This window comes from Sphingomonas pollutisoli, from assembly GCF_029167165.1.
GTDB lineage: Bacteria > Pseudomonadota > Alphaproteobacteria > Sphingomonadales > Sphingomonadaceae > Sphingomonas > Sphingomonas pollutisoli.
Window position 1 is genome coordinate 1 of record NZ_JARFNJ010000005.1, and the last position, 115,343, is coordinate 115,343.

At 63.1% G+C, this 115,343-nt stretch carries 97 protein-coding genes and 1 pseudogene (1 of these 98 running past the window's edge); 54 read left to right on the forward strand and 44 right to left on the reverse strand.

Translation table 11 applies throughout. From position 1 onward, the window contains the following. Nucleotides 1-55: 55 nt before the first annotated feature. The 24 genes from PX554_RS11880 to PX554_RS11995 form a co-directional block, all read right to left on the reverse strand. Complete coding sequence (locus tag PX554_RS11880; protein ID WP_275502011.1) at nt 56-181, reverse strand: hypothetical protein; 126 nt, start codon at nt 179-181, stop codon at nt 56-58. Nucleotides 182-197: 16 nt separating this feature from the next. Further along, nucleotides 198-1,190 carry a Bug family tripartite tricarboxylate transporter substrate binding protein gene (locus PX554_RS11885; protein ID WP_034303884.1) on the reverse strand — a complete coding sequence of 331 codons (993 nt, stop codon included), beginning with the start codon at nt 1,188-1,190 and terminating at the stop codon, nt 198-200. 95 nt (nt 1,191-1,285) lie between these two features. Then, a complete protein-coding gene (gene maiA / locus PX554_RS11890) occupies nt 1,286-1,924 on the reverse strand; it encodes a maleylacetoacetate isomerase (RefSeq protein ID WP_026437509.1) in 639 nt (212 codons plus the stop codon). A gap of 11 nt (nt 1,925-1,935) precedes the next feature. Then, the gene (locus PX554_RS11895) at nt 1,936-2,637 is read right to left on the reverse strand and encodes a fumarylacetoacetate hydrolase family protein (RefSeq protein ID WP_026437508.1); all 702 of its coding nucleotides are present in this window, start codon (nt 2,635-2,637) and stop codon (nt 1,936-1,938) included. A gap of 33 nt (nt 2,638-2,670) precedes the next feature. Beyond that, the gene (locus PX554_RS11900) at nt 2,671-3,711 is read right to left on the reverse strand and encodes a cupin domain-containing protein (RefSeq protein ID WP_228771123.1); all 1,041 of its coding nucleotides are present in this window, start codon (nt 3,709-3,711) and stop codon (nt 2,671-2,673) included. Nucleotides 3,712-3,941: 230 nt separating this feature from the next. Continuing rightward, the gene (gene gstA, locus PX554_RS11905; RefSeq protein WP_026437506.1) at nt 3,942-4,547 is read right to left on the reverse strand and encodes a glutathione transferase GstA; all 606 of its coding nucleotides are present in this window, start codon (nt 4,545-4,547) and stop codon (nt 3,942-3,944) included. A 58-nt stretch (nt 4,548-4,605) separates the two neighbouring features. Then, nucleotides 4,606-5,259 carry a 2-hydroxychromene-2-carboxylate isomerase gene (locus PX554_RS11910; protein WP_217998759.1) on the reverse strand — a complete coding sequence of 218 codons (654 nt, stop codon included), beginning with the start codon at nt 5,257-5,259 and terminating at the stop codon, nt 4,606-4,608. A 129-nt stretch (nt 5,260-5,388) separates the two neighbouring features. Next, complete coding sequence (locus tag PX554_RS11915) at nt 5,389-6,426, reverse strand: dihydrodipicolinate synthase family protein (protein WP_011801861.1); 1,038 nt, start codon at nt 6,424-6,426, stop codon at nt 5,389-5,391. An 11-nt stretch (nt 6,427-6,437) separates the two neighbouring features. After that, nucleotides 6,438-7,013, reverse strand: a complete 576-nt coding sequence (locus tag PX554_RS11920; protein WP_275502013.1) for an OmpW/AlkL family protein — start codon at nt 7,011-7,013, stop codon at nt 6,438-6,440. A gap of 129 nt (nt 7,014-7,142) precedes the next feature. Continuing rightward, entirely contained in the window at nt 7,143-8,051 is a 909-nt protein-coding gene (nahC, locus tag PX554_RS11925; protein WP_067736881.1) for a 1,2-dihydroxynaphthalene dioxygenase, read from the reverse strand. Between the two features lie 25 nt (nt 8,052-8,076). Beyond that, nucleotides 8,077-9,528: an aldehyde dehydrogenase gene (locus tag PX554_RS11930; protein WP_067736879.1), complete on the reverse strand. Its 1,452-nt coding sequence runs from the start codon at nt 9,526-9,528 to the stop codon at nt 8,077-8,079. Nucleotides 9,529-9,576: 48 nt separating this feature from the next. Further along, the gene (gene nagB, locus PX554_RS11935) at nt 9,577-10,356 is read right to left on the reverse strand and encodes a 1,2-dihydroxy-1,2-dihydronaphthalene dehydrogenase NagB (protein WP_034301428.1); all 780 of its coding nucleotides are present in this window, start codon (nt 10,354-10,356) and stop codon (nt 9,577-9,579) included. A gap of 63 nt (nt 10,357-10,419) precedes the next feature. Beyond that, the gene (nagAd, locus tag PX554_RS11940) at nt 10,420-11,004 is read right to left on the reverse strand and encodes a naphthalene 1,2-dioxygenase system small oxygenase NagAd (protein WP_275502018.1); all 585 of its coding nucleotides are present in this window, start codon (nt 11,002-11,004) and stop codon (nt 10,420-10,422) included. Between the two features lie 14 nt (nt 11,005-11,018). Further along, complete coding sequence (nagAc, locus tag PX554_RS11945; RefSeq protein WP_084385043.1) at nt 11,019-12,362, reverse strand: naphthalene 1,2-dioxygenase system large oxygenase NagAc; 1,344 nt, start codon at nt 12,360-12,362, stop codon at nt 11,019-11,021. Nucleotides 12,363-12,450: 88 nt separating this feature from the next. Then, complete coding sequence (gene nagAb, locus PX554_RS11950) at nt 12,451-12,765, reverse strand: naphthalene 1,2-dioxygenase/salicylate 5-hydroxylase systems ferredoxin NagAb (RefSeq protein ID WP_034303853.1); 315 nt, start codon at nt 12,763-12,765, stop codon at nt 12,451-12,453. Between the two features lie 11 nt (nt 12,766-12,776). Then, a complete protein-coding gene (gene nagH / locus PX554_RS11955; RefSeq protein WP_034303854.1) occupies nt 12,777-13,262 on the reverse strand; it encodes a dalicylate 5-hydroxylase small oxygenase NagH in 486 nt (161 codons plus the stop codon). Nucleotides 13,263-13,264: 2 nt separating this feature from the next. Then, a complete protein-coding gene (nagG, locus tag PX554_RS11960) occupies nt 13,265-14,527 on the reverse strand; it encodes a salicylate 5-hydroxylase large oxygenase NagG (RefSeq protein ID WP_034303855.1) in 1,263 nt (420 codons plus the stop codon). 45 nt (nt 14,528-14,572) lie between these two features. Next, nucleotides 14,573-15,559 (reverse strand): naphthalene 1,2-dioxygenase/salicylate 5-hydroxylase systems ferredoxin--NAD(P)(+) reductase NagAa, encoded by a 987-nt coding sequence (gene nagAa / locus PX554_RS11965; protein ID WP_034303856.1) that lies wholly within the window; start codon nt 15,557-15,559, stop codon nt 14,573-14,575. Between the two features lie 12 nt (nt 15,560-15,571). After that, nucleotides 15,572-16,267 (reverse strand): fumarylacetoacetate hydrolase family protein, encoded by a 696-nt coding sequence (locus PX554_RS11970; RefSeq protein ID WP_157081213.1) that lies wholly within the window; start codon nt 16,265-16,267, stop codon nt 15,572-15,574. Continuing rightward, nucleotides 16,264-17,316, reverse strand: a complete 1,053-nt coding sequence (gtdA, locus tag PX554_RS11975) for a gentisate 1,2-dioxygenase (RefSeq protein WP_067736874.1) — start codon at nt 17,314-17,316, stop codon at nt 16,264-16,266. Before gtdA ends, PX554_RS11970 begins: the two co-directional genes overlap by 4 nt. A gap of 204 nt (nt 17,317-17,520) precedes the next feature. Then, nucleotides 17,521-18,306 carry an IclR family transcriptional regulator gene (locus PX554_RS11980; protein ID WP_067736872.1) on the reverse strand — a complete coding sequence of 262 codons (786 nt, stop codon included), beginning with the start codon at nt 18,304-18,306 and terminating at the stop codon, nt 17,521-17,523. A gap of 91 nt (nt 18,307-18,397) precedes the next feature. Further along, on the reverse strand, nt 18,398-18,715 hold the full coding sequence (locus tag PX554_RS11985; RefSeq protein WP_067736870.1) for a 2Fe-2S iron-sulfur cluster-binding protein: 318 nt from the start codon (nt 18,713-18,715) through the stop codon (nt 18,398-18,400). Between the two features lie 57 nt (nt 18,716-18,772). Continuing rightward, a complete protein-coding gene (locus PX554_RS11990) occupies nt 18,773-19,249 on the reverse strand; it encodes an aromatic-ring-hydroxylating dioxygenase subunit beta (protein ID WP_067736867.1) in 477 nt (158 codons plus the stop codon). Beyond that, nucleotides 19,246-20,502 carry an aromatic ring-hydroxylating dioxygenase subunit alpha gene (locus tag PX554_RS11995; protein WP_067736865.1) on the reverse strand — a complete coding sequence of 419 codons (1,257 nt, stop codon included), beginning with the start codon at nt 20,500-20,502 and terminating at the stop codon, nt 19,246-19,248. Before PX554_RS11995 ends, PX554_RS11990 begins: the two co-directional genes overlap by 4 nt. A 324-nt stretch (nt 20,503-20,826) precedes the next feature. Here PX554_RS11995 and PX554_RS12000 point away from each other — a divergent pair, with 324 nt between their 5' ends. From PX554_RS12000 to PX554_RS12065, 14 genes are all read left to right on the forward strand, one after another. Then, complete coding sequence (locus PX554_RS12000) at nt 20,827-22,569, forward strand: GMC family oxidoreductase (RefSeq protein WP_202968918.1); 1,743 nt, start codon at nt 20,827-20,829, stop codon at nt 22,567-22,569. 28 nt (nt 22,570-22,597) lie between these two features. Next, a complete protein-coding gene (locus tag PX554_RS12005; protein WP_019054682.1) occupies nt 22,598-24,049 on the forward strand; it encodes an aldehyde dehydrogenase in 1,452 nt (483 codons plus the stop codon). Between the two features lie 111 nt (nt 24,050-24,160). Continuing rightward, nucleotides 24,161-25,051: a SphA family protein gene (locus PX554_RS12010; RefSeq protein WP_067736862.1), complete on the forward strand. Its 891-nt coding sequence runs from the start codon at nt 24,161-24,163 to the stop codon at nt 25,049-25,051. A gap of 109 nt (nt 25,052-25,160) precedes the next feature. Beyond that, nucleotides 25,161-26,138 carry a zinc-binding dehydrogenase gene (locus PX554_RS12015; protein ID WP_217998691.1) on the forward strand — a complete coding sequence of 326 codons (978 nt, stop codon included), beginning with the start codon at nt 25,161-25,163 and terminating at the stop codon, nt 26,136-26,138. Further along, complete coding sequence (locus tag PX554_RS12020; RefSeq protein WP_067736860.1) at nt 26,098-26,667, forward strand: recombinase family protein; 570 nt, start codon at nt 26,098-26,100, stop codon at nt 26,665-26,667. Before PX554_RS12015 ends, PX554_RS12020 begins: the two co-directional genes overlap by 41 nt. Beyond that, nucleotides 26,668-28,041, forward strand: coding sequence for a DUF7986 domain-containing protein (locus PX554_RS12025; RefSeq protein WP_019054770.1), 1,374 nt, complete (start codon nt 26,668-26,670; stop codon nt 28,039-28,041). Beyond that, a complete protein-coding gene (locus tag PX554_RS12030; protein ID WP_275502031.1) occupies nt 28,038-29,414 on the forward strand; it encodes a TonB-dependent receptor in 1,377 nt (458 codons plus the stop codon). Before PX554_RS12025 ends, PX554_RS12030 begins: the two co-directional genes overlap by 4 nt. Before the next feature lie 403 nt (nt 29,415-29,817). Further along, nucleotides 29,818-30,462: a TetR/AcrR family transcriptional regulator gene (locus tag PX554_RS12035; RefSeq protein WP_275490341.1), complete on the forward strand. Its 645-nt coding sequence runs from the start codon at nt 29,818-29,820 to the stop codon at nt 30,460-30,462. A gap of 354 nt (nt 30,463-30,816) precedes the next feature. Next, the gene (locus tag PX554_RS12040; RefSeq protein WP_275490342.1) at nt 30,817-31,293 is read left to right on the forward strand and encodes a flavin reductase family protein; all 477 of its coding nucleotides are present in this window, start codon (nt 30,817-30,819) and stop codon (nt 31,291-31,293) included. Nucleotides 31,294-31,351: 58 nt separating this feature from the next. Beyond that, nucleotides 31,352-32,566: an acyl-CoA dehydrogenase family protein gene (locus tag PX554_RS12045; protein ID WP_067736846.1), complete on the forward strand. Its 1,215-nt coding sequence runs from the start codon at nt 31,352-31,354 to the stop codon at nt 32,564-32,566. Between the two features lie 102 nt (nt 32,567-32,668). Then, nucleotides 32,669-33,520: a fumarylacetoacetate hydrolase family protein gene (locus PX554_RS12050; RefSeq protein WP_067736843.1), complete on the forward strand. Its 852-nt coding sequence runs from the start codon at nt 32,669-32,671 to the stop codon at nt 33,518-33,520. Nucleotides 33,521-33,551: 31 nt separating this feature from the next. Next, entirely contained in the window at nt 33,552-34,523 is a 972-nt protein-coding gene (locus tag PX554_RS12055; protein WP_067736841.1) for a VOC family protein, read from the forward strand. A 10-nt stretch (nt 34,524-34,533) separates the two neighbouring features. Continuing rightward, the gene (gene kce, locus PX554_RS12060) at nt 34,534-35,466 is read left to right on the forward strand and encodes a 3,5-dioxohexanoate:acetyl-CoA acetone transferase (protein ID WP_275502033.1); all 933 of its coding nucleotides are present in this window, start codon (nt 34,534-34,536) and stop codon (nt 35,464-35,466) included. 173 nt (nt 35,467-35,639) lie between these two features. Then, nucleotides 35,640-36,677, forward strand: a complete 1,038-nt coding sequence (locus PX554_RS12065; protein WP_067733087.1) for an NADP-dependent oxidoreductase — start codon at nt 35,640-35,642, stop codon at nt 36,675-36,677. A 122-nt stretch (nt 36,678-36,799) separates the two neighbouring features. On the opposite strand, the gene fabI is transcribed toward PX554_RS12065, so the two are convergent. Both fabI and PX554_RS12075 read right to left on the reverse strand, forming a co-directional pair. Further along, on the reverse strand, nt 36,800-37,609 hold the full coding sequence (gene fabI / locus PX554_RS12070; protein ID WP_067733086.1) for an enoyl-ACP reductase FabI: 810 nt from the start codon (nt 37,607-37,609) through the stop codon (nt 36,800-36,802). Between the two features lie 26 nt (nt 37,610-37,635). Beyond that, complete coding sequence (locus PX554_RS12075) at nt 37,636-38,241, reverse strand: TetR/AcrR family transcriptional regulator (protein ID WP_067733085.1); 606 nt, start codon at nt 38,239-38,241, stop codon at nt 37,636-37,638. Nucleotides 38,242-38,343: 102 nt separating this feature from the next. On the opposite strand from PX554_RS12075, the gene PX554_RS12080 reads away from it, so the two are divergent. The 12 genes and pseudogenes from PX554_RS12080 to PX554_RS12135 all read left to right on the forward strand — a co-directional run bounded on the left by PX554_RS12080 (nt 38,344) and on the right by PX554_RS12135 (nt 51,425). Continuing rightward, a complete protein-coding gene (locus PX554_RS12080; protein ID WP_067733084.1) occupies nt 38,344-39,489 on the forward strand; it encodes an efflux RND transporter periplasmic adaptor subunit in 1,146 nt (381 codons plus the stop codon). Between the two features lie 4 nt (nt 39,490-39,493). Further along, nucleotides 39,494-42,643 carry an efflux RND transporter permease subunit gene (locus PX554_RS12085; RefSeq protein WP_067733083.1) on the forward strand — a complete coding sequence of 1,050 codons (3,150 nt, stop codon included), beginning with the start codon at nt 39,494-39,496 and terminating at the stop codon, nt 42,641-42,643. After that, nucleotides 42,640-44,064, forward strand: coding sequence for an efflux transporter outer membrane subunit (locus PX554_RS12090; protein WP_067733082.1), 1,425 nt, complete (start codon nt 42,640-42,642; stop codon nt 44,062-44,064). The genes PX554_RS12085 and PX554_RS12090 overlap by 4 nt, the downstream gene beginning before the upstream one ends. Before the next feature lie 132 nt (nt 44,065-44,196). Next, on the forward strand, nt 44,197-44,823 hold the full coding sequence (locus tag PX554_RS12095; RefSeq protein ID WP_067733081.1) for a TetR/AcrR family transcriptional regulator: 627 nt from the start codon (nt 44,197-44,199) through the stop codon (nt 44,821-44,823). Beyond that, entirely contained in the window at nt 44,820-45,239 is a 420-nt protein-coding gene (locus PX554_RS12100; protein WP_157081034.1) for a hypothetical protein, read from the forward strand. The genes PX554_RS12095 and PX554_RS12100 overlap by 4 nt, the downstream gene beginning before the upstream one ends. Continuing rightward, complete coding sequence (locus PX554_RS12105) at nt 45,229-46,065, forward strand: universal stress protein (protein ID WP_084384764.1); 837 nt, start codon at nt 45,229-45,231, stop codon at nt 46,063-46,065. The genes PX554_RS12100 and PX554_RS12105 overlap by 11 nt, the downstream gene beginning before the upstream one ends. 48 nt (nt 46,066-46,113) lie before the next feature. Then, nucleotides 46,114-46,665, forward strand: coding sequence for an HdeD family acid-resistance protein (locus tag PX554_RS12110; RefSeq protein WP_067733078.1), 552 nt, complete (start codon nt 46,114-46,116; stop codon nt 46,663-46,665). A 60-nt stretch (nt 46,666-46,725) separates the two neighbouring features. Continuing rightward, complete coding sequence (locus PX554_RS12115) at nt 46,726-47,361, forward strand: NAD(P)/FAD-dependent oxidoreductase (protein ID WP_275502037.1); 636 nt, start codon at nt 46,726-46,728, stop codon at nt 47,359-47,361. Between the two features lie 67 nt (nt 47,362-47,428). After that, nucleotides 47,429-47,614 (forward strand): annotated as a pseudogene (locus PX554_RS12120) (IS110 family transposase); the annotation flags it as partial. After that, nucleotides 47,614-49,278, forward strand: a complete 1,665-nt coding sequence (locus PX554_RS12125; protein ID WP_275502040.1) for a TonB-dependent receptor — start codon at nt 47,614-47,616, stop codon at nt 49,276-49,278. The pseudogene PX554_RS12120 and the gene PX554_RS12125, both read left to right, overlap by 1 nt. Before the next feature lie 3 nt (nt 49,279-49,281). Continuing rightward, nucleotides 49,282-50,373 (forward strand): esterase-like activity of phytase family protein, encoded by a 1,092-nt coding sequence (locus PX554_RS12130; RefSeq protein ID WP_093221972.1) that lies wholly within the window; start codon nt 49,282-49,284, stop codon nt 50,371-50,373. A 53-nt stretch (nt 50,374-50,426) separates the two neighbouring features. After that, nucleotides 50,427-51,425, forward strand: a complete 999-nt coding sequence (locus PX554_RS12135) for a LacI family DNA-binding transcriptional regulator (RefSeq protein WP_093221976.1) — start codon at nt 50,427-50,429, stop codon at nt 51,423-51,425. A gap of 34 nt (nt 51,426-51,459) precedes the next feature. On the opposite strand, the gene bla is transcribed toward PX554_RS12135, so the two are convergent. After that, complete coding sequence (gene bla / locus PX554_RS12140) at nt 51,460-52,332, reverse strand: subclass B3 metallo-beta-lactamase (protein WP_093221979.1); 873 nt, start codon at nt 52,330-52,332, stop codon at nt 51,460-51,462. 97 nt (nt 52,333-52,429) lie between these two features. On the opposite strand from bla, the gene PX554_RS12145 reads away from it, so the two are divergent. Continuing rightward, nucleotides 52,430-53,311, forward strand: coding sequence for a LysR family transcriptional regulator (locus tag PX554_RS12145; RefSeq protein WP_093221981.1), 882 nt, complete (start codon nt 52,430-52,432; stop codon nt 53,309-53,311). A gap of 142 nt (nt 53,312-53,453) precedes the next feature. Here the strand turns inward: PX554_RS12145 and PX554_RS12150 are convergent, their stop codons facing one another. Next, complete coding sequence (locus PX554_RS12150) at nt 53,454-54,299, reverse strand: LysR family transcriptional regulator (protein ID WP_275502046.1); 846 nt, start codon at nt 54,297-54,299, stop codon at nt 53,454-53,456. A gap of 100 nt (nt 54,300-54,399) precedes the next feature. Here PX554_RS12150 and PX554_RS12155 point away from each other — a divergent pair, with 100 nt between their 5' ends. The 5 genes from PX554_RS12155 to PX554_RS12175 all read left to right on the forward strand — a co-directional run bounded on the left by PX554_RS12155 (nt 54,400) and on the right by PX554_RS12175 (nt 59,392). After that, complete coding sequence (locus PX554_RS12155; protein WP_275502048.1) at nt 54,400-55,407, forward strand: zinc-dependent alcohol dehydrogenase family protein; 1,008 nt, start codon at nt 54,400-54,402, stop codon at nt 55,405-55,407. 232 nt (nt 55,408-55,639) lie between these two features. Beyond that, nucleotides 55,640-55,819, forward strand: a complete 180-nt coding sequence (locus PX554_RS12160; protein WP_093221989.1) for a hypothetical protein — start codon at nt 55,640-55,642, stop codon at nt 55,817-55,819. Between the two features lie 82 nt (nt 55,820-55,901). Further along, on the forward strand, nt 55,902-56,888 hold the full coding sequence (locus tag PX554_RS12165; RefSeq protein ID WP_218123097.1) for an iron-containing redox enzyme family protein: 987 nt from the start codon (nt 55,902-55,904) through the stop codon (nt 56,886-56,888). A 12-nt stretch (nt 56,889-56,900) separates the two neighbouring features. After that, nucleotides 56,901-57,899, forward strand: coding sequence for an iron-containing redox enzyme family protein (locus PX554_RS12170; protein WP_275502055.1), 999 nt, complete (start codon nt 56,901-56,903; stop codon nt 57,897-57,899). Further along, on the forward strand, nt 57,899-59,392 hold the full coding sequence (locus PX554_RS12175) for a hypothetical protein (protein WP_275502056.1): 1,494 nt from the start codon (nt 57,899-57,901) through the stop codon (nt 59,390-59,392). Before PX554_RS12170 ends, PX554_RS12175 begins: the two co-directional genes overlap by 1 nt. 19 nt (nt 59,393-59,411) lie before the next feature. Here PX554_RS12175 and PX554_RS12180 read toward each other — a convergent pair whose 3' ends face one another. Further along, nucleotides 59,412-60,380, reverse strand: coding sequence for an alpha/beta hydrolase (locus PX554_RS12180; protein WP_275502058.1), 969 nt, complete (start codon nt 60,378-60,380; stop codon nt 59,412-59,414). A 293-nt stretch (nt 60,381-60,673) separates the two neighbouring features. Here PX554_RS12180 and PX554_RS12185 point away from each other — a divergent pair, with 293 nt between their 5' ends. Together PX554_RS12185 and PX554_RS12190 are read left to right on the forward strand one after the other, a co-directional pair. Beyond that, nucleotides 60,674-61,438, forward strand: coding sequence for an ABC transporter ATP-binding protein (locus tag PX554_RS12185; protein ID WP_275502059.1), 765 nt, complete (start codon nt 60,674-60,676; stop codon nt 61,436-61,438). Next, nucleotides 61,435-62,208 (forward strand): ABC transporter permease, encoded by a 774-nt coding sequence (locus PX554_RS12190; protein ID WP_176787055.1) that lies wholly within the window; start codon nt 61,435-61,437, stop codon nt 62,206-62,208. The genes PX554_RS12185 and PX554_RS12190 overlap by 4 nt, the downstream gene beginning before the upstream one ends. A gap of 94 nt (nt 62,209-62,302) precedes the next feature. Here PX554_RS12190 and PX554_RS12195 read toward each other — a convergent pair whose 3' ends face one another. Continuing rightward, nucleotides 62,303-63,049: a glucose 1-dehydrogenase gene (locus tag PX554_RS12195; RefSeq protein ID WP_093222003.1), complete on the reverse strand. Its 747-nt coding sequence runs from the start codon at nt 63,047-63,049 to the stop codon at nt 62,303-62,305. Nucleotides 63,050-63,155: 106 nt separating this feature from the next. Between PX554_RS12195 and PX554_RS12200 the strand changes: the two genes are divergently transcribed. After that, the gene (locus tag PX554_RS12200) at nt 63,156-63,506 is read left to right on the forward strand and encodes an ArsR/SmtB family transcription factor (RefSeq protein WP_275502063.1); all 351 of its coding nucleotides are present in this window, start codon (nt 63,156-63,158) and stop codon (nt 63,504-63,506) included. Between the two features lie 50 nt (nt 63,507-63,556). Here PX554_RS12200 and PX554_RS12205 read toward each other — a convergent pair whose 3' ends face one another. Beyond that, the gene (locus PX554_RS12205) at nt 63,557-64,459 is read right to left on the reverse strand and encodes a LysR family transcriptional regulator (RefSeq protein WP_275502065.1); all 903 of its coding nucleotides are present in this window, start codon (nt 64,457-64,459) and stop codon (nt 63,557-63,559) included. A gap of 139 nt (nt 64,460-64,598) precedes the next feature. Here PX554_RS12205 and PX554_RS12210 point away from each other — a divergent pair, with 139 nt between their 5' ends. Both PX554_RS12210 and PX554_RS12215 read left to right on the forward strand, forming a co-directional pair. Then, nucleotides 64,599-65,528 (forward strand): alpha/beta fold hydrolase, encoded by a 930-nt coding sequence (locus PX554_RS12210; RefSeq protein WP_275502066.1) that lies wholly within the window; start codon nt 64,599-64,601, stop codon nt 65,526-65,528. Next, complete coding sequence (locus PX554_RS12215; RefSeq protein WP_275502068.1) at nt 65,525-65,992, forward strand: cupin domain-containing protein; 468 nt, start codon at nt 65,525-65,527, stop codon at nt 65,990-65,992. Before PX554_RS12210 ends, PX554_RS12215 begins: the two co-directional genes overlap by 4 nt. Before the next feature lie 72 nt (nt 65,993-66,064). On the opposite strand, the gene PX554_RS12220 is transcribed toward PX554_RS12215, so the two are convergent. Beyond that, nucleotides 66,065-66,955: a LysR family transcriptional regulator gene (locus tag PX554_RS12220; protein WP_275502069.1), complete on the reverse strand. Its 891-nt coding sequence runs from the start codon at nt 66,953-66,955 to the stop codon at nt 66,065-66,067. Between the two features lie 313 nt (nt 66,956-67,268). Here PX554_RS12220 and PX554_RS12225 point away from each other — a divergent pair, with 313 nt between their 5' ends. The 10 genes from PX554_RS12225 to PX554_RS12270 all read left to right on the forward strand — a co-directional run bounded on the left by PX554_RS12225 (nt 67,269) and on the right by PX554_RS12270 (nt 80,668). Next, the gene (locus PX554_RS12225; protein ID WP_275502071.1) at nt 67,269-68,918 is read left to right on the forward strand and encodes an electron transfer flavoprotein-ubiquinone oxidoreductase; all 1,650 of its coding nucleotides are present in this window, start codon (nt 67,269-67,271) and stop codon (nt 68,916-68,918) included. Nucleotides 68,919-68,936: 18 nt separating this feature from the next. Continuing rightward, on the forward strand, nt 68,937-71,207 hold the full coding sequence (locus PX554_RS12230; protein WP_275502073.1) for a 3-hydroxyacyl-CoA dehydrogenase/enoyl-CoA hydratase family protein: 2,271 nt from the start codon (nt 68,937-68,939) through the stop codon (nt 71,205-71,207). A gap of 57 nt (nt 71,208-71,264) precedes the next feature. Continuing rightward, nucleotides 71,265-73,034: an acyl-CoA dehydrogenase C-terminal domain-containing protein gene (locus tag PX554_RS12235; protein ID WP_275502074.1), complete on the forward strand. Its 1,770-nt coding sequence runs from the start codon at nt 71,265-71,267 to the stop codon at nt 73,032-73,034. 80 nt (nt 73,035-73,114) lie between these two features. Beyond that, nucleotides 73,115-73,861: an electron transfer flavoprotein subunit beta/FixA family protein gene (locus PX554_RS12240; RefSeq protein ID WP_275502076.1), complete on the forward strand. Its 747-nt coding sequence runs from the start codon at nt 73,115-73,117 to the stop codon at nt 73,859-73,861. Nucleotides 73,862-73,897: 36 nt separating this feature from the next. Continuing rightward, on the forward strand, nt 73,898-74,833 hold the full coding sequence (locus PX554_RS12245) for an electron transfer flavoprotein subunit alpha/FixB family protein (RefSeq protein WP_275502077.1): 936 nt from the start codon (nt 73,898-73,900) through the stop codon (nt 74,831-74,833). 50 nt (nt 74,834-74,883) lie between these two features. Next, nucleotides 74,884-75,534, forward strand: a complete 651-nt coding sequence (locus tag PX554_RS12250) for a CoA transferase subunit A (RefSeq protein WP_275502079.1) — start codon at nt 74,884-74,886, stop codon at nt 75,532-75,534. A gap of 3 nt (nt 75,535-75,537) precedes the next feature. Next, nucleotides 75,538-76,191 (forward strand): 3-oxoacid CoA-transferase subunit B, encoded by a 654-nt coding sequence (locus tag PX554_RS12255; RefSeq protein WP_275502081.1) that lies wholly within the window; start codon nt 75,538-75,540, stop codon nt 76,189-76,191. 34 nt (nt 76,192-76,225) lie between these two features. Beyond that, nucleotides 76,226-76,975 (forward strand): acetoacetate decarboxylase, encoded by a 750-nt coding sequence (locus tag PX554_RS12260; protein WP_275502083.1) that lies wholly within the window; start codon nt 76,226-76,228, stop codon nt 76,973-76,975. A gap of 244 nt (nt 76,976-77,219) precedes the next feature. Then, the gene (locus PX554_RS12265) at nt 77,220-79,262 is read left to right on the forward strand and encodes a phosphocholine-specific phospholipase C (protein WP_275502084.1); all 2,043 of its coding nucleotides are present in this window, start codon (nt 77,220-77,222) and stop codon (nt 79,260-79,262) included. Nucleotides 79,263-79,327: 65 nt separating this feature from the next. Further along, a complete protein-coding gene (locus PX554_RS12270) occupies nt 79,328-80,668 on the forward strand; it encodes a POT-type proton-dependent oligopeptide transporter (protein ID WP_275502087.1) in 1,341 nt (446 codons plus the stop codon). Here PX554_RS12270 and PX554_RS12275 read toward each other — a convergent pair. Both PX554_RS12275 and PX554_RS12280 read right to left on the reverse strand, forming a co-directional pair. Beyond that, nucleotides 80,644-81,450 (reverse strand): DeoR/GlpR family DNA-binding transcription regulator, encoded by an 807-nt coding sequence (locus PX554_RS12275; protein ID WP_275502088.1) that lies wholly within the window; start codon nt 81,448-81,450, stop codon nt 80,644-80,646. The genes PX554_RS12270 and PX554_RS12275 overlap by 25 nt on opposite strands. Nucleotides 81,451-81,519: 69 nt before the next feature. Continuing rightward, nucleotides 81,520-84,531: a TonB-dependent receptor gene (locus PX554_RS12280; RefSeq protein ID WP_275502091.1), complete on the reverse strand. Its 3,012-nt coding sequence runs from the start codon at nt 84,529-84,531 to the stop codon at nt 81,520-81,522. 303 nt (nt 84,532-84,834) lie between these two features. On the opposite strand from PX554_RS12280, the gene phoA reads away from it, so the two are divergent. The 4 genes from phoA (at nt 84,835) to PX554_RS12300 (ending at nt 92,443) form a co-directional block, all read left to right on the forward strand. Then, nucleotides 84,835-86,250 carry an alkaline phosphatase gene (gene phoA, locus PX554_RS12285; protein WP_275502093.1) on the forward strand — a complete coding sequence of 472 codons (1,416 nt, stop codon included), beginning with the start codon at nt 84,835-84,837 and terminating at the stop codon, nt 86,248-86,250. A gap of 71 nt (nt 86,251-86,321) precedes the next feature. After that, complete coding sequence (locus tag PX554_RS12290; RefSeq protein ID WP_275502094.1) at nt 86,322-88,409, forward strand: phosphocholine-specific phospholipase C; 2,088 nt, start codon at nt 86,322-86,324, stop codon at nt 88,407-88,409. Nucleotides 88,410-88,426: 17 nt separating this feature from the next. Then, complete coding sequence (locus PX554_RS12295) at nt 88,427-89,497, forward strand: Ca2+-dependent phosphoinositide-specific phospholipase C (protein WP_275502097.1); 1,071 nt, start codon at nt 88,427-88,429, stop codon at nt 89,495-89,497. A 144-nt stretch (nt 89,498-89,641) separates the two neighbouring features. After that, complete coding sequence (locus PX554_RS12300) at nt 89,642-92,443, forward strand: TonB-dependent receptor (RefSeq protein WP_275502099.1); 2,802 nt, start codon at nt 89,642-89,644, stop codon at nt 92,441-92,443. Between the two features lie 71 nt (nt 92,444-92,514). Here PX554_RS12300 and PX554_RS12305 read toward each other — a convergent pair whose 3' ends face one another. The 5 genes from PX554_RS12305 to PX554_RS12325 all read right to left on the reverse strand — a co-directional run bounded on the left by PX554_RS12305 (nt 92,515) and on the right by PX554_RS12325 (nt 102,998). Next, nucleotides 92,515-94,998, reverse strand: a complete 2,484-nt coding sequence (locus tag PX554_RS12305) for a glycoside hydrolase family 31 protein (protein ID WP_275502101.1) — start codon at nt 94,996-94,998, stop codon at nt 92,515-92,517. 73 nt (nt 94,999-95,071) lie between these two features. After that, complete coding sequence (locus PX554_RS12310) at nt 95,072-96,682, reverse strand: alpha-amylase family glycosyl hydrolase (protein WP_275502102.1); 1,611 nt, start codon at nt 96,680-96,682, stop codon at nt 95,072-95,074. A gap of 5 nt (nt 96,683-96,687) precedes the next feature. Then, nucleotides 96,688-98,487 (reverse strand): alpha-amylase family glycosyl hydrolase, encoded by a 1,800-nt coding sequence (locus tag PX554_RS12315; RefSeq protein WP_275502105.1) that lies wholly within the window; start codon nt 98,485-98,487, stop codon nt 96,688-96,690. Continuing rightward, nucleotides 98,484-99,989 carry a tryptophan halogenase family protein gene (locus PX554_RS12320; RefSeq protein ID WP_275502106.1) on the reverse strand — a complete coding sequence of 502 codons (1,506 nt, stop codon included), beginning with the start codon at nt 99,987-99,989 and terminating at the stop codon, nt 98,484-98,486. The genes PX554_RS12315 and PX554_RS12320 overlap by 4 nt, the downstream gene beginning before the upstream one ends. 78 nt (nt 99,990-100,067) lie before the next feature. Beyond that, nucleotides 100,068-102,998, reverse strand: coding sequence for a TonB-dependent receptor (locus PX554_RS12325; protein ID WP_275502107.1), 2,931 nt, complete (start codon nt 102,996-102,998; stop codon nt 100,068-100,070). 199 nt (nt 102,999-103,197) lie between these two features. Here PX554_RS12325 and PX554_RS12330 point away from each other — a divergent pair, with 199 nt between their 5' ends. Continuing rightward, nucleotides 103,198-104,220 (forward strand): LacI family DNA-binding transcriptional regulator, encoded by a 1,023-nt coding sequence (locus PX554_RS12330; protein ID WP_275502108.1) that lies wholly within the window; start codon nt 103,198-103,200, stop codon nt 104,218-104,220. 36 nt (nt 104,221-104,256) lie between these two features. Here the strand turns inward: PX554_RS12330 and PX554_RS12335 are convergent, their stop codons facing one another. Then, nucleotides 104,257-104,928 carry a DUF6445 family protein gene (locus PX554_RS12335; RefSeq protein ID WP_275502110.1) on the reverse strand — a complete coding sequence of 224 codons (672 nt, stop codon included), beginning with the start codon at nt 104,926-104,928 and terminating at the stop codon, nt 104,257-104,259. A 145-nt stretch (nt 104,929-105,073) separates the two neighbouring features. Here PX554_RS12335 and PX554_RS12340 point away from each other — a divergent pair, with 145 nt between their 5' ends. Beyond that, nucleotides 105,074-106,594: an MFS transporter gene (locus tag PX554_RS12340; protein ID WP_275502111.1), complete on the forward strand. Its 1,521-nt coding sequence runs from the start codon at nt 105,074-105,076 to the stop codon at nt 106,592-106,594. 49 nt (nt 106,595-106,643) lie between these two features. Here the strand turns inward: PX554_RS12340 and PX554_RS12345 are convergent, their stop codons facing one another. Continuing rightward, nucleotides 106,644-107,186 (reverse strand): hypothetical protein, encoded by a 543-nt coding sequence (locus tag PX554_RS12345; protein WP_275502112.1) that lies wholly within the window; start codon nt 107,184-107,186, stop codon nt 106,644-106,646. A 203-nt stretch (nt 107,187-107,389) separates the two neighbouring features. On the opposite strand from PX554_RS12345, the gene PX554_RS12350 reads away from it, so the two are divergent. After that, nucleotides 107,390-108,550 (forward strand): Gfo/Idh/MocA family protein, encoded by a 1,161-nt coding sequence (locus tag PX554_RS12350; RefSeq protein WP_275502114.1) that lies wholly within the window; start codon nt 107,390-107,392, stop codon nt 108,548-108,550. A 78-nt stretch (nt 108,551-108,628) separates the two neighbouring features. Here PX554_RS12350 and PX554_RS12355 read toward each other — a convergent pair whose 3' ends face one another. The 3 genes in view from PX554_RS12355 to PX554_RS12365 are tightly spaced (at most 39 nt apart) and all read right to left on the reverse strand, a layout consistent with a single transcriptional unit that may run on beyond the window. Beyond that, nucleotides 108,629-111,376, reverse strand: a complete 2,748-nt coding sequence (locus PX554_RS12355; protein ID WP_275502119.1) for a TonB-dependent receptor — start codon at nt 111,374-111,376, stop codon at nt 108,629-108,631. Nucleotides 111,377-111,415: 39 nt separating this feature from the next. After that, complete coding sequence (locus tag PX554_RS12360) at nt 111,416-114,088, reverse strand: carbohydrate-binding protein (protein WP_275502121.1); 2,673 nt, start codon at nt 114,086-114,088, stop codon at nt 111,416-111,418. Nucleotides 114,089-114,120: 32 nt separating this feature from the next. Further along, nucleotides 114,121-115,343, reverse strand: the 3' portion of a protein-coding gene (locus PX554_RS12365; RefSeq protein WP_275502123.1) for an MFS transporter. The gene runs 169 nt beyond the window's last position; only the last 1,223 of its 1,392 coding nucleotides appear in the window; its start codon lies off the right edge, out of view — the gene reads right to left on this strand; the stop codon is at nt 114,121-114,123.

The window sequence follows — 115,343 nt, forward strand, 5'->3', positions numbered from 1 at the left end:
ACTTGAAATCCGTCATCGTTCCGTCCGTCCAATCTCCGCCAAGCATGCTCAAGCTTCACGATTTTTGCAACAGAGCCATCTTGAGTAATTTTGGTACCGGTTGGGCTTTGACGCTTCTTACAGTGCCGAGCGATAAGGTGGCAAATCCCGCGGCTTTCATCCACTCACGGCGTTTGATCATGGTGCCCCCCCTCTGCTCAAGACTGCGCGGTAAAACCAATTTTCTCAGCGACTGCTTGCCAGCGTTTGATGTCGTTTTTCAATCGATCGGACAAGCCTTCAGGCGAACTCCAACCAGCCTCCATGCCCATCATGGCGTAGGCCTTGACCAGTTCCGGGTTTGCAACAGCCGACTTCATGGCAGCGCTGGCTTGCTGGACCGCTTGCGCGGGCGTGCCTGCGGGCATGAATACCCCGAACCACTCGGTCATCTCACTCAAGGCGATGTGGAGCTCCTTGAAGGTCGGGACGTTGGTCAGGAAACGAGAGCGGTTGGCGCCAGTCACGCCCAGCACCCGGATCTTGCCGGTCTTCATGTGAGGGAGGAACTCACCCAAGGGCGCGGCCACCGCCGGGATGTGCCCCCCCAACAGGTCCACAATCGCAGGCTGGGAACCGCGGAAGCCTGTCTGCACCATTTTCACGCCCAAAAGCCGCCCGAGCAGCTCGCCCAAGAAATGCGGTCCAGAGCCGGTGGCACCATGGCCAAACGTGGCAGAATCAGGGTTACTCTTGATCCAGGCCAAGTAGTCGTTGAGGCTACCAACCGATTCCGGGACAGCGGGCCCGATCGCAAACCCAACCTCGCTTGTCGAAACCATACCGACCGGCACAAAGTCCTTGACCGGGTCATATCCCAGATCTTTGTACGTGTGAGGGTATAGCGTCATCATGGATGCAGGCGTCAGCAGAAGTGTCGCGCCGTTTGGTGCCGCGGCCTTAACATGCTGGATCGCAATTCGACCACCCGCCCCCGTGCGGTTGTCGACGAGCACACTGGAAGCATAGGCACCGCGCATTCCCTCAGACAACCGGCGGGCAGCCATATCGGTCGCTCCGCCTGCGGCGAGTCCAATCACGATCGTGGCCACGCCAGGGCCGGATTGCGCCAAGCTCATGCCCGGAAGGCCCCCGATTCCAAGGGAGCCCAAAGTGCTCAGGGCTGCTCGTCGGGTCAGAATATGTTTCATAATCTTTCCCCTTACATTTTCACTATTGCTCATTGATACTTGTCACTGGGCAGGGCTACGAACTGTTTATTAGGGCGAAGGCGGCGTATTTTTCGTCAAGCCGAATCAGGTTGAGCAGCTGGCGCGGCGCGCCGAAATGCGTCCAACTCGCCGCAGGCCGCGTCCACTGCGCGGATCAGGGGGTAGGGCGTCAGGTCCACCTGGAAGCGGCGGGCGCTTTCCACCTGCGGCACCAGGTAGCAGTCGGCCAGCGTGGGTGTGTCGCCAAAGCTGTAGCGGCCGCGCTTCGGGTCGACCGCCAGCAGTGCTTCGTAGGCATCGAAACCGGCGCTGATCCAGGTGCCACACCAGGCGTTGATGGCGGCCTCGTCGGCGCCGAACGTCTTGCGCAGGTACTCCAGAATGCGGCGGTTGTTGATGGGGTGGATGTCGCAGCCCACGATGGCGGCCAGCGCGCGCACCCGTTGGCGGCCGTCGGCGTCGGCCGGCAGCAGCGCGGGCGTGGGGTACTGTTCCTCCAGCCATTCGATGATGGCCGGCGACTGGATCAGCACTTGCGCGCCCGTGTCCAGCGCGGGCACCAACTGCTGTGGGTTCAGCGCCTTGAAGGCGTCCTTTAGGTGCTCTTCCTTGCCCAGGTGCACGGCCAGGTACTCGTAGGGCACGCCCTTGAGGTTGAGCGCGATGCGCAGCCGGTGTGACGTGCCGCTGCGCCAGAAGTTGTACAGCTTCATCGCGTGCAGGCTCACTCGGCCGGGCCGACGGTCAGGCTGATCTCGGCAATGCCTTCCACACGGCCGATGATCTTGTCACCCGCCACCACGGCGCCCACGCCTTCGGGCGTGCCGGTGTAAATCAGGTCGCCGGGTTGCAAGTGGTAGTAGGTGGAGAGGTCGGCAATGATCTCGCGGACGTTCCAGATCAGCTTGTCCACGTTGGACGACTGTTTGGTCTGGCCGTTGACTTCCAGGGCGATCGCGCCCTGCTCCACCACCACGCCTTGCATCGGCACGATCTCGGAGCAGACCGAGCCTTCCTCGATGTCCTTGCCGGTGTCCCAGGGGCGGCCCTTGTCGCGTGCCACCAGTTGCAGGTCGCGCCGGGTCATGTCCAGGCCGGCGGCGTAGCCGTAAATCAACTCGTGCGCCTGGTCTTCGCTGACGCGGAAGCCGGGCTTGCCGATCGCCAGCACCAGCTCCATCTCGTAGTGGTAGTTGCTGGTGCGCGGCGGGTAGGCCACGGTCGCACCACTTTCCACCAGGGTTTGTGGCGATTTGGTGAAGTAGAACGCTTGTTCGACGCTTTTGTCGACCGGACGGCCCATTTCCACCGCGTGGGCGTGGTAGTTGCGGCCGACGCAGAAGATGCGGTTGATGGGGAAGCGCTCGGTCTTGCCACGAACGGGCAGAGACTGGACGGGAGGCGGGTTCCAGAGGTAGTTGCTCACTTGCTTTCCTGTTGTGTGGTGCTTCGCGGCGGCTCAGCCGCGGTTTTCAAAGACGCCCAGCTTGCGGTGCAGGGGCGATTCGTCGGCCATGAAGATGAAGGACGGCTGGTCGGCTGAGAGGTTTTTCAGCGTCACCTCGGTGTAGCCGGGGGCGCAGCAGGTATCGGCTTCCCTCAGGGCGAAGGTGGACTCGGCGATGCGCGCCTCGCTGCGGCCTTCGATCTGGTGGAACACCACGGCGGGCGAACGCACGGGCAGGCGCAGGGTCTGGCCGGGCTTGAGCATCAGGGCGTAGAAGCCCAGGATGTTCTCGGCGTCGTCACCCGTTTCGGGGTTGACGTAGGTGACCTGCACGCATTCCTGCTCAGGCTGGTCGGCCGCCAGCGACAGCAGGGCGGCACGGGTGTCGGCCCAAGGGTAGCGCAAGAGAGGATAGCGCTTGTCGCTGCGCTGGAACACGGGGGTTGGCACCACGCCCGCACGGGTCCAGGCGCAGTCGCCCCGGCCGGGGTCGACCTGCTGGCGCTCGCCGTCGATGTGGTAGCTGGCCTCCATGTAGTACACCAGCGGCAGGTCCAGCACATCGAGCCACACCACGGGCTCGTTGCCGTCGTGGCCGTGCTCGTGCCACAGGCCGGTGGGCGTGAGGATGAGGTCACCCCGGCTCATGGGGCACTTCTCGCCATCCACGGTGGTGTAGGCGCCCTCGCCCTCCACGATCATGCGCACCGCGTTGGGGGTGTGGCGGTGGCTGGGCGCCCACTCGCCGGGCAGCAGCAACTGCATGCCCAGGTATATGGCGGCGCTGGCTTGCATCTTCTCCAGGCCGTGGCCGGGGTTGGCCAGCACCAGCACGCGGCGCTCGGCCTTCTCAATGGGGGTCAGCTCACCGGCCTTGAGCAGCAGCGGCTTGAGCGTCTGGTAGGACCAGTAAGTCGGCTGCGTCTGGCGGGTCGGGACATTGGGCGGCAGCACCGCGCGTAGGCTGGGCCATAGCGGCACCAGGTTAAGTTGTTTGAGTTCGTCTCGGTAGTCCTGCGGCAGGTCTTCCAGTCGGCCAAGTTCGTGACTCATGGTGATACGCTCCTCTTCATCAAGCATGTGGATAGGGGAAGCCGATATCCCTCACGCTTCGATCAGACCAAAGCAAGTATCGGCAATTTCTGAATCCGACCGCAGTCGGAAAAAGGGGCTCGTAATCTGTGTGCATCGAAATTTGATCGAGGCCGCTGCCCACGGCTGCCCCGCGGCATGGCTGGCCGCTCATGGAGGCTGGCCATGCTTTATTTATTTCTCTAAAAAAATCAGATCAAACCTTCAGCCGACAATGTGGCCCGGACTGCTGGACGTTCAGCCACGCGGTTGAGGTAGCCTTGCAGGCCGGGCCAAGGCGAAAGGTCCACATTCACGTAAGCCCCCCAGCCAAGCACAGTAAACAAGTAGGCGTCCACCACGGAAAAGTCGTTCCCCATGGCCCAAACCTTGTCACCGAGCATCTGCTCGGTATGGGCAAGACGGCTTTCCAATTGGGCCTTGATGACTGGCTTGGCATCCTGTGGAAACACCGGGCTGAACAGCGCTCCGAAGCTTTTATGCAATTCGGTGGAGATGAAATTCAGCCATTCCATCAGTCGGTAACGCTCCAGCGAGCCAGCTGCCGGTGCCAGGCATTTTTCTGGCACACGGTCAGCGAGGTATTGAACGATGGCCGGCCCTTCGGTGAGCACCTGCCCATCATCCATTTGCAAAGCGGGGACACTGCCCACGGGATTGACGGTCTTGTAATCAACACCAGTCTCAGTCACCTTGGTGCCGAGATCAACCTTTTCTAGCTGAAAGTCAAATCCACCTTCACGAAGGATGATGTGAGGCGACAATGAACATGCGCCGGGGCTGTAATAAAGCTTCATGAGACTCCTTAAAATCAAGGCGTGGTTGAAAAATCAGAAAAATCGATGCACTGAGAATTTATGGTTGCGTTTCCTTTTGCAACCTGCTCTCAAGCATGAAAAGGCGGTCATTTCCCCACCACATTTGATCATCCCAAAACACGGTGGGAACCCCGAAAACCTTTCGGTCAATGGCCGCCTGCGTCTCTTCGTCGTATGCCTTGGCGGCATTTTCGCTGTTCAAAAAATCTTCAAATTCACCGAGATCCCAGTTTAGCTTGTCGCATACCTCAGCCAGCAAGCTATCAGCATCCAGTGCCCACCCTTTCCCCCAAGCCGAATCGAAAACAAGGCGAACATATTCAGCGGCTCGCTCCCTGGCTGCCGGGTAATACAGTCCGGCATTCACCCGGCGGCTGTTGAAGTTAGGGGGGAAAACCAACGGAATCCTATAGAGATCGGCCCATCGCTGCAAATCCACCTTTAAGTAGTCAAGCTTGACCTTGAGATCCCGATTGGACGGCCCGATGTTGCCAATGGCCGTCTTTGCTCGCGCCAAATCAATGGCGTGATACTGGATGGGGAATCCATAACGCCCCGCTAGCACCGACAAACGGTGGTTTGCCAGGTACGAAAAGGGGCTCAAAAAATCGAAATAAAAATCAACCATCATGCTCAGGCTCTCCCAAAAAAAGACGGCAGAAATGTGGAGCTGCTTCAGGGCAAGCGCCACATCCCGCGCTCTTGGCGCTTTTACGGCGTACTCGCATATTTGATACTCGCCGATTCCTCCAATCCAGAGGACGCCCAGATCAGCCAGCTTTGCTGATCGGAGATATCTGACTCAGGACCTGGCCTCGCCTCACTTCTTTTTCGAGCCGGTTGCCGTTTTGGTTTTCTTCAATTCCTCGGCGTACTTGGTATGCAGTGCGGCCCAGGCGTTGCCTGATTTTCGAGCACCTGCAAGGTATTCATCTGGTACCAGCGTATAGGGTGGCCGGCACGGCCCCGCTTTGAGCCAACCCGCCTCGTCCATTCGTGCTTTTTCGAGACCAATGTTGTATTTCGAGAATTCCGAGAAATCGCCGCGTGGAAACAGTGTGGCGTCGGCAGCGCGCATGTCATCTGAAATGGCCTTGGCCTTGGTCCAGTCACCGGTCGTCTTGGCCTGTGTCACCGCATCACGAAGCATGAGGGCAGTCGCTGGACCGCACATGGAGCCGCTGGACCAGAAGGCGGTCATGCGCTCAGGATTGATTCGGGCCGCAGCGTAATAGTCATCCTCATGCGGAAGGAAGCGAATATTTGGAGCCAATTTCAGATCCAAGTCCAGCATTCCGATGCCCAAGTACTTGGCTGTAACAACTTGCGGGATTTTGGACATTTCGGCCCAAAACGGGCGAGGAAAATCAAATTTGAAAGCCTCCGGGTTGGCATAAACAGCGATGGCAGCATCTGGCACCGCTTCCGCCACATCGCGATAAAACTGCACGGCGGTGGGCAGATCCATCTTCACCCACATCGGCACGCCGAGCATGGTTCCTTGGGCACCAATGTCCATCACTTCGCGGGTCTGGCGTATAACTTCACGGGTATTCAAGGCTGTTGTGCCGCAGAAGTAGGGCACTCGACCACGGGCGGTTTCGACGACCGTTGAAACAAAATCCCGCTTCTCCTCCCACGTCAGCGTCGCGCATTCGCCAAAGGTGCCGTGGCTCAGAATGCCATTGACGCCGGCCGCAATCAACTCCTCGACAATCCGGGCCGTCTCGTCGAGATCAACCGTGTGCGTGCTGCGCCAGTCCGAGGCATCCGGCGTGGACGGGGTCGGCATAATGACCCATGCGCCTTGAATATCCTCTGCAGTCAGGCGCGTCGCTTTGCTGGTCTTTCTTGTCATTCAAATATCCTTTAAAAATGGTGGTCAATCGCAATCGAGGTCAACAACGGATTCAATGTTACGCGGGCCGTGGCGACTTGCGGGCCAAGAAACCCAGATGCATCTGTTTTCAAATAAAGTTTGCGGAGATCAAAGCTGACAAACCAGTCGCGGTTGATGTCGGCTTCCGCGCCGATGTGGAGCACAGGTGCCCACGCATGATCTGCATCGAATGAGGTCAGATTGGCATCTTTGCTTTTCAGAATTCGGGTGTAGTTGATCCCCGCCCCCACGTACGGGCGAATCAATCCCATCTGCGGCAGGTTGTAGGTCGCCGACAAAACCGCAGGAGCATATTGAACACGACCGAGCAAAATCGGAGGCAGCGTGCCTGCGCCTGTCACTTTTGTGGTGGGTGGAATGCCAAAAATTAATCGCGCGTTCCAGTTATCGTTAATGATGTAGCCGAAGTCAAATGTCAAAGCGTTGTTGTCACTAGCGTCAGCGCTTCCACCCGGAACCCTTGTTCCGTCAATCGAAACTTTGGCGCTCGCATCGAAGGCTACGTTGGTGGCCGATGCGATATGACCAACGGGAATCCTCGGCATATGCGGTGCTGAGCATCAGCATCCCAAGTCCTGCGAGGGAAATGGCTTCTTTGATCATCATTGTCTCCTTTTGTTATATGGAACAGAATGGGAAAAACAGATGCGATCGATTTCGCATCTTTTGCATGGCTAGCTCAGTTTGACGTCCAATCCATAACCGGTGGCCTCGATGGCGTGACCGAAAATGTCGCCGACGTAATATTCCGATTCAGCAATGGCGGGGGCGCCTCGCCACCCAGGTTCGATCAGCCAGCCGGAAGGTGTTGCCCCGTAGAACGTCAGCGCCTTATCGTTGGAATGGATGCCCAATTGCAAGGCAATGTCAATCTTTTCCTTCGTGAAAAGCTGGTGTGTGTAACCCAAATCTTCGATATGAGTGTATTCAATCATCAGATGATTGAGGCGCTTGGCCGCAGGCATTGAACCGAAAGCGATGGAATGATCGCGAGCATTGCAATGCATGAACGTCAACTCAGCCGTCATGCCGTTGGGCAAAGGAAGGCGGTACTCGACATCTCCACGGAAGCCCAGCAGGCTGTAGAACTTGCGCGCCGCTTCCACGTCGCTCTGACGCACTATGCAGTGGCCCAGGCCTTGGTCAGCAGTCAAGAACTTGCCGTGCAAGGGGCGACCGGGGTGGAAAGGGTTGTTCAGGTCTATCCGGGGTCCCCAGAAAATCTCGGTCGGGTTGCCACCCGGATCTTCCGTCTTCATCAGGCCCAGCACCATGCGTTCCTGTGCTTCGGCTTTGTCGCACACGTGGACTTTGTAGCCTGCGTCCTGGAGCTTTTGGCCCAATGCATCGAATTCCGGTTGACCGGAGACACGCCAACCCAAGTATTCAAGGTCATCTTGACCATTGTGATGGACCACGATTCTGTGGTGCCAATTGTCCATTCGCAGATAGAAGCGGTCCTTGTCACCTTCATCGAGGACTTGAAGCCCCAGCATGTTCGCGGCAAAGGATTTCCACGCTGCGGGATCCTTGACCGAAATGCCCATGTATCCTAGTTCAATGACTGCTGCTTGCTTGCTCATGGTTTAACTCCTTTGTTGCTTCGGCTTAGAAGGGATACTGCTGTTCGAACGGTTCAATGGTTAGCCATTTGAGCTCCGTGAACTCGTCGATCACCGCGCGTCCATCGAAGCGGCCATAACCGGTGGCCTTTGTGCCGCCATAAGGCGCCTGCGCCTCGTTCTGCACGGTAGACCCGTTGATATGGACCGAGCCGTATTCGATCGCCATGCCCACGCGCAGAGCCCGGTTCACGTCCCGGCCAAACACGCCCGATGACAGGCCGTAGGCGCTGTCATTGGCAATGCGGATGGCGTCTGCTTCGCCCTTGCAACGGATAACCACGGTGATGGGACCGAAGGTTTCCTCATCGTAGATCTGCATGTCGGCTGTCACGTGGTCCAGGATCGTGGCGGGCATGACCGCACCCTCGGCCATACCACCGCACACGACCTTGGCACCCTTGTCGATGGCATCTTTCAACAGGCCATTGATCCGGTCCCCCGAGTTGGACGACACCATCGGACCAATGACGCAGTCCCCGGTCACGCACGGATCGCCTGCACTCAACTTCTTGGTTTTCTCGACGAACTTCGCGACAAATTCGTCCGCGATCTTCTCGTCGACCACCAGGCGTTCGGTGGACATGCAGATCTGGCCTTGGAACAGGAAACTGCCAAACACCGCTGCCTTGACCGCCGCGTCGATGTCCGCGTCGTCCAGAACGATCAGCGGGGACTTGCCACCCAACTCCAGCAAGCAGCGCTTGAGATGTTGGGCCGCTTTCTGGGCGATGATGCGCCCCACGCGAGTGGAGCCCGTAAAGTTGATGCGACGAATCTCTTTAGACGAAATCAGCGCATCGGCGATATCGGGCGAGCGGTCCGGGGACGAGTTCAGATAATTGAGCACGCCAGCGGGCAGGCCGGCCTCCTGTACGCACTTCGCGATCAACGCGTGCGTGCCGGGGCTGAACTCGGAGCCTTTGAACACCACGGTATTGCCGCAGACCAACGGATACGCGATGGCCCGCGCCGCGAGCACTGCGGTGCCGTTCCATGGCACGATACTCAAGATGGGGCCGACCGGTTGACGCAGCGTCATCGACAGGGTGTCAGCCTTGTCCGTCGGAATGGTTTCACCTTGTATTTGCGTGGCCAGTGAGGCGGCTTCCCGGAACACATTGGCCGACAGGTGCACGTTGAACCCCGCCCATAGCGCGGAGGCGCCCACTTCCTTGGCCATCACTTTAATGAACTCGGGCGTTTTGCTCTCCATGACCTCTGCCACCTTCAAGAGAAGGCGCCTCCGCTCCGAAGGCCCAACGGCCTTCCAGGACTTGAACGCCTCTTGGGCGGATTGAGCCGCCTTGCCCGCATCGGCCACCGTCGCATTCGCGCATTGGGTCATGGTCTCGCCACTGACAGGGTGCTTCCGATCAAAGTATTTTTTGTCACCTGAATCGATCCAGGCGTCGTTGATAAACAATTTCGTCTTCATGGGGTGTCTCCTGAGAACGGGGTTGATAAATTTGCTTCAGTTAAAAATTCACTTGCGGCCGAGCGCCATGCCGCCATCAATGCTGATCACCGTGCCAGTGATGAACTTCCCTTGTTCCCGGGAGGCCAGCAAAAGGTACGGTGCCACCACGTCCTCGGGCCTTGCCGCGAACCCCAGGGGAGTCAGGCCTTTGATCATGTCATCGATGCCGGGCATGTCTTTCATTTTGGTTTTGTCGAAGCCAGCGCTTGCCGGGCCAGCCAAAGAAGTGACCGTGCCACCTGGCGCAACGCCATTGACCCGGATGTGCGGAGCCAATTCGTAGGCCAAAGCCTTGACCATGCCCAGCACCGCATGTTTGCTGGCAATGTAGCAAGAACCGCCGGCACCGACCGCATAGGAAGAAACGGAAGCCGTCACCACCACCGATCCGTTCGTCTTTTTGAGCTCCGGCAAGGCCGCGCTGATGCCGCTGAAATAGCTTTTGACGTTGATGTCAAATATCTCGTCGAAACTGCCCGAGAATTTCTCCCAAGGCTCATCGATGCTCAGCATGTAATCCCATATCCCGGCATTTCCGATGAAGCAATCCAGGCGCCCGAACTTGGCAACCGTCTGTTTAACCAGCTTCTCATTGGTGGCGTGATCACGGACATCGCCCGCCACGATCTCAATGTCGTCTTTGAATTCACTGCGAAGACCCGCCTCTTGCTCCTCGTTGCGAACGAGTGCAGATACGCGATAACCGGCTGCCTTAAAAGAGCGAACCAACTCGAAACCAATGCCCGAGCCGGCGCCAGTGATGGCAACAACTTGCTGTGTGTTCATGTCAATAAATTTCCGTTAAAAATAATCACGAATGCCCGCCATCCAGGCAGGCATCCCCAGGGCTCACAGGAAGATCATCAGGTTGTGGGTTTGGAGAATGCGCTCCGGGTAGTCCACAAAGCGTTCGACCAATTTGATGCCACCACCTTCGTTACGTTTCCATTTGTCTTCTCGCGTTGCATAGAACACGTCAACCTGGTTTCCGCGCCTGGCGCGGTGGAGAATGAGGTTGGAGCGGACATGCAGCAGATCCGGTGCACCCGTGTCCTTGGCTGCCATGACATTGGTGACGAAGCGAGTGAAACGCATCTTCGGGCTGTTGGCCCAATTCTGCGGGTCGAGCTGATGCTCAACTCGAACTTTCAGTTGCTGATAGTTCTCGTTGTAGATGTTCACCGCATCATTCAGTTGGTATCGACGCTCGGAAGTGGAGCGAAGTTCTCGCGAGATCACTTGGTATTTGATCTCGGGGGCAACGCAGTGTTCAAGCCAGGCGTTGTAGGCCTGAATGTCCAACAGATGTGCTTCTCGGGTCAGGAGTGTGGTGACTTCTTGCTGCAGATCGCTGTCGTGCCCGACGAAGAAACGATGAAATTCTTCGGCGTCGTGCGCGGAGACCAGCTTGTCTTCCTGGGTATTGATCATCATGGTTGGCTCCTGGATTAGCGATCAGTCGTCTTGGTGAGTTCGGTGTGCCAATTTCGGGAGGTGTTTTCGAACTCGGCCCAATTGGAGCTGCTGATGTGCGCTTGGTAGGCGCGGTAGAAGCCGCGATAGCTGGTTTCACCGATGGACGACTTGCCAACGACGCCGGGATATACTTCATCACCGTAGACGTCCTTGCCGAAACCCAGGTTGGCAAGCAGATCGCTGTTGCTGGATTGGTATTTCTTGGCATTTTGCGACTCGGTTTCCATGTTGTCGTTGTCGTCGCTTTCCCAGAAGCCTGCAGGTCCGAACGTGCGCTGAACCGCGTCGGCTAAGCGGATTTTCAATTCCTCCGGCATGTCTTTTTCCACGATCGCATACGTCCAAACTTCGGTCGTGTTCTCGTCGATCGGGTTCCAGACCTTGAAAACGCCGGAGCAGGTCAAAATGCTGTTGTTCGGGAAAACCGTGCAGTTCAGATGGCTGCGGTAAATCCGCGCCCGAACATCACCGATTTCTTTGGCGAGCTTTTCCTGTTTTGCGCCGCCGAATGCCATCATGTCCGGCACCAGGTCGGCGCTGTGAACGCCGGAATAAGCGTCCCACAACACCCCCATGCCGCTGCCGTATTTGCTGGTCATTTGCAAGCCCGCGCCTTCGGGCGGCAGCATGGCGTTGCCCGCGAGAGGGGTAAATATCGACTGACCTGAGCGCAAAGACGATGCGTGCGTCCAGCCCACGTGGTATGCGTCACCCACAAAGTTTTCCGAGGGCGCCTTCCAGTTGGCCTTGATCACCACTTTGCCCGGGGGGCCTACAAGTTCCAGACCGCCTGAGTGCTTGAAGATGGGCTCCAGGTACCAGGCTGCATCACCCAGATAATCCATGAGCGGGGGAGCCTCTGCATCAAAACAGCCGTAAATAAAGCCATGAAAGCTCTCGACGCGCGGGACTTCTTTCAAGCCCAAGCACTTCTTTTTGATCGCATCTCCGTACAATTCTTTTTCAAAGGGAACGCTTTGAAGTTCACCGTTGGAGCCGAAACCCCAGCCGTGGTAACTGCACACAAAGCCTTTCGCATTTCCGGCTTCTGCGTTCACCAGTGTCTTGCCCCGGTGGCGGCAAACATTCAAAAAGGCTCGCACGGAGCCATCGTTCTGACGGGAGACGATGACTTCATCGACGCCCATTTTTGCTGTGACATAGTCGCCGGGGGAGGGAATCAGACTGTCATGGGTCAAAAAAAGCCAGTTCCGCGCGAAGATGGTCTTCATCTCATGCTGGAAAAGTTCTTTGTCACCATGAATCAGGTGCTTTTGCGTCAGCCCTGCTTCACTCACTAAGTTTTGGTAACTCATAATTGCTTGTCTCCTCTTGTTTGAAAACGGGTAGTGATTGGGTTGGGTGGGGTGATTTCCGGATTTGGCTTTCCTCCTGCAAAGAGTTTTAGTCCAGCTTGAGCATCACGCGCATGTTTTCGATTTTTACGGGGTAGGTTTTGATGTCCTGTGTCAGGGGTGTGCACAAGGCTTTACCCGTGCAAACATCGAATCGGCCTTGATGCAAAGGACATTCAATTTCCCGGCCTTCGAGAAAGCCATCGCTCATGCGGGCGGCGCCGTGAGTGCAGGTGTTGTCGGTGGCGTAGATCTCGCCCGCCACCTCGTAGAGGGCAATCTCCTTGCCGACGATATTGATGCCGATCACGTCGCCCTCGGGCACCTCGTCGCGGGCGGCGGCGTCGATCCAGTTCTCGCTCATTGGATTCGTTCTCAGATAGGGTAGATGATGGAGTTGGGAATCATTTCGCTGTCGTACACGCACAGGCGCGACTTCAGCTTGAGGCCCTCGGGTGTTCGCACGATCACGTCTCGGTAATAGCCGGCGTTGAAAACCGTGGAATCGCCGTCGTACTTGGTGCGAATCACGGCATAGCTGGCTTCGGCGGTGATGCGCTCGCCATCCGCGTCACGCTCCACCGACAGCACGCGCGGCGTGCCTACGATGTGGCGCTGGTAGTAGGGATCGTGGTACATGGTTTCCTTGACACCGTACACTCGGTCACGGATCATGGCCTTGCTCTCCAGCGCCAGCAGACACAGCGGCAAGTCCTGCTCGAAGTTTTCGCGCGGTTGCAGGCGGTAGGTGCCGGTCTCAATGAAAAAATCAGGCCACTTCTCCCAATCGGCGGAGTCGCAGACCATGGCGTAGTCGCTGTACAGGTTCAGCAGTTCGAAGTACGTCTTGAAGTCGATCATGTTCACTCCCCCATCACTTTGCGCCAGTAGTCGTACATGCCGCGGATCAGCGTTTCGGTGACCATGTGGTCGGTGTCGCCGATCTCGTGGCCGCCCATCTCGATCACGGAGCGGTGCGACGGGTTCTGCTCGAAGCCTTCCTGCGACCACTCGATCACCTCGCCGTCGTCGGCCGAGACGAAGCCTGCCGGGCCGAACAGGTTGGCCTGGATCAGGCGGCGCTGGGTCCACTCCTCGTTGTCGTCCTCGAAGCCGAAGTGGGTCCAGACGAAGTCGAAGGAGCCGTGGCCGTTGGGCTGGATGTGGCGCGTCGATACGCTGTTGACCTGCTGCTGGATGATCACACTGGGGAAGATCGTGGTCATCACGGCGGTCGGGCCGCCCCACCAGGGCTCGGGCACGATGTCCAGCAGACGCGGGTCGTTCACCTTCATCTGCTCCTTGAAGCTGTCCACGCCGGACACGACCTCCTCGTTCTTGCCGCCCTGACCGCGCGTGGAGATCATCGCGGCGTGGCGGAATTTGGCGTCCATCTTCAGTTCCGACTTGTTGTCGGCGCGCCAGAGCCCGAAGGTCGAGAACCAGGTGTGCAGCAGGCCCGGGTGGTAGGGGTCCTTGATGTTCTCCTGCATCAGCTTCCAGTTGCCCGGGATGCGCTGGCGGCGGTAGCCCAGGATCTTGAGCTTGCGGCCATTGAAGACGCGATCGAAGTAGTGCAGGATGGTTGGGCCCAGGAAGTCCTCGAAAGGCTCGACATCGTGGTCGAAAGAGGCAAACACTGCACCGCCTCGGGCGGCCACCTTGAGCTTGGTCAGGCCGTGTTCTTCGAGTTTGAAGTCCTTGGGCATGCCGCCGTTGACCTTGCCGTCCTGCTTGACGCCACGGCGGAAGGGCACGCCCTGCAGGTCACCCTTGAGGCTGTAGTTCCACTGGTGGTAGGGGCAGAAGAAGTCCTTGGCGTTGCCGTGGCGCTCGCGGCAAAAGCGCATGCCACGGTGGGCGCAGACGTTCTCCACCACGTTGATGCCGCCATCCGGATCACGCACCATGATGACCGAGCGCTCACCGATCACCGTTCGCTTGAAGTCGCCTGGATTCGGAATCTCGGCTTCCAGGCCTACATAGCACCAGTGGTTTGCATAGAACAGGCGCTCCAATTCGCGCTTGTACAGGTCTTCGCGGGTGTAGGCCCAGAAGGGAACGCGGCTGCTGCCGTCGCCCGGCCACTTCGGATCTTGGGGAAACACGGGTTGGGGTTCATTCATGGCATGGTTTCCTTGGATTAAATTGGGCTCGCATGGCGCCTTCGCTCAGACACCGCTGGGATAGAACGCATCGGCATGGATATGCCCGGGTGCTATGCCCAGGCGAGCAACGAGCAGGTTCAGGGCCTCTACCATGGCCGGAGCGCCACACAGGTAGGCGCGCCATCCCGCCAAATTGGGCAGGTCACGGTCGATCAGATCGGTGACCAGGCCGGATCGATGACCAGGGCCGGCAGGGCCTGTTGCAACAACGACATTCACCTTGAGATTCGGAAACCTTGCAGCCAATGCGTGAAGGCGTTCCTCGTCATAGATGTCCTGCTCGCTCCGCACACCGAAGTACAGATGGATGGGGTTGCTCATCCCTCCCTCCAGTGCGCCTCGAATGATCGAAAGGACGGGCGCCAGACCGGTTCCACCCCCCACACAAAGCATGGGGCCCGTGTGCGTGCGCCGCAGATAGGCCGTTCCGAGGGGGCCGCTGATCCGCACCGAAGCGCCTACGGACAGTTCATTGAAAACGTAGTTGCTGACGTGCCCGCCCGGAACCTCGCGAATCTGAAACTCCATTTCTGCATCGCCAGGCAGCCCGGCCATCGAATAGGGGCGGACGCATTCGGGCGTAAACTGCACCGTTGCGTACTGGCCGGGGCTGAACTCAAGCGGCTTGGCCAGTTTGATGCGCAGGCGCCGGATGTCATGGGTGGCCTCGTCTATCGCTGTGACCGTCCCCTTGACGATGCGCGCCGGGTGAACCACGATCTCGTCAGATTCAGGGATCTCAATCGTGCAGTTTTCGATCAGTACCGCCTGACAGGCCAGAACGTAGGTTCCCTTTCCTGCCTGCGGGCGCCCTGTCTCGGGGCCGTTATCGCGAAGATGGCCGGCAATCACACGGCAACGGCAAGTGCCGCAGCGGCCCGACATGCAGCTATAAGAAATGGGGACCTCGTTGGACCTGAGCACGTCAAGCAGGGTGCTGCCGGTCTCCGCGTTCAGATGCAAATTGAGGGGTTCTACTACCAGTTCCATGCAAGCTCTTTTTCAGTTGGCGGCTTTTGGGCCGATGGTGACTTCGGTGGGTTCGAGACCCTCGATCGTGACGGTCACCACGTCGCCCTCGACCACAGCTCCAACGCCAGCGGGCGTGCCAGTGTAGATGAGATCGCCCGGCTCGATACGATAGAGCGTGCTGAGGAACGCGATGACGTCGGCGACGGGCCAGATCAGTTCGGTCAGATCCGCATCCTGCTTCACTTCACCGTTCACGGTGAGGCGGATTGCCCCCTTGTCGAGATGACCCACCTCGGACACGGGGTGGATGAGGCCCAGTGGCGAGGATTGCTCTACGTTCTTGCCGGTATCCCAGGGGCGGCCCTGCGCGCGGGCGGCCAGCTGGAGATCGCGGCGGGTCATATCGAGGCCGGTTGCATAGCCGTAGACATGGTCGAGCGCCTTTTCGACCGGGATGTCCCTGCCGGCCTGCCCCATCGCAACCACCAGCTCCGCTTCATAATGAAAGTCGGACGTCGCACTCGGATAGGCAATGGTGGAGCCGCTCGGTACGACAGTCTCGGCCCATTTGGTGAAGAAGAACGGAGGTTCCCGATCCGGGTCGCGGCCCATTTCGCGGGCGTGCGCGGCGTAGTTTCGCCCGACGCAGAAGACCCGGCGTACCGGAAAGTCGTCGCCGCCGGTGGTTTTTGCAAGCGTTGCGGGAAGCACTTCAAACAGTGTCACGAGAGTTGCTCCTTGTAGAGGTTGAGTTTCTGCTGGGAAGCCTTGTCCGAGAAACCGAACAAAATGAGTTCGTTTTGCGCGGAGATTTCCAGTGCCTTCCAAGAGGGAACGACGAAAATGTCGCGTGGCTTGAGCGCGAGGCTTTCTCCATCGACACGGGCCTCCCCTTCGCCCTCGACAACGACAAAAGTCGTGCCATCGGTCGAGCGGCGGGGAAGGGTAGCGTAGCCTTGTGGTATCAGCCTTACATGTGCCGAAATGGTGGGCATGATCGGGCCGCCATCGGCAGGGTTCAGGAACTCGAGCGCATGGCCCAGATGCGGATCGATTTCCGCGCTGGCCGCCATGGCAGTGAGCGCGGGGCGCCAATCGGAATAGGGATAGTGAAAGAGGGGTTGGTGGGAGGGACGACGATCCGCAACGCCGCCGCGCATCGGCCGCATATTGTGGCCGTATCGAGCGAGGGTATCTCCGGGCTTCACGGTTTCCGGGTGCATCGCCTCCGGCAGCTTCTCTGCGAAGCTTGCATCGAAGTGACGGACCGTCGGAATATCGAGCCCATCGAGCCATATCATCGGTTTGTCGGTGAAGTTGCCATGATCATGCCATTGCCCGCCCGGCGTCAGAACGAGATCAAACGGGCGCATGACCGCCTTTTCGCCATCGACTGCGGTGTAGGCGCCTTCGCCCTCGATCACGAACCGCAGGGCGCACTGGCTGTGCCGATGGCAAGGTGCGACCTCGCCGGGAAGGATGAGCTGCAGCCCCGCATAAAGACTGGGGGTGACCGCGGAAAGCCCTGTCAGACCGGGATTCTCCAGGATCAGAACCCTCCGCTCGGCCTGTTCGGCCGAGATGAGATCGCCCGCGCGCATGAGATAGCTGCGCGCTTGGTCGTAGCTCCATTTGTGGACGCGGGCCGGACTGTCCGGTTGTGTGAGAACAAGGGCGCTCAGCACTTCCCACAATGGGGTGAGGCTCTGTGGGGCCATCTCGGCATAGAGGGCTTCCAGCTGGGCGTGCTGGTCGTTTGGCAGCGGCTTTGTCATCTTGCCTCCGGTTGACTGCCGAGGCGCGATGACCGCACCTGGCGAATTATCGGCCCTGAAGGCCCAACCGAAAGGAGCTGGCCGGATGGCGGCTACGATTCTCGCAGGGCCTCTCCACATGCCGCCGATCTCCTGTCGGCCGCAGTCACCCTGCCCCTGTCATTTCTCAATGTCAAATGGTTTGCATAATGTAGAAGCGTAAAGTCAGTCTGCCGGTGGCTTGCCGCCGATCTGGGCGCTGATTGCCAGGCAGACATCGCGCAACCTATCCGCCGCCAGCCTGTCACGGCTCGCTTCGAAACTTTCGCTCGAGAGCATGGTGGCCGACAGTATCGGCCGGGATTGCAGGTCAAAAATTGGGAAGGCGGTGGCCCGCAGGCCTGGGATAACCGTACCGTCTACGCTTGATTCGCCTGCGGCGCGCACGCGCTTGCGCAATGCTTCAACGTCAACGGGCTTGAGGCCTTTGTCTGCCGCGAGTTCCTTGGTGACGAGGTCGCGGGTCTCACGCTCGGAGAGAAAGGCAAGGAAGACGTGGCCCGTTGCCGACCGCAGCAGCGGCAACATCGAGCCTACACTGAGCGACGTGACGACTGGCGGCGAACCCACATGCCACCGAACGACGGTAGGGCCGTGAGGACCAAGCGCGGCCATCTGCACGGTACGGCCGGATTCCTCAACAAATGCAGCGATAGCTGTGTCGGCAGCCTGGAACACGTCCGTTCGGGCCAATGCTCCAAGCCCAAGACGAAGGGCCGCCGGACCAAGATCGTAGTTTCCGGCCGCGTCCTGCCGCGCCATACCCGCCACGATCAGGCTGACCAGATAACGATGCGTTTGCGAAGGAGAAAGGCCGCATCTGTGCACGATGGCAGAGAGCGCAGAGGGCTTGCCCAGCCCGGCCAGGGCGTCGAGCACGTTGAGGCCGATCTCCACGGACTGGATGCCGGCTCGACGCTTGGGTGCGCTCTCTTCTTCAACGATCGTCATATCAACTCCCGGAATGGACCTGGGAGAGCTTTGCGGGGGAAAATCGCCAAATGCAAATCGTGTGCAGGTCGCTTTGGAGCGCGGCGTGCGATTACTCCTCGGGCGCGATTCTGACCCTCAAGCCGGAAAGATCTTCCGTGAAAGGGATTTGACAGGAGAGACGGGAATTTTCCTGCCGGTGGTCGGAGGATGCCAGCAGGTCGTCCTCATCCTCTCCGACGTCAGGCAAGGCGGCGGCGCTATCGCCATCGACGTAGACATGGCAGGTGGCGCAAGACAAGCAGCCGCCACACATGGCAAGCAGCTCGTCAAAACCCGCGTCCCTGATAATCTCCATTACCGACAAACCGACTTCACCATCGACTGTCGCTTCCTCTCCGGCGCGATTGATCACTGTCAGCTGGGGCATCCGTTTATCTCTTTCGGGCTGTGCCAATGGCGCCGGCTCGTACCGGCGCCAGGTGGTTTAGATGGGATAGATGAGCGAATTGGGGATGAGCTCGCTGTCGAAGACACACGCCTTTTCCGCGAAGCGCAGGCCTTGCGGGGTGATGACGATGCGATCGACATAGCGCCCGGTATTGAAGATCTCGCTGGGCATATCGCGTTTGGTCCGCACGACCAGATAATTGGTTTCAGTCAAAAGTCCGTCGTCCCCCTGCTCCTTGATGAGGGTGGGGCCTATGATGTGCCGCTGATAGTAGGGCGCGTGGAACAATGTGCTTTCGACACCATAGAGGCGATCGCGCAGCATTGGTACACCATGCAGACTAAGAGTGCTAAGAGGCAGTCCTGCATCATAGTTCTCGCGCGGCACGACGCGATAATGGCAGTCCTGGGTGAAGAAGTCAGGCCAGGCGTCGTAGTTGCCGCTGTCGAGACAGGCGACGTACCGCGCGAATAGGTCGATGACTTCGAGGCGAAGGTTCGTATCTGTGATCACAGTTCCATCACCTCCCGCCAGTAACGATACATGCCCCGGATCAGCGTTTCCGTGACCATATGGTCGGTGTTTTCAACATCGCGCCCACCCAGTTCGCACATGGTGCTGAAGTCGCCGTCCTGCTCGAAACCCTCCTGGCTGAATTCGATGACTTCGCCGTCGTCAGCCGAGACGAAGCCGGCAGGGCCAAAGAGGTTGGCCTGACGCATGCGGCGCTCCACCATGGCCTCGTCGTCGTCCTCGAAACCGAAGTGGGTCCAGACGAAGTCGAACTTGTCAGGGCCAACCGGAATGATCTGCCGGGTCGAAAGCGAATTCACCTGCTGCTGAAGGATCACGCTTGGAAAGAGCGTGGTCATGCACACAGTAGGGCTGCCCCACCACGGCTCATGAACGATATCAAGCAGGCGCATGTCGTTGAGCTTCATATTCTCGCGGAAGCTGGTCACCCCTTGGGTGACATCCTTGTCGACGGTCTCGCTGCGGCGAGACACCATCGCGGCGTGCCGCCCCTTGTCGTCCATCCATAGTTCGGACTTGTTGTCCGCACGCCAGAGGCCAAAGGTTACGAACCAGGTATGGAGAAGGCCCGGATGGTACGGGTCCTTGATATTCTCCATCATCAGCTTCCAGTTGCCCGGAATGCGCTGCCGCGAATAACCATGGAGCACCAGCTTGCGGCCGTCGAAGGTGCGATCGAAATAGCGCAGGATGTCCGGGCCAAGATAGTCCTCGAACGATTCCACATCATGATCGAAACTGGCGAACACCACGCCGTTCCTCACGGAAACCGCCAGCTTGTTAAGGCCATGATCCTCCAGGGCAAAGTCCTCGGGCATGCCGCCCTGGCCCTTCACGCCATTCTTGAAGGGAACTCCCAGAAGCTTCCCGTCATAATTGTAGTTCCACTGATGATAGGGGCAGACAAGCGTCTTAACCTTGCCGGTCCGTTCCTGGCAGAATCGCATCGCGCGGTGCGCGCAGCGATTTTCCAAGACGTTCACCTCGCCCTTTCGATTCCGGATCATGATAACGGATCGCTCGCCGATCGACGTGCGCTTGAAGCAGCCGGGTTCGGGAACCTCTACCTCAAGTCCCACGTAGCTCCAGTGACGACCGTAAAATATGCGTGACAGCTCGCGCTCATAGATATCGCGATCCGTATAGACGGCCGCCGGGATGCGGCTTGACCCCTCCTGGGTCCAGGGCGTCTGGATGCTTTCACCGCGTAGCGGTGCTTCGACCTCGTTCATGACGATCCTCTCGAGTTGACATCTCTCCGGCCAATCATACGCCCAAGCCACACTGTTCCGCAATAGGAAATCAATTCGACATTATAAAACGCTGACCCTCTAGCTTCATCATTATCAAATCCATTTGACATTGTGAAAGACTCGGCATAATTTTTTTATAGGATCAGGCACCAGTCTGACCTTGATCGGAGGGGTGGGGACGCAAATGCGTCCATGTCTGAAATTCCAAATTGGTTAACGAACGGCAACGTGCGTCTGTGCGAACGAGAAATCGTGCCCGTCGCTCAACGTGGCGCGGGCTCTAGGGGAGGAGTAACACCATGATTGACCAGGATCGGTCCGCTGCGGGCGCAAATGCTGCCCTGTGCACTGGAAGCCGCCGAACAGACCTATCTCTCGGGAAGGATCGGTCGCCGCGCCTTTATACGAATGGCCGCCGCGGCCGGACTTGCCGGCATCGCCATTCCTGCCCTTGCCGACGAGCTAGAGGCCATTCGGGCTAACCAGGATGCGAGGGGCCGTCAGATTGCTGCTGCTTACGACTATATCATCGTCGGCACTGGCGCTGCAGGATGCGCTCTTGCGGGCCGTTTGGCTTCCTCCTCGACGGCAAAGATACTGATAATAGAGGCCGGGGGATGGGATACGGCCCCGTCGGTAGCCGATCCGCGCGTCTGGTTCACCAACCTGGGAACGGAGCGCGACTGGGGTGACGTCGCCATTCCTACCCCGCATGTAAACAATCGGGCCATCGCCGAGCATATGGGCAAGGTGGTCGGTGGCGGCACCAGCATCAACGCGACGATCTGGGCCCGGCCTTTCAAGCAGGATCTTGATCACTGGGCCGAAGTTACTGGGGATGAGGACTGGGGCTACGAACATGGCCTCTCGCTCTACAGGAAGATTGAGAACTGGCAGGGTGGCGAAGATGCAAGATACCGTGGCAAGGGGGGGCCGGTATGGTGCCAGCCGGCTGCGTCTCCGCTGGCAATGGCCCCTGCGGTTCTCGAAGCAGCGCGGGCCAGGGGCTTTACCATCTTCCCCGATCAGAATGGCGCTCGCGAAGAAAGTGCCGGCGGCTTTGCCATGATGAATCAGATCATCAAGAACGGCCAGCGCAACAACATGGCCAAGGCCTATCTGTACCCGGTGCTGAGCAAACCCAATGTCACCCTGCTTACAGCCACCCATGTCGACCGGGTGATTGTCCAGAACGGTCGCGCTATCGGCGTCGAGATTGCGACGCCATCGGGACCGCGCAAGGTTCTGGCGCGTGAGGAAACAATCCTGTGCGCCGGAGGGATCAACTCGGCGAAACTGCTGATGCTGAGCGGCATAGGCGATGAGAGGGAACTGGCTGCCGTCGGCATCAAATCGGTCGTGCATTCGCCAGATGTCGGCGCTCACTTCCAGGATCACATTCTGCATGGCGGCTGCCTGTGGGAAGCTCCGAATGCCTTCGAGCTACGCAATAGCGGCGCGGAAGTGGCCGGCTTCTGGAAGTCCCGGTCCGATCTCGACCGGCCAGACATCAACATCGTTCAGATCGAACTCCCCTACGCGAGTGAGGTCATAGCGAAGAATTACGCCCCGCCGCCCACATCCTGGGCGCTATGCGCCGGCCTCGTCGCGCCTAAAAGCCGGGGCAAGATGCGCCTGCGCTCGTCCAACGCTGCCGACCGTCCGCTCCTCGACGCGAATTTCCTGTCGCATCCCGATGATGTCGAGGCGCTTGCCGCCGGCATCGAACTTGCTCGTGATCTGGGTAATTCTGCCGCGCTCAAGCCTTTCGCGAAGCGAGAAGTGGTCCCGGGGCGCAAGCTCGAGCGAAACGATATGGCCAATTTCATCAAGGACGGTGCGACCACCTATTTTCATGAGGTCGGGACATGCCGGATGGGCAAGGACGGCAATGCCGTCGTCGATCCTAAGTTGCGCGTAAACGGTTTGACGGGCCTGCGCGTTGCCGACGCCTCCATCATGCCGCGCATTCCTGGCGTCGCAACCATGGCGACATGCGTGCTCATCGGCGAACGCATGGCCGAAATCATCTCGCCTAAGGCCTGAGCCGGCGAAATTCGCAACGGAGGTAAATATGGAAACCCAATTGGTGATCGGCAATGTCGCGGCGAACGCGGAAGGCGGGCGCACGTTCGAGCGGCGCAATGCATTAACTGACGAGATTGTCACGACAGCTGCTGCGGCAAGCGTTGCTGATGCCAGCCGTGCAGCTGATTCCTCGCAGGCCGCATTCGGGGCCTGGTCACACACCGGGCCCACAGAACGCCGAAGGCTCCTGCTCAAAGCGGCGGATATCCTCGAGGCTATGGTCCCTGATTTCGTACCGGTCATGGCGCAGGAGATCGGCGCGTCCGAACTTTGGGCCAGTTTCAATGTGATGGCGTCCGCCAACCTGATCCGCGAGGCCGCGAGCCTCGTCACCCAGATCCAGGGCGAGACAATCCCGACCGACAAGCCGGGCACATTGTCCATGACGTTGCGACAGCCGGTGGGCGTGGTGCTGAGCATCGTTCCATGGAACGGCCCCGTCATCCTGGCGGCCCGAGCGATCGCCTATCCGCTCATGTGCGGCAACTGCGTGGTATTCCGTGCATCGGAGGCTAGTCCCAGGACCCACGCGCTGCTGGCTCAGGCCTTCTACGAGGCCGGCTTCCCCAGCGGTGTCCTGAATTTCGTGACCAACGCTCCTGAAGATGCGGCCGACGTAATCGACACCCTGATCGCGCATCCTGCCATCCGCCGCATAAACTTCACAGGCTCTACGCGGGTGGGACGCATCATCGCGCAGAAGTCTGCGACCCATCTGAAGCGGTGCCTTCTTGAATTGGGCGGCAAGGCTCCCTTCGTCGTCCTGGACGACGCGGATATCGAGGGCGCCGTGAATGCGGCGATCTTCGGCAGCTTCCTGTACCAAGGGCAAATCTGCATGTCGACGGAACGCTTCGTAGTCGATGAGAGTGTCGCCGATCAATTTACTACGCGCTTCGCCGAACGCGCAGCCGCCCTTCCGGCCGGTGATCCTGCGGCCGGTCCGGGATGTGTCGTTGGACCGATGATTGGGCGGGCTTCGGGCCAAAGGATCAATAGTCTCGTCGAGGACGCTCTTGCGAAGGGCGCGAAGATTATCGCAGGCGGCTATGCCGACGGAGCGACCATGCCCGCCACGATCGTCGATCATGTGACGTCCCAGATGGAAATCTATGACGAGGAGACGTTCGGTCCGGTCACCACGATCGTACGCGTGAAAGGCGTCGAGGAGGCGGTGAGGGTTGCGAACGACACGGCATATGGTCTGTCCGCAGCGGTGTTCGGGCAAGATGTTACCCGCGCGCTGGATGTCGCTCGTCGTATCGATTCGGGCAGCGTCCACATCAACGGCGCAACCGTCCAGAACGAGCCGCAGGCGCCTTACGGAGGCATGAAGAACAGCGGTTATGGCCGGTTCGATGGCCGCGCTGTCGTTGACGAGTTTACCGAGCTCAAATGGGTCACGATCGAACCGGCCGGCCAGCCGTACCCATTCTGATCCCCTTGGGCGCGGTTGGCCGCGCCCAAGGGCAAGCCATCAAAATCCAAAAAAACCACGTGCGATGCCGTTCGAGGGGTGAGGCCGCACGTCTATCAGAGGAGGAAAATCATGCGGGCCTATTCCATCTTGATGTTTTCAGTCGGGTGCGCGCTTTCCGCTGCAGATGCCCATGCGACCGAAGGCGGCGGCGGCGCCTATCCAAATGGTGCGGAAAGTCTGATGGTGGCACCCCTGCCGCCGCCCGGTACCTATCTGCTTAACTATACGAACTATTACACCGCGGACCGGCTCAACGATGCCGATGGCAACAGCATGGTCCCCGACTTCTCGATCGACGCCTATGCCCAGGTTTCCCGCTTCGTACACGTGACCGACAAGAAAATCCTCGGTGCGACCTGGGCGATGCAGGCCTTCGTTCCGCTGGTCAGCCTCACCGTGCACGCGGGCGGCGCACGCGACAGCCGCTTTGGTCTGGGCGACATGATCGTCACGCCGGTGGTGCTGGGCTGGGAGGCCGGTAATACCCATATCACTGCGGCCGTCGATACGTGGGTGCCAACGGGAAAGTATAATCGTGAAAACCTCGCCAACATCGGGAGAAACACATGGAATTTCGAACCGGTGCTCGCGATGACATATCTCGATCCGGCCGGAAAATTCGATCTCTCCGTGAAGCTGATGTATGACTTCAGTACGAAGAACAAGGCGACGGACTATCAGTCCGGACAGGAATTCCACACTGATTTCGCAGCGGGTGTAAACCTCAAGAAGCTGACATTGGGGGTGAACGGCTACTATTACAAACAGACGACGGACGACAAACAGGGCGGGCTGCGGGTTGGCGCAGATGGTTTCAAAGGCGAGGCTTTCGCCCTTGGTCCGGTCGTGCGCTATCAGGCAGGCAAAATCCCGATCTCCTTTCAGTGGCAGCATGAGTTCATGGCGCATAACAAGCCGCAAGGTGACAAGTTCTGGCTAAAGAGCGTCTTCCGCTTCTGATACCCGCGCGGGGCGACGGCCCAGATGTTCGCCCCGCGCCGTTAAGACTTTCAACATGTCACGGATAGGAGTGTATGCCTGTCGACGAGCGCAAACCGAAGGATCGATAGTGGATGTCAGTGAGATGATGAAGGCGGCTGTTCTGCATGAGCCGGGCGGGCCTGAGGCACTCATAATCGAGCAGCGAGAGATACCGCAGCCGATCGCGGGCGAGATACTGATACGGGTGAAGGCCTTCGGATTGAACCGCTCGGAGCTATTTACCCGGCGGGGGCAATCGCCTGGAGTCACGCTGCCCAGGATACTTGGCATAGAAGCGTCGGGGGTTGTGGCGGCCGCGCCCGGTGGCGAGTTCCAGGTTGGAGAGACTGTGGTTTCGGTAATGGGGGGGATGGGGCGCAAGTTCGACGGGGGCTATGCAGAATATACCTGCGTACCCGCCGCAAATGTAAGAGCCGTCACGACTGCGCTGTCGTGGGAGCGGCTTGGCGCTTTACCGGAGATGTTGCAGACCGCATGGGGCTCATTGTCCCGAGGTCTGCGAGTGGTGCCGGGCGAGCGGTTGCTGATTCGCGGGGGCACAACCTCAGTCGGCCTAGCCGCAGCAGCTATTGCCAAGACGCTGGGTGCAGAGGTCGCCGCCACGTCGCGCCGTCAGACAGGCCAGGAGATCGTCCGCGCCGCCGGAGCCGACCTCTTCATCCTCGATGAGGGGCTCGTGGCTCCGTCGGTGCACAAACTCTGGCCCGGCGGCGCAGACAAGGTGCTCGAACTCGTGGGTACTACAACCTTGGCGGACTCCCTGGCGTGCATCCGTGAACCAGGTGCAGTGTGCATGGCGGGCATGGTTGGCGATGCATGGTCGCTGCGCGACTTCGCTCCGATGGACGTCATTCCCACAGGTGTTTCGCTCACCACCTATTCTGGCGACGTCGCGGACTTCATGGCGATGCCGCTTCAGAAACTGGTGGATCAGGTAGAGGGTGGCAAACTACCTGTCACGATCGGAAAGACGTTCACTCTCGACCGTTTGGGAGACGCACAGGATGGGAGGGATATTAGGCTATGCCCGCGTCAGCACCGGTGACCAGGACGTGGCCGGCCAGACCATGCGACTGGAGAAGGTCGGCGCCATCAAGGTGTTCACCGACGTCATGTCGGGCAAGAGCATGGAGCGTCCGGGTCTGGCCGAGCTGATCGCCTATGCCCGAAGGGGCGACACGCTGGCAGTGGTCCGCCTTGATCGGCTCGGGCGTTCGCTGGCCGAACTGCTCGCCACGGTCGAGGCGCTGCGCGGCCAAGGTATCGCGCTCCTGAGTCTTGAGGAAAAGATCGACACATCGTCGGCCGCCGGCGAACTCATCTTCCATGTGTTCGGGGCCATTGCCCACTTCGAGCGGCGGCTGATTTCCGAACGCACCAAGGATGGCATCGCCGCCGCCCGTGCCAGGGGCAAGTTACCTGGCCGTCAGCCGCTCGACATGAGCAAGGTCCATGCTGCCATCAAACTGGTCGAAGCGAGTATCTCGCCGACAGAAGCGGCACGGCAACTCGGCATCGGCCGATCAACCATATATCGAGAAATGCGCCGCCTTGGCGTGGAAAGGCCCGCCTGAATGTCCAGATCAAAATCGGTTCACGATCTTTCGGGCCTGATGAAATATGCGGAACGGGCGCCATGGGATGAAGCGATGGCTGAAATGCTGTCCGCGCATCTTGGCCCAGCGTGCGAAGCAACCGGACTCGAGCCAGACGCCATATTCGAAATCATCGGTGATCACTGGCAAGGGCCGCTATGGGGCTGTTTCTTTGAAGATCTGCTGACGCAGGAACTGGAACCTGACGGTGGCAATCTGGTCGATGACTATCTCAAGCGCCGGGGCTGGAACGAAAAGGCGCCGAACAAAGCCTATATGCGCGCACTACGCGATACGGTCATGTCGCTCTATGAAGTCAGCGAAGTGGTTCCCGGCCAATCGATGACCTTGCGCGATCTGCTGCGCGACGTCGCCCCGGTGACGGTGCGGGAACACGGTGCGACCCAGACCCTCGTCAACTGGGACAAAATCGCCGCAAGAATTGTTGACGTGAACGGTCGGCACGGCATTTCCGGGGCACTCCTGCCGTTCAGCGCAGATGGCGCCGTGCGCGTAATCGACGCGCTTTCCCGACTTGTGGACGATGCACAGGGCACTGTCGGATTGGATCCCCTAGACAAGGACGCGCTCTTGCGGGCATCGGGGCCGATGTTCACGAACATGTGGCTGCTCGACTGTCTGGGTAAGGCCATTCCCGGCAGCTCGCCGGATATGGTCAACGCGGACGGTGATGACCTTGTGTTCCACCGTATCGTTTTTCCGCTGGCAAAGGGCGTGATCGGCAAAAGCGTGGTTCGCAGGCTGAACGCGGCTCAATGGCTGGAACCTGCGAGCGACACGTTCTGGAACTGGCTGGCACCGGTGACGAAGAAGAGGACACCAGAAACGACCAAAGGCGGGCAGGCTTTTGTGACAACCATGGAGGACGGCACACCCGTTTTTGCCAATGTCGAGTTGGCTGGACGCAAACTGATCGTTGAGGTCAACAGCGCCGCCCGCGCTGAACAGGCGATTGCGCAGATGAGCGAGTGGCTTGGTGATTGCGTGAGCACACCTATGACCGAAATCCGGACTCTGGCCCAGTTCATGGCCGATGACGCCGCCCGCGCTCCGCAGGAAGTGCCGCTCGATATCCCGCCGGACGAAATCGAACGCATCGTTCATCAGATGCTGACACGCGAATATACCAAAACGCTTGATGAAGCGGTGCCGGCCCTCGGGCACAAGACGCCACGCGCTCTGGCCCGCACGAAGGCAGGCCGACCAAAAGTGGCCGACTGGCTCAAATATATAGAGAATGGCGCGGCAAAATCCGGTGCTGGTGATCCGATGGCCACCTATGATTTTACGTGGATGTGGCGAGAGCTGGGCATCATCGACCTGCGCCGTTGATCGCCATCACAGCGCCGTTCTTGCACTGTTCTCGCGTTGTCTGGCGTACCTTCCACGCTATGCCCTCAGATACCGACATCCAGCCCGTGACCGACACATGGGGCGCCGGCGGCAGCCTGCGCTGGGATCAGAAGATCGGCGATCTCAATTTCATGAGCCTTACCGCCTATCGCGCGTCCAGAGCCCATTTCATCTTCGATTACGACGGCTCTCCGGATCCGATCGATGCGATCGATGAAATCCAGCGAGACCACCAATTCAGCCAGGAAATTCAGCTTTCCTCGAAGAGCAGCGGCCGGTTCACCTGGCTCGTGGGTGGTTATTATTTCAACGCGCTCGCCGAGATCGATCCGTTCATCCTCACCGCGAATGATCAAGGCGCTCGTGTCTCGATCACGAACCACCAGCGCACGCGCTCGATCGCGGGTTACGCCCAGGCCACTTACGAGATTTTCAACGACACGAACCTCACGCTCGGCGGCCGGTATACGACCGAGCGGCGCACGGCCTATGACGGCACGACCGACGTGTTCGTCATTCCGCTGGGCGTATCATTGCCCACGGCAGCGGCGCCCGACCGCCGGAAGACGTTCAACAAGTTCACCTACCGTGTCAGTCTCGATCATCGTTTCTCGAACGAGCTTCTCGCTTATGCGTCCTATAACCGCGGCTTCAAGAGCGGCGGCTTCAACACCTCTACCCCCGGAAGCGATCCTTTCCGTCCGGAAACGCTGGATGCCTATGAGGTTGGCATCAAGTCCGACCTGTTCGACCGAAAGGTGCGTCTCAACATCGCGGGCTTCTACTATGATTATCAGGATGTGCAGATCCAGCAGCTGAACCAGGGCGCCATCACCATCATCAACGGCGCCAAGGCGCGCGACTATGGTGTCGACGCAGATCTCACGGTCCAGGTCACCCAAGCACTCCGCCTGACGGGCGGCCTTGGTTGGATCAGCCCGAAGTTCACGGCCTTCCCGAACTGCCCGACGTCGACGGCCGGCGGCGGTGTTCCGAGCGTCATTGCCTCATGCAAAGGCAACCAGCTTCCGCTCGCGGCTAAATTTACCGGCAATATCGGTGCCGACTATACCGCGGAGCTGGGGTCCGGCACGCTCAATCTTGGCGCGAATGTCTATTACAATAGCGGCTTCTACCCCGAGTCGGACAATGTCATCAAACAGCACAGCTACGCACTGCTGGGGGCAAACATCCGATATACCCTGTCGAATGGTCTTTCGATCGGGGCATTCGGAAAGAACCTGACCGACAGGCGCGTGATCAATTTCGAGACCACCATCCCGAACGGGACGCATATGAACTTCTATCAGGCGCCCCGCACCTACGGGATCACGCTCGGCTATAAATTGTAGAGAAGGCGGAACGGCCAACCCGCTTGGATGCGCTTTTCCTGACCTGGTCAGGTGGCGGCCAGGCGGGTTCAACAGCCGGGAGCCCAGATCCTCATATCTGAGCGCTCCCTCCTGCCCCCGCGGGTTTCTCTGTCTGAAACGGAGGCAAGGCAGCGCCGAACGGGCAGAATGCCCGTGGCTGCTGCGAATGCTGGGATATTTCGAAGCCGGTTCCATGCCGTACCAGCCACTTGGCTTCCAGCGCCAAGGATGTCATCCTGGACAACGTGTTGAACGCAATGCCCAGTCGAGCGAAGCTGCTGTGAAAATATCGGTTCTCCCGGAGGAGCAAACCTCCGATCCTGGCCAGGATAGCGTCAGGGAAGATCATCGCACGCGTGTTGCCCGCCAAAGGCGCCAGCGCATGGAAACAGATCTCCTCCGAGCGGTGATGGAGGTCTATCCAGCAGGACACGGCAGCGGCCCTGCAGTCATTGACGACGTGATCCGCCAAGCCGGGGTCTCCCGCGGAACCTTTTACAAATATTTCACCTCGCTGGACGAAGCGGTCGATAAACTCGGAGCCAGGATGGCGGACGAGATGGCCGAAGCCGCGCAGGCCATCCACGGCCCGCTCAAGCATCCTGTTATGCGAACCGCCACCGGCTTCCAACTCTATGTGCTGAGAGCCCTGATCGAGCCTCATTGGGGCGCCTTTCTCACCCATATCGGCCTGCTCAAGGACGACAGCCTGATGGTCCGGCTCATCCGGGCTGACGTCGCACTTGGACAGGAAACCGGCGACTATGATATCGATTCCGTTGATGTGGCGACCGATCTTTTGCTTGGCGCCCAGGCCGAAGCCATTTCTCGGATCGTCGCCAACGGAGCTGACGTGGCGTATGTTCAGGCCATGACATTCCATGTCTTGCGCAGCTTTGGGGTGAACCGTCCGCGCGCAGCCCGCGCTGTCGAGGAAGCTTACCGGCTGATCGAGCGCGAGGGGCCAACACAGATCGCCTGGTGGCAAATGCCGCCCCCCTCCGAGCAAGCCGCCTCGGCGCGCTAAAAACCCAACCGCCCTTTCCCGTTTCCTCCCGGTGCGTTCGCTCACGCATGAGGTGTCGCGTCTGGACTTCGTGCCAAATTACAAAATAAACACTTGTGTCATGATGACATCTGAATATAGATCATAAGCGCAAGGGAACCGAAAAATCGGCCCGAATCGAGAGAGGTGCTTATGAAAGTGTGTGACGCAGCGGTCGTCGGGCATGGCCCGAACAGCTGTCTGATAGAGGGCAACGCCCCGAATTCCATCAACCGCCTATCTGCCGGTCCGGTCGAGAAGATCGGCCAATTCCCCAAGTGAACACCGTGCTCGGCGTTGAACCCGTATTTTGCGCGACCTTGTGAGAGAGGTATTGTGGATAGCACTCTGTTCAAGAATTTGATGGCGAGCGTCCCCGCGCCGGTCACGGTGGTGACGACTGCGGTGGATGGGATACCCTCGGGAGCAACGGTTTCCTCTTTCGCGTCGCTATCGCTCGATCCTCCCCTCGTCTCGATCGGACTTATCGAGGGCAGCCGCCTGCTGCGGGACATTCGCCGGAGCAGACGTCTGATGATCAATCTCCTGTCACACGATCAGGAAAACGCCGCCCTGCAATTCGCGAGCCGCGCCGAGGACCGCTTCCTTGGCATCGGCTGGACCTGGGAAAGCGGCCTGCCCAAGCTGGATGGCGTGGCCAGCTACGCCGAATGTGTCGTCGAGAGCGATCTTCCAGCGGGCGATCACGCCATGATCTTCTGCAAGGTCCTGGAGTGCCGCCTGACGGACACTCCGCCGCTTATCTACGGCGCGCGCAAATTCGGCACCCATTCGCATTTCATGCCAGCCTGAAGTGCGTCGATAACAAGAAGTTTGATTGTCGTTTCATCATTGTTCTGGAGGAAGAGAGATGCCCAAGGTGAATACCCTGGAGAAGATTTCCGAAACGGATGACAGCGTGGAAGCCCTGCTGGACCGGGTGCGCGCGCTGCAACCGCTAATTCGTGAAAATGCCGCGAAAGGCGAGCAAGACCGGCGCGTGCCGGAACCTGTCATCGCGGCCTTGAAAGAGGCCGGCGCCTTCCGCCTCGGCACCCCTCGTCGCTTCGGCGGCTACCAGGGCAACATGAAGGCTTTCCTTGATCTCAGCAGCATCGTCGCGGAAGCGGACGGAGGCACCGCCTGGGTGGTGACACTCGTCAACGTCTGTAATTTCTTCGCCGGCCTGTTTTCGGAGAGCGCGAAAGAGAAGATCTTCGGCGCCAATCCCGACGCGCTGATCTCCGGCGTGCATTCCGCCAGTGCGACCTCCCGCAAGGTCGAAGGAGGCTACCGCGTCACCGGCAAATGGTTTTACAATTCTGCCGGTTGGCATTCCGACTGGGCTCTCCTCGGCATTCCGCTGGTCGATGACGAGGGCAAGACCTATGATCGCGGCTGGGCGATCATTCCCGCCTCGGAACTGAAGCTCGAAGATACCTGGTTCGTAGCGGGCATGGCCGCCTCGGGCAGCATCAGCCGGATCGCCGAGGATGTGTTCGTACCGGACGACATGGTGGCTTCGGTCAGCGAGGCGATCAAGGGCGGACTGCCGGAAATGAAACTGGCGGGCGAGCCCGAGTATAGCTCCGCCGTGGTTCCGGTGTTCTCGCTGGTGCTGATCGGCCCGCAACTCGGCTTGGGACGCGCGGCGCTCGATTTCGTCACGTCCAAGGCGCCGACCAAGGCCATCTACGACACGGTCTTCACTTCGGCTACGCAATCCGTCGGCTTCCAGTTGCAGATCGCCAAGGCCGCTACACTGATCGAGACTGCGCATCTCCATGCCTACAAATGTGCTGAAGAGATTGACGCCGCCGCGCTCGCGGGGGTCTATCCCACGACGAAGGCACGCGCAAAGATGCGCGCGCATGTCGCCACCGTGGCGGAGAGCATCACCCAGGCAATCGACGCACTGCTGTTCGCTCACGGCGCCTCCAGCTTCGCGCTGAACAATCCGCTGCAGCGTATCTGGCGCGATTCCGCCGTCGGCGCGCGCCACGCGGCAATCACGCCCCAGATCGCCTACGAGACCTGGGGTAAGGAACTGCTCGGCATTTCGGATCATGTGACGCCGCTGGTCTGAACGCGCTTGCCGCCCAGGGTGCCTGAAGCAAACGGCGCCCCTGGGCGGACCTGAATGCGCACCGCGGGCAACGCGCCGACGCAATGCAGATGGGAGTTACGGATGAAACTGGTTCGATTTGACAAGGATGGCGCGGTCTCTACCGGCGTAGTGGTAGACGATGGTGTGATCGACCTGGCGAAGACAGGCGCGCCGGAGACGGATGTGCTGGCGATCATCGCCGGCGGTGACGAAGCGCTGACGGCTATCCGAAGTGCGATCGTGGGTATCGCCCCGCACTACAAGCTCACTGAGGTGAAGCTGCTTGCGCCGTACCGGCCGCTGAAGTTCCTCGCGATCGGCATGAATTACACGAAGCATGCTGAGGAAGCCCGAAAGCTCGGCGTCGTCGTACCTGAGAAGCAGTTCTGGTTCAACAAACAGACGAGTTGCGTCTCCGGCCCGTTCGACGAGATCGATCCCGGCGTGACCGAACAACTCGACTACGAAGTCGAGCTGGGCGTGATCATCGGGCGCCCGGCGAAGGCGGTTTCCGCCGCAGACGCGCTCAGCCACGTCTTTGGCTATGTCGTGGTGGACGATGTGTCCGCGCGTGACTGGCAGCGCCATTCCCCCACCTTCACGGTCGGTAAGTCCTTCGACACGCATGGCCCGTTCGGACCCTGGATCGTCACCGCCGATGAGATCCCGGATCCCCACGTCCTGGGCCTGCGCACCTGGGTGAATGGGGAACTGCGCCAGGACAGCAACACCTCCGACCTCATCCACAACATCAACACCCAGATCGAATATCTGTCGACCGCCTTCACGCTCGAATCCGGCGATCTGCTCGCCACCGGAACTCCGAGCGGTGTTGGCGTGGCGCTCGATCCGCCGGTGTTCCTGAAAGCCGGCGACGTGGTGCGATGCGAGATCGACGGGATCGGCGCAATCGAAAACCGTGTGAAGGGATAATACCCAAGGTAACATCTGAAGGAGAGAGGAAATGGCTGTTAAAGCAATCGCGGCCGTCGCGCTCGACGTGCCTGATGTAGCGCCGGGTCGGGAGTTCTACACCATCGCCGGTCTCGATGCGTTCGGCGATAACCACATCGCCCGCTTCCGCTGTACCGGGCAAGAGCGTGATGCCATTATCCTTTATGGCGGCGCTCCGGCCAAGCGGCTCAAGTTCGTCCGTCTTTACGCCGACCAGTTGGAAGAGATCTCTGCACGCGTTCCGGTCGCCGGCGGCGCGGTGATCGACGCCCCGAGCGAGGGCGAGCCGGAGGGCCTCTGGGTCCGCGACCCAAACGGCGTCGTCTTCCATCTCGTAGATCAGGACGTTCCAGAACTGCCGCCACTGAACAATGCGTTCGAGATCAACGCGCCGGGTCGGACCATCCGCAAGAACAAGGCGGGTGTCGGCGCGCGGTCGAGCTATCCCCAAGTCATCAGACCGGTGAAGCTGGGGCATGTCGCACTGTTTTCGCCCGATATTCCAGTCAGCATCGCCTTCTTGACAGACGCACTTGGCATGGGGCTGGCGGATCGTTCGCAAGATCTGGTCGCCTTCTGCTGCGCCCGCAAGAACAGCGAGCATCATGTCATCGCCCTGGCCAAGTCACATGCGATCGGGTTCCACCACGCAAGCTTCGCCGTTCTCGACCCGGACCAGGTCGGCTGGGCCGGACGAAAGCTGGTGACGGCGGCCGGACGCGCCGACTGGGGCTTCGGGCGCCACACCATCGGGTCGAACTTCTTCCACTATATCGAAGATCCATGGGGGAGTTGGTTCGAATATTATTCGGATATGGATTATATCGAGGACCACGATCGCTGGACCCCGACCAATTATGCGCTGGAAGACAGCACCTATCTATGGGGTCCCAACCAGCCCGCCCATTTCATCCACAATCCAGAAGTCCCGGCGATCGTTGAGGACGCGCCCGTCAACGATGACAAGGCTTTGATCGCCTGAAAGGAAAACCATGAAGCGTGCTGAGAAGGTGATTATCACGTGTGCGGTGACGGGGAGCATTCATACGCCGACGATGTCGCCGTATTTGCCGATCACGCCGGAGGAGATTGCGCGTGAGGCGGTAGCGGCGGCGGAGGCCGGGGCGGCGATGATCCATCTGCACGCGCGCGATCCGGAGACGGGCAAGCCTGACCAGACGCCGGAGCGGTTCCTGGAGTTCCTGCCGCGGATCAAGCAGCAGACCGACGCGATCCTCAACGTGACGACGGGCGGGGGTCTGGGGATGACGCTGGAGCAGCGGCTGGCGCCGGCGCTGGCGACGCAGCCCGAGGTGGCGTCGATGAACATGGGCTCGTTCAACTTCAACATCTCGGGCGCGGCGGGCAAGATCACCGAGTTCAAGCACGACTGGGAGAAGCCCTATCTGGAAGGGACGAAGGACCTGATCCTGTCGAACACCTTCACCCAGATCGACTATGGCATGCGGGCAATGGGGGCGAACGGCACGCGCTTCGAGTTCGAGTGCTATGACGTGGGGCATCTCTACAATCTGGCGCACTTTGCCGACCTGGGCCTGGTGAAGCCGCCCTTCTTCGTGCAGTGCATCTTCGGCATCCTGGGCGGGATCGGACCCGAGCCGGAGAACCTGCTGCACATGCGCGCGACCGCGGACCGGTTGTTCGGGCAGGACTATTATCTCTCGGTGCTGGGCGCTGGCCGCCACCAGCTGCCGTTCGTCACGATGAGCGCGATCCTGGGCGGCAATGTGCGGGTCGGGCTCGAGGACAGCCTCTATGCCGGCAAGGGCAGGCTCGCCACCTCCAATGCCGAGCAGGTCGCCAAGATCCGCCGCATCCTCGAGGAACTCAGCCTCGATATCGCCACCCCCGCCGAGGCCCGCACCATGCTCCAGACCAAAGGCGGCGACAATGTCGCCTTCTGACCAACTCGTCCATCTCGAACACGAGAACGGCATCGTTCTGCCTCTTTCCCGCTAGGCCACTAATCGCAGCCGAGAATGTCTGAGTGGGCACGGCCACATTAGGAAGATATTCGAAGGACGACGACTCCGTTTTTCCACACGTCATGGCAACATGAAGCTTTCAGGATATCTGCATGTCCACGCCTGCCACCCCTCGGAACCTTCCCGGTAGAAACCGCCGCGTGATCCTGTCCAGTCGTCCCGTCGGCATCCCGCAAGCCAGTCATTTCACGTTTGACGAAGCGTCACTGGAGTCGCTGGCCGAAGGCCAGTTTCGCGTGCGCAATATCTATCTTTCGGTCGATCCGGCGCAGCGAGGGTGGACAAACGAGGGAAGCAATTATTCGCAGCCGGTCCCTGTCGGCGACGTAATGCGCGCACTCGCTGTAGGCGTGATCGTCGAAAGCCGTCATGCGGAATTCCCGGAGGGCCTGCATCTCTATGGCTGGTTCGGCTGGCAGGATTATGCGGTCGTCGGGCCTCAAGCGGTGGTGACGCGAATCGACGTGATCCAGGCTCCCCTCTCTGCCTATGCCGGAGTTCTCGGTATCAATGGACTGACTGCCTATCTCGGCCTCTTCAAGCTCGGTCGTCCGAAGGCAGGGGACACCATATTGGTCACGACTGCCGCGGGCGCGGTGGGCAGCCTTGTCGGCCAGCTGGCGCAGGCCAGGGCATTCCATGTCATTGGCCTTGCCGGTGACGACGCCAAGTTCGCGCGTTGCACGTCCCGGTTCGGCTATGCAGCGGCCGCCAACTACAAGTCGGCCGATGCAGCATCATTGCTCGATCGGCTTGTTCCCGATGGAATTGACGTCTTTTTCGACAATACCGGGGGCGACCTTCTCGATCAGGCGCTCCGAAGGATGAAGACGGGCGGTCGTATCGTACAATGCGGGACGGCCGCAGTATCTCAATGGTCCCCTACCCCCACCGGCTTACGTGCAGAACGGGAAATACTGACGCGTCGCCTAATCTGGTCGGGCTTGCTGGTCTTCGACCATAGCGAGGATTTTCCCGGGGCTCTTGCCGATCTCACTGGCCGGATCCGATCTGGAATGTTGCACTACGAGGAAGACATTGTGACCGGCCTTCTCCACGCCCCAGGGGCGATCGCTCGCCTCTATGATGGACGGAACAACGGAAAATCGCTGATCTATCTAGGCGAATAGGGCGCAAGACACAGGATGAGCGCCCTCCAAGCCAGGCAGCCGGCGGGGCACAACCGACGACGATGGGACAATCTGGTAGATATTCTGAACTCAACGCAGATCGTTACCGGCTGGCAGAGCACTTAGGCTGATGCGTTCGTAAAATTGGGAGCATCTTCGGCTCTCATGCCGATGATGTTGTAGCCTGCGTCGACATGGTGGATTTCCCCCGTCACCGCACTTGCCAGATCGGAAAGCAGGTAGAGTGCAGCTCCTCCCACATCCTCCACCGTGACGTTGCGGCGAAGAGGCGAATTATGTTCATTCCATTTCAGGATATAGCGAAAATCACCGATCCCGCTGGAAGCCAATGTCTTGATTGGCCCTGCTGAAATGGCGTTGACTCGAATATCCTGCGGACCGAAATCAGATGCGAGATACTTGACACTGGTTTCCAAAGCAGCCTTAGCCACACCCATCACATTGTAGTTAGGAAGAACTTTTTCGGCTCCATAATAGCTCAACGTCAGGATCGAACCCCCATCTTTCATGAGCAGAGACGCTCGCTTGGCGATGGCTACAAGACTATATACCGATATGTTCATAGTACGAACGAAATTTTCCAGACTTGTATCGGCATATTTTCCACGCAGTTCATTCTTGTCCGAGAAACCGATAGCATGGACAACGAAATCCAATGTATCCCAGTGTTGTTGGATTTGGGCAAAGAGAGCATCAAGGTCAGCCATGTCGGCGACATCGCACTCGACCAGGAAATCTGAGTCCAATTGTCCAGCCAACGGACGCACCCGCCGTTCCTGAGCCGGCCCGTGATATGAAAATGCCAGTTCGGCGCCCTGTTGATACAGGGCTTTCGAGATACCCCAGGCAAGTGACTTGTCATTGGCCAAGCCCATGATCAGGCCTCGCTTGCCCGTCATCAGATTCGTCATGCACCATGTCCTAGACTATTTATTTTTTAGAGCAGGATTGCTCGCATAAGATATTGGAATGCAATCTTGAGGCGCTCGACATCCTGGGACGTCAATCCGCTCATCGTGCGCATCATGAGGCCGTGAAGGAGGAGCAGCGCCATTTCCACCCTCTCCTCGACCACATCCTGCGTTTTCGCTGATAGAAGAGGGACCATCAGGTCCCTCAGGCTGTCGCGAAACTTGCGGTCGTTCTCGGTCACGATTGCCTGAACGGCCTCGCTGCGCGCGGCCTCGGCCAAAACTTCCATTGCGAAGCCGGCATGACTTCGATCGATCAGCGCATCGAATTCCGCGAGGCTCGCTGCGATCATAGCCTCACCGTCGGCCCTCTGATTGGGCGGAAGGACGGGCGCGTGGCTCAGAAACTCGTCCAGGTTGCGTTCGCAAAGCGCAACGATGATCTCCTCCTTGCTCTCGAAATAACGATAGAGGTGGCCAACACTCATGCCGGCCTCGGCCGCGATGCGATTGACGCTCGCGGCATGAAATCCCTCTCGCAGAAAACAGGCGCGCGCAGCGTCCAGCACCTGATCGCGGCGCATTTCGGCGCGCTGCTGCTGCCTGGCGATAGCATCCGGGGTCTTAACCATCGTGATTTTTCTCAAACCTCATTCTTGACGAATCACGCCTAGCAGATTAGCGGCACAAAAATAAAGAGTGAACGATTGCTCTCATTTTCTAAGGGTTGGCCGATGAAACGATCCCCAATGCGGCGCTCCGCGCTCGCACTTGCCCTGGTTTTGGGCACCGCGGCTTGCAATCATGGCGGTAGCCAACCCACACCGGGTCCGGCGGAAGTCGGGATTGTCACGGTCGAATCCGCACCGGCAACGCTGGTGACCGAGCTTGCCGGACGCACGAGTCCCTCGCTGATCTCCGAGGTCCGCCCGCAAATCAGCGGCATCGTTCTGCGCAGGCTGTTCGAGGAAGGCGCCTATGTTTCCAAGGGGCAGCTCCTCTACCAGATCAACCCGGCTCCCTATCAGGCGGCCTTCGACAAGGCGCGGGCCTCGCTCGCCCGCGCGGAGGCAACCCTGGTTTCAGTGAACAGCCGCGCGTCCCGGACGAAGGATCTGGTGGGGATTGATGCGGTGAGCCGCCAGGACGCGGATGATGCAGCCTCGGCGCGGGGTCAGGCAGTCGCCGACGTCGAATCCGCGAGGGCTGCAGTCCGCTCGGCCAAGATCGATCTTGAATTCACTCGCATCACCGCTCCGATCAGCGGCCGCATCGGCCGCTCGCTCATTACCGCTGGCGCGTTGGTCACAACAGGACAGGCTGCTCCACTTGCAACGATCCAGACCCTGGACCCGATCTTCGTGGACGTGCCGCAGTCGAGCGCGGAGTTGCTGCGCCTGAAGAATGCCTTTGCCAAGGGCGAAGCACGCAATGCCGAGGCGCCGGTGAGCCTCACCCTGCCGGATGGAAGCCCTTATCCGATCAAGGGTTCCTTGCGGTTCAGCGAGGTGTCGGTCGATCCCAGCTCAGGCGCCGTCATTCTGCGCGCGGTCTTCCCCAACCCCACGGGAACGCTTCTGCCCGGCATGTATGTCAAGGCCAAGCTGGTCGATGGCGTTGAGGATCACGCGATCCTGGTTCCGCAGCAAGGCGTTACGCGCGATGAGCGCGGCCGCGCCACCGCGCTGGTGGTCGGCAAAGGCGACAAGGTCGAACAGCGCCATATCGAGACGGTGCGCGCCGTGGGCGACCGCTGGTTGATTGCCAGCGGGTTGCAGCCCGGCGACCGATTGATCGTCGACGGCGTTCAGCGCGCGACACCCGGCGCGACGGTAAAACCGGTTCGGGCGTCCCTTTCCAAAACCGCATCGGCACGGTGATCCCATGGCTCGCTTTTTCATAGATCGACCGGTTTTCGCCTGGGTCATCGCCATCGTCATCATGCTGGTGGGCGGCCTTTCCATCACTCGCCTGCCCATCTCGCAATTCCCCCCGATCGCACCGCCTGCGATCCAGATCAACGCCACCTATCCTGGCGCTTCAGCTGAGACGCTCGAAAACACCGTCACGCAGGTGATCGAGCAGCAGATGAAGGGCATCGACAATCTGCGTTATATGTCGTCGACGAGCGAATCCGCCGGCACAGTAACGATTACCCTCACCTTCGAGCAGGGTACCGATCCCGACATCGCCCAGGTGCAGGTACAGAACAAGCTTCAGCTCGCAACGCCGCTGCTGCCACAGGAAGTGCAGCAGCAGGGTATGCGCGTTACCAAGTCCACCATCAACTTCCTTGCCGTGCTCGCAGTCTATTCGGAGGACGGGAAATATGACAGCGGCGACCTTGGCGACATCATATCCTCCCGGCTTCAGGATCCGCTGAGCCGCGTCACGGGCGTTGGCGATACGATCGTGCTGGGCGCGCAATATGCGATGCGCATCTGGATCGATCCCTACAAGCTTCAGACCTTCGGACTTACCCCTGCCGATGTGAAGGCGGCGATCCGTGCTCAAAACGCGCAGGTCTCAGCCGGTCAGGTTGGCGCGCGACCCTCGGGACCCGAACAGCAGCTCAATGCCACTGTCAACGCCCAGTCCCGCCTGCGCACGCCTGAGCAGTTCAGGCAGATATTGCTGCGCACCAATACCGACGGGTCGACGGTCAGGATTGCTGATGTCGCGCGTGTCGAGATCGGTAGCGAGAGCTATGAGGTCGACGCCAAATATAATGGCCACCCTGCCGCAGGCTTTGCGATCCGTCTGGCATCCGGCGCCAACGCCCTTGACACGATCAACGCGCTCAAAGCGCGGGTCGATGAGCTGTCGAGCACTTTTCCGCCCGGCGTGAAGGTTGCTTTCGCCTACGACTCCACACCTTTCGTGCGGGTCTCGATCCATCACGTCGTGCAAACGCTGTTCGAGGCGGTGGTTCTCGTCTTCCTCGTGATGCTGCTGTTCCTGCAGAACTTCCGGGCAACGCTCATTCCGACCATTGCGGTCCCCGTGGTCCTGCTAGGCACATTCGGCGTGCTCGCGGCCATGGGATACTCGATCAACACGCTCACGCTTTTCGGCATGGTGCTGGCCATAGGTCTGCTCGTCGACGACGCGATCGTCGTCGTGGAGAATGTCGAACGCATCATGGCGGAAGAGGGCCTCCCGCCGCTTGAGGCGACGCGCAAATCGATGGAAGAAATCTCCGGCGCGCTCATCGGCATCGGCCTTGTGCTTTCGGCGGTGTTCATTCCGATGGCCTTCTTCGGTGGGTCGACCGGTATCATCTTCCGCCAGTTTTCCGTCACCATCGTGTCCGCTATGGCGCTCTCGGTGCTCGTGGCGCTGGTCCTGACGCCCGCGCTCTGCTCGACCATCCTCAAGCCCATCCCAAAGGGTTCGCACGGCAAAACCACGGGCTTCTTCGGCTGGTTTAACCGCACCTTCGATCGCGGCGCGGCACGCTATGAGAATGGCGTTTCGCGGGCGATCCGATCCCCCAAGCGCTCTCTCTTGCTATATGGCCTCATCATCATCGGCCTGACCGCACTGTTCGCTCGCCTGCCCACTGGCTTCCTGCCGGATGAGGACCAGGGCACCGTGATGGCGCTGGTCCAGTTGCCCGCCGGAGCCAGCGTCTCGAGGACCATCCAGGTCAACGAGAAGATCGCAGACTTCCTCCAGAAGAACGAACGGCACAACGTGGCTTCGGTCTTCACCGTCAACGGCTTCAGCCTGGCGGGACGCGGCCAGAACATCGGCATGGCCTTCGTAGGCATGACACCCTGGGACGAGCGCGCGGGCAAGGAAAATTCGGCTTCGGCAGTCGCCGGGCGCCTCAACGCCGCGATCGCTAAGGAGCGCGATGCGACGGTCTTCGCCTTCATTCCGCCGGCTATCATCGAACTCGGTAATGCGACCGGTTTCGACTTCGAGCTTCAGGATCGTAACGGCCTTGGCCACAAGGCGTTGCTCGATGCCAGGAACCAGCTTCTGGGCATGGCTGCGAAGAATCCCGACCTGATCGCCGTGCGTCCCAACGGCCAGGAGGACGCGCCTCAGTTGCAGATTGACGTCGATCAGGCAGCGGCGGGCGCGCACGGCCTTTCCCAGGCCGATGTGAACGACGCCATCTCGACAGCCTGGGGTGGCGCCTATGTGAACGACTTCATCGATCGCGGCCGCGTCAAGAAGGTCTATGTCCAGGCTGACGAACCTTTCCGCAAGGCGCCGGACGATCTCGATCGCTGGAACGTCCGGGGCATCTCCGGTGAGATGACGCCGCTTTCGACGATCGCGTCCACCCATTGGATGTACGGCTCGTCTCGTCTCGAGCGCTATAATGGCCTTCCTGCCTTCGAAATCCTGGGCGAGCCCGCGCCGGGCAAGAGTTCCGGCACGGCCATGAAGGCGATGGAGGAAATGGCCGCCAAGCTGCCGGCTGGCGTCGGGTTCGAATGGACCGGTCTATCCTATGAGGAACGGCTTGCAGGAAACCAGGCAATGGCCGTGTATGCGCTGTCGCTGCTCATGGTCTTCCTCTGCCTGGCGGCACTTTATGAAAGCTGGTCCGTGCCTTTCGCGGTGATGACGGCCGCGCCGCTCGGCGTCTTCGGCGCAGTTCTTTCCGCGACCCTCGGCGGCCTCAACAATGACGTCTATTTCCAGGTGGCACTCCTCACGACCGTTGGTGTTTCAGCCAAGAACGCGATCCTGATCGTGGAATTTGCCGAAGCCGAACGACGGAATGGCTCAACGGCGATCGAAGCAGCGCTTTATGCTGCCCGGCTCCGATTGCGGCCAATCCTCATGACGTCCTTCGCCTTTATTGGCGGCATCATCCCTCTCGCCCTTTCAAAAGGGGCGGGCGCGGGCGGCCAGAATGCGATCGGCATCGTGGTAGCAGGCGGCATGGCGGCCGCCACCGTCCTCGCCATCATGTTCGTGCCGCTGTTCTTCGTCCTCGTCAGCCGGATCACTCGGGGCAAGGACAAGCCGAATGATGCCCCGCAAACCGCTCTGCCGGAGCCGGCGGAATGAACAGGAACATCTCCATGCGCTGCTCTTTGGCGGTTCTCGCAACCGCAATTCTCCTTGGCGGATGCAGTTTTGCGCCGGAATATAGACGTCCGTCGCTGCCTGTACCTGCCAGCCTGCCGGCCGACGCGCACCCTCCCCAACTCGGCGACGATAACAAAACGCCCCTCGCCGAGGTCGGCTGGCAGGCATTTTTTACCGATCAGCGTCTGCGCGGTGCGATCGACCTGGCCCTACGGAACAATCGCGATCTGAGGGTCGCGGTCGCCAATGTCGCGGCGGCGAGGGCCTCGTATCGCGTCCAGCGATCGGACTTGCTTCCCACCGTCTCCGCCGACGGGAGCGGCGCGATGCAGCGTGTAACGCGCGACCAGGCAGCGCTCTACGGGGGCGACAGGACGCCGGAATCTTGGTCAGCCAGCATCGGCGCTTCTTGGGAAATCGACCTTTTCGGGCGCATTCGCAACCTGTCGAAGGCCGCGCTCGAACAATATTTCTCGACCGATGAAGCGCGCAAGGCGGCGCAGATTGCACTTGTGGGAGAAGTCGCCAATGCTTGGCTAACACTGGGTGCGGACACCGAGCGGCTCGATGTCGCATCGCAAAGCCGCGATGCATTCGAACGCACACTTGGTCTCACTCGCGCACGGCATGAGCGTGGCTATGCCTCGGCTCTCGACGTGCGGCAGGCGCAGACCAGTTTCGAACAGGCGCGCAGCACGGTTGCCCAGCTAAGGACCGCAGTCGCCCAGGATCGCAATGCGCTCGCTCTTTTGATGGGCATATCACCCGACGACGGCATGCTGCCTATCCGGCTGGGAGAAGCTTCCTACACGATTGACCAATTGCCCCCGAACCTGAGTTCGGAGGTCTTGGTCGGTCGTCCCGACGTACTCGCCGCCGAGCACCAGTTGATCGCCGCCAATGCCAACATCGGCGCAGCGCGAGCGGCTTTCTTCCCCCGCATTTCGTTGACCGGAGCTGTGGGAACCATGGCTCCCGGCCTGTCGCATCTGTTCGAGTCCGGCTCGGACACGTGGAATTTCAGCCCCGCGGCAACTCTGCCCATCTTCAACTATGGCAGGAACAGCGCCAATCTCGCGGCGACGAAGGCACAGCGGGATGCGGCGGTCGCGAGCTACGAGAAAGCTGTCCAGTCGGCTTTTCGGGAAGCGGCGGACGCCCTCGCCCGGCGGTCGACGATCGCGGAGCAACTCGACGCCCAGCAATCGCTGGAGCGGGCGAGCGCCGAGAGCTACCAACTGGCCGAGGCGCGCTATCGCAGGGGATTGGATCCGTTCCTTTCGACCCTCGATGCCCAGCGAGCGCTTCTGGCCGCTCAACAGAGCTTGATCGACGCAAGGTTGGCAAAGCAATCTAACCTCGTCGATCTTTACAGGGTTTTTGGCGGTGGCTTGCGCTGATCTGCGCTCCACCTGCCGCGCGAGCTCTCCCGGCCGTACGGACGAAGGCAACCCCATAGCGGGTGCGAGACCGTGAATTATCGGCGCATATCCACGGGGAGGAAACCGCCAGATGAGGCTGTCGCCCGCAGAATGCGGCCCGGTACCGTGCTCAAGCGGCAACGGATGTTGGACGGCGCCGCCGCCTGCTTTTTCAGGCAGGGTTATGACGGGACGAGCATCACCGACATTATCGAGCAAACAGGCGGCTCGCGAGGGACGATCTACAGTTTGTTCGGCAGCAAGCGAGGGCTGTTTGAAGCGCTGATCCAGGATCGTCTCGAGCGCATTCGGCCGACCTCGCCCCTTGCAGGGAAGCGGCTCCATCTCGCTGCGACTCTGGTAGACATCGCCGATCAGCTTTTAGGGTTCGTCACCGCCAAAGAATGGCTCGACCTGGTGCAACTCGTGCTGCCCCAGGTGCCGCGAGAGTCTGATCTCGGCGTGTTTATCTATGATGCGGGAATCGCGCCCATTGAAGCCGAGTTGCATGCATATTTCACCGACTGGAGATGGATAGCGGACAGCCAGAGCGCCCGACCTGAGGATTTATACGCAGCATTTTCCGGACTGGTGGTTGCCGATCTTCCGTTACGCCTTCTCGCGGGCGTCGCGGCCCCTCCGAGTGGTGGTGCGCGCCGCCAACATCTTGAGCGGGCTGTTTCATCCTTCTTGTTGATCGCCGGTCCGCTCGCTTCTGCGGGAGTTGCGGGAACATGATGCATCTTCCGCCTCTCACGCGCATCCAGAAAAGCGCTTTGCTCATCGGTATAGCCGATGCGCGAAACCGTCGTCGCGTCGCCAGACCTCCAGATGGCAGGCGAATGTCTTTCATCCTGTCAGTCTTCGGGGTCGAGCGAGTCACGACGTTGGCCAATCCGCAACTCGAAGCTTTGCGCGCTTTCGCGATGTGGCAGTTCGCACCCGGCGGTGACGTGACCGGATTCGAAGAGATTGATCCGCCTTTGCTCGAGGCAGCGAGGCGATATCTGCGTCGCGCCAACTCAAACGTCTTTGACGGTGTCCGACGCTTCGCCTCCTTCGAAGGCATCGATAACGGCAATATTTTGAGCCGCGACCGCGCCACGACGTTACCCGACAACCACCACTCCAGAAAGAATCCCGATGACACCTAAGGATATCATTGTCTTCCTGGAAGATACGCCTCATTGGAACACTCGTTTATCATATGCCGGAAAACTGGCACATAGATGGCGGGCACATCTGACATGCGTCTTCGTCGTCGATGGTCTCGAGCTACATCTCCATTCGGACTATGCGATTGGCGACGGCATTACGGAGATGCTTAAGACATTCGGTGACAGCATGCGTACGGCAGAAGCCGAAATGCGGGCAGCCTTCGACAAGATCATCTGCGACTTAAATCTCCAGGGCACATGGCGGCGCTTCAACCACGAACGTGATCAAAGGCTGATGTTGTACGCCCGTTACGCGGGCCTTGCGATTATCGGCGGGGGAGCACGGCCGAACAAAGCACAAACGAGGCTCGGCCTATCTGGCGAGTTGATTTTTGCGTCGGGACGACCTGTCCTCCTTTTACCGGAGAATTGGCCGGTCAGCCGTATGCCGAACAGCATTGTCATTGCCTGGAATGGCAGTGCCGAAGCCGCTCGGGCGGTTGCGAACGCGATGCCGTTCCTCTTCGAGGCAGCGCGGATCGATGTCGTCGTCGTACAGCAAATAGGCGCTCACAAAATCGTGGATTTCGATCCCGGCAGCGAGTTGAAGGCGCACCTCGCCCGAAGTGGCCTCAACGCCGAGTTGCACCTGCTCGAGGGTCGTGAAACGGGAAAGCTCATTCTTGATTTCGCGACAAGCAACAGCGCTGATTTGCTCGTCATGGGCGCTTACGGAAGATCCAAGTTGAGCGAGAGCGTTTTAGGAGGAACAACTCGGCATTTGCTGAGAAACTCGGCGATTCCAATCATCCTATCGCTCTAAGCTGTCTTAAAAATCGGCTCCAGCACTCTCGGCAACCCGGGCGATTGGATGACCAAAAAGCGGATCAACCATGTGACCAGACACCTCTTACGCAGCGAGCAGGCCTGGATGCTCGCCTACGGCATTGCCGTCGCAATACTTGGCATGCTTGGTCTTCTGCATCCATTTCTTTTCGGACTGTCCGCCGGCACAGCACTTGGTTTCGGGCTTTTGGGCTATGGCGTTCTCATGGTCGTCGCCGGGCTTTCCAGACGCCGCAAGGATCGCTCGGAGGCGCTTTTTGGCGCTCTCACCCTGATCGGGGGCGGCATAGTCCTCTTTCACCCGCTCGCCGGCGGCCTGTCACTCGTTTGGTTGAGCAGTGCGTGGCTTCTCGTTGGAGCGCGCTTTACCTTTTCCGCGTCCCTACGAAAAAGGGAAGACCGGCCCTGGCTTATCTGCTTGAGTATCGTCAACGTAGTACTTGGGCTGTCTTTGCTTTTTGTGCATCCGATCGTCGCCATCACCTATGTTGGCATCGCCATCGGCCTGAGTCTTCTGGTACGCAGCCTTTTCCTGATCTGGCTGGCTCTTCGGCTGCGGCAGCGCCGCTATTTCTGAATGGCGACCATGTGGTCAGACGAAGTCGTAACAAGTGAAAATTTCCAAGAATGGATAGACATGACTGAAAAGCACAAGATCGTGGTCGTCGGTGGAGGTGTCGCGGGCCTCGATCTTGCCAGCCATGTTTCAGGCAAGCCTGCACGCAAGCTGGGCTGGGATGTTCGACTTGTCGATCGCGAACTGGCTCATGTCTGGAAACCCATGCTCCACACCATTGCCGCTGGAACGGCGGATACCGGCGCCCATCAAACCGCCTATCTCTCGCAAGCGCGCCGCAGGGGCTTCTCATTCGAGCTTGGCGAGGTCGTTGCCGTCGATCGCGAGCGGTCCCTCATTCGGATCGGTCCGGTCATGGCGACCGGTGAAGAGGTGCTGCCCGCCCGCTCCCTTCAATATGATACGCTGGTCCTCGCAGCCGGAAGCCGTGCCAATGATTTCGGAACGCCCGGTGTCGCGGAGCATTGCATGACCATCGACAGTCGGCGAGAGGCGCTCGCATTCAACGACAGGCTGCGGATAGCGTTGATACGGTCCGTCGCCAGCCAGCGGCCCCTATCGGTCGCGGTGGTCGGAGCAGGTGCGACGGGCGTCGAACTTGTCGCGGAGCTTATTCGGTTGGCCGATGTGCTGGAGTTGCATGGGGCTCTGGGCTTACGGGGCAATCTCTCGATAACGCTCATAGAGACCCCATGACTGCCAGAGCCTCGGAGGCTCGAATCTGAGATGCTGATGATGGATTTGTCAGCAGCGGAGACGAGTCATGACGGAGACGGTGAAATACGTTGGTCTGGACGTTCATAAGGAAACCATTGCGGTCGCGGTTGCCGATGGGGAACGCGGAGGCGAGGTGCGTTTCGTCGGCACGGTCGCCAACGAGGACGATGCGATCAGGAAGCTGGTCAAGCGGCTGACTGGACCGGGCGTGACGTTGAACGTCTGCTACGAATGAAGCGCTTCGACAATGGCTCCTTCCTCAAGGCGCGGGTGTCGTACAACAGCCAGTTCGACAACGACTTCAACATCGTCACGCTGGCGCAGTTCAGGGCCAATCCGAAGAGCGATTATCTAAGCGACGCGCTGACCGGCATACCCAATCAGGATCTGAACTATGGCGGCACGTTCGGCGGCGCGCGTCGCGACTTCCTGGCCTATGTCAACGGCAAGCTCGTCGCCGGCGATCACGTGACGGTCACCGTCAATCCGTATTACCAGACACTCGACGGTTATTCGCTCAGCTACCAGAACCGCCACCGTCAGCTCGCCGGCAACGATCCTTATGCCGTGCTCGGCTATAACGCGACCGGCGGCGCTATCCGCCCGGCGCTCGCCACCACCTCCAATCCGAATGTCTATGGCGGCCCGGCCGACATGCGCGTCACACCCCGCACACGCGAGCGCTATGGCGCCACCGCCGAACTGAAGGTGAGCGACCTGATCCCGCGCAACACCGTCCGCGTCGGCGTCTGGTACGACGGCGGTACATCGACGGAGGAACGCGACTACTTCCCGATCGTGCCCTCGACCACACGATTGTCATGGCAGGGCGGCCGGCCCTCCTACGTGCTGTATGACCGCTCGACCTCGATCTCGACGTTGGAGGTCTATGGTCAGGATTCCGTGCAGCTCATTCCCGACATGCTGCGGATCGATGCCGGGCTGACCTGGTATCATGTCCGCTACAAGGCACGCTCGCCGCTGGAATATGCGGCGCGCCTCGATTTCACGCAGGACTCGCCGGTCCAGCCCAAGCTCGGCTTCAGCCTGACGCCCGTGCGGCATATCGAGCTGTTCGGCGGCTATGCCAAGAATTTCTCGGGCATCCCGGAGGATGCGTTCCTCGGCTCGACGGCGATGATCCAGCCGGGCGACCTCAAGCCGCTCCAGTCGAGCAACGTCGATGGCGGGGTGCGCTACACGAATGGAAACTACGCCTTTTCGGTGCAGGCCTTCCACGTCCATCTGAAGAACGGCGTCGGCATCGTGCCCAACGACCCAACCGTGACCGATCCGATCGATATCCAGCGCGGCAACGTCGCAACGCGGGCGGCGACAATCCTCGGCCAGACGACCAACGGCGTGGAGGTGACAGGGCTGGCGACCGGCCGGTGGTACGATCTTTACGCATCCTATTCCTATCAGCGCGCGACCTATGACGACGCCGCGCCGGGCTCGCGCGACCGGCTCAACCTCGCCTCGGTCGGCATCATCGCCGGCAGCGACGTGCGCGATATCCCGCGCCATAGCGTCTATGCCGAGGCTGGCCTCAAGCCGTTCGCGGGCGTGCGGGTGGAGGGGCATGTGCAATATATCAGCAGCCGGGTCGGCGGGGACATCATCGCGCCGACCACCTATCAGGAAGTCGCGATCGATCGCATTCCCGGCTATACGCTGGTCGGCGCCTCGGCCCGCTATACCTTGCCGCAGATCGGGCCGCTCAAGGCGGCGTCGATCCAGCTCAACGTCGATAACCTGTTCGACATTGGCTATATCGCATCGGTCACCAGCGCGACCGCGACCGCGACGGAAACCGGCCTGCCCGGGCGTTCGCTGGGGCGCTACTTCATCGGCGCGCCACGGACGGTGACCGCGTCGTTCCGCGTGCGGTTCTGAGCGGTGCGCCGGCCATGCTGTCTCGACGCGCTACTCGCCCTGGCGGCATGGCTGCCCGGCAGTGCGGATGCGTCGTCACCGGACGCGCCGAAGGTGATCGAACGCATCGTCTTGCCTCCCAGCGCGGCCGGCGAGGCGGTGGGCGGTATCTCGGGGATCGACTATGACCGCCGGCGACGCGCGTGGTTGTTGATCAGCGACGACAAGTCGCAGCACGGACCCGCCCGGCTTTACCGCCTGCGCCTGACCCGGATGCGACCTTCCCTCGCCCCCGTACTGCTGCGCGACGAACGGGGAGGGGTCTATCCAGCGCCGGGGTCGGGCAAGGAAGCCATCGACGGCGAGGCGATCCGCCTGACCCCGGACGGGCAGCGCTTCGCCTGGTCGAGCGAAGGGGACGCGGAGGATGGATTCGGGCCGGCGGTGCGGATCAGCGATGCTGGTGGGCGCGTGCGGGACAGCATACCGCTTCCCGCCGCGATCAAGACCGACGGCCGGCCGAACAGGACGGTCGAGGGTCTGGCATTCACGCCCGATCACGCGCTCTGGGTGGCCATGGAGGCGCCTCTGCGGCGGGACGGGCCGGCGGCGGACATCGATCACGCGGCGCTGGTCCGCTTTACCCGCATCGCCCCCGGTGCGCCGCCCAGGCAGATCGGCTATCGCGTCGATCCGATCGTACGCCAGCGCCCGAACCGGCTCGCCGACAATGGCGTCAGCGAGATCCTCGCGGTCGACGATGATCGGCTGCTCGTGCTGGAGCGCTCGGGCGAGCAGCAGGACGATGGCCGCTTCGCCTTCCATTGCCGCCTATACCTCGCCTACCTGCGCGGCGCCGATCCGGTATCGCTCACCGCACCACTCGATCCCTCGCGCGTCAGGGTCGCGACCAAGCGCCTGCTGGTCGACTTCGACCGGCTGATGCCCACCGGCTCGGGCAACCTCGAAGGCATGGCGTGGTGGCCCGGCGCGCATGGACGGCACCGTCGGCTCGTCCTCGTCAACGACAACAATTTTGCGCCCGACGAGGCCACCATACTGACGGTGATCGAGCTTCCCCCACTATCGCCGCTATCCAGAGATGGCCTTGGCTGATCCCGCCGCCGCGCTATCTACGCGAGGTGCCAAAGATCAAATCTCCAGGACCGATGGACAATCCGAGCCGCCCCAAAGCGCCCACGCTAAAGGATCTCGCCCGCGAGGCGGGGGTGTCGCTGACCAGCGCGTCTTACGCGATCAACGGCACCGGCTCGGTCGGGCCGAAGACGCGCGCGCATGTGCTCGAGGTCGCCAAGCGGATCGGCTTCCGTCTCAACCTGACGGCGCGGACGATGAAATCCGGGCGCTCGGGCATGCTCGCGCTGGTCATCCCTGATCTCGGCAATCCCTTTTTCGCCGCGCTGGTGCAGGCGGTGTTCCGCGAGGCGCGCTCGGCCGGCTACCATATCTACATGACCAACACCGAAGGCTCCGAGGAGTTGGAAGCCGACGCGCTGGCGATGGCGGTGGGGCTCCGGGTCGATGGGCTCATCTGGTTCTCGATTCGCGACAAGGACACGTCGGGCGGCATCCTCAGCAACACGCCGACCATCCTCCTCGACCGGACCGTGCCCGGTTACGACACCGTCTCGATCGATTATTACGATGCGGGGCGGCGCGCGGCCGATCACCTGCTCGCCCACGGCCACCGGAGGGTCGGCATCGTGTCCGGCCCGATGGACATCGTCAGCATGCGGGATCGTTGCGCCGGTTTCCGCGACCGCTTGATCGAAACGGGCGAGCTGGTGTTCGAAGTGGAGAATTCCTTCTCGCTCGATCTCGAACCCGGCGCCAAGGCCGCCGTGCTGGAACGGCGGGCGACCGCGATCTTCGCGGGTGCCGACATCATCGGCATCGGCATCATGCGCCACGCGCAGGTAAACGGCATCGACGTGCCGCGCGCCCTGTCTGTTGTCGGTTTCGACGATATCGACCTCGCGAGCCTCGTCAGCCCGGCCCTGACCACGGTCGAAATACCCATCGAAGAAATCGCCGCGCGATCGGTCGCGCTTCTCCTGGAGCGGATATCGGGCCAGCGCGGCGAGCTGTCTGTCGAGAAGCTGCCCGCCAGGGTCGTGGAACGAGAGTCGGTGTCCGAGCCGGGATGAACGGCCTTCGAAAAGCCCGGCAACGGGTTCGCCCTCAACGCTGACTGCCTTTCTCGGACCGGATACGGGCGACGAGACGGCGCCTCGACCGCTCCGCGTACGTTTCGCACGCGTGGGGACCAAAAGTGAAGCGGCCGGACGAACCGCTCTGGTCGGCGTGTGCCGTTATGAGGATATCGCATGGTATGTCCCGCATCGTCGCGTAGCTGCGGCGATATCCCGCGACGATCGCTTGGTTGGAGCGCGCGGTGTACCGGTAGCTGTCGGCTGACACCGGGTTGAGGCTGGAGGCGAAGACGACCGCTTTGCAGCGCCCGGCCGCGCACGACTGCCACGTCCACGTCATACTGCCCAACGTGTGACCCGGTGTGGCCCGCGCGGTGACCGCGACCGTCCCGAGGCGGAGCACCTCGCCATCCCCGATCACGCGCACACGCGCTACGGGCGGGAAGCGGCCGTCGTAACCATGCTGCGGGTCGTCGATGGCAAGGCGGCCGGAGCGCAGCCCCGCGGCCCCTCGTGAACTGGCCACGACGACCGCCCCGGTATCGCGGGCGAGCGCGGCCAGGCCGCCGGCATGGTCGAAATGCGGCTCGGTGCTCAAAATATATCTGATGTCGCGGGGACGAAATCCCAGCCGTTTGACATTCACCAGGATCGCCGGTGCCGCTTGCGGCAAGGCGCCATCGATCAGGATCAACCCTTTGCCGGTGTCGATCAACGCCACGCTGAGGCCCCCGAAACCGACGAGATAGGTGTTGCCGAAGACGCGGACGGGCGCACGCGGCGCAAGCCACTCCGCCGCACGATCGACCGCTATCGGTCGGGTCAGCGGATCAGCGGCACGCTCGGCGGATGCGGCGCCGGTCAGCAGGAAGGCGAGCGCGGCGGTCGATCGGATAAGCATCTCATGGTCTCCTTTACGCCAACCAATGAGGCGCACGGATGAAGAGGACAAAGCATCTTCCCTCGACTTAGCCATGAGCTCCGCTCATAGGATCGGAATGGAACGCGCTCAATTGCCGCTCAACGCCCTGCGCGCCTTCGAAGCCGCGGCGCGCCACCTCAACTTCACGCGTGCCGCGATCGAACTCTGCGTCAGCCAAGGCGCGGTCAGCCATCAGGTGGCGCAACTCGAACGGCGGCTCGGCACGCGATTGTTCCATCGCCTGCCGCGCGGGATCGCGCTGACCGATGACGGACAGGCGCTGGTGCCGGTGTTGGCGGACGCCTTCGATCGGGTGGGTGCGACGCTCGATCGCTACGCCGCGGGGCGCTTTCAGGAGGTTCTGCATGTCGGGGTCGTCGGCACTTTCGCCACCGGCTGGCTGCTCGAACGGCTCGATGCCTTCGCGCACGACTTTCCGCACATCGACGTCCGCGTATCGATCAACAACAATCGGGTGGATCTCGCGGGCGAGGCACTCGATTACGCTATCCGGTTCGGGGATGGCGCATGGCACGGTACGCACGCCGAGCCCCTCGCCGCCGCGCCGCTAAGCCCATTGTGCGCCCCGGCGGTGGCAGCGCGGCTCACAGATGCGGCCGCTCTCACCCAGGAACGATTGCTGCGTTCCTACCGGGCAAATGAGTGGACCCGCTGGTTTCATGCCGCCGGCATCAGCGCGCCTTCGCCGCGCGGCCCCATGTTCGACAGCTCCGCGTTGATGGTCGGCGCCGCGATGGCGGGCCTTGGCGTCGCGCTGGCGCCGCCGTCGATGTTCACTCGCGAACTTTCGGCGGAACGGCTGGTTCAGCCGTTTCCGCTCGAGATCGACGCGGGGCGATATTGGCTGACGCGGCTGTTCTCGCGCGAGGAAGGCGCCGCGATGCGGTCCTTCCGCGGCTGGATGATCGGCGAGCTCGGCCAAGCCGGACGCGGATAGTCGGCGGGCGGACCGAATGAGCATCCATAGAAGACCACGGTCGAGCTCCCTGCCGACTTGATGCGAGGCGGCGACGCTGTTCCTCTTCATGCTCCGGTCGCGCTGCCCGCTATGCTGCACATCGTCGGAGACGACCGAAGCGCTAATCGGCCAGACTGTCGATCACCATATCCACCAGCGCACGCAAACGCGGCAGCCGCTTCATGTCGCGATGATAGGCGATCCACGTTTCCCGCGATGGCGGGGCGTCGCCGAGATCGACCTCGACCAGTCCCACGGTGGCAGCGCCCAGGGGCTTGGGCAAGACCGCCATCCCCACCCCCAACGCGCACAGCCGCGCCTGCATCTCACGGCTGTTGCTACGCGCCACGATGCGCGCGCCGGGAATCGCCTGCATCAGCCAGCCGACGTCGGGCATACCGCCAAATCCCGTGTCCATCACCACCACATCCTGTGCGGGCACCTCGCGGCCCGCGGGCGCATAGAGTGCGTAGGACACGGTTGTCAGCCTGCGCGCGATCACCTCCGGCTCGTCGAAAGCGGCGATGCGGAACGCCAGATCGGCCTCGCGCCGGGCGAGGCTGTAAACGCGCGGGTCGGTGAGCGTTTCGACCACGACGCACGGGTGCCGCTGGTTGAACGCCGCCAACACCGGTGCCAGCACGATGCGACCAAACCAGTCCGAACAGGTCAAGCGGAGCATGCCCGTCAACCCTTGCTCGCTGCCTGCCAGTTCGCGCGCAAGGGCGTGTGCGTCGCTCTCCATCCGCTCGGCATGGCGCAGCATCATCTCGCCTTCGTCGGTCAGCACGAACCCATCAGCGGTGCGTTGGAACAGCTTCACGCCCGCAGCCCCCTCCAGCGCGCGCAGGCGGCGCCCCATGGTCGGCTGCGACTGGCCGACGCGGCGGGAGGCCGCACCTAGCGTGCCCTCGCGCGCGATGGCGAGGAAGATCGGAAGATCGCTCCATTCAAGCTGCAGTGGCATCGAAGGCTCAAACAAAAATGCATGGTTATCATGCAATATAATTGATTTTCATTCAATCATGATAGCGCCATCTTTCCGGCATCACACAGGAGAGGTTGCCGTGCCCCAATCCCCCACGATGCTCGCCGCCTTTATCGATAGCGCGAATGGCCCCTTCACCGTTCGCCGTGTCCCCCGGCCCACCCCGAGCGCCGGCGAAGTGCTCGTCCGCGTTCACGCCAGCGGCACAAACCCGCTCGACGCGAAAATCCGCGCCGGCGAGGCCGCCCATGCGCGCCGCCCCCTGCCCGCCGTGCTCGGGATGGATGTGGCGGGCGTGGTCGAGGCGGTCGGCTCCGGCGACGCGGCCTTCGCGGTCGGCGACGAAGTCTATGGCCTGGTCGGCGGCGTAGGTGATCTGCCGGGTACACAGGCACAATATATCACGGCCGACGCACGCCTGCTGGCTCGCAAACCTACCAATCTCACCATGCGCGAAGCCGCCGTCCTGCCGCTGGTCACCCTCACCGCATGGGAAGGGTTGATCGACCGCGCCGCCATCCGCCCGGGCCAGAGCGTGCTGGTACAAGGCGGCGGGGGCGGAGTCGGCCATGCCGCGGTGCAGCTTGCGCTGGCGTACGGGGCGCACGTGTTCGCCACCGCGTTCGGCGACGATCTCGCGTATATCCGCGGCCTCGGCGCCACGCCGATCGACGCGGCACAGGAGGTCGAGCATTATGTCGCCGAGCGTACCGATGGGCGCGGTTTCGATATCGTGTATGACACGGGTGGCGGCGCCATGCTCGATGCGTCATTCAGGGCGGTGAAGCGCCTTGGCCATGTGGTCAGTTCGCTCGGCTGGGGCGTTCACGCACTGGCGCCATTGTCGTTCAAGCAAGCCACCTACTCCGGCGTCTTCACGCTTCACACGCTGCTCGCCAACGAAGGGCGCGAGCGATACGGCGAGATCCTGGCCGCGGCTGCGAAGCTGGCGGAAAGCGGGCGGCTGTCGCCCCGGCTCGACCCGCGCGACTTCGGCATCGATGAGATCGGCGCAGCCTATGACGCCGTGACGAGCCGCCGTGGAACGCCGCCCCGCCGGGGCAAGATCGCCATCACCATCGCCTGAAATACGCGCAGGCCAAAGGCCGAAAAGCAATTCAAAATGCCGCAATGCAAAATGATATTCGGACGCACATAAGTCAAACACGGTCGTTCAACCATTCTGGAGGGGAACTATTTAAGCCAATCATGTGTTTGCGCCACAATGGACAATCTATTTGTTGAGATAACTATAAAACTGGCAGATATTTCCTCCAGTCGACCAAAACGAAGTCGACGCCGCGAAAATGGAGGATATCATGTCTGCAGCCAGCGCACATCCAACCGTCCATGAAGTCAAAGATGCGGACCCCGTGCACAATACCTTCGACGGCAAGAAGGCCGACCTGTACATCAATACAGGCAAGCTCGGGAAGAATTTCCTTTTCACAGTCGAGAAGGCGGATGGCCACCCGACCTTGATCGCGATCCATCTCTGACCCATCCGCTGGTGGCCGGCGGCACGAGACATGTCGCGCTGCCGACCACCTGCGGACGTGTCCACCGTGACGGAACGGTATCGTGACCGAAGACACCTATACCGCCAGTCGCCCGCGACTCATCGCCGAGGTCCGCGTCAACGAGGCCACGCTGATGCTCGGCGACAGACACACCCTTGTCGCGCGTGATTTGCCGCAGACCGTGCTCGAACGTACGCTCAGACGGATGGACGGCGCGACCACTCTCGATCGGATCGTCTTGGATGAACCCGCCCTACCGCGCGAAGCCGCCGACGAACTCGTCGCGTCGCTCGACGCACTCGGGCTGATAGATGATTCCGCGCTCCCCGCTTTCCGATCGGGATCCGAGGTGATCCTGGAACTTGAAGAACTGATCGAAGCGCGCTGCGAGACAACGATCTACCGCAACCCGTTCTGGAGAACATGTCTTGCCGCCAACGCGCCGGACGAGTTGCCGCAACGGCTGGCCACCGGCATGGTTATCGAAAATTGGCATTTCTTGTTCCGGGAGAGTTATTTCGACGCGCCGGTGCTGTCCTACGTCCCCAACACCGCAGTCCGGCTGCTGCTCAATGAATTCTTCGCCGAAGAATATGGCCATGACGAGATTCTGCTGCGGTCGCTGGCGCACGTCGGCCTGACGTATGAGGACATGCAGGACGCCATCCCGCTCCCGGAAACCATGGCGCTGTGCAATGCCCTGGCCTATTGGGCGCACAACGATCCGCTGTTCTTCTTCGCGACGCTGGGCCTGCTGGAAGGCCAAGGGATGAAGGAGGACAGCTTCATTGAGGCATGCACCCGGGTCGGAATGGACGAGGCTTTTGTCGGGCCGCTGCGCACCCATGCGAACATCAACATCAGCGCTTGCCACGGCAATCTCAGCCGGCTGATCTATCAGAAAATTCCCGCAATTACCGAAGCGGAAGCAAGGCGGCTGAAGGCGCAAATTCCGTTGTTCGTCGACCTGTATGACGCATTCTACAGCGGCGTCTGGCGCCACTATACCGCGGACGCACCGCTGCTGCGGCGTGTCTCCGAGCTGTGAAGGAATAGTAGCATGGACGCCACTATCGCCGGTCTCAGCCACCCCAAGTTCAGGCCCGGTGTGACGACGGACGTCGGGCCAAACAGCGTCACCGTCCGCGTCGGCGAGACCAAATGCGCGTTCGCGTTCGAAACGGCAGAGGCTCCCGCCGTGGCCCGGCTGATCGACCAACTCACGACCGGCGGCGGTACGATCGACACGATGATTGCCACCGTGCCCGAAATCGCCGAAAAGGTGCCGCCGCTACTCCAGGCGCTCGACGCCGTCCGCCTGCTCGTTGACGCGAGGCCGCATACCGCGGGCATGGTAAGCGGCGCGCAACTCTACCGCGAGGTTCGCCGGATCGCCGAGCGCGTCACGAGACGCGTTGCCCGCTCCGCCTTCCAAACCGCGCTCGTCGAGCGACACGCGACGCGCGAACACCTGATCGGCTATGCCCTCGAATATTTCTACATCGTCAAGGCCGCGCCGGGGCTGATCGCCCCCGCGCTGGCCACCGCGTTCACCCGACGCGAGCGGAATCTGCTTCAGGAGTTCCTAAAGTCGGAACTCGGACACGACGCATTTCTCGGACGAGCGCTGGACGCGGTCGGGATTACCTCCGCCGAGTTGGAGGCGCATCAGCCGCTACCCGCCACTTTCGCATTATGCGCGGCGCTCGGCGTCTATGCGCGCCAGCATCCGTTATCCTTCAAGGCGGTGCTGTTCCTGTTCGAAATGGCGCAGGCGGCCTTCATCGACGCGTTCGACGCTCGGTGCCGCGAACTCGATTTACCTGCCGCTTTCTATCTCCCGCTGCGCGACCATGCCGATCTCAACGCGGACTACGACCATGCCGACATCTCACGTGAATTGCTGGCGCTGGAGGGCGTGATCGATCGCGAGGCCGTCGTCGTGGTGAAACGTCACGTCGCGTTGATGATCGAGACGATGATCCAGCAGGAGGAACAAATCCTCGCCGCCTATGCCGAACCCCGCGCGACGATCGCGCGCATCTTCGAGAACGCCTGATGGATCTCTGGACCTTTCATCGCTACCGCGAACCCAAGTTGTGCGTCGATGCGATCCAAGTCTCGCCGGATGCGCCCGCGATCACGCTCGTCCAAGGCGATACGCATTACACGCTCGCGGTCGATGATCCCGCAGCCGCAGCGCGTATAGCCAAGGAGCTCGCGACGCTGCGCGACAGCGGCGCGCCACTATGGGACTTGATGCGCGAAGCGGGCGCCGACGGTTGGGGCGCCCTCGGTGCGTTTCTCGACAGCCGCGCCCTGATCGGCGAAGGCCATGACGAAACCCGGCAGGCGCTCGCTCGGAGGATTGCCGCGATCGAGACCTGCATCGCCGGCACCATCGCCGCCATCCGTGAAAATTTGCCTTCCGGTCGGCTCGAACGCTTGGCCGCCCACGCCGCGTTGCTGAGGGCGGAGGCAAACGCAACACTCTCCGCCGACGCGCTCGGCACCACGGGCGATCCGTTCGACGCGGACGTCCAGCCCAACTTCTTCCTCGCGCTGATCGTCGCCGAATTCGCCTATTTCCGTCGGTCGGCGCCCCTAACGCTGGTTGCGGCCGGCGTGATGCTCGCGCGCATCGCAGGTGACGACGCCACCTTGCCGGAGACCGACGCGGTCATCGAAGCGCTTTCCCTCTACGATCCACGCGACCTCGAATCGCACCTCTGGCTTGTCGCGCGCGGACTGATGGATTCGACTGGCGACGCTGCGAGGCGCTTCTCGACCCCACCGGTTCCAGACCTGCCGATGTTGCCCGGCCTCGAGTTCATGCGCCGCCTGGAAGTGCTGACGCGTAGCGCGCTCGCGGCATGGGGCGAGAACGCGTACGTTACGCTGCTCGACGCGCTTGGCGATCGCTGGTCGCCGCTGGTCGCGGGGCCGTTCATCGAGCAATATCATGTCACATGCCGCTTCGTCGAAATCGTCGCCCCAAGCCTCAGCCGCCGACTGATCGCGCCGCTCCGCGCGATGATGTTCCGCTATTATGGCGAAGAGGTGGGCCACGAGGCATTCGAAAGCGCGACCTGTCAGGCGCTAGGCATCACCCAGGCGGCGCTCGATAAGGCGATGCCGCTACCGCTGCACGTCGCGTACGTGGATTTGTTGACGCTTGTCGCGCAACTCGATCCGCTCACGGCGTGCGCGTCGATCATGGTGGCCGAAGGAGTGTTCGGCGAGCCGCCCGACATGTCGATCCGCCTCGCCGCCGCCGCGCGTACCAATCCCGCATTCAGCGACCTCGCGGGCGATCACGAGGCGCTGAACGAAGATCTGAACCACAACAGCATCTCGCGCGACGCGTTCGAACATATCGCGGCTGTGCCACCGGCCGCGCAGGCGCGTGTCATTCGCCGCATCCTGTTCCTGCTTGAACTCAACCACCGCGCCTGGTCCAGCATCGCCGATTTCTACGGGCCACAAACGTCGCTGCATCTGCAGGGCTCGCTGGGTTCTATGCTGTCGCCCGAAGGCCGGCGCGCGTGTTGAGAGGAGATTCCCAGATAGTTCAGCCGAAGCCCTGCGCCCGTGCCCATGTGGCGAAGAGTTCCTTCCAGTGACGCGCCGGCTCGCCTGCCGCGCCGGGGAGGCCAAGACCATGTCCGCCGGCGGTGAAAAGATGCGTTTCGACCTTCACCCCCGCCGCCTTCAGAGCCGCCCGCATCTCGAGCGTATTCTCCACCGAAACGACCGTATCATCCTCGGCATGGGCCATGAAGCAGGGCGGCGTGGCGGTGGTGACGTTGTGCGCCGGACTGTGCACCCGCTGCGTTTCGGGCGATGGGTTTGGCCCGAGCAGCATGTCGCGCGAGCCGCCATGCGCGAGCGGCGCACTCATCGACTGGACGGCATAGATCGGTGCCGCGATCGCGGGCTGCGCACTCAACCAATCGCTCGCGTCGAGCGGATCATAGACGCGTGCGTCATAGCGGGTGGCGAGATCGCCGCAGACGTGGCCACCTGCGGAAAAGCCGAGTGCGCCAACCTTGTTTTGATCGAAACCGTATAGCGACGCCCGCGATCGGATGAGCCGCATGGCGCGCTGCGCGTCGGCCAGCGGCACATCCGCCCGGTTCGCCCACCCTTCACCGGGCAGACGATAATACAGCACGAACACCGTCCAGCCGCGTTCGCTGAGCCAAGGCCCGACCTGATAGCCCTCGACATCGATGACGATCACCGAATAGCCGCCACCCGGCGTCACCAGCAGCGCCGCCCCGTTCGGCTTGGAAGGCCGGAACACCTTCATGCGCGGCCGGGCGATCCCCTTCACCATCCTGCCGTGGCGTTGGGCGTCGCCAGTCTCGATCACCTGCTCGACCGGCAGGACGGCCGGCGCACCGGGCGGCGTGCCGGGCCACAGATCAATCTCCTCGGCCGGAAACGCGGGCCACATGCCAGGCTCGGCGGCGTGAACGCCGGAACTCAGCAGACCCGCACCAACCCCGGCCAACAGCGTTTCGCGGCGGTTCAACATAGGTGTTCGTCTCTCCCTTGCGGGGGCAGTCATCTCCGGCGGCGTGACGCGTGTCAAAGCCAATGTGGGCGGCACCGGCCCCCGCATTCGTGAGCGGTTCGAGCCCGCGATAGGTGCGAACCCGGCTGGATCTTTCGATCGATATGGGGCGCAGACGGCAAGGAAGCTCGCCCCGATACCGACTTCCAAAACATGCCACGCGGGCTCGATACGTGATGTTACGGATGTCCCTCGGAACCGCCGCCGGTCATCTTGGGTCGATGGCTCTCGGGACGCGGGCGGATCGGGCACGCATGAGCAAGACTGGGCCAGTCGTCGAAACCCATGCGCTTGGCCGTCGCTTCGGCAGCGTCGTCGCTGTCGCGGATCTGAGCATCACGATCGCGCCGGGTGAAACCTTCGCGCTGATCGGCCCAAACGGGGCAGGCAAGAGTTCGCTGATGAAGATGCTGACCACACTGCTCCCGCCGACCGCCGGCGAGGCGCGTGTCGCGGGATACGATATCACGCGCGAGCCCCAGCAAGTACGGCGGCACATCGGTTATGTCCCGCAACTGCCGTCCGCCGACACGGAACTGACCGGTTACGAGAATATGCTACTTTCCGCGCGCCTATATCTGCTTCCGGCGCGTGAACGCCGGCCCCGGATCGCGGAGGCGCTCGCGTTGATGGAACTGAGCGATGCGCGCGACCGCGCGGTCGGCACCTATTCGGGCGGCATGGCGCGGCGTCTGGAGATCGCACAGAGCACGCTCCATCGACCCGCCGTTCTGTTCCTGGACGAGCCGACGGTAGGACTTGACCCGAACGGCAGGCTTGCCGTCTGGGATCATGTGAGGCGCCTGCGGCGGGAGACCGGCGCCGCGATCGTCTTCTCGACGCATTACATGGAGGAAGCGGAAGATCTCGCCGATCGGGTCGCGCTGATCAGCCGCGGGCGCCTTGCCGCGGTGGGCACCGTGGCCGAACTCAAGAACGCGCATGGTGCCGCCTCGCTCGACGCGCTCTTCACAAAGCTGACCGGCGCGGCGCTATCCCCGACGGCGGTTCGGCCATGAATCCGGTGCGAGCCTATTTGACGCAGGTCCATGCGGTCACGGCAGCCGAAGTGATGAAACTGGCACATGATCCGATGGATCTCGTCACCCGCGCGGTGCAACCCATATTGTGGCTGCTGCTGTTCGGCCAGGTGATGGCGCAGGTCCACGGTTTGACGAACGGTTCGTATCTCGACTTCCTCAGCCCGGGCGTACTCGCGCAAAGCGTGCTCTTCGTCGCCATCTTCTACGGCCTCTCGGCGATCTGGGAGCGCGATCTCGGCATTCTCCACCGCTACATGGTGAGTCCTGCCCCGCGCAGCGCGCTGGTCATCGGCAAGGCGATCGCCTCGAGCGCCCGCGGCATCACCCAAGGCATCGTCATATATGCCTGCGCGGCGCTGCTCGGCGTGAAGCTGAGCTTCGCACCGGCCAACCTGCTCGGCGTTCTGGTCATGGTCTTCATCGCCTCGGCGTTATTCTCGACCTTCTCCCTGATCATCGCCTGCATCGTGAAGACGCGGGAACGCTTCATGGGCATCGGCCAGTTCCTGACCATGCCGATCTTTTTCGCGAGCGACGCCATCTATCCGATCGAGTTGATGCCGCCCTGGCTGCGCGCGATCGCGCACTTCAATCCGCTTACCTATGAGGTGGACGGGCTGCGCGCGCTCATGCTGACGGTCGGCCGGTCCCATTTTCCGTTGACGGTCGATTATGGCGCCCCGGTGATGTTGCTCGCGCTCCTCATCGCCCTCGCCAGCCGGATGTACCCGCGCTTGACGGAGTGAGCCCGGCCGAGCACCGTATCCGAGGCGGATCAGCGGCGGGTGCCGTGCCCATGAATCGCCCCGTCAGGACGATCCATGCGCACGGCCGTTGCGATCAGCGAATGCCGCCGCTCGCGGTGATGTTCTCGCCGGTCAGCCAGCGGGCATCGTCAGAGGCGAGGAACGTGACGACGTCGGCGATGTCATCGGGCTGGCCTACGCGGCCGAGCGGCGTCTGCGCGATAAGCCCGGTCTCCATCTCGGAACCGATAACGCCGGCGGCGTGCGTGCCTTCGGTCACGACGAGCCCTGGGCTGACCACATTGACCCGGATTTTGCGTGGGGCCAATTCATTGGCATGCACACCCGAAATCGCATTCACCGCGCCCTTCGTCCCGGCATAGGCGGCCGCGCCCGGCGTATTCACATGCGTGATCGCGGACGAGATGTTGATGATGCTCGCGCCCTCGCCGAGATGCGGCGACGCGGCCTGCGTGGCGAGGAGGATGCCGAGCACGTTGACGTCGAACTGGCGCCGGTAATGGTCCTCCGTCACGTCCTCGATCGATGCGAATTCGTAAATCCCGGAATTGTTGACCAGCACGTCCAACCGGCCAAACCGCTCCACTGCCGCCTGGATCAGTGCCTGTGCGTCCGCAAGCTTGGACACGTCGCCCTGCACCGCGATGGCCTTGCCGCCACTCGAGGTGATCGCCTCGACCACGGCGTCCGCCCCAGCCTTGCTGGACGCATAGTTGACGACGACCGAAGCTCCGTCAGCCGCCAGCGCCCTGGCGATCGCGGCTCCGATACCCTTTGATGCTCCGGTCACCACCGCGACCTTGCCGTTGAGCTTTGCCATAGTCTCCAATCTCCGACATGGGCAGGCACCGGACCGGAGCCATTCTCCCATAGTTCGGGAATCTGGAACTAACGCTGCTCGGATCAAGACCCTATATGAGAAAAATATGAGGCCGATGATTCACCCTGCGATGGACGACGTCCGACCGGAAGCGATCCTCCACGCGCTCTCCGATCCGGATCGCGCGGCGATCTTCGCGAAGATCATGAGGGCCGGCTGCGTGGACGCCTGTTCGGCGGTGGCCGCATTGGGCGATCGGATCATTCCAAAGTCGTCGCTCTCCAATCACTTGAAGATGCTACGGGACGCGGGCCTGATCCGCAGCGAGCGTCATGGTGTCGAGGTGCGAAATCACTCGCGCTGGGCGGAGGTGGAAGAGCGGTTTCCCGGCCTCTTGCCCGCCATCATCAACGCCTATGCCCCGAACGCCGCGTGTAGAACGCCAAGCATCGATTAACGCGGCGACCGATACTGTACATCGGCCATGCGCGGTGATCGGAAGGCCGGCTAAGCAGGTGTGCCGGGTTCGTCCCAATCCGGCGGATCGCCGAACGCCAGTTTTACGTGGTCGACAAACGCGCGCAGCCTCGCAGGCGAACCGTGCTGATAGGCGATCGTGATCGGCGTCACGTCAGGCTCTAGCCCAAGGTCGAGAATCTCGAGCGTTCCGGACTTGATCGCCTGATAGCTGTGGAAGGTCGGAAGCCAGGCGATACCCAGCCCCGCCACCGCGGCATCGCGCATGGCGAGACAGGACGTGACACGGAGCCTTGGCGGGACACGCGCGACGACCCGCTCGATTTCAGCCTTGAAGGTCCAGTCGTCGGGGCCGCGCTCCATATAATGAATCGCCTTGTGATGAGCGAGGTCCGCAATGGTCTCGGGGCGGCCGTAACGCGCCAGATAGGCCGGAGCGGCCACGAGGGAGCGCCGGCTGATCGTGAGTTGCTCGGTCGCAAGCTTCGGCAGTCCGTCGGGGGCGATCCGCACGATCGCGTCGAAGCCGCCGCTCAGGTCGCTGATCCGGTCATCGAAGTCCGCCGTTACCGTGATGTCCGGGTGACGATCCATGAAGTCGTACAGGATCGGCCCCAGATGAAGGTCGCCGAACGCGCGCGGAGCGACGATCCGCAACGGCCCCGCGATTTCCCCGCGCCGACGCGCGAGATCCTCCCGCGCCTCGTTCGTCTCGGCGACGATGCGCCGCGCGCGCTCGAGCAGGATAACGCCCTCGTCCGTCAGGGCATGCTGGCGACTGTTGCGGCTCAGGAGCCTGGTGCCGAGTGCATGTTCCAGTTCGGTCAGGCGTTCGCTGACCGTGGATTTCGAAAGCCGAAGCTGTCGGGCGGCCTCGTTGATCGATCCGCAATCCGCGACCGTGACGAAGGCGATGATCCCGTCGAGCTTCATCGTTCGCGATCTCCGAAATGTAGGTTCGGCATTTCCGACCTGTTAGGACGTTTCACTCCCGATCATAAAGTCACGCAAGCACGGCTGCCAAGCAGGAGTCGCGCAAACCGAGCAACAGACACTTAAAAGGGGGCGGACGATGAGGGCATTTGGCATTCCGGCCATGGTCGCGGCCATGACGTTGTTCTTCATGCCGGTTTCAGCGGTTGCGCAGGATTTCGATTTCCCGCCGTCCTTCGCCGTGCGGGACATCGCGACCAACGGCACGACCCTGCACGTTCGGGTCGGCGGCGCTGGGCCGGCGGTTCTGCTCCTGCACGGTTACGGCGAAACCGGTGACATGTGGGCGCCGCTGGCACGCAATCTGATGCGAGACCATATTGTGGTCGTGCCGGACCTGCGTGGGCTGGGCCTCTCGGCGAAGCCGGCCTCCGGCTACGACAAGAAGACACAGGGTTTCGACATGGCCGGCGTGCTCGATGCGCTTAAGATCGACAAGGTCGATCTTGTCACGCACGACATCGGCAATATGGTCGGCTATGCATTCGCGGCCGAACACCGCGATCGGGTCAAGCGGTTCGTCCTGATGGATGCGCCGCTTCCCGGCATCGGCCCCTGGGAAGAAATCCTGAAGAACCCGCTCCTCTGGCACTTCCGCTTCGGGGGGCCTGACATGGAGCGGCTCGTCGCGGGGCGGGAGCGCATCTACCTGGATCGCTTCTGGAACGACTTTTCGGCCACGCCGGCCCGGTTCAGCGAAGCTTCGCGGCAGCATTATGCCCGCCTGTACGCGGCGCCCGGCGCCATGCACGCGGGCTTCTCCCAATTCGCCGCGTTCGATCAGGATGCGATCGACGACAAGGCTTCCCTCGCTGCGGGCAAGCTGACGATGCCGGTGCTGGCGATCGGCGGCGAGAAGTCGTTCGGGCCGCAGATGGCGGCCGTCATGCGCTTCGCCGCCACCAACGTGACCGAGGGCGTGGTGCCGGACGCGGGCCATTGGCTGATGGAGGAGCAGCCCGAAGCGACCGTGAAGCTGGTCCGCGACTTTCTGGATGCGGGGCGATGAAGGGCCGCATTTCGTCCGGTTTCGCGCTGATACCGCTGTTTCTCCTGGCGGCGGCGTCACCACCGGACGGCGAGCGCCGGCTGAGCCGTGAGGAAGCGGCCGCGCTTCCGGTCGTCGCGGCGGGGGGCGGTACATCCGGGCTGAACACGATCGAGACACGCCTCCTGAAGGGGGATCCCGCCCGAGCCGGCCTCTACACCATCTCGATCAAGGTGCCGCCGAACACGCACATCGCCGCGCACACCCACCGCGACGACCGGACCGCGACGGTCGTCGCCGGCCTGTGGCACTTCGGCTATGGCCCGGATGCGAAGAGTGACACCACGCGCGGGCTGCCACCAGGCAGTTTCTATACCGAACCGGCGGGCAAAGCGCACTTCGCTTGGACGGGACCGGAGGGCGCGACCGTCTATATCACCGGCATCGGACCATCGGACACCCGGTATCTTGCCACGCCACGTTGACCGACTTTGGATCGGCTCTCGCGGCCCATCGCGGCACCCCACCCTTCCTGCTAGACGAAAGGACACGGCGGCTCAGGGCCGGTCCGGCGACGCCTCGGTCAACGCCTTCGCTTCAGATGTGATCCAGTTCATCACGGCGCGCACCCGCGGCGCGAGCGTCTCGTTGGCGGGATAGGTGACGTAAAAGGGGATCGGCTCCATCTTCGAATCGGGAAGCAGCCGCACGAGTTCCCCCGCGCGAAGATCCGCTTCGACTTGGAAGTAGGGGAAAAGGCTGATTCCAAGCCCGCTGCGTACCGCTTCGTGCTGCGCGAGGCTGCTGTTCGTCCGATAGGTGCCGGACACCCTGACGGCCTCGCCATCCACGTTCCAGATCTGGCGGGTGGAACCGTAGCTGAACAGCACACAATCATGGTGCTGCAGGTCCGCGGCGCACTCCGGGGCCGGACGACCCGCGAGATAATGAGGCGCGGCGACCAGGTGGCGATCCACATCGCCCAGATGCCGGGCGGCGACCGTGGTTTCCATGATCTGGCCAGTCCGCATGGCCAGATCGAGTCCGTCCTCGATCATGTTCACGAAGCCGTCGCTCAGGATCATCTCCACGGTGATCGCGGGATAACGGCGATGAAAGTCGACAAGGCTTCGGGCGAGATGCAGCCCGAACATGCTCGTGGTTCCGATTCTGACATGCCCGCCGTGGTGGCGGTCACGTCCATGAATCTCCGTCTCCAGCGCATCCACCTCCCGCAGAATGCGCCTGGCCCGTGCCAAGAAGACGCGCCCATCGTCCGTCAGCGTGAGATTGCGCGTCGAACGGCGAAATAGCGTCACCCGAAAATGGTTCTCGAGCATGCTGATACGGCGGCCGACGGTCACCTGATTGGTCATCGCTTCCCGAGCCACGGCTGAAAAGGATCCGCTTTCGGCAACCCGAACGAACCATCGCAGACCTTCGATCACCGGAGCCATTCCTTCACTTAATGAATAAGTGATCTACGTTGCAAGCCAATTGTCGATCATTGCGAACAGGATTACGTGGCGGCGCATCAGAACGTCACATACTTCGGGAGATTTCCCGATACCACTTCGAGATAACAATCACATTATTCGCGAATCTATTTAGATAGATTTGTCGTACATATTCAAATTTTCAACAAATCCGGCAACCAGAAACTGATCTCACTCCAATCTTCAATTTCTCCTGCATATATATTTACGAATTTATTGTTGAAATACCAAGGAAATATCTGTGAATCCTGAGCCTCGGGAAATGATGGAATTCGACGTTGTTATCGTCGGCGCCGGCCCAGCCGGCCTCGCCGCCGCGATCCGGCTCCGTCAGCTCTCGCTGGAACGCGGTCGAGATATTTCGGTCGTGGTCGTGGAGAAGGGCTCCGAGGTTGGCGCGCACATCCTGTCCGGCGTCGTGGTCGATCCGATTGGACTCGATCAGCTTCTGCCCGAGTGGCGCACCCATCCCGAGCGGCCGCTGACAACCGAGGTGACGGAGGATCATTTCCTCCAGCTCAGCGCCTCCGGCGCACGCGCCCTGCCCGCCAAGCTGATGCCGAAACTGCTCAGCAATCACGGCAATTTCATCGGCTCACTCGGCAATGTCACGCGCTTCCTCGCCGCTCGGGCGGAGGAACTGGGCGTGGAGATCTTCCCCGGCTTCGCAGCGACCGAACTGCTCTATGATGGCGACCGTGTCGTCGGCATCGCGACGGGGGATATGGGCGTCGCGCGGGACGGAACGGCGCGACCCGATCATGTCCGCGGCATGGAACTGCGGGCGCGCTATACATTGCTTGCCGAAGGCGCGCGCGGCTCCCTGAGCAAGCAGGCGATAGCCCGCTACTGGCTCGATAAAGGCTCGGACTTCCAGAAATACGGGATCGGCATGAAGGAACTCTGGCAGGTCAAGCCGGAGCATTTCCGGCCCGGCCACGTCCAGCACAGCTTCGGCTGGCCGCTGGACAAGCACACCGGCGGCGGCTCCTTCCTCTATCATTTCGACGATAATCTCGTCGCCGTCGGGTTCGTGGTGCATCTGAACTACAGCAACCCCACGCTCTCGCCCTTCGACGAATTCCAGCGCTTCAAGACGCATCCGGCCATTCGCGATACGTTCGAAGGTGGGAAACGCCTCGCTTATGGCGCCCGCGCCCTCACCGAAGGCGGTTGGCAGTCTGTGCCGCGCCTCACCTTTCCGGGCGGTGCGTTGCTCGGCTGCGCGGCGGGCTTCGTCAACGTGCCGCGCATCAAGGGGTCGCACAATGCGATCCTGTCGGGACGCCTCGCCGCCGATGCGATCGCCGACGAACTGGTTCGCGACGAACCCGCCATCGAGCCCGTCGCCTATGAGCGAAACTGGCGGGGCTCCGCAATCGGGCGCGACCTCCACCCGGTCCGCAACGTCAAGCCGCTTTGGTCGCGCTATGGCATGCCGCTCGGGGTGATGCTGGGCGGGATCGATATGTGGTCGCACCAGATCCTCGGTCGCTCGTTGTTCGGCACCGTCGCGCACGGCAAGCCCGACCATGCCTGCCTCCGCCTGCTCTCCGAAGTGACGCCGATCCAATATCCGAAGCCCGACGGCGTGGTCAGTTTCGACAAGCTATCTTCCGTGTTCCTGTCGAACACCAACCATGCCGAGGATCAACCCTGCCATCTGAAGCTGCGGGATCCTTCAGTTCCAATCAAGAACAACCTGCCGCTCTACGGCGAGCCAGCGCGCCTCTACTGCCCGGCCGGCGTCTACGAAGTGACATACGAGGACGATGTCAAGAAAATTGGTCCGCGTTTCGTCATCAATTCCCAGAACTGTGTTCACTGCAAGACCTGCGACATCAAGGATCCAGCGCAGAATATCACCTGGGTGCCGCCGGAGGGCGGTGGTGGTCCCAACTACCCGAATATGTAACCAGAGAAAGTGGTAGGAATGTCTGACATTACCATCCGAAAAGCCGCCGTTATCGGCGCCGGCACCATGGGTTCCGGCATCGCGGCGCACCTCGCCAACGCAGGGCTGGACGTCGTTCTGCTCGATATCAAGCTGGAGTTCGCACAGGGCGGCATCGACCGCCAGCTCAAGGCTGGCGGCTTCATGCGGCCCGAATTCGCCGCTCGCGTGAAGCCAGGGGCAACCGGTACCGACATGGGTCTGCTCGCCGATTGCGACTGGATCATCGAGGCGGTCGCCGAGCGGATCGAGATCAAGCACGCGCTGTTCACCTCGATCGCGGCGGTGCGCAAGCCCGACGCCATCGCCGCCTCCAACACCTCCACCATTCCGCTGCACATTCTCCTCGATGGCTTTTCGGAGGATTTCGCGTCGCATTTCCTCATCACCCACTTCTTCAATCCGCCGCGCCACATGCGTCTGCTGGAGCTGGTCACGGGTCCGCGCACAGCATCCACCGTGGCTGACACAATCACCCGTTTCGCCGATGAGCGGCTCGGCAAGGGCGTGGTGCCCTGCAAGGACACGCCAGGCTTCATCGGCAACCGCATCGGCTGCTACTGGCTGGCGGTCGGGCTCGATGAGGCGATCCGTTCGGGCATTCCCGTCGAGGTGGCGGACGCGACGATCGGCAGGGCGTTCGGCTTCCCCAAGACCGGCATTCTGGGGCTATACGATCTGATCGGCAACGATCTGATGCCGCAGCTCATCCGCTCGCTTCAGGACGCGCTGCCGAAGACGGATGCCGTTCAGGCGATCGCGGCGGAGCCTCCGCTGCTGCACGACATGCTCGCGAAGGGGCTAACCGGCCGCAAGGGCGGCGGCGGCTTCTATCGCCGCTCGGCAGATCGCAAGTCGATCGAAGTCATCGATCTGACGACGGGCGCCTATCGTCCGCAGCAGCCCGCAACCTCCGACAGCCTGGACGCGGCAAACGGCGATGCCCGCGCGTTGATCGGCCACCCGGGCCAGGCGGGGCGTTATGCCCGCGCCGTCCTGTCGGCCACGCTCGCCTATTCGGCCTCGCTGGTGCCCGAGATCGCGGATCGCCCCGATCTCGTCGATGAGGCGATGCGGCTCGGCTATGGTTGGAAATTCGGCCCCTTTGAACTCATCGACCGGATCGGCGCGCAATGGCTCGCCGATGCGCTCGCCGCCAATGGCATGGCGGTGCCGCCACTGCTCGCCGATGCGGCACGGAGCGGCGGTTTCTACCGGCTCGTCGATGGCGTTCGCCACGTGCTGACGCCACGGGCGGACAAAAGCGACTATGTCCCGGTGCCGATCGCGGACGGCGTGATCTCGCTCGCCGCGATCAAGCTGCGCGACAGGGCGGTGTCGACCGACGAGGCGGCGAGCCTCTGGGACATCGGTGACGGCGTCGGCCTGCTTGAATTCCATACGAAGATGAACAGCTTCAGTCCCGCGCTGCTGAACGCGGTGACGCGCACGGTGAAGCTGGCGCCTCAGCATTTCAAGGCGCTGGTGATCGGTAACGAAGGTCCAGCCTTCAGCGCTGGCGCCGATCTCTCCGCCGTACTGGCCATGTCAGCCAACGGCGACGCGGCGGGAATCCGCGCCTTTGCTCTGGCCGGCGTGGCCGCGTTCGATGCGGTGCACGATGCGCCCTACCCGATCGTCGGGGCGGGCTTCGGCGCGGCACTCGGCGGTGGCTGCGAAGTGCTGCTCCACTGCCACGCCGTGGTCGCCGATGCCGAAATCGGCATCGGCCTGGTCGAGCCGCGCGTCGGCCTGCTCCCCGGCTGGGGCGGTCTCACGGAGTTGATGGTCCGCCTTCAGGAGCGGTTCGATGACCCCGCCGAGGCGGCCGCGACCGCGCTGCGAACCGTCCTGGCCGCGACCACGTCCGCGGGCGCCCATGACGCGCGCGCCAAGGCCTTCCTCCGGCCGACCGACGGGATCGTGATGAACCATGATCGCCTGATCGCGCAGGCCAAGGCGCACGCCCTGGCGCTGCTGCCCGGCTTCACCACGCCCGTGCGCGCACCGGTGACACTGCCGGAGGCTTCCGTTCTCGACGCGGTTCTCGCCGACATGGCACCTTCGCTCGCACCGCACGACATCGTGATCGGCAGGGCGATCGCCGATGTCCTGTCGGGGCCGATCACCCTCACCCACGCCGAACTCAATGCGCGTGCGGTCATGGCCTTCGAGGCGCTCGCGCTCAGCGAGCCTACCCGCGCCAGGATCACCCAGATGCTACGCACCGGCAAGCCGCTACGCAATTGACGACGACTGTCGCGAGATTGGCCCAATCCCCTTCTGTCCAGCACTAGGAGTGCTTCCATGCCTGATTATACTGCCCCGCTCGACGACATGACCTTCCTCCTCCAGGATGTGTTCGATGTCGAAAAGACTTTCTCCGTGTTGCCGGGTTACGAGGAGGTTTCGGCCGAACTCGCGGCCTCGGTGCTGGAGGAGGCGGGCCGCTTCTGCGCGGGCGTGCTGCGTCCGATCAACCAGAGCGGTGACGAGGAAGGCAGCAGGCTGGACAACGGCGTCGTCCATACGCCCAAGGGCTTCAAGGAAGCCTATAAAGCGTTCGTTGACGGCGGCTGGTCGGGCCTGTCCTCGCCGACCGAATATGGCGGTCAGGGCCTTCCCCGCACGGTGCAGATCCTGGTCGATGAGATGCTGTCCGCGTCGAACCTGTCCTTCGGCCTGTTCCCCGGCCTGAGCCGCGGCGCCGCGGAGGCGATCGAGGCGCATGCCAGCCAGGCGTTGAAGGACCAGTATCTGCCCAAGATGGTGGCCGGCGCATGGACCGGCGCGATGGGCCTCACCGAGGGCACCGCCGGGTCGGATCTGAGCCTGGTCAAAGCGACTGCCAAGCCGCGCGACGACGGCTCCTATACCGTGACGGGATCGAAGATCTTCATCTCGTCGGGCGATCACGACATGGCCGAGAACGTCATCCATCTGGTGCTCGCTCGCCTGCCCGACGCTCCTCCCGGCACCAAGGGCATCAGCCTTTTCCTGTGCCCGAAATATCTTGTGAACGACGACGGTTCGCTCGGCGCGCGTAACGCGGTCAACGTCGGCTCGCTGGAGCACAAGATGGGGATTCACGCCCAACCCACCTGCGTCATGAACTATGACGACTGCCAGGGTTGGCTGGTCGGCGAGGCGAACCGTGGCCTCAACGCCATGTTCACGATGATGAACGCGGAGCGGCTGTTCGTGGGAGTGCAAGGTCTCGGCCTCGCGGACGCCTCCTACCAGACCGCCGCCAATTACGCGAAGGAGCGTAAGCAGGGCCGCGCACCTGGCGCGAAAGAGTCGGGGATGATCATCGCGCATCCCGATGTGCGCAAAATGCTGCTGACCATGCTGTCCTTCACCGAGGCGGCGCGCGCGCTGACCGTCTTCGCCGCGCTGGAAATGGACAAGGAAACGGCGCACCCGGATCCGGAGGTCCGCAAGCGTGCCGCCGGGCTGGTCGCGCTCCTCACCCCCGTCATCAAGGCGGGTTTCACCGATTTCGGGTTCGAGGCCACGGTGCTTGGTCAGCAGGTGCTGGGTGGCCATGGCTATATTCGCGAATGGGGCCAGGAGCAGTTCGTGCGCGATGCCCGCATCGCCATGATCTATGAAGGCACCAACGGCATCCAGGCCCAGGATCTCGTCGTCCGTAAACTCGGCCTGGACGGCGGCGCGCCGGTCCGGACGTTCCTGGCGATGGTCACCGAAACCATTGCGGAGGGTCGCCAGGTCGCGGCCGCTCGCGATACGGCCGCAGCACTCGACGAAGCGCTGGAAGCGTTGGAGAGCGTCACCACACGCCTGACGACGGGCGCGAATGCCGACCCGCTGGAGCAGAATGCCGCCGCGACGGACTATCTGCGCATGTTCGCGTTGGTCACGTTCGGCTGGCTGTGGCTACGCATGACGCTGGTCGTGGTGGCGAAGGGCGACGCCGCGACACCGCATGAAAAGCGCAAGATCGAGATCGCGCGCTTCTTCTCAAGCCGCATCCTCCCTCAGTCGCTTTCACTGGGGAGCCAGATTTGCAGCGGTTCGGCGCCATTGATGGCGATCGCGTCCGAAGCCTTCTGAACTCTCCCGGCCCGTGCCGGCCTCGCCGCCGTCCTCTTCCCGGCCCGCCGCCGGCACGGCCATCCGCAAGGTATGAAATCATGAAAATTCTGGTGCCTGTCAAACTGGTGATCGATTCCAACGCCAAGGCGCGGGTGAAGCCGGACCAGAGCGGCGTGGATCTCGCCAACGTCAAGCTCTCGATCAATCCGTTCGATGAAATATCAGTCGAGGAAGCGGTCCGCCTGAAGGAAGCCGGCAAGGTGAGCGAGGTGGTGGCGGTCACCATCGGCGTGGCCAAGGCGCAGGACGCGCTACGCGCCGCGCTCGCGATCGGCGCCGATCGCGGCATCCTCATCCAGACCGACGAGATGGTTGAACCGCTCGCCATCGCGAAGCTGCTCGCCAAGGTGGCCGAGGCCGAACAGCCGGGCGTGGTGATCCTGGGCAAGCAGGCCATCGACGATGACAGCAACCAGACCGGCCAGATGCTGGGTGCGCTGCTCGGCTGGCCGCAGGCGACGTTCGCCTCGAAGGTCGACCTGTCGGCGGAGGCGGTCGAGGTCACGCGTGAGATCGATGGCGGCCATCAGACGCTGAAGCTCACCCTGCCCGCGATCGTCACCACCGATCTTCGCCTGAACGAGCCGCGCTATCCGTCCCTGCCCAACATCATGAAGGCCAAGAAGAAGCCGATCGAGACCAAGGCGCCGGCCGATTACGGCGTCGATGTCACGCCGCGTCTCAAGCTGCTGAAGGTCAGCGAGCCGCCCGCCCGCTCCGCCGGCATCAAGGTCAAGACCGCCGGCGAGCTGGTCGAAAAGCTCAAGTCGGCGGGCGCACTCTGACGCATCGCGTCTGAAAGATTTTTCGAGGAAACAGCAATGACGACCCTCCTGATCGCGGACCACAACAACACGTCGCTCGCCGATGCGACATCACGGGCGCTGACCGCCGCGCTCCAGCTTGGCGGCGATGTCCATGTGCTGGTCGCCGGCGCGAACGACCGGGCGGCGGCAGACGCGGCAGCAAAGCTCGATGGCGTGAAGAAGGTGTTGCTCGCCGACGATCCGGCGCTCGACCATCAGCTCGCTGAGCCAATCGCTGCGCTGGTCGTATCGCTCGCCGGGGATTACGATGCGATCGTCGCGCCAGCGACCGGCAACGGCAAGAACATCCTGCCGCGCGTCGCCGCCCTGCTGGACGTCGCCCAGGTGTCCGAAATCACCAAGGTGATCTCGTCCGACACGTTCGAGCGGCCGATCTACGCCGGCAACGCCATCGCCGAGGTGCGAAGCACGGATAGGAAGACGGTGCTGACGGTGCGCGGCTCCGCTTTCGCGCCCGCGCCCCAAGGAGCGGCAACGGCGCCCATCGAGCCGGTCGCGGCGGTGGCGGGCGACTATCGCTCCTTCTTCGTCGGTGAAGCGCTCGCCAGCAGCGATCGTCCGGAGCTCACCTCGGCCAAGGTCATCGTCTCGGGCGGTCGGGCACTCGGCTCGGCGGAGAAGTTCAACGAGGTGATCCTGCCGCTCGCCGACAGGCTCGGCGCCGCCGTCGGCGCGTCCCGTGCCGCCGTGGACGCGGGATATGCGCCCAACGATGACCAGGTCGGCCAGACCGGCAAGATCGTCGCGCCTGATCTTTACATCGCACTCGGCATCTCGGGTGCGATTCAGCATCTCGCCGGCATGAAGAACTCCAAGATCATCGTTGCGGTGAACAAGGACGAGGATGCCCCGATCTTCCAGATCGCCGACTATGGCATCGTCGGCGATCTGTTCCAGGTCGTCCCGGAAATCGAAAAAGCGCTGAACTGATCGATTTCCCGGAGCGGTGTGCCGCTCACTTCAATTCAAAGGATATTGCGATGAAGAATCCTATCACGGCGGAGGAGGCGGTTGCGCTGATCCCCGACGGAGCCTCGATCATGATCGGCGGGTTCCTGGGGTGCGGCACTCCGCTCCGGCTGATCGAAGCACTGATCGCGGCGGGCAGGAAGGAGCTGACGATCATCACCAACGACACCGGCCGCCCCAATGAAGGCGTCGGACGTCTGATCCACGAAGACCGCGTCAGCCACGTCATCGCCTCGCATATCGGCACCAATTCCGAGACGCAGCAAAAAATGCTCGACGGAACGATGCGCGTCGATCTGGTGCCCCAGGGCACGCTCGCCGAACAAATTCGTGCGGCGGGCTATGGGCTGGGCGGCGTGCTGACCAAGACAGGACTCGGCACCCTGGTCGCCGAAGCGGGCGAGGTGGTGACGCTCGGCGGCGAGCAATGGCTGTACGAACCGCCGCTCAAGGCCGATTTCGCGCTGATCTACGCCGATGTCGCGGATCAGGTCGGCAACCTGACCTATCGCTTCACCGCGCATAACTTCAATCCCGCGATGGCACTGGCCGGGGCCACGGTGATCGCCGAGGCGCGTGAGATCGTGCCCGTCGGCAGCATCGCGCCCGACGCCGTGAAGACGCCCGGCATCGTTGTGCACCATCTGATCGCGAAAGCCTGAACCATGAGCAAGGAAATCATCCTCCGGCGCACCGCGCGGGAGCTTCGGCCGAACACGCTGGTCAATCTCGGCATCGGCCTGCCGACCGGCGTCGCCAACTATGTGAGGCCGGAAAGCGGTATCTTCTTCCAGTCGGAGAATGGTCTGGTCGGGCTTGGCCCCAGGGCGGTGGCCGGCTTCGAGAACCGCGCGCTGACGGATGCGGGCGGCGGCTTTGCCACAGCCGTGCCGGGCGCGATGTCGATCGACAGCAACCTGTCCTTCGGCCTGATCCGCGGCGGCCATGTCGATACCACCGTGCTCGGCGGGCTTCAGGTCGATGAGGCCGGACATCTCGCCAACTGGATCGTGCCGGGAAAGATGGTACCGGGCATGGGCGGAGCGATGGATCTGGTCGCCTGCGCCAACCGCGTCATCGTCGCCATGCAGCATACCGCCAGAGGCGCGTTCAAGATCGTCCCCAAATGCACCCTGCCGCTGACCGCCGATCGCCGCGTGACACTGATCATCACCGAGATGGCAGTGATCGAGCCAACGGAGGCCGGGCTGATCCTGCGCGAGCGGGCGCCGGGCGTCTCGGTCGAGCAGATCCGCGAGGCGACCGAGGCGGTCCTCATCGTGGACGGCGAAGTGGCCGAGATGAACCTCGCCGCCTGAACGTCGGATACCAAATTCGGAAGCGAGAACCATCATGAGCATTCAGACCCTGCCGGACGAGGCCTTCGCCATCCCCTTTGCCAGTCCCTCCTATCCGCGCGGCCCGTTCCGCTTCTATGATCGCGAATTCGTGATCATCACCTATCGCACCGATCTCGACGCGCTACGCGCGGTGGTGCCCGAACCGCTCGAGATCATCGATCCGATCGTGAAATATGAATTCATCCGCATGCCGGATTCGACCGGGTTCGGTGATTATACCGAGACGGGCCAGGTGATTCCGGTGCGGTTCAACGGGCGCGACGGCAATTACACCCATGCCATGTATCTGGATGCGGCTGCACCTATCGTTGGCGGTCGCGAGATCTGGGGGTTCCCGAAAAAGCTCGCCAAGCCGAACCTGCGCGTGGAGGGCGAGGTTCTGGTCGGCACGCTCGACTGCGGATCGATCCGCTGCGTCAACGCGACGATGGGCTACAAGCACAATATCCTTCCGCTCGATCCCATCCGCAAGAGCTTGCAGCAGCCGAACTTCTTGGTGAAGGTCATCCCCCATGTGGATGGCTCGCCCCGGATCTGCGAGCTTGTCGAATACTACCTTGAAGATTTGCAATTGAAGGGCGCCTGGTCCGGGCCGGCCAGCCTGCAATTGTTCGATCATGTCCGCGCCGACGTCAGCCGCCTCCCCGTTCTCGAGGTGCTTTCGGCCGTTCATTTCGTGACGGATGTTACGCTCGGCATGGGCAAGGTCGTCCATGACTATATGAACGGCGCGGCCAGATAGGACACGCCGCGGGCCGAGAAGCGCATGCGCTCGTCGACCCCGGCCGGTCGTGTCCTGCCGCCCGTCGCTAGAAGAAAGTCCCCTGAAAGCCCAAACGCCTGCCCGGGGGCGGGGCCGTTCATATTCTGCAGAAAAGCCACAAAATATCGCCATTCCGTCCCACTTCGTCATATGCCTTGCATAAATAACGGTCAAAGCGAGCGCGTTTTCGGATGATGGGGCGGGCGTGACGATCGATCGCAGGATGTTTCTTCTCGGCGCCTCGGGTGCCGCCGCTGTCACGAGCCACACGGCGACGGCGCTGCATCGCCCCGCCGGGCGCGGCTCGATCCAGGATATAGAGCATGTCGTGATTTTGATGCAGGAGAACCGCTCCTTCGATCATTATTTCGGCAGCTTGCGCGGCGTGCGCGGCTTTGCGGATCCGCGCCCCGTCACGTTACCGAGCGGCAAGCCCGTCTGGGCGCAACGCCGCGCGGATCGCGACGGCGGCGAGATCGCGTGGCCCTTCCGGCTCGACTACAACAGCAGCAACGCACGGTGCTTCACCGGGCTCGATCATAGCTGGAAAGACAGTCAGGCGCGTTGGCGCAACTGGGATGTCTGGGCGGAGCAGAAGGGACCGCTGACGATGGCGCACCTGACCCGCGCCGACATCCCCTATTATTACGCGCTCGCCGACGCGTTCACCATCTGCGACGCGTACCATTGTTCGCTACAGGGGCCGACCGGTCCGAACCGGCTTTATCACTTCACCGGCACCAGCGGCCTCAGCGTCGGACAGGAGGGCGAATATTGCGTCACCAACGGCGGCAGCGACCCCAATCCGGGCGCGGACATGGCGAAGGACGACGCTACCGAGGGGCTGCCGTGGCGGACCTATGCCGGGCGGCTGGAGGAGGCCGGCATATCCTGGCGCGTCTATCAGGAACTCGCCAATTATTCCGACAATCCGCTCGGGTACTTCAAGGAGTTCCGCAAGCTGGACCCGACTTCATCGCGGTATCGACGCGGGCGCGCTTACGTCGATTGGATCGACGGCATCGCACCGGCCGATCCCGAGAAGACGCAGGCGCGCCACCTGATCGCCGCCTTCGCCGCGGACGTGGCCGCCGATCGTCTGCCGCAGGTGTCGTGGATCGTGCCGATGATGCAGATGAGCGAGCATCCCGACGCCCCGGTCCCCTTTGGCGAGGTGCTGATCGGCAACCTCGTCGCCGCGCTGGCCGCCAATCCCAAGGTATGGGCCAAGACCGCCTTCATCCTCAATTATGACGAGAATGACGGCTTCTTCGATCATATCCCGGCACCGATGCCCGCGATCGCGCCGCGCTACGGCGCGAGCAACGTCGATGTCCGAAGCGAGACGTATCAGGGCGAGCCGGTGGGGCTCGGCCCGCGCGTACCGATGATGGTGATATCGCCCTGGACGCGCGGGGGTTGGGTGAACTCGCAAATGTTCGATCATACCTCGGTGCTGCGCTTCCTCGAAAAGCGCTTCGGGGTGGCGGAACCCAATATCTCGCCCTGGCGGCGCGCGATCTGCGGCGACCTGACCTCGATCTTCGATTTCGACGTTTCGCAGGAGGCGCGTCTCGATACGCACTGGGCGAAGGCGCTCCCCTCCGTCGCCGGCTATATCGCGGAGACCGAGCATCTGTGTAAAAGCGGTTCGCCGCCGCAGATCGCCACGAGCAAGGGCGTTCCCGCGCAGGAGCCGGGCACGCGTCCCGCGCGCGCGCTGCCGTATCGTTTCGCCGTCGAGCCAAGCTGGTCCGATGCCGGGTTGACGCTGCGCTTCGTCAACGAAGGGAACGTCGGGGTCGTGTTCGGCGTGCAGGATGAGACCGCCTTTCCCGGCTGGCGCTATTTCACCGTCGCGGCGGGTTCGCGGCTCGAAGAGGCGTGGCCGTTGCGTCGCGATCGGCCGCATGCGCTGGTGGTGCGTGGGCCGAACGGCTTCCACCGCGAATATCGCGGCCCCGGCGGCGCGGCGCGGATCGAGGCGACGGTCGACTGGCGCGACGATGGCCGGGTCGGCATGCTGCACCTCGCCGACCGCGACGGGACGGCGGCGACCGTGACGATGCATTGCGCGCACACCGGCCGGCAGGAGCGATTACCGGTTGCGGCGGAGACGCAGCACCCGCTCGCGCTCTCCGATCATCGCTGGTACGATGTGATGCTGGTAGCGTCGGATGGCACCCGGCTGCGGCTCGCGGGGCATGTCGAGACCGGCGAACCCGGCGTCAGCGAGCCCGTCGCGGCTTATCCGCACCCGCTTTGAGCCGCGACTGTCATCACGGTGTTGCGAAGCGCGCCTAGCGCCGCCCGTCGGCAGGGGCGGGCGAGATGGGCGACGCGGTAACCAAGGACGGCACATTGCTGGACAGGCGCTTCCTGGCGCTGGCGATGATGGAATTCTGGGAGCGATTCGCCATGGCCGGCGTGAAATCGCTGCTCGTGCTGATGCTGGTCGATCATGTCTTGGCCGGCGATCTGACGCGCGTGGCCGGGGCGACGGCGGTGCGCGATGCCAGCGCGGCGCTGTTCGGTCCGGTCTCGATCACCGGCCTCGCCTCCCAGCTATATGGCTACGCGAATGCCCTGATCTACCTCGCCATCCCGCTCGGCGGCCTGGCCGGAGATCTCGTGGGCAGCCGCCGGCTGGTCGTGGTTAGCGGCGGCGCGGGCATGCTGCTGGGCCTCACGCTCATGCTTGCGAACGGCAGCTTCCTGATCGGCCTGGTCTTCTTCGCCGCCGGCACCGGGCTGCTCAAGGGCAATCTCTCCGCCCAGGTCGGCCTGCTGTTTCAAGACGAGGCGCAGCGCAGGCGCGCCTATACGGTCTATCTCGGCTTCCTCAATGCGGGCGTGATTTGCGGCCCATTGGTGTGCGGCGGGCTGGAGGCATTTGCGGGTCCGGCTTATGGTATCGGCGCGGCGGCGGTGGCGGTTGCCATCGGCCTGTTCTTCTATTCCCGTACCGGCCGGGACGTCGCCATCGGCCCGGCAGCGGCGATGCCCCCGCGCACGCCGGGCCGGCCGGCCGCCGCGGCGGGCGTGCTGATCGTCGCGCTCGCCGCCGTCTATCTATGCTTCGCCGCTTACGAGCAGCTCGCCAACATCTTTCTGGTCTGGGCGCGGTCGCATGTGGATTTGCGCTTGGGCGGATGGACGGTGCCGGTGGCCTGGTTTCTCTCGCTCGACGGCGCTTTCACGCTGGCCTTGGTCGCCGCGTCGCACGCGGCGGCGAGAGCGCTCGAACGGCACGGCGTCGTCATTGGCGCGAGCGTGCAAGTGTTGCTCGGCGGGCTGTGCTGCTCGGGCGGGTATCTGGTGCTGACGATCGGTAGCACGGCCGGGGGGACGTTGCCGCTCCCCTGGGCGATCACCTACCTGCTCTTGATCGATGCCGCGGTCGTGCTGATCTGGCCGTCGGGCCTCAGCCTGATCGCGGGAGTCGCGCCCCGCCGGCTGGTCGGCTTCTGGATGGGTCTGTTCTACCTGCACGGGTTCTTCGCGAACCTGTGGGTCGGTTTCAGCGGCGTATATTATGAGCGGATGGGGCCGCCATCCTTCTGGCTGCTCCACGCCGGCGTGGCCGGCGCGGGGGCGCTGCTCGTGCTGGTCATCGGATTACCGCTGTTGCGCGTCGCGCGCGCGGGTCAGGCGACCACCACCTCGGCATGAGCGAAGGCACGCGCGTAATCCTCGTTCAGCGGTTCATCGGTGACGAGGATGTCGACATCGGTCAGCGCCGCGGTCTGGATCAGGGCGTATCGGCCGATCTTCGAACGATCGGCGGCGAGCAGCACCCGCTTCGAGGTGGCGTACGCGATCCGGCTCATCTCCGCCTCGCCCGGATGGAAATCCATCAGCCCGCGTTCGATGCTGATCCCGCCCACCGACAGGATCGCGAGATGCGGGGTGAAGCCACGCACATACTCCTGCGCGACATGGTCGGAAAAGGCGCGGTAGTCATAATCCATCTGTCCGCCGGCGAGGAACAGGCGGTTGTTGTTGATGCCGCCAAGATCTTTCGCCACGTGCAGCGAATTCGTCACGACCGTCAGCGAGCGCCGCTCGACAAGCTGCCGCGCGATGAAGCAACTCGTCGTGCCCGAATCGATGAACAGGATCGCGCCGTCATCCACCAGTTCGGCGGCCGCGCGGGCGATGCGCAGCTTGGCATCGGCATTCTCCTCCATCCGCTGATGGAGCGGCCCCTCATGCACGGGCGTCGCCATGCGCGCGCCGCCATGCTCACGGATGACGACCCCCTGATCCTCGAGCGCGCGCAGTTCGCGGCGGATCGTTTCGTCGGACACGGCGAGGTCGCTCGCCAATGCCGTCACCGATAACGTCCGTCCGCTGCGCAGCCGCGTGATGATCTCGCGCTGGCGCTGTGATCGCTTCTCTATCGTCCCCTCCCTCTGATCGCTTGCCGTCGATTCGGATGCACGGCAAGACATGCGCCGCGCCCGCTGATTTGCAACCGCCGGGCCGCCTCCTGGAAGCGAACCCGGCGATCTGCGCACGGCTCAGAAGCCGAGGCGCGCCGTCACCCGCACGGAGCGCGGGTTTTGGTAATTGACCGGCATCCGGTAATCGGTGTTCACCGATCCGTCGCCCTGCTCACCGAAGTTGTTGTACGACGTGACCGCCTGGCTGTTGAACAGGTTGAACACGTCGAGCCGGATCGATGCATCTACGCCGTGGGGCAGTGGCAGATGGACGATCGCGCTTATGTCGAACTGCGCAAGCCAGTCGCCGTTGAACGCGGTGCCACGCGGGATCAGCTTGCCCTGACAATAATAGCCATAACCGTGATAGGTGTTGGCGTAGGGATCGACGCTGAGCGGCACCGCGCCGATGCAGCTATAATGCGCGCCGGACTGGACGATCGCATTGCCGCCGAGATCGAGGAACTCGAACAGGCGATAGCTGCCATACGCCTTGAAGCTGTGGCGGCGGTCGCTTGGCAGATAGCCATAAGCGCCATTGACGAAGCCCGGCGAGTCGAAGTCGGCGGTACGGTTGATCGCCGCCTGCCCGTTTTCGGAGCGCACACCGCCCTCGTAATTCCCCTTGTTGAACGACAGCGTGTAGGAGGCGGCGAGGCTCCAGACCTTGTCGAAGCTGCGATCGAAGGTGAGCGTCAGCGCGTTATAGTTGCGGCTCGGCTTGGGATAGCCGAGATCGGCCGCCTTCAGCGTCACGGTGGGCGTCGAACCGTCGGGGAGCTTGTTGAGCTGCACCGTCACGTCCTCGCCCGGATTGGCGATGACGAACTGATTACCGCCCGAGAAGGTCGATTGGCACGCCGCCGCCGCCATGCCCGCTGCCACGCAATATTTACGCGCGGCGATGTCGATCGACATGTCCTCAATCACGTTTTGAAGCTCGCGGTGCGTGAAATACGCACCGATCCGCACATGGTCACCGAACTGATGCTCGGCGCCGACGATGAACTCATTGTCCGACTGCGGCTTGATATTGGTGGCGATCGCGCCCGCCGGGTTGAACGCCGATCCGTCCGCCGAGACCTCGCAATTCTTGATCTTGGTGTCCGGGCAGGCGGTGGTGTTGACGACCGACAGAATCGGCGCGCCATCGACCGGGATGTTCCCCGCCCCGCTGGTGCCGTTGAACAGATTGTAGCGGGTATAGGTGACGAGGCTGCCCGCGACGTTCAGATTGATGTCGCCCGCCATCGGCAGATAATATTTGGCGTACGATCCAAACACCTTGGTCCGTCCGTCGCCGAGCGGATCGAACGACGCACCGATGCGCGGTGCCCATTGGTCTCCCGATTCGAAGAAGGACTTGCCGTTCACGCCCTGGTTGCTGAAGCGGTCGTTGCGGAGGCCGAGATCCAGCCTGAGCCGATTGTCGAGCAGCGACCATTGATCCTGGAGGTAATAGGCTTCGTTGCGCACATGCGCTGTGCCGTTCTGCGCATAGACGCGCGTGGTGTAATAGGTGGTGCCGACCGGCAGCCCGATCCGCGCCGCGGACTCGTTTGTGACGTTGTAGATCTTGAACGCGCCCGCGCCGATCGTCTGGAACGTCTGCGTCTGCGTGTCCTTCTCATGGTCATAGCCGAAGCGGACGTGGTGCGAGCCCAGCAGGTGGAACTGGAGATCGGCGTCGATGCGGTAGAATTCGCGCTCGTTATCGGTCTTGCTGTAGGCGTCGGTCACTTTGTTCGCACCGATCTGGATACCGGCCGGATCGCTACGGTAATCGACCACCTGCGAATTGGTGGTGTCGAGCGGCAGGTTGCCCGAGCGCAGCTTGTTGACGCCGTACGCGCCGGACAGCGTCAGCCACGGCGTGAACGTCCCCGTATAACGGCCGACATAGTTGACGCCGCCCGCGCGTGCGTTGGTGCCGCCGGTCTGCACGCCGCGCGTGTACGTGGTGCGATCCCACGCATAGCTGCGGTTCAGCGTGTCGTTGGTGGTGTCGAAATAGGTGAATTCGAAGTGATGGTCGCCGGTGATGTAGCCATCGACCTTACCGCCCCAGAACGGGCTGCGGTTGGTTACGCCGGTCGAGTTGTTCTGGTTCTTTGACGGCGTGAACGAGCGGATGTCACGGAAATTGTAGAGACCATAGACGAACAGATGATCCTTGATGATCGGCCCGCTCGCCTGCAGGATCAATTCCTGCCGGCTGGCGCGGGCATGCGCGTAATCGGTGGTACGGGTCGAGCGTGAGCTGTCGCGCAGCGCGTCGGGTTCGGTGATGCCGGTGACGCTGGCATGATATTCGTTGGAACCCGATTTGGTCGTGGCGACGACATAGCCGCCGGTCGCGCGGCCGAACTCGGCGGGCGCACCCCCGGTCTTCACCTCGACGGTCTGGTAGAAGTCGAACGGTACTTCGGTCGGCTGGCCGCCCGACACGAAATCGGTCACGTTCAGCCCGTTGATGTAGAAGGCGTTTTCGGTGAACGCCGCACCGGCGATCGAGACCTGGTTGGCGAAGCCGCCGTTGGACGGCGACGAACCCTGCACCGTGCCGGGCGTCAGCAGCATCACATCGCGCAAGCTGCGGCCGATCGGAACGCGCTGCGTCAGCGAGCCGAGGTTGATCGTGCTGCCGACGGTCGTGTCCTGGAAGTCGGCGACGCGCTGACGCGAACCGGTAACAACGATATCGCCATTCTGCGAGGCCGTGACCAGCCGATAGCTGTTCGCACCGCCCGTCTCGCGGGTCAGCGGGACGTTGCGCTCGGTGTAGGCCGTGAAGCCGTCGGCGGTGATGGTGACGTCGTAATTGCCCGGCGACAATTGCGGAATCGTGTAGGCGCCCGCACCATCGGTCGTCGCGCTGCGGCTGACGCCCCGGTCCGACGAGGTGATCTTCACCTCGGCACCGGCGATCGGCGCGCCGTCCTGCCCGGTCACACGGCCGGAGGCGACGATGTTGGTATAATCCTGTGCCTGCGCGGCCGGCGTGGAGATGGCGACGGCGGAAACCGTCGAGCCGAGCATCAACAGCGCGCGCAAGGCGGCGCGCGACGAACGTCGCGTGGAGCGAAACATGGAAACCCCCTTGGTGAAACGAAAGCGGCGGACCCGGTTCAACCGCGTCCCGGGAGCGCCGCTAATCGCGGTTGTTGGATTTTTTGTGACAAACCGACAAAAACCTCACATCGAGGCGACGCACGCTCATCAGCGCACCGGGAATGACCCTCGCGAGCATTTCGACAACGTCATTCAGGTCGCAGACCATCGGGCGGCGCCGGGCATGTCGACGCCCATTGTATCATTCCTGCAAGAATAGCCCGCTAGCCGCATCCTGACCGTCGCCTTCAGGCGGCGAATCCCGCCGATCAAGGACCGCCGATGACCTTTCCCCTGCGCTCGCCGTTCGCCGCCGTTCTCGCCCTCGCCACCGCGACCGCCGCCGTCGGGCAGTCGGCCCCTGTCGATCTCGCGCGCGCCGCCCAGGGAGACCTCAGCCAACCCGGCGGCGCGCGGCGCATCAAGGGCGACATGACCGCAACCTACCGCGCGCTGATCCGCGATGGCGCGGTGCGCAACGTGATCCTGCTGATCGGCGATGGCATGGGCGATTCCGAAATCACCCTCGCCCGCGATTATGCCGAAGGCGCGGGCGGCTATTTCAAAGGTATCGACGCACTGCCCGTGACCGGCCAATACACGCATTATTCCCTGGAGAAAGCGACCGGCAAGCCGGATTACGTCACGGATTCCGCCGCCTCGGCGACCGCGTGGAGCACGGGGGTGAAGAGCTACAACGGCGCGATCGGCGTCGATATCCGCGAAGCGCCGCACCCCTCGCTGATCGAGCTTGCCAAGGCCGCGGGCTTCGCGACGGGCGACGTGACCACCGCCGAGATCGAGGATGCGACCCCCGCCGCGCAGATCGCGCACGTCACCATGCGCGCCTGCTTCGGCCCGGTCGTGACGAGCAAGCTCTGCCCCACCAACGCACTTGAAAAAGGCGGCGCCGGCTCGATCGCCGAGCAACTGCTCAACACCCGCCCCGACGTCGCGCTCGGCGGCGGCGGCGCCGCATTCGCGGAAACCGCGCGGGCCGGAGCGTGGCAGGGCAAGACGCTGCTCGATCAGGCGCGCGCGCGTGGCTTCGCAGTGGTGCAGGATGCGGCGGGGCTCAACGCGGTCACCAGCGCCGACGCCAGGCGCCCGCTGCTCGGCGTGTTCGCGCCAGGCAACATGCCGGTGCGCTGGAAGGGGCCGCGCGCCAGCCATCACGGCAATATCGACCAGCCGCCCGTCCGCTGCGAAGTCAATGCCGAGCGTACCGCCAGCGTGCCGACGCTCGCGGCGATGACGACCAAGGCGATCGCGCTGCTGCGCAAGAATCCCAAGGGCTTTCTGCTCCAGGTGGAAGGCGCGTCGATCGACAAGGAGGATCACGCCGCCAATCCGTGCGGCCAGATCGGCGAGACAGTCGATCTCGATGAGGCGGTACAGGTCGCGCTGGCCTTCGCCAAGGCAGACGGACACACGCTGGTGATCGTCACCGCCGATCATGCGCATACCAGCCAGATCATCGGCAACGGCAGCCAGGCGCCGGGGCTGACCGAGGCGTTGTTGACCAAGGACGGCAGCGTCCTCACGGTGAATTACGGCACCTCGGAAGTCGGCTCGCAGGGGCATACCGGCACGCAGTTGCGCGTCGCCGCCTACGGCCCGCGCGCGGCCAATTTCGCCGGCCTCACCGACCAGACCGATATGTTCTACACGATCCGCGATGCGCTCGGCCTGAAGTGAGGCCGTGACCGTCCTGCGCGCGTCGCCGTGTCGCGCGCGGCCGCCCTGTCCACTCTTGTGAGGTCTTCGCCATGATCGACCGTCGCTCGCTGCTCCGCCACTCGATGCGAGGCGCGGCCCTCGCCGCGATTTCGCCGGCGCTCGCACGCGCCGCCGCGATCGGCCCCGACCGGCGCGGTGGCGGCCTTGGCGACATCGACCATATCGTCGTGCTGATGCAGGAGAATCGCAGCTTCGACCATTATTTCGGAACGATGCCGGGCGTGCGCGGCTTCGGCGACCGCTTTCCCATTCCCGTCGCCGGTGTGGCGGGCGGCCCTTCGCGCACCGTCTGGGATCAATATGACGGTACCGCCAAGCCACCGCGCGTCCTGCGCCCGTTCCGCATGGCGACCCGCGAGCATTTCGAGCTGATGCGCGTCGCCGGCACGCCGCACAACTGGCCCGATGCACAGGCCGCGTGGGATCACGGTCGCATGGGCCACTGGCCCGAGGCCAAGACCCAGCGCGCGATGGCGCATTACGGCGCCGAGGATCTGCCCTTCCAATTCGCGATGGCCGACGCCTTCACCCTTTGCGACGCCTATCACTGCTCGATGCAGACCGGCACCAATTGCAACCGGCTGTTTCAATGGACCGGCACCAACGATCCATTCGGCCGTGGCGGCGGCCCGACCATCGAGAACCCCGACGACGATCTCGCCAAGCCCGATGCGGCCAGCAGCCCGCGCTTCTTCTGGACCACTTACCCCGAGCGGCTCGAGGCGGCCGGGGTGAGCTGGGCGGTCTATCAGGACATGGCGGACAATTTCACCGACAATCCGCTCGCCAATTTCCTCCAGTTTCGCGCCGCCTACCGGGGCGATCCGGGATCGCGCGGCGTGTTGCGCGACAAGGGGCTGGCAACACGCGCGCTCGATGCGCTCCGCGCCGATTGCCTGGCCGACCGTCTGCCCAGCATCAGTTGGATCGTCGGGACGGCGGAAGGATCGGAACATCCCGGCCCCTCCAGCCCCGCGCAGGGCGCCGCCTATACCGCACAGGTGATCGCGGCCTTGACCGCCAACCCCAAGGTGTGGGCGCGAACCGCCCTGTTCATCAACTTCGACGAGAATGACGGCTTTTTCGATCACGTGCCGCCCCCGGCACCGCCCTCGCCCGACGCCGGCGGCTTCGCGGGCGCCAGCACCGTCAGCACCGACGGCGAATACCACCGCCTGCCCGCGCCCGGCGCCGAGAGCGACCGACCGGCGCTGCGCGGCCGACCATATGGCCTGGGGCCGCGCGTGCCGATGTACGTGCTGTCGCCGTGGACGCGCGGCGGGCGGGTGTTCTCGGAAGTGGCCGACCATACCTCGGTGCTACGCTTTATGACGGCACGGTTCGGCGTCGATGAACCCAACATCTCCGCATGGCGGCGGGCGGTGTGCAGCGATCTCGTGCCCGCGTTCGATTTCGCGCAGGGTGCCAGGCCCGCGGCGCTGACACGCTCGCTGATCGACACGATGGCCGAAGCGCCGGCGCGGCGGGCGGCGGCGCAGGCGATCGCGCATCAGCCGCGCCCGGGCGCGCCCGAGGATCAGCCGCCGCCCCGGCAGGCGGCCGGCATCCGCCCGGCGGTTGCGACGCGCTACCGGCCCGAAGTGCATGGTGCGGTCGAGGGCGGCGCCTTTCGCCTGACTTTCACGGCGGAGGGCGGTCTAGGCGTGGTGTTCCACGTCTATGACCGGTTACGGCTGGACGCGATCCCGCGCCGCTACACGGTCGAACCGGGCAAGATGCTGCACGCCGACTGGCCGCTGGATGGTGAGCGGGGCTACGATCTGTTCGTACTCGGGCCGGCGGGCTTCCACCGGCTGTTCGTGGGCAGCGGCCGCGCCGAACCCGTGGTGACGTGGCGCATCGTCGACGCTGGCGCGTCGGGCAAAGCGCTGCGGATCGAGGCGAAGCAAGCCGGCGGCGTGCAGGTCGCGCCGGGCGCTTATCATACCGAGCACACCGGCTGGACGCCCGAAGCGCCGGGCACGCACGCCTGGCCGCTCGCGCCGACGCACGGCTGGTACGACCTCATCCTCACCGCGCCGGGCGGATGGCGGCGTCGGCTGGCCGGGTGCGTCGCCGGACCGTGGGCCGCGATCAGCGATCCCGCCCAGGCATGATGTTTCGGAGACGATGGATGATCGACGTGCGCAAGGCATTGCTCGCCTGTGCCGCCCTGGCCGGCATCGGCGGCATCGCGTCGGGGCAGGACGCGTCGCCGCCGTCCGGCGCCGCCAACCCCGATGCCGATCGGCTGAGCGAGGCGCCGCTCAATGGAATGCGGGTGCTCGGATCGCACAACTCCTACCGACCCGCCTTTACCGCCGCCTCGCTCGCCGAACAGCGAGCCGTGCTGCGCGAGCAATCGGCCGGCGTGGAATATGGCCATCCGCCGATCGCGCGCCAGCTCGATCTCGGCCTGCGCCAACTCGAATTCGATCCGCTCGCCGATCCGCATGGCGGGCTCTACGCCGCACCCTATGTCGGCCAGCCCGATCGCTATGCCGCGATGCTCCGCCCCGGCCCCAAAATACTCCACGTACCCTTCGTCGACCGGCGCACGCTTTGCCTGACGATCGCCGAATGCCTGACGCAAGTCGCACGATGGTCCCGCGCGCATCCCGGGCACCATCCGATCGTCATCACGATCAATCCGAGTGAAGGGCATACCGATAATCCCATCATGCCAGACCTCCCCGCGTTCGACGAAACCGCGCTTGCCGCCGTCGATGCCGCCGCGCTCGCCGCGTTCGGGCCGCAGGGCCTCGTCACGCCCGATCAGGTTCGCGGCCGCCACGCGAGCTTGCGCGACGCGGTGACGCATGACGGCTGGCCGAGCGTGCGTGCCACGGCGGGCAAGGTGCTGCTGGTGCTCGATGCGGGCGGCACCGTGCTGGATCGGTATCGCCATGGGCATGCATCGCTACGCGGTCGCGTGATGTTCGGCTTTTACCCGGAGGACGCACCTGAAGCGGCCTTCCTGAACATCCAGGATCCGAGGCGGGATGAGACCGCGATCCGCCGTGCGGTCGCGGCGGGGTTCATCGTGCGAACCCGTGCCGATGCCGAAACCGTCGAGGCGCGCGCGCATGATCGGTCGCGGCTGGAGGCGGCGTCGCGCTCCGGCGCGCAGATCATCAGCACGGATTACTATGCCGGAGCGGACGATCCGCTGAAGCTCAATTTCGTCGTCCGGCTGGCGCGTTGACGTTAAAACGAAACGTCCAGAAGACTGTCACAAAAATAGCCATGAGCTGGAACCGTCCCGCCACAGAGCGCTGATAGCGGCACCTCCGTCGCAGCCCGCCACGCCGCTTTGGTGAAGGCACGCGCGACGGGGGGCCCACATATCATGAAATTCCGCACGACCGCGCGATTGCTGCTGCTTTCCTCGGCTTTCGCCATTCCAGCGCTCGCGCATGCGCAGGCGCAGGAGTCCACCGCCGCCGATGCTGACGCACCCGGCCGCGAGACGATCATTGTGAAGGGGAGCCGCCAGAAGGGCAGCCTCGAACAAGAGCAATTGGCCTCGCCCAACGCTGTCGCCGAACTGAGCGCCGCGAAGATCGAGCAAGCCCCCGACGTCAACCTCGCCGAATCGCTCGCGCGCCTGCCCGGCGTCAGCGTGTTCAACGGCGGACAGGGCAATACCAACAGCGTCGCGACGGACATCGCCGGTCGCGGCCAGGGCAATTACGTCGCGCTGCGCGGGATGGACGCAGAATATAACATCAACCTCATCAACGGTGTCGAAGGCGCGCAGGGGATGCCGTTCAGCCGTCAGGTGCCGCTCAACCTGCTGCCGCCCAGCGGTATGCACCGCATCGTCGTCAACAAGACCTTCCTGCCCGGGCTCGACGGCACCGCGATCGGCGGCTCGATCGATTTCCGCACCCCCACAGCCGCCGATTTCGACCGGCCGACGGTGTTCAACGTGTCGGTGACCGGGCGCCTCGCGTCGCGCGCGCGCGATTACAAGCAGGATGCCGACGGCGAGACCGCGACTGCCGAATTCGCCAAGACCTTCGGTGCGTCCAAACAGTTCGGCTTCTATGTGTCGGGCTATTATGACCGCACCAACTTCACCAACAGCATCGTCGATGGCGTGTATCCCGCTGCCACCAACGGACAGTGGACCTATGCGCTGCAAAACGTCGACGGCACCAGCGCCGCCCCAGGCTCGCGCGCGGACAACCTCACGTCGCTGGGCGTGAACGCGGGTTTCACCAACGGTCTCATCACGCGCTACGGCGGCAGCGCCTCGCTCGATTGGGCGCCGGACGAGAGCCAGCATTGGTACATCCGCGGCACCTATGCGCGGAATGATATCGCGCAGGATTCCTATTACGAGCAGATCTACGCCGACAGCACCAGCCGCACGCAAATCGGCACGACCGGCACCTATGCGACGAACATCACCCAGCTTCGCCCGCGCTATTATTTCAGCACCTCGCCCGAGCAGGCGCTGCTCGCCACCGCGCAACTGGGCGGCGACCTCAAATTCGGCAAGCTCACGCTGCGCCCCAACGCCTTCTTCAGCGCGGGCGAATATAACGCACCGGACCATCAGGAAATCTCGGCCCGCAAGCCCAATAGCGGCAGCTCCCTGCCCTATAGCGGCACGACGATGTTCACCTACCGCGACGGCCAGCCGATCCTGATCGGCTCCGCCGCGCAATATGCGTTCTTCGACGGGATCGCCAACTACAACGCCCGCCGTGCCGGCGAACTCTCCGCCGAATTCAGCCATCAGACCAAATGGGGCCTGAAGCTCGACGGCGATATCGACGTGGATGCCGGCGTGTTCAAGACGATCAGCTTCGGCGCCAAATATCGCGACGCCTATCGCAAGCACACCTACAACGATTATTCGTCCAATCGCGTCTTCGATGCCGCCGGGCACGAGGTAAGCTGGTCGACGCTCAATATCTTCGATGGCAGCGTGTCGCAGGTGGTGCCCGGTCTCTACAATTTCTCGGCACCGCTCATTAACCGAAGCGCGCTCGACAGGCTGTTCAACGCCGATATCGCGCAGAACTACGGAACGCTCGCCGACGCGGACGACAGTTGCAGCGATCCCGGCTCGGTCGCCGGCAATATCAACAATCACAATTGCAACACGCAAAGCGGGCATGAGCGGGTCACGTCCGGCTATGCCATGGCCACGTTCGGCGTCGGGATCGGTCAGGTACTCGTCGGCGCGCGCTACGAGCATACCGACATCACCAACGTCTACTGGACGCTCCCGACGGACGGCGCCGGCAATGAGATCATCGGCACTTTCGCGTCGAGCAAGACCACGTACGACAAGCTCTTGCCGAGCCTGCAGGTCAATCTACGGCCGAGCGAGCGGCTCGCGCTGCGCATGTCGGTATCGCGCACCTATATGCCGCCCTCGTTCTTCCAATTGGCCGGCGGCCAGCGGATCTCCAAGTCGGGCGGCGGCGCCGAAGCGGGCGGCACCACCAGCATCACGCAGGGCAACCCGGACCTGAAGGCGATGGAGTCGACCAACTTCGATGCCTCGGTCGAATTCGCGAACAACACGACGGCGCTGTCGGTGAGCGCTTTCTACAAGGCGCTCGACAACTTCTTCTACTCGCAGGTCAACAACTACGCCAACGTCTCGACCGAGACCGGTGCGACGACGATCTCCAAACCGGTGAACGGCGGCAGCGGTAACGTCTATGGCGTGGAACTGGCAGGTAGCGTCACGATCGAGGCGGCGCCCGCCCTTCCCGGAAGCCTCGTCCTGTCGGGCAACGCCACGTTCGAGGGGTCGCGCGTCGATCCCAAGGGCGGCCTCTCCCCGAACGAGCGGCTGCTCTACCAGCCCGATCTCACCGCCAACGCGCAGGTTTCATATCTCGTCGGCGGTCTGCGCGCCGATCTCTCGTACCGCTACACGAGCGATTATGTGTATCAATATGCGGTGATCGGCGGTTCCAGCGATCTCGATGGCTGGGTCCACGCCCGCTCGCAGCTCGATCTGCATGTGGCCTACGCCTTCGGCCCCGCCAAGCTCGAAGGCGCAATCTCGAACCTCTCCAACGAGCGCAGCTATTATGCCACGATCGGACGTTCCAGCAGCACGATCGGCGCCATCGTGGATTCGGGCCGGACCTTCACGCTGAAAACCTCCTACCAGTTCTGAGGAGATGCGGTCGGGGCGGCTGGCTATCACCCGCCCCGATCCGCCGACTGCCAAGACACCCGTCGCCGCCACTAACGCGCCGACAGCGCGATCCGGCTGGCGTGTTTCGGCGCGGGAATCGTGAAGGAAACGGTCTTGGCGGCGCTGTCCACAATCGCGTCGGTCGGCCTACCATCATGCTCGACATCGGCGCCCCCGGACCATCCGTGGACCGTAACGGTGATTTTCGACCACCACGGCGTGAAATGTCCCGCGCGTGGATCGAAGTCGATCGAGAGGCCGTGCGGGTTCGCGGCACAGCGCACCGTCTGACGCAGGGAGGCGCGCCGCGCATAGCCGAGGCTGTGGCCGTCATCCTCATAGAGCGTCCCTGCGCAGTCATCGCCCGGATAGACATCCAGCCGCAGCGGTCCGCTCGGGGTTTCCGCCGTGCTCTGTACCAGCGGCTGGCGTGGCAGAATCGTGCCCGCGCGGACGAAGACAGGGAGCCGTTCGAGCCGCGGCGTCTCGATCACCTTGTCGCCGCGCGTGTGCGCGGTCGGAACCGCCTGCGTCGCCGACTGGATCGGCCCTTCGGAGTCCAGCTCAGCGGTGCCGACCCGCTGGCCGCTCCAATAGTCGAACCAGCCGCCCGCGGGCAGGCAGACATCATAGGTCTGCGGCGATTCCGGGTTCGGCGGCGGCGCGATCAGCAGCGCCTTGCCGAGCGTGAACACCATGGACTGGTTGCACGAAGCGTTGAGCGCCGACGGGTAATCATAGAAGACCGGCCGCATGATCGGGTCGCCCAGACGGCTGTTCTGATCGGCGAGCGCGTAGAGATACGGCATCAGCCGGTAGCGTTCCTCGACGAAGCGGCGGCGGATCGCGAGATGATCGGGGCCATCGACCCACGGCTCGACCCGTGGCGTGCCGGTGGCGCTATGGTCGCGGAACACGGGGGTGAAGGCACCGATTTCGAACCAGCGGGTGAGCAGGTCGGCGCTGGGGCCGCCCGCGAAACCGCTGACGTCGGCGGCGCTGTACGCGAAGCCCGACAGACCGAGGTTGAGAATCTGGTGGATCGACAGCTTCAGATGATCCCAGGTCGCGCTGTTGTCGCCGGTCCAGGTGACCGCATAGCGCTGGCCGCCGGCATAGCTGGCACGGGTCATGACGAATGGGCGCTCGTCGGGGCGCAGCTTGAGCAGCCCGTCATACGTGGCGCGGGTATTCTCCATGCCATACACGTTGTGGATCTCGCGGTGGTCGGTCACGCGCGGCGCGAAATCGTCGCTGGCGATACGGTGACGGGTGTCGAGCGGCATGGTCTTGGTCGGCGTGGCGAAGATCGCCGGCTCGTTCATGTCGTTCCAGAAGCCGGCGATGCCGCTGTCGACGAAGCCGTTGAACAACCCACCCCAATAGTCACGCCCCGCCTTCTGCGTGAACTCGGGAAACACCGATGGCCCCGGCCACACCGGCGCGACATAGGTGCTGCCGTCCGGGTTCTTGACGAACGCATCCTGCGCCAGCCCGCTCTGATAAGGCGCATAGCCTTCATCGACCTTGGCGATGTGCAGGTCGGTGATCGCGACCAGCTTGATCCCGGTCTTGCCCATCTCCCGGACGAGTCCGGGCAGGTCGGGGAAGGTCTTGGGGTTGCTCGTGAACGGCCGGTTGCGATCCTGATAGTCGATATCGAGCCAGATCACGTCGGTCGGGATGCGGTCGGCGCGCAGCCGGGCGGCGATACCGCGCACCTCATCCGCCGACATGTAGCTATAGCGCGACTGTTGGTAGCCGAACGCCCATTTCGGCGCGAGCGGCGGCCGGCCGGTCAGGTCGGCGTAGCGGCGGGTGACTTCGGCCACCGAAGGGCCGGCGATGAAATAATAATTGATCGGGCCGTCAGGTCCGCCGAACTGAAGCGTGTCGGCGTCGCGGTGGCCGAAGTCGAACCAGGTGCGGTACGTGTTGTCGAGCAGGACGCCGTAGCTGCCCCCCGCCCCGCCGGTCGCGATGAAGAACGGGATGGACTTGTAGATCGGGTCGTCGGCACTGGTGAAGCCGAACGCGTCGGTGTTCCAGTCGACGAAGGCGTGCCCGCGCCGGTCCAGCCCCTGGGTCTTGTCGCCCAGCCCGAAGAAGTGTTCGGAGACCGGCAGTGTCTTGGCGATGGTGAACGCCGTGCCGTCGAGCTTCGCCGGGGCCGCATCGGCCGAGATCACCTTGCCGTCGAGCGTTTCGAACGACACGCCGCCGGTCGTACCAACGCGGACGCGAACGCTGGCGGTGGTGAAACCGTCGGGGGTGGCGGTGACCTTCACCGCCTGCCTGCGCACCGCCGCTGGCACCGCCCAGCTCGCATCCTCGGGATATTTCCCGTCCTTGGCGATGCGCACACGGATCAGCCCGTCGGTAAGCGCCGTCAGCCGCGTCGCGGTGGTAGCGGTGCGGATTTCGACGCCGTCGCTATGGGGCGTAAGCACAGGAGCGGTGCTCTGCTGCGCATATGCCGCCGGAATGCCGCCCAGACACGTCGAGACGGCGAGAAGCAAGGCGAGACGTTTCATGGCAAATCCTTGTGCAACGGATGGCGCTCGTGCGCGGTAGAGGTCACGTTCGCGGCTCGGCTGACGATCGCGGTCATCGCCGCACCACCAATCCCGAAAACGCGGGCAGGCGCGCCATGTCAGCGTCGTTCGCCGCGAGAATCGTTTCGCCCGTGGCGGTCGGCCCCGGCCAGTCGCGCGGCGTTGCTCCCAGATTGAACACGCACAGCAGGCGCTCGCCGCCCTCCTCCCGCTCGAACGCGATCACCGCATCATCGCTGTGGACGACGCGGATGCTGCCCCGGCGAAGCGCCGGATGCGCGTTGCGCGCGGCGATCACCGTCCGCGTCCAGTGCAGCAACGAGCCCGCGTCCGCCTGCTGCACATCGACCGCCAGGGCGCGATGATCGTCGCCGAACGGCAGCCACGGCTTTGCCGCGCCGCTGCCGAAACCCATGTCGGGCGCCGTCCCGATCCAAGGCATCGGCGTACGCGCCCCATCGCGTGACAGCGTCATCGGCCAGTTGGCGATCGCCTCGGGATCGAGCAACTCGGCGAATGGGATATCGACTTGGGTGAGGCCGAGTTCTTCCCCTTGATACAGGAAAATATTGCCGCGCAGCGCGACCAGCAACAGCATCTTCATGCGCGCGAACGCGGAGGCGTGCTCGGGCACGGTCCAGCGGGACAGCGCGCGCGGCGCGTCGTGATTCTCGAAGGCCCAGCTCGGCCAGCCGACGCCCGGCGCGTCGGGCCAATTGCCCACCGCATCGGCGATCAGGTCCGGGGTCAGCCGGTCGGCATAGAGAAAGTCGAAGCCATAGGCGCTGTTCAGGCGCGTATCTCCCGCGGTGAACGCTTTCATCTCGCGATCGCTGTCGTCGCCGCCGACCTCCGCCACCGTGAACCGCGCGCCATATTCGTCGAGCAAGGTGCGGATACGAGCGAGCAGCCCGAGAATGTCGGGATGACCTTGGTTATAGAGCTTGAGCTGAAAATCGAACGGCCGCGTGCGGGCGCGATTGGTGTCGGGCGCGGGCGGGTTATCGGTCAGCGCGGGATCATGCATCGCGAAATTGAGCGCATCCAGGCGGAAGCCGTCGACCCCGCGATCGAGCCAGAAGCGCGCGGTCGCAAGCAACGCCTCCTGCACCGCCGGATTGTGCCCGTTGAGCTGCGGCTGGTCCTTGAGGAAATTGTGCAGATAATATTGCTGGCGGCGCGCATCCCAGGTCCACGCCGGGCCGCCGAACACCGATTGCCAGTTGGAAGGCGGGGTGCCGTCGGGCTTCGCATCCGCCCAGACATACCAGTCGGCCTTGTCGCCCGAACGCCCGGCGCGGCTCTGCTGAAACCATGCGTGCTGGTCCGAGGTGTGTGAATAGACCTGGTCGATGATGATCCGAAGGTCGAGCGCGTGCGCGCGGGCGATCAACGCATCGAAATCGGCGAGCGTCCCGAAGATCGGGTCGACATCGCGATAATCCGCCACGTCATAACCGAAATCCTTCATCGGCGACGTGAAGAAGGGGGACAGCCACACCGCATCGACGCCAAGTGACGCGACGTGGTCGAGATGCGCGGTGATACCCGCGAGATCACCGATGCCGTCACCGTTCGAATCGGCGAAACTGCGCGGGTAGATCTGGTAGATCACGGCACCCTTCCACCAGGGAGTCGCGGTCTGTGCACGGGCAAGGGTCATCGGATTCATTCGCTGGGGACGGCCGCGCAGATGGCATAGCCAAGGGGCGGCAGGATGATACGCGCCGAGCCGGGCGCGGCGGCGGCGCCCGGACAGGCGCCGGCGAGCGTGGCGAACCGCACGGACCGGGTGCCGACCGCGACATTCTGCGCGATCGGCGCGGTGCTGGTGTTGACCGCGACGAGGATCTCCTGTCCGTCGTCATCACCGCGCGTGAAGGCGAGCAGGCCCGGCTTGTCCGTCGTGAAGCGCACCACCGTCCGGCCACGGCGAAGCTGCGCATGGTCGCGGCGCAGGCGCGACAGCTTGGCGATCGTGGCGAAGATCGGATTGTCCTGTCCGAAATGCGCCGTGGCCGTGGTGGTGTTCGTGCCGATCAGCCGATTGCTGTTGTAGCGCGCGACCTGGCTCGCGAACAGATCCTCGCGCGAGTCCCGGTCCCCGCCATGGCCGGTGAAGCCCTGTTCGTCGCCCGAGTAGATCGTCGGCACACCGCGCGCGGCGAGCAGCAGGACGTGCGCGAGCGTGAGGCGCTGAAGGCGCTCCGCCTCGCTTGCGTGTGGCCATGCCTGGTCGAGCATATAGCCGATCCGCCCCATGTCGTGATTGCCGAGGAAAGTCGGCAACTGCCGCGCCCCCGCCTCGCCGCCCTCGTAAAGCACATCGCCATCCACCCACTTGGCGAACACATCGGTTCCCGCCTTCCCCGACAGCAGTGCGCGCGCCGCCGCCTGGAAGGAAAAGTCGAGCACCGCCGGCAGCGTGTCGCGCCGGGTATATTGGGCGGTGTAGCCGGGATCGACCGCCTCGGAATAGACTTCGCCGAAGATGTGGAAGTGCGGGATGCCGCGCGCGGCGGCCCGGGCCTGCATCGCGGGCACGAAACGCTGCCAGAACTCCGGATTCACGTGCCGCGCCGTGTCGATCCGAAAGCCGTCGATGCCGAACCGGTCGATCCAGTTCCCGTAGATCGCGATGAACCCGTCGATCACGCGCGGGTCTTCGGTCATCAGATCATCGAGACCGGCGAAATCCCCGAACCGCGCGGATTCCCCGGCAAAGGTCGAGTCACCACGATTGTGGTAATAGCGCGGGTCATTGAGCCAGGCGGGCACCTTCACCGTGGCCTCGGCGGCGGCGACGAACGGCGTGTAGGCATAGCTCGGATCGGTGAGCGCCGCGAAATTCTCGGGCGTCTCCACCGCGTCCCCCTGAAACTGGGGGTTTATCGCCTTTCCGCTCACGCCGCCCTTGCGCGAATAGGGGTAATCCGCCTTGCTGCGATAGGCGCACGGCCTGCCGACGCATTCGCGATACTGGATCACGTCCGCCGTATGGTTGGCGATGATGTCCATATAGACCTTCATCCCGCGCGCATGTGCCGCATCGACCAGCGCCTTGAACTCGGCCTCGGTCCCGAAATGCGGATCGACCGTGGTGAAGTCGGTGATCCAATAGCCGTGATAGCCCGCGCTCTCGTGACCCGGCGGCCCCTGCACGGGCTTGTTCTTCAAGACCGGCCCGATCCAGATCGCGGTCGCGCCAAGCGCCTCGATATAGTCAAGCCGCTCGGTCAGCCCTCTGAGATCGCCGCCATGATAGAAGCCCGCGTCGCTCGGGTCGTAGCCGGTGACCAGCCGGTCGCCAGTAAGGCCGCCGCGATCGTTCGACGGGTCGCCGTTCTCGAAGCGGTCGGGCAGCACGAAATAGATCACGTCATCCTCGGGCGGGCGCGCGCGGACCACGTCGATCGGTACGGCGGCCGGTCCGGCCAGCGCCATCAGCAGCGCGGCGACGACGCTCATGCCGCCACCGGTAGCGGCGCGGCGCAATGGCCCGCGATGAAGTCGGCGTGGCTCGGCATCTGCGCCACCTCGCGCGCGTTGAGCTTGTCTATCGTGTCCATGAACTCGGCGAGGTCCGCAGCCGAAACCGCGTCGGCGAGCGGATGATGTCCCGCCGGCATCACGCCCTGCCCCACCAGGACCTGCAACCAGCCGACCTCGGTGAACAGTTCCTCATGCTCACGCGTGATATGGCCATTGCCGCGCCACAGCGCGATCTTGGCGGCGAGCGTTTCGGGCAACTCCATCTCGCGGCACACCCGCCAGAACGGCTCGCTACGATCATTGGCGTGATAATGCAGGATGATGAGGTCGCGGACCCGCTCATACTCGAAATCGCTCTGCCGATTGAATTCGGCGCGGTCGGCCTCGGCGATCGAGCGGGCCGGAAGGAATTTCATCAACCGCGAGATCGCCGACTGGATCAGATGGATGCTCGTGGATTCGAGCGGTTCCATGAAGCCGGCGGCCAGCCCGATCGCGACGACGTTGCGGTTCCACATCTTCCGGCGCTTGCCGGTACGGAACGGGATCGGCCGCGGTTCGGCGATCGCCTCCTCATCGAGCCCGGCGAGGAGGGTCGCGGTCGCCTCGTCCTCGCTCAGATGCGCGGAGGAATAGACGATGCCGTTGCCGGTGCGGTGCTGCAACGGGATCCGCCACTGCCAGCCTGCGGCCTTGGCGGTGGCGCGCGTGTAAGGCGTCAGCGCCCCGCCCCGCGCCGAGGGCACCGCGATCGCGCGGTCGCATGGCAGCCAGTGAGACCAGTCATCATAGCCGGTCTTGAGCGTCTGCTCGATCAGCAACCCGTGAAAGCCGGTGCAGTCGATGTAGAGGTCGGCGCCGAGCGCGGTGCCGTCCTCGAGCACCAGCCGCGACACGTCGCCCGTCGTATCCTGCTCGACGCGGACGATCTTGCCCTCGACGCGGTTCACCCCCCGCGCCTCGCTGTAGCGCCGCAGATGGCGGGCATAGAGCGCGGCGTCGAAATGAAAGGCGGAGGGCATGTCCGGCAGCAGCCGCGCTGTCTTCGCCGGCCCGCGCTGCATCCGCTCGGCCAGCGCCGCCTGGTTGTTGAGCGAATAAGCGGTAAGCTCGCCCGCCGCGCCCAGCCCGCGCGCGCGCAACCAATATTGGTGGAACGGCAACAAGCCGACATCGCGACCGACATCGCCGAACGCATGCATGTAGCGGTGCCCCGGCCGAAGCCAGTCGACGAACTCGATCCCGAGCTTGTACGTCCCTTGCGTTGCGCGCAGGAATGCATCCTCGTCGAGCCCGAGCGCATCGTTGAACAGCCGGATCTGCGGGATCGTCGCCTCGCCGACGCCGACCGCGCCGATCTCCTCGGATTCGACCAGATCGATTTCGAACCCCACCTCCAGGAACCGCGCGAAGGTCGCCGCGGCCATCCACCCGGCGGTGCCGCCGCCGGCGACGACGATTCGGATAGGATCAGTCATGTCCGCGTCCCCGCTTCAACTACGTCAGGCAGCGCAACGGCGGACAACGAAAACACATTGTCCGCCGTTCCGATCGGTTCAGAACTTGTACGTGATGCCCAAGTAATAATCACGACCATAGCGCTGGTAATCGATCACCTGACGTGGGTCGTCATTCTGGTAGGTCACGAACGGACGATCGGTCAGGTTCTTCGCCTGCGCCAGGATCGCGAAGTTCTTGAGGAAGCCGCTCTGGAATTCATAGCCGATCTGCGCATCGAGGATCGCTTCGGCCCGCGCCGTGCGATACGTCGGTGTCGCCGACAGGCCCGCGACTTCCGCCAGGAAGGACGAGCGGTAGCGATAGTTCACGCGCGCCTGGAACCCGTGCTTCTCGAAATATACCGTGCCGCTGCCGGTCCACTTCGACAGGCCGGGCAAGGTGATCGCCTGCGTGGGGTTGCTCGCGAACTTGATCGCGGAGTCGGTATAGTTCCCCGATACGAACACCCCGAACCCGTCGAGCGCCTCGGCGATCATCTTGAACGGCACCGATACGGTGCCCTCAAGCCCGATCACGCTGCCCCGCCCCGTATTGGCCGGGGCGGAGACCACGCCGTTGGTGAGGCGGTTGCCGGTCACGATCGCCTGCTGCGCTTGCGTCAGCGCAGGCAGCAGCGCCGAGAAATCATAGGAATAGGCGTTGTTCGGATCGACGAAATCGGTGAGATGCTTGTAATAGCCCGACAGCGCGACATAGCCGCCGCCCCGGAAATATTGCTCGAACGACAAGTCGATATTGGTCGATTTGTAGGGCCGCAACGCGACGTTGCCGCCCGTCGAACTGAACACCGGATTGAGGCCCGGATTGGTGTTGCCAAGCTGGATGTTCGAGGTGTTGATCGCGACATCCTGCGTCACGCGCTCCTGGTCCAGCCGCGGCCGGACCATGGTCTGCGAGGCACCGATCTTCACATAGCCCAGCGGCACCAGTTCGACCGCCATCGTCGCCGACGGCAGCACGTTGGTGTAGCTGACCTTCTGCGATGCCGGCGCGTTGGTCACGACGCCTGCGACGACGCTGGCGATCTGCCCGTCCGAGCGCTGCTCGCTGCGGACGACTTGTGTGCCGATCGAGCCCTTGAGCGCCTTGCCCCCGACCTCCCCGTCGATGTTGATCTTGGCATAGCCGGTATAGACATTCTCGATCACGACATTGTCGCGGACCAGCGAACTCGGGCGGCCATCATAAGCGCTGTTGTAGCTGTTGTTGTACAGGTACAGCGGGTCGAGCGCGAGCGCGGCGGGAACCCCGAGATAGGCGAGCGGGACCGTGCCGATCACCGCCTCTGACGGGATCGTGGCCGAGGTCGCGGCGGCGTTGCTCACCAGGCACGTCGTTCCAGTCGCCTTCGGGCACAGGAAATAGGATTGATAGGCACTGGTCTTTTCACGCCGGCTGTAATTGCCGCCGACTTCCCAGCTCTTGACGATGCTGTTGTCGAACTCGCCGTTCAGGCTCGCGCGGAGCGACTTGAGATCGTCCTTGAAGCTCGGGCGATTGAGGAAGCCCGCCTGAACCACCGGCTGCGTGCCGTTATAGCCCCAACCCTGCGGATCGGTCAGCTTGAAGATGTTGGTATTGGCATAGTCGAGCGTCGGGACGACGCGATAGGCGCCATTGCCCTGCCGCGTCAGGTTGACCGTGTCGCCGACCCCCGACGCGCCATAGCCCGTGCCGGTATAGGTCTCGAGCAGGAAGTCGGTCCGCTTGGCGTGGCTCCAACTGGCGTCGACGTTCAGATGAATCGTGTCGGTCAGCTTCAGGTCGTTGTTCCAGCCGAGCGAGTAATTGTCGGCCTTGCGCTGATTATAGTCGTTGCGCTGGATGGCATGGACGTTGGTGAACTGGATCGTGTCGGCGAACCCGCCCGACGCGGTGACCGTGCCGCGATGCGCGGCCGTGGCATAGCCCGCCGAGGTCGGGTCGTTGTTGACGTTGCCGTCGAGCGGGAACTCGATTCCGCGCAGATGCTGCGTCTCCTCGAAATGCGAATAGAGCGCGTCGAACGTCGAGTGAAACCGGTCGGATGGCTGCCATTCGATCGTCGCCACGCCGCCATAGCGCTTCAACTCGTTGGACTGGACATAGGGCTTTGCACCGGTGACGATGAACGGGCTCGCCGCCGTGCCCGCGCCATTATAGCCCCAGGCGTTGTAGCGTTCGTCCTGCGACGGTGCCGAGGTCGCCGAGCCGCCGATCGCGATGCCGAGCGTGTCGTTCGCGAACTTGTCGACATAGGTGGCCGACACGCGATAGCCGTAGCGCGAACCGTCGGGATTGAGCTTGTCGATCCCGTTCATCTGGCCACGGGCGCTGACCGCGATGACGCGCTTGGGCTGATCGAGCGGGCGCAGCATCCGCAGATCGACCGTTCCGGCAATACCCGCGGCGATCAGCGACGCATCGGCCGATTTGTAGACGTTCACCGTCTTGAAGAACTCGGAAGGATATTGGTCGTATTCGACACCGCGATTGTCGCCGACGGTGACCTGCTCGCGACCGTTCAGAAGCGTGGTCGAAAAATCGGGGCCGAGGCCACGGATCGAAAGACGCTGGTCGCGGCCCTCGAGCCGCTGGGCGGTAACGCCGGGCAGCCGCGCCAGCGAGTCCGCGATCGACACGTCGGGCAGTTTGCCCACGTCCTCTGCCGAGATGGAATCGACGATCAACACCGACTGGCGCTTGATCTTGGCGGAGGAATCGAGGCCGGCGCGGATACCCGTGACGACGACGTCGCCGGTCTCCGGCGCAGGCGCGATCGGCGCGACCGGCTGGGGCGTCGGCTCGGCCTGGGTCGGCGCCGCCTCGATCTGCGCGGGCGCGGTGCTGTCCGCGTTGGCGGTGCCGGGCGCGATCTGCGCGTGGACGGTGCCGGGCAAGAGCATGGCGGCGACAAGTGCGGTCCCGCTGACGCGGAGCGCAAGACGGCTACGCGCGGGAGCGCCGCGCGGCGTGGAATTGATCATGATGGTCCCCTTCGGCGGGGTCCGGCCCCGCGCATCCTCGACAGGTAAAGTCTGTGTCCTCGACGTCATTGAAGCGCGTCGAATTGCTGAAGCGGCTATATGCGCGCCAGCATCGTTGCAAAAGGAACGGGCATACGTATTCAAGGATTATGCATACTGCCTGCCCCCCGTGCGGCGCCGTCCCCGCCGCCCGTCCGCGATGACGAAACGCCCGACCTCGTTCGACATCGCCCAGCTCGCCGGCGTGTCGCAGCCGACCGTCTCGCGCGCGCTGCGCGGGATGAAGTCGGTCAATGTGCAGACCCGTCAGCGGATCGAGGCGATCGCGAAGAGCCTGCATTATGCCGTCGACAAGAACGCCTCGTCCTTGCGCAGTCAGGCGTCGAACACGCTCGCCCTGCTGTTCTTCGAGGAGCCGGCCGATGACGATGCCACCATCAACCCGTTCTTCCTCTCGATGCTCGGGTCGATCACCCGCGCCTGCGCCCGCGCGGGTTACGACCTGCTGATCTCGTTCCAGCAATTGTCGGGCGACTGGCACGTCGATTATCAGGACAGCCACAAGGCCGACGGCATCATTCTGCTCGGCTATGGCGATTACGAGACCTACCGCGCGCGGCTCGACCATCTCGCCGAGCAGGGCACGCACGTCGTACGCTGGGGTGCGATCGGTACCGGCCCGGCGGGAATCACGGTCGGCTCCGACAATCGCGGCGGTGGGGCGCTGGCAACCGCACACCTCATCGGGCGAGGACGGCGACGGATCGCGTTCCTGGGCACGACGGATGCCCGCTACCCCGAGGTCAGCGATCGCTATCACGGCTACCGCGACGCCTTGGCGGCAGCGGGATTCGTCGCCGAACCGGAACTTCAGATCGACGCGGTCACCACCGAAGCGGCCGGCCAGGCGGCGGTCGAGGAACTGGCGCGGTGCGGTATCGGCTATGACGCGATCTTCGCGGCGAGCGACAGCATCGCGATCGGCGCGATGCGCGCGCTGTCCATGCAGGGGCGCACCGTGCCGGCAGACGTCGCGATCGTCGGCTTCGACGACCTGCCCTCCGCGCAGCTCACCAGCCCGCCGCTGTCGAGCGTCACGCAGGACACGCGCAACGCGGGCGAAGCCCTGGTCGGCACGCTGCTCGCGCGCTTACGCGGCGAACCGGCCGACACCGCGCCGCTGCCGACCCGGCTCGTCGTTCGCGCCAGCAGCGGAGGATAGCGCGCCCTCTCATCAAGAGGGCGAAATTGCACAGGCTCAGTCGTCGAACAGGAACAGGTTCAGCGTGAGCCGCCCGATCAGCGGGTCGGCGCTCAACGTCACCTCGGCCGGCAGGTACGCGCAGTGCAGCATGTTCCCCGAATAGATCAGTGCCCGATTGCGCCGCCCCGCATGTAGCGCGATCTGCTCATAGAGCGGCGTGTCTCCCGCGATATACGCAGGCGCGGGTATGCCGTGCGTTCCCACCCCCTCCTCCAGCGCCGCCTTGAACGAACCGAGCCGCGCGGAATCGACGCTTTCATAGCCGGTGGCGCGCTGGCGATAGAAGGCGGTGCCGCCCTGCTGCCCCTCACCAAGGAACAGCAGCACGGCGATCCGGCCCGGCTCGACACCGTCGAAATGCGGCAGCCGTTGAATCGGCGCGAGATCGGCCGGCCGGGTGGTCACCAGGGAATAATAAGCCTCCGAGACCGCCGGCGCCGGGTCGAGCCCGAAATGCTGCGCCAGCAACGGCGCGACACGCCGCCGCATCGTCTCGGCGAGCCGCGCCGGTGCGGGTGCGCGTATGCCGGGATAGTGCGGGCCGATTTGGCCCATCTTCAGGCTCGCCGCATCGTCGCGCAGCACGTCGGGGTCGGGCCAGAAATCGTCGATCACCACCAACGGGCGCTGCTCGGTGCCGTGCAGGTGGAGGATGGGATCGCGCATGGCGCGGCATGTGCCGGATCTCGCCACCCGCACGCAAGCGCCGCCATGCACCGCGTACCTGCGGTATTCGTATGCAGGGTTGTGCCGGTGGTCATCGGGCGGCAGGCTCGAACACGCGGATCGTCGTGCCGACAAGCGACGACCGATGGGGAGTCGAGTCTTGAACGAGAAACCAGTGCAGGGCTTCGCCGGCCTGTGGAACATCAGCTTCGGCTTCTTCGGGCTGCAGATCGGCTTCGCGCTCCAGAACGCGAACATGAGCCGCATTTTCCAGACGCTCGGGGGCTCGCTCGATGACCTGTCTTATCTCTGGGTCGCCGCGCCGCTTACCGGGCTGCTCGTCCAGCCAATCATCGGCCATTACAGCGATCGGACCTGGAACCGCTTCGGCCGCCGCCGTCCGTATTTCTTCGCTGGCGCGGTTCTCGCCGCGCTCGCCTTGTTCGTGATGCCCGAGGCGCGGATTCTGTGGTTCGCGGCGGTCACCCTCTGGGTTCTGGACGCTTCGATCAACGTGTCGATGGAGCCGTTCCGCGCCTTCGTGGGGGATATGCTGCGCAAGGATCAGCACACCGCCGGCTACGCGCTGCAGACCGCGTTCATCGGCGCGGGCGCGGTGGTCGGTTCGATCTTCCCGTTCGTTCTTTCGCGGCTCGGCGTGTCGGAGGATGCGATCGGCGGCGTCCCGGACACGGTACGCTACAGCTTCTGGTTCGGCGGCGCGGCGCTGCTGCTCGCGGTGTTGTGGACGGTCGGCACCGTCCGCGAATACAGTCCCGAACAAATGGCCGGCTTCGGCGAGCGCGCGCCGTCGGGGGCCGAGCCGGTCCGTGCGCTCGCCGCGCGCGGCTTCGGCGGCGCCATCGCCTGGATCGTCGCGGGAGCGGCGGTCACCGCCGCGGTGCCCGAGTTCGCGCTGCAAAAGGAGCTGTACCTGCTCGGCGCGCTTCTGATCCTCTACGGGGCGGCGAGCATCGCGGCGATCATCCTCGCGCGCGGCGGCGCGGCCGGCAACGCGCTCAGCACGATCGTGGGGGACTTCTCGGAGATGCCGGAGGTGATGAAGCGGCTCGCGCTCGTGCAGTTCTTTAGCTGGTCCGCGCTGTTCATCATGTGGATCTTCACCACGCCGGTTGTCGCGCAGCGCATGTACGGGTCGAGCGACCCGACCAGCGCCGCTTATAATGCCGGCGCCGACTGGGTGGGCGTGTTGTTCGCCACCTATAACGCGATCGCCGCGATCGCTGCGCTGCTCATCCTGCCGGGGCTCGCCAGACGGATCGGCAAAGTGAAAACCCATATCGTCTGCCTGTCGTGCGGCGCGGCCGGCTTCGCGAGCTTCCTGGTGGTGCGCGATCCGCACCTGCTGCTGCTCAGCGAAATCGGCATCGGTGTCGCCTGGGCCTCGATCCTCGCCATGCCCTATGCGATTCTCGCCGCCAGCCTGCCGCAAGCCAAGCTCGGCATCTACATGGGGCTGTTCAACGTGTTCATCGTCATTCCCCAATTGCTGGTGGCGACCGTCATGGGATCGGTGCTCAAGGCCTTTTTCCCCACCCAGCCGATCTGGACGATGGCGTTCGCGGCGGTCGTGCTGGCGATGGCCGCGCTCGCGATGCTACGCGTACCCGAAACCTCGGGCGAAATGGCGGTAACCGCATACTAGGGGTTCATGTGCGGAAGACCGACCGGCAAGAACCGAGCGCGCTTTCCGCTCAGGGCACCGAAAGCGCTGCGTCCAGCCGGGCCGGGAACTGCGCGAACAACGCCCCGGCGAGCTTGCCGGCCACCGCGTCGGGCGTTCCCGCGCGCGTCCCCTCCACCTGGGCGGTTACGGCGCTTCCGCTCCACACCGCGCGCTTCTCGCTCCGCAGCAGGATCGTGACCTTGAGTTCGGTGAGAACGAGGCCCCGGAGTTGATCTTTCCGGGTCGGCAATCGCATCCCGACGCCGACGCCCCAATTGGCGATCCCCGCCGCCGGCGCCGTCCCTTTGGTGCCGGAGGTCACGACGCCTTCGGACTTTCGCGTCACCGCGATGAGCGCGATGTAGCGGCTGTGGCTCGGCGCCGGCAGCGGGATGAAGTTCGCCTGCACGCTCGCCGCCTGGACCGCGTCGGCGAACACCGGGTCCGTATCACGCGCCGCCGCACCGCTGTCGCGCTCGACCGTTATCGTGCCCGGCCTAAGGTCGGCGGGCGCGCCGTCGAGCGGTGTCGCCGCGCCGAACAGGCCGGCCATGATCCACGGGAGCCACATCGTGTTGCCTCGCTCTCGGCGCCGATCCGCCCGCGACCGTGTCTAGAAGGCGCTGGCCCGGGAAACAAGCCGATAGCGCCCGGCCCGCCTCGGTCAGCCGCACGCGAATGCACGCGAGACGCCGGCGGAGAAAACGGGCATGATACTGCGAAACGGCCATAATGGAGAGCGCGGTGGAGAGCGATGTCACGAGACGCGGTGTAATGGGATTGGGCCTCGGCGCGGCGCTGACGATACCGGCGGCAGCGAGTTTCGCCGCCGCCACGCCGGCGCGGGCCAGGGCGCCGGGATCGGTCGGCGTCGCGGTGGTCGGCCTCGGTAAGCTGAGCCTCGGGCAGATCCTGCCCGCGCTCAAGCGGACGAAGAACGCACATCTCGCCGCACTGGTCAGCGGCAAACCCGAGAAGGCGCGAAAAGTCGCCGCCGAGTTCGGCCTGCCCGACACGGCGATCTACACCTATGACACGTTCGATCGCATCGCCGACGATCCCGGCATCCAGATCGTCTACATCGTCCTTCCGAATTCGATGCACGCCGAGTTCACGATCCGCGCGTTCAAGGCAGGCAAGCATGTGCTGTGCGAGAAGCCGATGGCGGTCACGCTGGAAGAGTGCGAGCGCATGATCGCGGCGGGCAAGGCGGCGAAACGCCAGTTGATGATCGCCTATCGTTGCCAGTTCGAGCCGGTGAACGTCACCGCGATGCGGATCCTGCGCGACGGCACGATCGGCACGCCGCGTCTCGTCAGCGCGGTGATGGGCAAGCAGACCGATCTGTCCGATCCGTCGGACGCATGGCGGCTCGACATGGCGATGTCGGGCGGCGGCGCGCTGGCGGACATGGGCATCTACGGCATCAACGCCACGCGCTATCTGCTGCTCGAAGAGCCTGTCGAGGTACGTGGCTGGGCGCGCACCGACCGGAACGATCCGCGCTTCAAGACCGTCGATGACATGATCGCCTGGCAGATGCGTTTCCCCTCGGGCGCGATCGGCGAAGGCTCCTCGTGCTTCTCGCAGCCCGGCACGATGTCATGGCAGGCGATCGGCAGCGACCGGCGACTGGTCGCCGATCCGGGCTGTTTCTATGGCGGCAACACGCTCAGGATCGTCGGCGGCAAGGGCGATGTCCAGCCGAGCGTGGCCGAGATCGACCAATTCGGAAACGAGATGAACTGGTTCGCGGACGTGGTGCGCGGGCGATCGCCGAACATCGCGCCCGGCGAGGAAGGCATGCAGGATATGCGGATCCTGCATGCCATCATGCGATCCGTCGCGAACGGTGGAGCGTCGGTCAAGATCGACGCCGGCTACAAGCGCGCCCACGATCCCGCGACCACGGTTGGTATCCGCACGTCGATCTGATCAGGGTAGCGCCCGCGCGGGGGTGGCACTTGCCAGGGTAAAGGGGGGGACGGCCGCCGCCGCCCCCCTCTCCCGTCGTTAAAGCCGGAACCGCACGCCGGCCGAGAACAGGCTCGCTTCCCAGCGCACGTCTCGCGGATATTCCGGCGATTTCACATAGCTGTGATACGGCGTTTGCAGCAGGTTGGTCGCGTCCACAGTGAAGGTCACCCTGTCGGTGATATTGTAGCTCGCCGACAGATCGAGACGGCCCACCGCGTCCGAATAGACGGTGGTGAAGACGCCCGGCGCGCCGAAGCCGTCGACGTTCGCGCTGCGATAATTATACGCCAGGCGCACGCTCGTCGGCCCGAGTTCGTACAGGCCGATGATGTTGAAGCTATATTTCGACACACCCGGCAAGGTGTTGCGCCCACCCGCGAAGTTCGCCGCGGGCGGGAGCGTCTGCTGGCCGTCGATATAGGTGAAATTGGCCTGCGCGCCGAATCCGCGCAGGGCGCCCGGCAGGAAGTCGAAGAACGTCGTCGCCGCCGCCTCGATGCCCTTGATCTTGCCCGATCCCGCGTTCGACGGGCGATACACCAGAATGTCGCCGAAGGGCGGCGTGTTCACCACCTGCGGCAAGGAATTGATGAAGCCCTGGATCTCACGGTAGAAGCCGGCGACCGATACCGATCCGGTGCGCGAGAAATAATATTCCAGCGACGCGTCATAATTGTTGGAGCGGATCGGTTGCAGTTCGGGGTTGCCGCCGTTGCCGGTGTAGGAGATGTTGCCGCCGATCGTGCCCTGCTGAACGGTCAGCGTCGGGTTGATCTGGTTGAAGCCCGGCCGGCTCAACGCTTCGGTACGCGACAGGCGCAGTTTCAACCGGTCGGTGAAGTGCACTTGCGCGCTGATGTTCGGCAGAATGTCCACATATTGCTGGGAGGAGTCGATCGGCACCAACACCGTGCCGTTCGCGGTCGGCAGCGAATTGGTGCCGTTCAGCTTGTTGCGGGTGACGATGACGCGTGCGCCGATCGCGCCGTCGATCGGAACACCGAGGTCGAACGCATATTTCAGTTGCGCATAACTGGTGAACACCTGTTCGCGTGCCTTGAAGGCGGAGAGCGGGTTGAGCAGCGGCCGTTCCGAGGCCCATGCCTGCCGCGTCGCCGGGTCGGCGCCGGTACGGGCCAGCGCCTGCCGGACGTAATCGCGCACGTCGTTGATGCGGTCGTTCAGGATGTCCGAGTTGGGCGCGAACCACGAGCGGAATTGCTGCACGTCATCGTTGTGAAAGCCGGGTTCGATCACCGCCCCATCCGACACACCGGGCACGCGCGAGATCGGATCACGCAAGCTGGCGAGCGAGGCGTTGCGGTCGCCGTACACCGAACTGGCGGTACGATTGGCGTAGCGCACGCCGAACTGGAATTTGGGAAACAGCGGCGATCCGGTGTCGAGCGCGACATTGCCCTGCCACTGCCACTGTTCGCCCTCGGAGCGCTGGCGGTTCTCGTACAGACCGCGCATGTAATAACTCGCCGGGTTCGCGAAATCGACGCCGCTCGGGGTGAAATCGACGCCGCGTTCCGCATTCAGCCGCACCGCCAGCGACAGCGGGTTCGCCAACTGCGTCTGGAACTCGTAATACGTGTTGTCGACGATCGACTTGGTGTACGCGAGATCGGTGGTGAACACGGCATTGCCGATCTCCCACTTGGCGCCGAGCGCACCCTGGAACGTATCGGTGTTGTTGCGGCCGGCCTGTTTCGTCGGCCCGTTGACGATGCCGAGATCGGTATCGAACGACGCGAGCGTCGTGCCGTCCTGTGTCAGCACCGCGTTGCGGATCGTCGGGGGGTTGCCGCCGGTGGTGCTCGATTGGATCGGCACGCCGAAGAAATCATTCGCGGTCTTGTTGCGATAGGCCAGCCACAGCCCATCGGCGTAGATCATCAGATTGTCGGCGGGTTTCCACTGGAGCGATCCGTTGACCGATGGCCGCTGCCGCGTGCCGCGGCCATAAAACAGGCCGATATCCTGCGGAAAGGTGAAATCGCGCCCCACCGACGCGGGCAGGATCTGCTGCGCGGCCGGAACATTGTCCTGAAACCCCTGGTAGCGGACCGAGTTGAGATAGCGCGTTTGCGTGAAGGACACGTTCACCAGCGCGCCGATCTCCCCGATGCCGGTCTGCCAGCGATCGCTCACCAACAGGCTGCCGATCGGGTCGAGCTTGCGGGATTCGGTGTTGTATACGCCGCGCGCCGCACCGGCGAGCTCGAAGCCCTTGAAATCGAAGGGACGGCGCAACCCGACGTCGATCAGGCCCGCGATCCCGCCCTCCAGATTGTCGGCGGTCGTGGCCTTATAGACCTCGACACGCGACAGCGCCTGCGCCGGGAAATCCTGGATCGACACCGAGCGCCCGTCGGCGGTGAAGATTTCGCGGCCCTGCACCGTCGTCTGCACGTTGGGCAGACCGCGGATCAGCACGCCGTTCGCTTCGTCGAGATAGCGCGTCACCTGCACGCCGGTGATGCGCGCGATCGCTTCGGACGCGTTGTTGTCGGGAAACTTGCCGATGTCCTCGGCGACGAGCGCGTCGATGATCGCATCCGAATTGCGTTTGATGTTCTGCGCGTTGCTCAGGCTGCCGCGAATGCCGGTGACGACGATGTCGTTCGGTGCCGCAGCCGCCGGGGGCGTAGTGCCGGTCACGGTATCGGCATCCGGCTGCGCCTGCTGCGCGCTCGCCGGCGTGGCGGCGGCCAGCGCGAGCGCGGAAGCTGCGGCGGATGCGTATAGCCGTGCGGCCAGCTTGGTCTTGATCTTCATCTTTCCCTCCTCTTGTTTATGGTTGTTTGTCGCTTCGCCTCATCGATCGCCGGGAGATGCCTTTCCCGTCAGCGGCGTGACCGTGATCCGGTCGATGTTGGGGGCGAATTTCGAGCGCAGCAGCACGTCCGGCCACACGCGCGAGGCATAGGTCTTGCCGCCCCAATCGGGGTGTTCCTCGCCGGAGAAGCGGATCGTGTTGGCGCCCGCGCGTAGCGTGACCGGCACGGTCATCTCCCACCAATTGTTGCGGTGGAAGCTGTTCGGGAAGGTCGCCAGCAGCGGCGCCGCTTCGTTGATCGAGATGCGCGCGACGCGCGCGAGCGGATCGGGATTGTAATGCGTGGCCTTCGACTGCTCGTCGTTGGAGAAGCGCACCGTCAGCGCATAATCGCCGGCGCGATCGACCACGACCGACGGAAAGGTCAGCGTGTTGGGGTTGCCCGGCGCGCCGCCGATGTCGAACACGCCGCGTCCGCCGCTCGCGAGCGACGCCGTGGCGATCCGTGCGGTGCCGCCGATCCGGCCGGCCTCCGCCTCGTAGCTGCGCCCCGCCGCAGCGGGCAGTTCGGTCACCCGCAGCCGCCGAATCCGCGTCGCGCCGGTCACCACCACCTTGTTGATACCGGCGATAAGGAAAGCGTCGGCGGTTGTGCCGCTGGCCATGTCGCGTCCGTTGACGTGCAGAACGGCCGCGCCCGCCGCATCATCCAACGCCAGCCGCGCGAGCCCGTCGCGCGGGGCATAGACCCAGAAGGTCGCGCGTCCGCCCGGCGCCACCGCGATGCCGCCGTCGCCTTGCGAGGCGGATGCACCGTCCAGCATCGCGTCCTGCGCCTCGTACAGCGCCGCTTGAGTGGCCGGCTGCGCCGATGACAACGTGATCCGATCGACCAGCGCATTGCCGGTCGTCCGGCGGCGCCCGTCGAGGCTGCGCGTCGCCAGCGTCAGCACGTGCCGGCCACGCGTCAGCGCGAGCACCGTATCGGCATGATCGAGCACGGACGGCTTGTATCCGAGCGGCAGCAATATTTCGGTTTCGCTCGCCGCCTTCCCGTCCGCACGCAGGAACACATTGGTCGGCCCTTGCCCCGCCGCCTTCGGATCTTTGTTGAAGGTGCTGGCGAGGATGCGAACGTCGTACCGGCCGTCGCGCGGGACTTCGACCGCGAAGTCGAGTCCGGCATTCGCGCCAGTGGCGAACCCCTCCACCGAATAGCCGCCAGAGGTGTAGAAGCGATCGACCGCCTGGGGCGAACCCTCGGGGCCGCGCACTTTCAGCCCCGTGCCCATTCGGCGGGCCTGCTCCGCCTCGTAATCCCGCCGCCATTCCGCGATCGGCGCGCTTTCGGCCACGGCCGCGCCGCCGGGCGTGAGCACCAGTTCATAGGCCGCTTCCTCGCGCAGCGCCGGCATGCCGCCCTCCCCGAAGGCGAGCGTGACCATGCCGTCGCGTACCGGCACGTCGCGCTCGGTCACCAGCGCGGGCGGCGCGGAGTCGCCGATCTGCCCGGTCCAGCCGATCTCGCGCACGCGGACCCGCGCGGCCGAGCCGAACCACGCCGGCACCTTGTTCAGAACCACCCGAGCCTCGCCCGAGCGGCCACCGAAAAGCAGCCGCATCTGCCGCCGCGCCCGGTCGAGCGTCGCCAGACCCTGCAACGTGTAGCTTTGATCGGGGTGCGGCGGGGCGACGGCCAAGGTGTGCCCGCTCATCGTCGCGTAGCTGTTCAGCAGCCACCATTGGCCGTTGCCGCGGTTGGCCTGCACCGCGGAGTCGCTCAGATTGCCACCGATGTTCCAGTAGGCGATGTCGGCATCGATCTTCGAATCCTCGATCGCGGCAATCCATTGGACCATCTGGCCCGGCACCGACGTGTGGTAATTATAGGCATATTCGTTGACGTTGATCGGCAGGTGCCGCCCGTGCCAGCGCGTGCCGGCGAAAAGCCTATCCTCCCATTCACGATACCGCCGCACGCTGGTGCGGACGGTGGCTGGATTGCTCAGTTCGTGCCAGGTCATGACATCGGGCACGGTGCCCTGCCGGATCGCGTGGGTCAGGAATCCTTCGACCTCCGGGAACAACTGGCTGGTGTTCGGCCCGGCGACCCGGGTGCCGGGCAGCGTCGCGCGGATCAGCCGGACGGCCCAGTCCCATGCGTCGAAGAAGGCGGTCGGGTCTTTCTGCCAGCCGACGCCGTTGCAGCTCTTCGGCCCGTCGCCGAACATGTTCCCTTCGGGTTCGTTGAAGGGGATGAAGACGATCCGGTCGCGATAGCGGGGTGGCAGGGCGCGCACCTGCTCGACCTGCGAACGCAGCTTGTCGAGATACGCCGTCACCGACTGCGCACAGTCGCCATTCTTCCAATTGTACGGGAATTCGCGGGTGATGTCGGTCATGTAGATGTAGGTGTCGCCGCCCGAGGCGTCGGTGAGCAGCGTGGACACTTCCAGCGCGTCGGCGCCGGGATGCTGCGGCCCATCCTGCGCCTTGGTCGATACGGTGCGAAGGCCGATCCCCTCGATCAGATTGGGGTGCGGCAGGCGCGCGTCGTACAGGCCATAGAGCGTGCCCGACGCACCGCCGTGGAAGGCGCCGGTATCGCTGCTCAGGTCGATCTCGATCCGCTCGGCCGGCTGCGCCACCGCGGGCATCGCGCAGGAGCCGAGCAGCGCGGCGAACAGAAGCCGGGCGGTGATATGGCGCATGGTACGGGGTTCCGCTTGGTCGGATTGAAGGGTCATGCGGCGCGCGCCGCCGTCATGCGGTCGATCGTCGCGCGATTGAGGATCAGCCGGCTGGCGGTCAGCGCCAGCGCGAGGTGCATCACGCCGGGGATCACGGTGGAGAGCAGCCGGATGCCGGTGAGCGACAGCGGCGTCTGGTTGCCCGCCCCCGCCTTGTACGAGACGATCACCAGCACGCCGCTGATCAACGCGCCCGCCAGCGCCCAGGCGAGCTTCACGAAGAACTGGTTGAACGCGAAGCTCATTCCCGACGAGCGCGTCCCCAATTTCCATTCGCCATATTGATCGGCGAGTTGGATCAGCGTGAAGTGCAGCGGCAGCGTGCAGCCCAGCGCGATGCAGCACAGCGCCACCAGCATCAGCCACAGCATCGGATAGCCGCCGGGCACGAAGAAGGCGGCGAAGTGGCCGGCGACCAGCAGCAGATTCACCCAGACGTACACGGTTCTCACGTCGAACCGTCGGGTGAAAAGCTGCACCAGGACCGAGCCCAGGAATCCGCCCGCCGTCGCCGTGCCGAAGAACAGCGCCTGATAGGTGGAATCGCCTTTCAGCACATAGGTGATGAAATACAGCGCCGCGCCGCCCTTGGTGTTGAAGATTCCGATCAGAAGCAGCGTCATGACGAAGGTCAGGCGGAGTTGGTCGTTCTTCAGCGTGTTGGCGATCGCGATCCGCAGCGGCGGTTCCGCCGCGCCGGTTTCCGGCACCCGCTCGCGCACGAACAGGAAACAGATCACGAACATCGCCACCGCCGCCACGCTGAGGATCGCAACGCCGTCGCAATACCCGCGCGCGACATCCGCTCCGCCCAGATGCCGCACCATGATCGGCAGCCCGACCGAGACGGTGAACGAGGCGATCGCGACCATCGCGAAGCGAACCGACTGGCACGACACGCCTTCCCGCGCGCTGTCGGTCATGCGCGTGATGAGCGCGCAATAGGGTACGTTGTTCAGCGAGTAGGAGAGCGCCAGCAGAAAATAGGTCGCCGCCGCATAGGCGACCTTGCCGTCATACCCGAGGTCGGGCGACTGGAAGGTCAGGAAACAGCTCAGCCCGACCGGTATCGCGGTCCACAGCAGATACGGCCGGAACTTGCCCCAGCGGGTGCGGGTGCGATCGGCCATGATCCCGATCAGCGGGTCGGATACCGCGTCGAACACGCGCAGCGACAGGAACAGGATGCCAACGATGCCGGGCGCGAGCCCGAACA

Coding starts and splice junctions, on each gene's coding strand:
- PX554_RS11880 (WP_275502011.1), bottom strand. CDS start 181: ATGATCAAACGCCGTGAGTGGATGAAAGCCGCGGGATTTGCCACCTTA.
- PX554_RS11885 (WP_034303884.1), bottom strand. CDS start 1,190: ATGAAACATATTCTGACCCGACGAGCAGCCCTGAGCACTTTGGGCTCC.
- maiA (WP_026437509.1), bottom strand. CDS start 1,924: ATGAAGCTGTACAACTTCTGGCGCAGCGGCACGTCACACCGGCTGCGC.
- PX554_RS11900 (WP_228771123.1), bottom strand. CDS start 3,711: ATGAGTCACGAACTTGGCCGACTGGAAGACCTGCCGCAGGACTACCGA.
- gstA (WP_026437506.1), bottom strand. CDS start 4,547: ATGAAGCTTTATTACAGCCCCGGCGCATGTTCATTGTCGCCTCACATC.
- PX554_RS11915 (WP_011801861.1), bottom strand. CDS start 6,426: ATGACAAGAAAGACCAGCAAAGCGACGCGCCTGACTGCAGAGGATATT.
- PX554_RS11920 (WP_275502013.1), bottom strand. CDS start 7,013: ATGCCGAGGATTCCCGTTGGTCATATCGCATCGGCCACCAACGTAGCC.
- nahC (WP_067736881.1), bottom strand. CDS start 8,051: ATGAGCAAGCAAGCAGCAGTCATTGAACTAGGATACATGGGCATTTCG.
- PX554_RS11930 (WP_067736879.1), bottom strand. CDS start 9,528: ATGAAGACGAAATTGTTTATCAACGACGCCTGGATCGATTCAGGTGAC.
- nagB (WP_034301428.1), bottom strand. CDS start 10,356: ATGAACACACAGCAAGTTGTTGCCATCACTGGCGCCGGCTCGGGCATT.
- nagAd (WP_275502018.1), bottom strand. CDS start 11,004: ATGATGATCAATACCCAGGAAGACAAGCTGGTCTCCGCGCACGACGCC.
- nagAc (WP_084385043.1), bottom strand. CDS start 12,362: ATGAGTTACCAAAACTTAGTGAGTGAAGCAGGGCTGACGCAAAAGCAC.
- nagAb (WP_034303853.1), bottom strand. CDS start 12,765: ATGAGCGAGAACTGGATCGACGCCGCCGCCCGCGACGAGGTGCCCGAG.
- nagH (WP_034303854.1), bottom strand. CDS start 13,262: ATGATCGACTTCAAGACGTACTTCGAACTGCTGAACCTGTACAGCGAC.
- nagG (WP_034303855.1), bottom strand. CDS start 14,527: ATGAATGAACCCCAACCCGTGTTTCCCCAAGATCCGAAGTGGCCGGGC.
- nagAa (WP_034303856.1), bottom strand. CDS start 15,559: ATGGAACTGGTAGTAGAACCCCTCAATTTGCATCTGAACGCGGAGACC.
- gtdA (WP_067736874.1), bottom strand. CDS start 17,316: ATGACAAAGCCGCTGCCAAACGACCAGCACGCCCAGCTGGAAGCCCTC.
- PX554_RS11980 (WP_067736872.1), bottom strand. CDS start 18,306: ATGACGATCGTTGAAGAAGAGAGCGCACCCAAGCGTCGAGCCGGCATC.
- PX554_RS11985 (WP_067736870.1), bottom strand. CDS start 18,715: ATGCCCCAGCTGACAGTGATCAATCGCGCCGGAGAGGAAGCGACAGTC.
- PX554_RS11995 (WP_067736865.1), bottom strand. CDS start 20,502: ATGAACGAGGTCGAAGCACCGCTACGCGGTGAAAGCATCCAGACGCCC.
- PX554_RS12005 (WP_019054682.1), top strand. CDS start 22,598: ATGGAAACCCAATTGGTGATCGGCAATGTCGCGGCGAACGCGGAAGGC.
- PX554_RS12010 (WP_067736862.1), top strand. CDS start 24,161: ATGCGGGCCTATTCCATCTTGATGTTTTCAGTCGGGTGCGCGCTTTCC.
- PX554_RS12020 (WP_067736860.1), top strand. CDS start 26,098: ATGGGAGGGATATTAGGCTATGCCCGCGTCAGCACCGGTGACCAGGAC.
- PX554_RS12025 (WP_019054770.1), top strand. CDS start 26,668: ATGTCCAGATCAAAATCGGTTCACGATCTTTCGGGCCTGATGAAATAT.
- PX554_RS12035 (WP_275490341.1), top strand. CDS start 29,818: ATGGAAACAGATCTCCTCCGAGCGGTGATGGAGGTCTATCCAGCAGGA.
- PX554_RS12045 (WP_067736846.1), top strand. CDS start 31,352: ATGCCCAAGGTGAATACCCTGGAGAAGATTTCCGAAACGGATGACAGC.
- PX554_RS12050 (WP_067736843.1), top strand. CDS start 32,669: ATGAAACTGGTTCGATTTGACAAGGATGGCGCGGTCTCTACCGGCGTA.
- PX554_RS12055 (WP_067736841.1), top strand. CDS start 33,552: ATGGCTGTTAAAGCAATCGCGGCCGTCGCGCTCGACGTGCCTGATGTA.
- kce (WP_275502033.1), top strand. CDS start 34,534: ATGAAGCGTGCTGAGAAGGTGATTATCACGTGTGCGGTGACGGGGAGC.
- PX554_RS12065 (WP_067733087.1), top strand. CDS start 35,640: ATGTCCACGCCTGCCACCCCTCGGAACCTTCCCGGTAGAAACCGCCGC.
- fabI (WP_067733086.1), bottom strand. CDS start 37,609: ATGACGAATCTGATGACGGGCAAGCGAGGCCTGATCATGGGCTTGGCC.
- PX554_RS12075 (WP_067733085.1), bottom strand. CDS start 38,241: ATGGTTAAGACCCCGGATGCTATCGCCAGGCAGCAGCAGCGCGCCGAA.
- PX554_RS12080 (WP_067733084.1), top strand. CDS start 38,344: ATGAAACGATCCCCAATGCGGCGCTCCGCGCTCGCACTTGCCCTGGTT.
- PX554_RS12085 (WP_067733083.1), top strand. CDS start 39,494: ATGGCTCGCTTTTTCATAGATCGACCGGTTTTCGCCTGGGTCATCGCC.
- PX554_RS12090 (WP_067733082.1), top strand. CDS start 42,640: ATGAACAGGAACATCTCCATGCGCTGCTCTTTGGCGGTTCTCGCAACC.
- PX554_RS12095 (WP_067733081.1), top strand. CDS start 44,197: ATGCGGCCCGGTACCGTGCTCAAGCGGCAACGGATGTTGGACGGCGCC.
- PX554_RS12100 (WP_157081034.1), top strand. CDS start 44,820: ATGATGCATCTTCCGCCTCTCACGCGCATCCAGAAAAGCGCTTTGCTC.
- PX554_RS12105 (WP_084384764.1), top strand. CDS start 45,229: ATGACACCTAAGGATATCATTGTCTTCCTGGAAGATACGCCTCATTGG.
- PX554_RS12110 (WP_067733078.1), top strand. CDS start 46,114: ATGACCAAAAAGCGGATCAACCATGTGACCAGACACCTCTTACGCAGC.
- PX554_RS12115 (WP_275502037.1), top strand. CDS start 46,726: ATGACTGAAAAGCACAAGATCGTGGTCGTCGGTGGAGGTGTCGCGGGC.
- PX554_RS12125 (WP_275502040.1), top strand. CDS start 47,614: ATGAAGCGCTTCGACAATGGCTCCTTCCTCAAGGCGCGGGTGTCGTAC.
- PX554_RS12135 (WP_093221976.1), top strand. CDS start 50,427: ATGGACAATCCGAGCCGCCCCAAAGCGCCCACGCTAAAGGATCTCGCC.
- bla (WP_093221979.1), bottom strand. CDS start 52,332: ATGCTTATCCGATCGACCGCCGCGCTCGCCTTCCTGCTGACCGGCGCC.
- PX554_RS12145 (WP_093221981.1), top strand. CDS start 52,430: ATGGAACGCGCTCAATTGCCGCTCAACGCCCTGCGCGCCTTCGAAGCC.
- PX554_RS12150 (WP_275502046.1), bottom strand. CDS start 54,299: ATGCCACTGCAGCTTGAATGGAGCGATCTTCCGATCTTCCTCGCCATC.
- PX554_RS12160 (WP_093221989.1), top strand. CDS start 55,640: ATGTCTGCAGCCAGCGCACATCCAACCGTCCATGAAGTCAAAGATGCG.
- PX554_RS12170 (WP_275502055.1), top strand. CDS start 56,901: ATGGACGCCACTATCGCCGGTCTCAGCCACCCCAAGTTCAGGCCCGGT.
- PX554_RS12175 (WP_275502056.1), top strand. CDS start 57,899: ATGGATCTCTGGACCTTTCATCGCTACCGCGAACCCAAGTTGTGCGTC.
- PX554_RS12180 (WP_275502058.1), bottom strand. CDS start 60,380: ATGTTGAACCGCCGCGAAACGCTGTTGGCCGGGGTTGGTGCGGGTCTG.
- PX554_RS12185 (WP_275502059.1), top strand. CDS start 60,674: ATGAGCAAGACTGGGCCAGTCGTCGAAACCCATGCGCTTGGCCGTCGC.
- PX554_RS12190 (WP_176787055.1), top strand. CDS start 61,435: ATGAATCCGGTGCGAGCCTATTTGACGCAGGTCCATGCGGTCACGGCA.
- PX554_RS12195 (WP_093222003.1), bottom strand. CDS start 63,049: ATGGCAAAGCTCAACGGCAAGGTCGCGGTGGTGACCGGAGCATCAAAG.
- PX554_RS12200 (WP_275502063.1), top strand. CDS start 63,156: ATGAGGCCGATGATTCACCCTGCGATGGACGACGTCCGACCGGAAGCG.
- PX554_RS12205 (WP_275502065.1), bottom strand. CDS start 64,459: ATGAAGCTCGACGGGATCATCGCCTTCGTCACGGTCGCGGATTGCGGA.
- PX554_RS12210 (WP_275502066.1), top strand. CDS start 64,599: ATGAGGGCATTTGGCATTCCGGCCATGGTCGCGGCCATGACGTTGTTC.
- PX554_RS12215 (WP_275502068.1), top strand. CDS start 65,525: ATGAAGGGCCGCATTTCGTCCGGTTTCGCGCTGATACCGCTGTTTCTC.
- PX554_RS12225 (WP_275502071.1), top strand. CDS start 67,269: ATGGAATTCGACGTTGTTATCGTCGGCGCCGGCCCAGCCGGCCTCGCC.
- PX554_RS12230 (WP_275502073.1), top strand. CDS start 68,937: ATGTCTGACATTACCATCCGAAAAGCCGCCGTTATCGGCGCCGGCACC.
- PX554_RS12235 (WP_275502074.1), top strand. CDS start 71,265: ATGCCTGATTATACTGCCCCGCTCGACGACATGACCTTCCTCCTCCAG.
- PX554_RS12240 (WP_275502076.1), top strand. CDS start 73,115: ATGAAAATTCTGGTGCCTGTCAAACTGGTGATCGATTCCAACGCCAAG.
- PX554_RS12245 (WP_275502077.1), top strand. CDS start 73,898: ATGACGACCCTCCTGATCGCGGACCACAACAACACGTCGCTCGCCGAT.
- PX554_RS12250 (WP_275502079.1), top strand. CDS start 74,884: ATGAAGAATCCTATCACGGCGGAGGAGGCGGTTGCGCTGATCCCCGAC.
- PX554_RS12255 (WP_275502081.1), top strand. CDS start 75,538: ATGAGCAAGGAAATCATCCTCCGGCGCACCGCGCGGGAGCTTCGGCCG.
- PX554_RS12260 (WP_275502083.1), top strand. CDS start 76,226: ATGAGCATTCAGACCCTGCCGGACGAGGCCTTCGCCATCCCCTTTGCC.
- PX554_RS12265 (WP_275502084.1), top strand. CDS start 77,220: ATGTTTCTTCTCGGCGCCTCGGGTGCCGCCGCTGTCACGAGCCACACG.
- PX554_RS12270 (WP_275502087.1), top strand. CDS start 79,328: ATGGGCGACGCGGTAACCAAGGACGGCACATTGCTGGACAGGCGCTTC.
- PX554_RS12275 (WP_275502088.1), bottom strand. CDS start 81,450: ATGTCTTGCCGTGCATCCGAATCGACGGCAAGCGATCAGAGGGAGGGG.
- PX554_RS12280 (WP_275502091.1), bottom strand. CDS start 84,531: ATGTTTCGCTCCACGCGACGTTCGTCGCGCGCCGCCTTGCGCGCGCTG.
- phoA (WP_275502093.1), top strand. CDS start 84,835: ATGACCTTTCCCCTGCGCTCGCCGTTCGCCGCCGTTCTCGCCCTCGCC.
- PX554_RS12290 (WP_275502094.1), top strand. CDS start 86,322: ATGATCGACCGTCGCTCGCTGCTCCGCCACTCGATGCGAGGCGCGGCC.
- PX554_RS12295 (WP_275502097.1), top strand. CDS start 88,427: ATGATCGACGTGCGCAAGGCATTGCTCGCCTGTGCCGCCCTGGCCGGC.
- PX554_RS12300 (WP_275502099.1), top strand. CDS start 89,642: ATGAAATTCCGCACGACCGCGCGATTGCTGCTGCTTTCCTCGGCTTTC.
- PX554_RS12305 (WP_275502101.1), bottom strand. CDS start 94,998: ATGAAACGTCTCGCCTTGCTTCTCGCCGTCTCGACGTGTCTGGGCGGC.
- PX554_RS12310 (WP_275502102.1), bottom strand. CDS start 96,682: ATGACCCTTGCCCGTGCACAGACCGCGACTCCCTGGTGGAAGGGTGCC.
- PX554_RS12315 (WP_275502105.1), bottom strand. CDS start 98,487: ATGAGCGTCGTCGCCGCGCTGCTGATGGCGCTGGCCGGACCGGCCGCC.
- PX554_RS12320 (WP_275502106.1), bottom strand. CDS start 99,989: ATGACTGATCCTATCCGAATCGTCGTCGCCGGCGGCGGCACCGCCGGG.
- PX554_RS12325 (WP_275502107.1), bottom strand. CDS start 102,998: ATGATCAATTCCACGCCGCGCGGCGCTCCCGCGCGTAGCCGTCTTGCG.
- PX554_RS12330 (WP_275502108.1), top strand. CDS start 103,198: ATGACGAAACGCCCGACCTCGTTCGACATCGCCCAGCTCGCCGGCGTG.
- PX554_RS12335 (WP_275502110.1), bottom strand. CDS start 104,928: ATGCGCGATCCCATCCTCCACCTGCACGGCACCGAGCAGCGCCCGTTG.
- PX554_RS12340 (WP_275502111.1), top strand. CDS start 105,074: ATGGGGAGTCGAGTCTTGAACGAGAAACCAGTGCAGGGCTTCGCCGGC.
- PX554_RS12345 (WP_275502112.1), bottom strand. CDS start 107,186: ATGTGGCTCCCGTGGATCATGGCCGGCCTGTTCGGCGCGGCGACACCG.
- PX554_RS12350 (WP_275502114.1), top strand. CDS start 107,390: ATGGGATTGGGCCTCGGCGCGGCGCTGACGATACCGGCGGCAGCGAGT.
- PX554_RS12355 (WP_275502119.1), bottom strand. CDS start 111,376: ATGAAGATCAAGACCAAGCTGGCCGCACGGCTATACGCATCCGCCGCA.
- PX554_RS12360 (WP_275502121.1), bottom strand. CDS start 114,088: ATGCGCCATATCACCGCCCGGCTTCTGTTCGCCGCGCTGCTCGGCTCC.